Here is a 97,022-nt window from a genome sequence, read left to right on the forward strand (position 1 = left end):
CTCTTGGGGAGGCCAAATTACGGTTCCACCCCGAGCATTTGCTCTCTTTCGATACGGAGACGAAGCCGGACCTGTCCGCCAACCTGGAAGAGTTTCTGGACGACAATCGGGATGATTTGACTGCGCTTGTGTGTTACAACGATGAGGTCGGCTTGGAAGTCGTACATGTCTGCAAAAGAATGGGAATCTCCATTCCGGACGAGCTATCCATCATTGGTCAGGACAATTCATATATCGCCAAGAACGCGAACATCCAACTAACGACGCTGACGCACCCCCAAGAACAAATGGGACGCGATGCGGCGGACTGGGTTATTAAGAATTTACAGGGCAAAAAAGACTTGCCCGCCAACACCTACTACCAGCCCGTATTAATTGAGGGAGAAACCGTGAAGGCGCTCGAAGTGGAATAGTTGTGGGGTGTGTTCTCACTTTTGGTACGGTTCCCCTTACACGCTATATCGGCTAAAAATGTGAAAGGAGCTTGCCGCGGCAGCTCCTTTCTTATTTATTACTTTAAAATCCAACAGCCGCTTTCCAGGTACTCACAATCCTCTCCGCTACCAGCTCAAGCTCTCGGTCCTGGAATTTGGTGCTAGTGTAGTTTTGCGGGTGCCGCTAGTTGACCAGCCTTTTTCCGCCCCAAAAAATTCGTTCCGATCACTCCAGCGATAATGAATGCTGAACCGAGTAGATGGTACCAGGCTATACTCTCTTTCAAGACCCAAGCGCCTGCAGCGAGGGATACGACGGTAGATAAATGGATAAACACGCCCATCTTCGAAGCCTCAATACGGGATAGAATATAGCTTCCCATCAACGCGGTGACGATTTGGACGATGCCAAGGTATACAATCAGCATGATAAAGGTAACGTCCACTAGCGGTTTAACAAGATTGCTTAGCGTTCCACCAGAGGAATGGATAGCTAATGATAGAACCAGAGAAACTGCAAATCCAACCCCCACCATGAAAAAACTGATCTCCGCCGGGCTGAAAAACGTTGAGATGGAACGGGAGAGCACACTGTATCCGGCAAAAACCACGCATGCCATAAGCAGCAAGGCAATTCCCTTCATGTTGGATAAATCGATGCTGCTTCCCTTCATGATGAAGATAAATAGAACGCCGAAAACGGACAACAGGGTAGAAAGCTTTTGCAAGTAGGATGTAGCTTCTTTCAAAAATGCGGCAGCGAGAACCATCGTCGCCACCGGCGTAAAGGCGTTGATAATCCCCCCTTCTGCAGAAGTGGCATATTGCAGCCCGAACGCTTGCAGCATAAAGAATCCAATCGGATACATGCTTGCCAGCAGCAACAATTGACGAAGCGGCTTGCCCCGGTAGTTCAGCTTGAACGACCCGCACGTCGCCAGGATGGAGAGGATGACAAATGCTGCGGCAAATCGAAACGTCAAGGAATCGATCGGACTTGTATAGTCCAGCGTCATTTTGACGAACGTGAACGAGATCCCGATGACGACAGCGTTTAGTACAGCGAGCAAATAGGCGAGCTTCGTCCCGGTTGATGCACTATTTGGCATAGCGAAGCACCTCTTCGGCAGCTTGCTTGGCGCTGGCCATGCCCGCATCGGCAAGCCGCCCCTCTGCTCCTACCCAATCGCCGGCGACATATAGACCCGCAACCTCCGGAACGACTGGGCTTGGAGCCGGTCCCGCCCCATTGTGACGTATTGTGCGTGAATCGTGGCCTACGAGAACATTAGGAGAAAAACGCATGGCAACGACTTCCTTCTCCCATCCCGGCTCCAAAAGATCCAAGAGATCGGTCAGCGACTTCTCGTCCACCCTTGCATCTCTCAAGTTATCGTTATCGTTATACCTCATTGCATGCAGTACAAGTGCGCCGTTGTCGCTCAATGTGACAGGCCCCGAATGCTTCGAGAAGTAGAGAGGTTCATCTAATCCGAGTGCAAACACACGCTCCGGGTACGGGAATTGTTTCAAAGCCACATCCAGACATGCGGCATAGAGAGGCTGCGATTCTTCTTTCCATCTACCGATCGACATCCCCCCTGCGCCTTGCACGAGCCGACATACCTCATGCGGCCCTGTTGCTGAGATGACGCTAGACACCTTGATTTCTGCACCATCCGATAGCTTAACTCCCTGGACGCGTCCGTTCTCGATCAGGATTTGCCGGGCGCCGTTACCTACAACAATATCAGCGCCGGCTTTGGCAGCCGCATCGCGCAAATCGTCTACGACTGTCTGCCAGCCCCCCTCCACATAACGTACGCCTTTACCAGCGAGCTGACCTTGCTGGATCACGAATCCGGCGCTAAGTACGCTCATATCACCGCAGTAGGACCATTGCCGGCACATGGCATGGAAGAAGAGACGAACACGCTCGTGACGAATGTTTTTGTTCGCCCATTCTTCTACGCTGATCGATCGTATCGACTCGGTTTCGATTTGGCTCAAACCGCCCATCAGGCTGCTCCACTCTTTATTTTCATCCGTGGTTACATCGTTCGGCAGCTCCACGATTTTCCTTTGCATAATCCCGATCATGCTGCCCTTGATCGCGTAGCCTCCCTTTGGCAGGCAGCCAAGCTCGCTTAGAATGCGAAGCGCGGCTCCTCCTTCATACATAGCATGAGGACCCAGGTTAAATAGCGCACCATTCATCTTTGCCGTCTGCGCAAGACCTCCCAACCTGCTTTCTTTTTCAAAAACGATGACGGATTTCCCTGCCCTCGCCAAATAAACGGCAGCCGTCAGTCCGGTAAGTCCCCCGCCGATCACGGCGGCATCATAATTGTTCTTTTCAAATGTCATCTGAATCATCCTCTCCATATAGAAATGGCTGTCAGTACTTACTGACAAATTGGCTAAAAATTTTGCTAGGTGCTAAAAGCCCTAGCAAATATTTTCACGCTCTCCTGCATGAAAGTTTCCAGCTCGATATTCGGATAGTTCTTCCCGGATTCCAAATCGTTGACGAATGCACCGTATTGCGACATCATGAACGTAAACGCTTGAATCCTTGGATTTGTGCAGATCATCTTCCCTTTCTCAGCCATACCGATAAAGTAGTCCGTCAGAAACTCCAGAAGCTGTAGCGGGTGCTGCAGAATCCGTTCTTTAAACCCAGGCAATTGAGCCTCGTCCTTCGTGCTGATCTGAATTAACTTCCGGTTGCGGTTCATGATTTCATGGTACGTCCTGCAGACAGTGAGCAGGTCAATCTCCAACTCCCAAACCAGCTTCTCCTCGAAAAATTTCCGCATCTCTTCGGCATAGTGAAACCGGTCAAAGGCGGATTCAAGGAGTTTCTGTTTGCTGCCGAAATGGCGAAATAACGTCTTTTCGCTTAATCCGGCGGCCGCGGCGATCTTCTGCGTGGTAACGCCATTGTAGCCCTTCTCCGAGATCAAATTGATCGCAGCCAATAACAGCCTGTCGCTAACCCCCAGCTTACTGTCATCCATTTTTCAAAATCCTCTCGCAAACATGTGTCTGTCAGTGGTTACTGACATTAGAATACGCCACTTCCATCCGGCTGTCAAGAGGGAATGGAGCGCGCTCTCTATAATGAAAAGAACTTCATGCGGTTAAATGGAAAGTACACTTGACATCGATTGCGTTGCACGATATACTTCCCTTGTGGAAAGCTAGCTTTCCATGAGGAGGGTAACCGCATTGAACAACCGTTTAGAAGAAATCCGCAAGCAACGCGGAATTAAGCAAGAAGAATTAGCAACGGCTCTTGAAGTGTCAAGACAAACGATCGGTTCGCTGGAAAACGGACGTTATAACCCATCGATCCTTTTAGCGTTCAAGATTGCTCGTTTTTTCGGTATGAGTATCGAAGAAATCTTTATTTATGAGGAGGATGAAAATGTATGAAAAAAATTATTTCGTCTTATTTTATTACCGTTGTAGGCGTGGGACTACTTGCAGTTGGTCTGTATTTCATCAAAACAATTGAAGATCCACAAGGAATGCTGCGCGCGTTGCCTTATATCTTCGTCGGGCTTGGCTGTGGTATTTTCGGTCACGGTATGGGAGAAATAGTCATCCGAAGCGCTAAGAAGAAAAATCCCGCCGCAGCGAAGCAGCTAGAGATTGAAATGAAAGATGAGCGTAATTTGGCAATCGCTAATCGGGCAAAAGCGAAAGCATATGACATGATGGTTTTTGTGCTTGGAGCCTTAATTACAACATTTGCCTTGATGGCTATAGATTTAATAATGGTATTGCTATTGGTTTTTGCCTATCTGCTTTTCGTTGGATATAACACTTATTACCGTTTCAAGTACCATAAAGAGATGTGAAGAAAAATATGAAGGAATGATGACGATGACAATGACGAAATTATCTTATAGTGGTTTAAAATATGGAGAAAGTGATGTGGAAGTAAAATTATTGGTGGATATACAAAATGATTGGTTTGAGATAATGCATACCAAGGAAGTGTCTCAAGTCATGAATAAATCAACAGGTGAATATATCGTAGTCAAACGAAACACCTTGAAATTTGAGGTTGTTTCATAATACATTGAACCGGATTTCGACGAGACGCTACGACAGTATCTGGTCGTCGCGGCCCCCTCCACCGACAAGGTGAACAGGGCTGGCTTTTCTTTGTCAGACATTAGTATCCCTCGCCCTTCACCCTTTATGGTCTGGGGTCGCTCGTACATTCGACGATCCTTTTCCGCGTTTTACTGGCGCATTGTGAAAATAACTGGCTGCAGCACGCCGCCGCGGATACTTGTTTTGTACAGATGTCTTAGGAATAGCCCGGAAAAGCCCCTGGCCTATTCTTTCGAGAAGGTGGCCATGATCTGTGCCGGACCACCCAAAAAACGATGACCTAATGAACCTCTCCAGCGTTTCCTCGGCCCTAATCCTACTCACAAAATTTACAAACCCATGCCCCGCAAGGAACTACGAAAAAACTTGCCCTTTTATGGTACGGTTCAGCGTATCACTCTAACGGCGAATTTTGATGTCCTTGTTCAAGATTCTCAATTTTCAAGGAAAAAGGTAAACCTATACAAAAAATCACGTCCTCCAAGGGAGAACGTGATATAAAGCAGCTTGACTCCTTGTTTCAACATCGTCATGTACGCTTTCGGGCAACTACCGCTAACCGACCGTTTTCGGTCGAGTACTCGCACGTAGACAGTACAATAAGCTTGTCGCCATACTGGGCTGTCACGCCCGTGTCGTAAAGAGCGAGTTTTTTGATGTTCTGAACATACGAATCGAACTCGGCGGGCGTACTTGCCTTCTCAATCCGGTAATATTTAAACACGTCGTCCGATTTGCGATAAACTTTTGACAGAATAACGGCAACAATCTCATACTCTTCCCTTTCGTAAAGCGTGCTGAATTCGAACGCAGCATGCTCCTTATAAAAGCTTTCTTTTTTATACTCCAACAAATCTGCAAACATCGTGCCGCTTTTCATGTGATGCCCGTGAATCAACAAAATGTCCGAACCGTTGATCCTGCTGTGCTCGTCCAAAAAAGGGAGGCCGCTTTTGCTTTTCTTTTTATCGAAATCATGATTGAGATAGTACTCCGCATCCTGTAGGTTCTGCATAATCGGGTACTCAATTCGAGTACCGTCAATCTTCAGCCAACCGGCGATGTCCGGGTTTCTCTCGTATAGCTCTTGAAATTCGGGGAGCATGACCGGCTCATGCGTTTTCGTGATCGTAGGGGAGGGCAGTGCCTCCCCAACGCCTTTGTCCGACTCTTTCTCCCATACTCTGGTCAGCTCTTCGATTTTCCGTTGCTCATCATAATTCTGCAAGAGAATTCTCGCAACAGCGACGAGAGAAAATACCAACAGAAGGAAGGAAACGGCGATAAGAATTTTTTTGATTCTACTCATTTTCTTACCGCCTTTCCGGTTACTGGATATGCTTTTTCTTCTTGCTGCCCTGCAGGCAGAGTCCGATCGTAATCAAGGACATCAGCGCCAAAGCCATATAGAAGATTGGCGATGTGCTGTTATCCCCTGTTTTCGGAACATCGTCCAGCTCGTTGTCCACGCTGCCGGCTAAGTTGTTGCCGTTGTCGGTTCCGTTGTCTACGTTGCCGGTTCCGTTGTCTACGTTTCCAGCTCCATTGTCCACGTCGCCGGTTCCGTTGTCTACATTGCCAGCTCCGTTGTCGCCTTCGCCGGTTCCGTTGTCTACGTTGCCAGCCCCGTTGTTGCCATCACCGGTTCCATTGTCGCCAATATCGGTTCCGTTGTCGCCTTCACCTAGTTCGGGTCCAGGATTCGACGGCTCAGGTCCGGGGCTCACGGGTCCGCCGCCACCGCCGTCGGAAACTATCGGTTTCATCTGTATATCATAGCGTACAATGTCGAGTCCGACCGAGATGATGGTGCTCGTATACGTTTCATACCCGGCTTTCGTTACAACCAGATAGTAATCCGTGTTCGGGAACACCATGTACGCATATGCGCCGTTTGCGTCGCTGTTCTGGCTTGGGCTGGCGTTATCGTTCGGAGCAAAGCCCGGAATCGCAGGCAACGTTACTTTCGTGCCCGGCACGATACCGTTCGCCGTGTTCTTCGGCGTATCCGCATAGTACAGCGTTACTTCGGCGCCTTCGATCGTTGCCCCAGTCGTTTCGTCCGTAATGATGCCATACGGGTCAACGAGCTCCTGAGAAATATTCAACTCTCCGTTTGCCTTCACGTCCAGTTCCGCATCCCGAATGACCGTCAGTTCAATGCCCGGCGCAACTTCGTAACGCACTTCCATCTTATAGCTCTCCGCGGATAAACCATCCACGGAGAATGCGCCGTTCGGTTGCAAACCGAATGCTTTCGGAGCGCCGTTCTGATCCGCAATATATTGGCCGTTCGCATCCCGTAAATAAATGCGCATCTTGCCGGCGAGCTCGCCGTTCAACAGCGAAGACTGCCCTTCGGGCTGCTTCAGGAGAACGACGCCTACAGCCGTAATGTGCGCCGGAACCAGCTCGCCGCCCTTCACATTGCTGTCAACTTGCGCTTTTTGCGTGAAAACAATCGACTCGTGGGCTCCGTTGATTTCGATCGTCTTCGTGAAGCTGATCGTATAATCGCCGCCATACGGCACAGGGAGGAAGTACCAGCCCGCGGCATCGGTCGTGATCGTGTGCTTCTCGCCATTCGTCTCGTTGGTGACGACAACGGTCGCATTCGGAATGACTTCGCCCGTTGTGTTGTCGCGCAGCACCCCGGTGATGGCCGCCGGTACAGCGGTTACCTTCGTGGCGGCGGTCAATTTCCCTTCGGTCAGACTGTCCGCCATAGCCGTGATGTGATGGTCCTCAGGCGTTGTTGCGTCCAGCTTCGGAGGTGTATAAGGGATGACCGCTTTTCCTTGCGCATCGGTCCTTGCTTTTACTTCCGAGTTATCCGGCAGTGTAAAGACGATCTCCGTGTCCGCAACCGGCTTGCCTTCATAATCGGTCAAAGCGGCCGTCAGTTCCGAAGGCGTCTTGCCGTCGCCGGGAACGATCTCAGGGTTTGCCGTCAGCGTCAGATTGCCGGGGAGATACCTCGCATTGATGAAGCGAGCTTCGTCAATCCGGTTCTCCGTGATCGTGCCGCTATACGCCCGATTCACCGGATCGGCGGTGTAACCGTCGCCCGAATAATCGGTCTGGGTAACGATATAGCGGTCCCCGCTCGGAATGCCTTCAATGGCGGCGGTTTCCCCATGTTTAAGGGTGATCTTATCGTCCGACTTGATCGTTCCCTTCGTGCCGTCCGACTTCGTGTAGGTATACGCCTCATCTGCATCGGCGTCCGGGAATTGGACAGTAAACGCAAATTGTTTATTCTTGTCCGCCCCGCTGCCGACTACTGTCTCGCCGATCAGCAGACCGCCGTACACCATCCGCGTGTTGACGACCTCCTCTTTATGGTCGCCCTCCTCGGCAATGGTGCCGGTCGTTTGCCGGTCCGGCCAAGTCGTTGTGTAGCCGTCATTCGTGTAATCCGCTTCGATGACGGTATAGGTCGTATCCTTTGGAATCCCATCGATGACGGCAGTTTCCCCATGCTTGAGGAAGATCTTTCCTCCGGGCCCAATGGTTCCTGTCGGACCGCCCGATGTCGTATACGTATACGTCATGCCCGCACCCGCGCCACCGAAAGTGACGGTGAACTCGAACGCCTTGTTCTTGTCCCCGCGATTGCCCGCGACCGTCTTCCCGATCGTCAGCTTGCCGGGAAGGTACTTGGCGTTGACGAACTTCACTTCGACCGTTTCATTCGCCACGATGCTGCCGGTGCGCGTCAGATTCTCCGGATTGGTAGCGTAGCCCTCGCCCGTGTAATTCTTCTGGACGATGGTATAGGTGATGCCATCCGGGATATCCTTGATGGTAATGGTCTGGCCGCCTTTCAGCGTAACGGTTCCGCCGCTGGCCACGGTGCCGCTTGTTGCGCCGGAATAGGCATAAGACTTCCCGTTGCCAAAGGTAATCGTATATTCAAATGTCTTGTTCGGGTCCGCCCCTTTCCCCTCTATCGCCGTGTCCAGCCTCAAATCGCCGGGCACCCACACCGGGGTTGGAACAACCAGCGGTTTGGCGCTGGTTACCTCCACCCCGTCAACCCAGATGGGATTAAAAGGAGTGGACGCCACACGCACCTGATAAACCGTCGTGGTCGGCAAATAGGTGGTCTCGTCAATATAAGTCTGCTTGAGCACGTAAAGCCCCGCTTTGGCAAAAAGGCTAAGCTTGCCGTCCGCACCTGTAGTTCCACCGGTGACCTCTGTTATGCCGTCGGGTTCATACAGCTTGAATTTTACGCCGCCCAGCGGCTTGCCTTCCGGATTGAACTTGATCAGATCCAGCTTGCCTTGGGTATCCGCGCTGCCTCCTATGTCAGTGTTGTCGACCGCGTATTCGCTTTTGGCGCTGATGTTCGTCAGGGTGTCATCGCCCATCAGTTTAATCTCGTTGCCCGCCTTTCCGCTGCTGGGCAATTCGGTGACCTCGGTCTGATATACCATCTGGTAGAGCCGGTTCGGATCCGCCATGCGGAAAATCAATCGTGTTACGCCGTTCTCTGTGACGGCTTCAACCTTGACCTCGGGGTCGGGGCCGGTCAAATCCAGCGCCTCGCCATCCCTCGTCAGCCCGCCGCTCGTCGTCAACTTGGCGCGGTACACCGCCATGTCAGGGCGTCGGAGCGAGAGGTTCCCATTCTCGTCCTTACGCAACGCCAGCCCTTCGCCAAGTGTATCCTGGAGATACACGCCGTCCTTCATCTCGAAGGGCGGGGTGTAATTCACCGTCCACTCCAGCACGCCAGGGTTCGGCTTGGTCACCGATTTGCCCAGCGTCTGCATTGGGACAATGACCTTAAGGCTGTCTTTGACTGTGGAAGGCTCATCTCCCCATGTGATTTTCATATCGGCGGTGTTCGTCACCTCATGCTTTGCATCGCCTGTTTCAAAGTATTGACGCAGGGCCGTCTCGGTGGGTCTCGCTTTAACAAGAATGACATAAGGACTTTCCAGCTTGGTAAAAGAAAAGGTGCCCATGTTCCCTGCGGCGGAGAAGCTTACGAGACCACTTGGATCGGAAATAAGCGTCCCTGCGCTAACCGTCGCTCCATACTCTGCGCGGCTTCCTTTGTAAATCGCAAAAGCCTGCCCCTCCGAATAAGGAACAAACTCCCAGCCCTCGGGCAGGGTATCGACGAGTTTGATGTCGCTGGCAACGTGATTGCCGCCATGCTTTGCCATCTCCTCGGTCTTCAGGCCGTTCATATTGACCGACAGCCGGAAGGTCACCGTCTTGGTCACCTGATCATAGGCTGCCAATGTATAGGCTGCGTTAGCGTCGTCTCGAATGTAATGGTGGACATTTCCAGGAACGAAAGATGTCCCTTCCGGTTTTGACGCAAAGAGCATCTGCTTGGCCAGCATACCGCTGTTGACTTGGAGATGAGGCCGATTTGAATCACGTGTCCGGCTTGCACCTTCAAACAGGGACGCCTGATTATAGTGAGCAATAGAGTTATTGCCCGCGAAGTGCTGCCACTGCGTCATCAGGGAATTAAATGTGAAGGAACTGGGACTATCGGTATTGTATCCGGTGACCTGAAGCAAGTCGGCGACAGGCTTCCCATCCTGTAATAGTGTGTATACCTGATGCGTTAAGCCGTCACTCGACTGAAAGGAACCGGAGTGAAACCGCTGGTGGTATCTCGGCCCGTTGTTCCCCTTCAATTGATCCAGAATTCCAGGGTCAATCGCCGGGCTGGCGGTAACCTTGGCGAAGTCGATGGAACTCGCATCCCCATACACCAGCAGATCGTACACCGCACCGTCCGGAAGGGCCTCCTGAGGCGTAAGGGTAACCTTCCACGGCAATATGCCCAAACCAAGGACATCACCGGTACCCGCGCCCTTTGTCAGGGTATGGGCGCCAATGGTGACAGTGGCGGAATCCTTCACAGTTGCTTGGTCATTGTCCTGTACGGTATTGACATCCAGCTTCCACTGGGCGGTGGCCGTATTGGGGAAGCTGGTGGTACTGCCCGTAATTTCGGACACAATAATCAGCCGGATCGGGCCGTTTACCTCACCGAACGAATAAACACCGTTTGCGCCGGGGGTAATCGGCGTTGTTGTTGCTGACCAGTTATTTATGGTACTGTCCCACGACTGCCATGCGGCGGATCTCCAGGCAAGTCCGGCCGGCAGGACATCGGTGATCGTGAAGTCTATCAGACCCTGCTTGCTGTAATTCTTGTTGACATCAATCGTCCATGTAATGGTACGCGGGTCTGCGGAACTCGACCGCTTGTCCAGAACGCCGCTCTTCTGAATCCAGTCGGGCCTGAAGATGACGCGCCACGAATTCGAGGAAAGCAGCTTATTACCTGACTTATCCCTCAGCTCCGCGGTATTGGTGACGGTCTGGTTCCCGCTAGCGGCGTTATACTCCGTGTAATACTTCGCCTTGGGAATCCACGTCTTGAAGGTGACGACCGCCTTGTCGCCGGAGCCCGCGGGAAAGGTGTAGGCCAGCGCATTCGTCGTACCGCTGTCTGGTGTCGCCGCACTGCCGTTAACCTCGAGGGACCCCTCCACATAGGTGCCCGCCTGAACCGGATCAAGCAAGTCATAGAACTTTAGCTCGTCCAGCGGCTGCGGGATGGTAGGGTCAAACAGATCCGTGGCGGCAATATCCACCTGCCACTTGATTGTACCCTCTACAAAATCCGCCTGATTGATCCAGTTGTTATCGGAAGCGTTGCTATTGGACTTCTTTGTGATGCTGTAAGCAGGCGTGATATCAGGGTTATCGAGAATGTATCCCGCCCCGAAAATGTTAATCGGCTTTTGCTCGCCATAGTTGATGCCCGTCACATCCGCCTTCGCGGTGGATTCAAAGCCGAAGGTGATGTTGCTCCCCTGACCGTTGAAAAAGCGCTCGTCGCCGTCAAACACCACCTTGATGCCCTCTTCGGAGAAATAGGCGGTTCCGATTTTGAAGCCCGACTTTTCCATCAGCGTCATGGTGGCCTCCGGCAGAATCACTTCCGGAAAGTAGGTCCCTTTGTCCAGCATCACCCAGTCGCCATACAAAATGACCGTGCTGCCATCCACCGTGTTCGGGTCGGCGGCGTCACCCTTCACCGGAACCTTGATGCCGCTTGATCTCAGGGAGAAGGGCTTTCTGCCGTGAATGGCATTACCCGTCTCTACGATATTCCCGTCCTGTGCGACTACCAGCGGAAAGGGCGAATTCTCTCCCATCAGCACCGACGTTTTGTCCGCCGGGCCTGCCGCCATCGCTGCGGAAGTGGCTGGCGCATCGTACACCGCCTCAGTCACCGACGGTTCGTCCGCGCTCGGCGAGCCGGAATCGCCTGATACACTTTCCGCATATGCAGCAGCAGAGAACGTCACCGTCTGCAAGACTAGCAAAACCGCTAGGCAGAAAGATAGCACTGCTTTACCTAAACTTCGTTTTCGTTTCAATAAAAAAACTCCTCCGTTCCTGAAATTGCCGAGATCTTTGGCGACAGCAAGATCATCTGCCAGATATAACGCTCAAGCGAATAGACATATGCTATTGCTTGATCCCACCGGCCCTTACATCATCGAAATCTTTCGGAGTTTCGGATGAAAGGGTAAATACCGTGGACGTGCAGGCCGTTGATCATGCTTAGTAACTTTCTTTCTCTCTTCTTCGATCTTCTTCGCCACATACATACTGTAAATTACAAAATTCGCCAATTTCACACAGCACATTTCACCATTATATTACTGGGACCTATACAAAATCTAGACAACTCCTTGATAATAGAAAGCGTGGACTACATTACCCCCTTAAGGTCGTTCCAACCCAAATTTCACCGTCACTTATGACGGCTCAGCTTAATGGGTCTATCGGCGAAAAATTGAAAAAGGAGCCGCCGCGGCAGCTCCTTTCGCTATTTTCATTGAAATGTTGAAAATATCGCCGTCACTTAGGATGGTCTCCTCGCTGTTTGAAACGGCATAACCGCATACGCCGCCGACGCGCCTCTTCATCCACAGCAGCTGCTATAAGGGCGAGTAGGTACTGTCGCGGATGTCCTTATCGAGCGCCCCTCTTGGACTCGATGCGACCCAGCGGGACGTCGCTCCCTTCCAGAGCCGCGCGAGCTGCCGGCCAGCTGGAATCGTCGAGATCGAGCGCGCTGCGAAGATAGGCCCACGTGAGCCGCTGAATCAGGGCGACTCGTTCAGGGCTCTCGTCCGTCGTCTCCGCGACGCTGTAGCCGGGGATCCCGCCGAGCGAGTGCTCGGCCCCGAAGAGGGTAAGCAGGCTCTTGCTGCCCATACTCAGGAAGTACGGGTCGGTGAACCAGTCCGGTCCACGTGTGGACAGTAAGGACTGGTCATGGTCCCCCGCTACTACTAGAGTCGGCGTGCTCATGTCCGCGAAGCTCGGGTTCATGAAGGGGAAGTGCTCGGCCGCGAACGGAGTTAAGTCGGCTCCGCCCTTGCCAGTCGTGGCAAGCAGCACGCCCGCCTTGACCCGCGAGTCGGACATGTCCTCTCCCGGCTCGCCGTGGGCATCGAGAACTCGCGCGCCGAGCAGCATGCTTACCGTCTGGCCGCCCCAGGAGTGTCCGGCTGCTGCGATGCGGCTTCGGTCGAGGCGTCCACTGAGGCCGGGAACGGAAGCTTCAAGGAGATCAAGCCCGTCGAGGATGCGCTTCATGTCCTCGACTCGGAAACGCCAGATCAGCGGCGTACGGGGATCGTCAGGAGGAAGATTCAGCGTCCTCGAGTCGAGATGGGTAGGTTGAATGACCACGAAGCCATGAGCAGCCCAATAATCGACCAACGGGGCGTAGCCGTCCAACGACCAGCCAAAGCCATGCGAGAAAACAATAATAGGCAATTCTCTCCCTATCGCGGGCGCAGACACTCGCACTTGCAGATCCTCGCCGCGGCCTGGGGCCGTTAGCACTACCGGCTTTACCGAGACGACCGGAGTAGGCGCACTAATGTTGATTTTCATAATAAATGTTCCTTTCTTGGAGAAAAGTTGGCCTAACCGTTTCTTGGAGTAAGAAGTCAAGCAGGTTCCTGGAATAAACCGGCACCTTGGGTTGACATGTCAACTGTGGTCAACTGTAACATATTGTAGTTGACACGTCAACCATGCTATGATGTTCCTATGAATAAGAACGAGTTAAACGAAGAAGAAATGCGATTATGGCATATGTGGAAAGGCTCCTTTCAAAGCATCTTCGGTCGCGTAATAAAAGAGATGTCCGAGCACACAGGATTATCAGAGGGTGATTATGGGGTATTGGACCGGCTAGTCCTTTTGGGGGACGGCAGCCTTCGCCAACAGGAATTGGCCGAATCGATGGGCTGGGACAAGAGTCGATTATCCCATCATCTGACGCGGATGGAAAAACGCGGACTTGTGAAGAGGAAACCATTAGACACAGATCGCGGTGTTCAAGTCATTATCGCAACCGTTGGAAAATCGGCATTGGATGATGCCCGTCCCATCGTCTCTAAGGCAATACGCAAACATTTTCTTGATCAATTAACCGATCAAGACATTGAGTCAATTACTAAGCTGGCGGAAAGAACAAAAACGTCTTGCAAAGTCCCGCCGCCATGACTTGCTTTTTTTGATGTTATTCATGAAACGGATAAGTGGATTGGTATGAAATATTTTTTTAAAGACAACGCCAGTTGAAAACAAAATTCCGCCGTCACTTAAGATAAGGCTCTTCGTATCATCGCTAAGGCGTAATTTCGCGTGCTGCAGCTCATGAGCAAAAGCTCTAATCTTTGCTGGCATGAAAAAAAACCCTCACTGGGGACATGCGAAACTGTCTACCGTGAGGGGTTAATTCCATCCAGGGTTTCTTTATGTTATTTATCTTCTTAATCGTCCCATTTTCCCTCGTCATCTTCAGGATAGGAGATAATTGCCATTACGCGATCAATGATCCCTTCGAAAAATTCCGATTCCGGATCAACTCTACCGATCACGATAGCGTTCCTCGCCGCAAGATCAAAGGTTCTAATATTATTAATCAGGACGACACCGGTCAATTCGGGAAACTGGTTTTGTTGCGGTAACACGTGCGTTCCCGGTGTCTCAATACCCGGGGGAACATGTAGCTCAAAGGTGTGTCCCATAATTTGCGTCGTCACCGGAACAGTTAACGCAATCTGATTTAGTGTAGGATCAATGATTCCGTCTGATATTACGATTGAGGCTCGGTAGCCATTTTGCTCATGTCCTCTGGTTGGGTGGTGATTAAACCACACGATGCTGCCCCGTTCTACATTCCCTGTGACCGACATTAGAAAATTTCATCCCCCATAGAATCGTCAATAAGAATCCCTTGCGACATTTCCGGCTTGTTTTTGCCACGCATGGAAAGTAACAACTTACGCAGCTCCCGGTTGGATTTACGCTTTCTCTGGATCGAGGGTTTTAATAAGATACCTTGTTCAGGGATCAGTTGAATTTCAACTTTTGCACCCAAACCTAAATGTGCGGTTTCCAATAACTCCTGAGGAATGCGGACACCCATGCTGTTCCCCCATTTGCCTATGGTTGTCGTGGTCACATACACCAGTCCTTTTTTGTGGTCTTGAGTCAATAATACCCCATCCTTCTGTCGTCGTATATCCATAGTATATCCGAAAGTCGGAAAAAAGATGCTTATATTTACGGCAATGGGCTGTCATTAAACGTAAATCTAGTAACGCATCAAGGTCATTCAATTCCAATCGACGAATATAAATGCGGTCAGTGTCTTATCTCATTCCGTCACCTCAACATCATTCACTTCTTACGTTAATCTGCCAAACAGCTCAACAGTACACCATTCTTCGAAGTCATAGCGTGTTCTCATGACGACATCTTCACAGTCTCGACGGTACGCCCGCTATTCAAGTGAATGGCGAGGGCGGGTGCCTGCTCGAAATCGTAATTATGTCTCTTGCAGGGAATATTACACTTGTGGGCGGTATTGGGCGAATCTCTCTTGTAAACCTTCTACCATTTCTTTCGGCAGCTCCCTGACCTTGATATTCCCGCCCAGAAAAAGCAGCCAATTGGTCATTTCGGCCAGCTCTTCCGAATGATTCACATTGACATAAGTTTTCAAAATGGCTCTCGTCTGGAAAGGGTCGGTATAGGAAATGGAGAGCTTAAACGGATGGTATTTTTTGAACTGGGCAATCGCCTTTGGACCAAGCTCGAGGACAAGGTTGCTCGCTTCCTCCTGCTTGCTAAGCTTCTCCCGTATTTTTTTTCGGCTTAGTCTCTTATTCACGGGGTAAGGTTCTACATCGGTGAGGTTATCGACGGAAAAGATTTGTCTCTTCTCTTCCTTTAAGTCGAAGCCCTCAATCAGCCAAAGGCTTTTCTCCCGGTAAAGGTGCAAGAGATAAATGGGATACGACTTGATCGTGTTCCCTTCATTCATGGTAAGCAACAAGCAGCTATCCGAAAGCAGGAGTTGGATAAGCTTCTCTAATATAGGATGCGGAAGGTCCGACAGTTCCAGCAGATCCGGATTATTCGGGTTGGTCCCTTCGAAAAGCAAGATTTGATTCAAGAGAACAAGGTCATCCTGCTGGTTCTGCGAAATGAGCCCTAATAATTTCTCCGCCAAGGACTGTCGGCTCTTCAGATAAGGGAGCTGCTGATTCCTTGTGGCCATAAAGGCAATAAAAAGCGCCTTGATCTCGTTATCGGTAAAACGAACGGTCGGCAGGACCGAATTGTTCATGACGAAATAGCCCCCATCTCTGCCAACCTCGGCGACAAGCGGCATCCCCATGGCTTCAACTTCTCGAATATCCCTTATAGCGGTCGAACGAGAGATGTTAAATTCCCGCATAATTTCCGAAATGGTGAAGGAAGCACGGTTGTTGATATACCGCATGATGATATTAATCCGCTCCACTTTTTTCATCGCGGCCTCCTAAACAGTATCACTTTTTGACATGATTAAGGATTATTATAAACTCAGCAAGCGAAAAGGAAAATCACTACAAAAAAATTCAGGAAAAAGGATGGATGAAAAAATGGCAAACTACACGCTTGAGGAAAAAGAAAGCTTTACCGTATTGGGAATGGGAACGGAACTGAAAAGCGATTATACCGACTATGCCGGCATCAACAAGGAAAAGCAAGGCTTCTGGCAAGCGGTCCAACAAGATGGAAGGCTCGACGCCCTGAAAGCGGTAGCCGAGAATGACTACATTTTCGCCGTAAACGAAGCGGTGAATCAAAAGATGATGTATTATGCCGGCGTGATGACGGATGCAACATTGCCTGATGCAACCCGAGTGATTCAATTTCCAAAGGGAGAATATCTGGTTGTCCAAGGGGAAGCCGAGACGGCTGATGCGCTCAGCAATACGCTAACCGGAATCGCCTTCGGTCAAGTCCTGCCGGAAGCAAAAGATTTCGCTTATGTTGGCGGTCCGAACGCCACGGTCGAGATGGGGCAACGCGGCGGCTTGGTTTTCGGTGAAGTGTGGATCCCGGTTGTCCGGAAATAAACAGGAATGGGAGGAATGGTCATGTCCTACGCTGTAGATTTTAAACAAGTGTCCGCAAGTGGCCTAGAGTCTTCGCCTGTTCAAGAAGCGCTTGCCGGTTTACGCGCGAATGAAGCCCGCTACTTCATGAACAAATATAAGCACGAATTTACGGTTACACCAGCTGCCGAGAGTCAGGAGACCCTTGAGTACGTGAACCGGATTTTGAAGGAAGAGCGCGGCCTTGAATTTGCTTCCAAACCTTTGGAAACGTCGCGTTTTCAAGTGGAAAATATCCAGTGGACCTTCGTCTTCTACGAGGATGGCCTAGCGGTCAACGTCATGTATACGGTGGATGACCCCAAGAAGCGTGCGGTCGGTTTTAAGCTTTCCGAGGGAATGGACGTGCCGTCTGAGTTAGAAGGGAAGTTCAAGTTTGCCAGGCAGAAGTCCAAGCTGGCTGGAACCATTCGGGGATCGTTTTTTGTGATTAAAGGGGAGTACTAGGGAAAAGAACAGGTAGACGAGCTCGCTCATTTATAAACAGCACCCCCATACGATGGCGGGTGCTGCTCATTTTCGCAAGATTCTCTTTCACTTATCATTCATGTTTAGCATGCTAAACGATGATAACATTTTTTTAAACAGATACCTGGGGAATAGATTGTTAATCATTCTTACGATTTTCCAAAGGCATTTCTCCATTCGGGGATGAAACATGATCTTGGCGGACTTATAAATTTTATCTTCAGGCGTAACCCACTCATGCGTAACCGCAGATTGCAGTATCAGACTTCGTACTCGGTGCGGAAATTTTGACGCAAGATGAATGCCGCTAGGCCCACCGGCAGAAATGGCGATAACATGAACTTGAGCGATATTCAAGTATTCCAGCAGTTCAATGTATGTGTTACATGTATCATATATATTCATACCTAACTCTTTAGAAGTTTCTCCATATCCTGGCCTCGAAGGTGTTATGATCATATAACCTTTTTCAACAAGCTCTTCATAACCAAACTCCTCTTTTGAGCTGGAATGGCCGCCATGCATAACCAGGATCGGTTCCCCATGACCTGTAATGGAATATTCCAATGAAAGCCCTTGTTGATTCATGTAATGATAATGATTCCTAACCATTTTTACCCTCCTTCAAAAGTGAAAACCTATTCATTATTGGTGCAAAAAATAAGTAAATATCCGCATCAAATTATTGCTTGAAGGCCTTGATACCAAAAAGTGATATATTGATGAAGCATTTTTTTGTAATCATGTGTGTCGGGATGCTGTCGAATGATTTCAAAAAAACCCTGCATAAATGCCACGGAAATCGGCCATGAAACCTGTTCCGTATAAATTTCTTTTCCTAGTTTGCGGTTATAATTCACCAGATGTTTGACAATATTCTCAGCCATCATTCTGTATATCTTCTGAACCGTTTCTTCATGACGGGTTCCTGTGCTAGAGTAGAGCAGAATTAATAAAGATCTGCGGAACTCTGTCGTAATATTGTAAAGCGTTTCGACGATAAGCTCCGGAATAGAAGCATCCTCTTTTGAACCTTTATCATGGTCAATCAATATTCTCTCTAGCTCAATGTATGCTGGACCTACAATTGCTTCGAACAAAGCATCTTTCCCCGCATAATATCGGTACAAGTTTCCAACGGATATTCCAACCTTACCGGCGATTCTTTTGACCGACGCTGATAAAAAGCCATGTTTGATAAATTCATCTTGAGCTGCATAGAGAATGGCAGTACGCAATTCCTCTTTTAAAACTTGAACCATAAATGAACCTCCGTTCGCTTTTATTATGAATTAAATCAGATGTGGATTCAAGTCTTATTGGATTAAATCCAGCCATTCTGCCCGTTACATCAATGAAAAAAGGAGCTGCCGCCACAGCAACTGCTCCGTAAAATGGTGTAGTTCGTTCAGTGCCAGCATTCTCCTTAAGCTGCGAGCAAGAAATCGCACTCGCCTATGCTTTCTTCTTTCTCATTAAGAATAAGCTGATCAAAACAAGCACGATACTTGCAAACAATTCAAGATTACCCTCCGGCAGCAAGCCGGGTATGACGAACGAACCGGCAGAGCCTTTGATTAGCGCGATAATTATACCGCGGACGCCTAGAACGAATAATAGGATACCGAGAATATAGAGAAACGCCTTGATAAAGATCATCCTCTCACTTCATATTTTGTGCTCGACAATTTGTCTAATCCGAAAAAAGCTCGCAAAATCCTTCCGAAAAACTATTTCATTAAGTGCAGCTCTAACCAAATCCATTCCATCCAACAGATTCTAGCCAGATCCTGCAAGCTATTCTGAAAAAATTTCGCCGTACTTGTGATACGGTTCAGCGTAACGTCTATAGAGCGAATTCCAAGCTACCCTTGGCAATGAATGCATGGTATAGTTTGTATATTCTTTTGGTCGCTGACGTTGAGGTGCAGGAATATGAGTGGATTGGCTAAAGAGAGGCAAACCAATGACCCCTCCAGTTACTTTCTATTAACTATCATTCGGTTAAGTTATTTTCTTGTGCTTAGCTTGATGTATTTGTTTATCAAGTTTCCGGCTCCTGCCTGGGTGAACTTCTACATTATCGGCAGCATGGTTCTGTTTGTGCCCATCCACTTTCTCTATCCGAAAGTTCACAATAAACGGATCATCTTCCTAGTAGCTTCTATTGATATTGCCATTACAACCTCTTATTCTTATGTCTTTCTGAATGAGGAATCTCCCGACCTTCTGTTCATGGGCTTATCTAGTCTGTTTTTGTTTATGTTCGTTCAATCCCGATTGGCTAAAGCCATTTGGTACGTTTACTTCGGGACAAACATCCTGGTTCTCATCCTTATTCAATTACATAAATATGGGGACATTGAAAGTGCCTATTATATCGTGAACGGGTCGTTCGTAGTATTCGCGGGCCTGATCGGCTCCTTGATCCGTTACTACAAAGAATCGCGCATCCAGACCGTTCGCTTGAATGAGAAACTGGAGACCTCCTACAGACAGTTAAGCGAGTATGCCTTGCAGGTAAAGGAGTTATCCGTTAACCGCGAAAGGATTCGCATTGCAAGAGAGATTCATGACACGGTAGGGCACAATTTAACCGCTCTTCTCATTCAACTGGATGTGGCTCGGAAGTTGCAGGAAATTGATTTCGAGAAAAGCAGAGTTAGTTTGCAGCAATGTGAACATCTGGTCCGCTCCGCTCTACGGGAGGTTAGGCTCGCGGTGCGCACCATTCGCGATGAGGACAACGGTCTGTCTGTAGCGGAAACCGTCGCGAAGCTGGCCGAGCAGTTCGCGGAAATGACGGGTATTCGAATTGAGGTCCATGTAGATCCACAGTTGCCAGCCGTATCCGCTCATCTGCAACTCACCCTTATCCGAATTGTGCAGGAATCGTTGACCAACGCTCAGAAGCACGGCGAAGCCTCGGAAGCATGGGTGACCCTTCGCTATGTGGAGCGGAGGATCGATTTACGCATACTCAATAATGGAGCGGGGCATCCCGAATTTACTCCAGGGTTTGGCTTGATAAATATGCGAGAGCGGGTACAGGAGCACGGAGGGATTCTGCGAATCCTATCTGCTCCCGAAGACGGATTCGAAGTACGGGTTACCATCCCGTTGGATTAGATTTTACGGAAGGAAGCGAAGCGAATGATTCAAGTGTTAGTTGCCGACGATCAACGCCTGATGCGAGACGGATTGTCTACACTTATCAGTCTGGACCCGGAAATTAAGGTGGTAGGTACCGCTTCAAACGGCAAAGAAGCTTACGAGAAGGCAATTGGGCTGCATCCGGACGTCGTCCTGATGGACATTCGCATGCCAATGGTGGATGGCGTGGAGGGAACGCGCCTGATTCGCTGTCACTTACCGGAAATGAAAGTGCTGGTGTTGACGACGTTCGAGGATATCGAGCTAATTGTCATGGCGCTGGAGCAGGGGGCGAGTGGCTACCTTCTGAAAGATATGCCATCGGAGACAATTATTAGTGCCATTCACACGATCCATTCAGGTGGGACCGTGCTCCACCCGAGCATAACAGCCCTGATTCTCGAGGAATGGAGGAACCGTGAGATCAAGGGAACTTCCGATCATAGTAATGATCCCCGGTTATCTCTGCTCGAGCAGTTGTCGGTTCGAGAGATGGAAGTGCTTCAACTGATTGGTCGCGGGTTAAACAATAAAGAAATTGCAGATACGCTGGTCATTACCGAAGGAACGGTCAAGAACCATGTGTCTAGCGTCATCTCCAAGCTGGAGTTGCGTGATCGGACACAAGTAGCGATCTTCGCTGTCCAGCAAGGAATTACGGTGATCGAGACATGACTTTGTGCATAGTCATATAACTAAAGTAAGGAACCGCATGCGGTTTGAGGCGCCATAATTCTATCCTATTGCAGATTCGTCCGGCTATCAATACGGGTACACTTTTTCCAGAACAGCTACATCTGAATGGAAAGAGGCGTTGCGATTTGTTCCGACGAATATGGATTCTTCTGTTGCTTTTCCTTGTTTTAACAGCAAGCTATACGCAAGTCTATGCGGATCCGCAACCACAGCATGGGGATTCGGAAGATTTTAAACTACAAATCGAGCAGTTGGTACGCACTAATATGGCCAAAGGCAAAATTCCCGGCATCTATCTGCTCGTTGTCAAAAACGGTCAAACGACGATGAGCAAAGGCTTCGGCTACTCGGATAAGAAAGCCAAGCTGAGGGTCACGGCGGAAACGGAATTCCAATTAGGTTCGTTGTCCAAAGCATTCACGGGACTTGCGGTCACTCACTTAGCCGAGGAACATCAGCTCGAACTAGAAAAAGGGGTCTCTTCCTATCTGCCCTGGTTCCAAGTCCGTTACCGTCAAGCCCCTGCGGAGATCACACTCCATCAATTGATGGAGCAAACGAGCGGATTAGGCACGGAGACGTTTGTCGGTATTTCCGCCTCTTCGGACAAGGATGCTCTGGAACGAGGCGTAAGAACATTAGCAAATGCCTCGTTAAGCTCCGCTCCGGGCGAGAAATACGCCTACTCCAACGTAAATTTTAACATCTTAGGCCTTCTTATCGAGAAAGTCTCCGGTCAGTCGTATTCGAACTACATGAACGAACATATTTTCAAGCCGCTCGGACTTTCGAAAACGAGCGTTCGTGAGGAGCGTTTGCCACAAAATTTGGCGACGGGATATAAGGTTTCTTTTTTCGGAGCGCGCCCATATTCAGTCCCATTCAGTTTGAGCCAAGCCCCTTCGGGATCGATTATTACGAACGGGGAAGACATGACGAAGTGGCTAAGATTCAACTTAGGAATCGACAGTGTCGACGGCTATAAGGCCGTTCATCCAACAGATACAACCCCCTTCGATTATTACGGCGGCTGGAAACTCGATGCGAAATCGAATCAGATTCAGCACGAAGGAAATCTCGAGAATTACTCTTCTTTTATCGTGATGGATCCCAAGGAGAAAACGGGCGTCGTCGTATTGGCCAATTTGAACTCAACCTACACGACGACCATCGGCGAAGGAATCATGTCTTGGTTGCAGGGACATCTGGCGGAAAGTGGGAATTCGGACACCTATCTCCTGACGGATCAAATCGCCTCATCGATTATTCTGATCATGAGTGTACTGATTCTTGTGTTTCTGTGGCTTTTATGGAACACGATGATGGCCATCCGATCAGGCCGCAGAACCTTAAGAATGAGGACACCGCAAGTCGTTCTCTCCATTCTTCTGTTATCAGTACTCGCATTTCTTTATGTTCTTACTGTCCAGTTGCCTACTTTTATTTACCCGAATGCCGATTGGAGCTTTATTAATGACTGGATGCCGAATACAACCCTCTACGGCGTGTTGGTTCTACTCGGTTTCTTGACGCTCCTAACTATCCATGCAGTCGCTAGACTTACCTTCAGGAAATAATTAAATCTATTTCGCCCTGCTTATAGTGCGGTTCACCGTAACGCCCATAACGGCGAAAAAGCGTAAGGAGCTTGCCGCGGCAGCTCCTTTGATTGCAAAACATATTTCGTTATCGATCCTACTATGCCAAATTCTTGCTGAAATATGGGCAACGCGACATTAACGACCGTGCTGTCGAGAATGACCATAATCATGCCTGTGATGATCGCCAAGAGAGGCGCCATGATGGCTTTCATTGAAAATGGCGGGTTTTCGGTTTCCTTTCTGAGACAGAACAGAACTAGACAAGATGATAAACTCCTCTCTATACAGTGATTTCAAAAATCACAGTTAGACTCAAAAAAATACCGTGATTTCTCAAATCACAGTATAGGTTTAATCTGTGATTTTGTCAATCACAGTATTAGTCGTTATGCGATTTATTTTTCAATCGTTGGATTCTCGATCAATTCCGCGATCGTATGCCGCTCCAGTACTCGCATCAGTTGATCCTCTGATTCGGAAATCACCTTGGTAAACATTTTTCGAGCTTCTTCCGCAAAAGGACCGTTCTTCGTCGTCCCCAACAGGCCAGCATAGAGCGGTTCTACCATCTGGATCGCCCGATATACATCCGCAAATGTGATATCTTCCGGGGCTCTGCTTAACGCATATCCCCCGTCGCGCCCCTCCCTCGCCTCGACAATTCCGGCCTTCACCAGACGAGAAAGAATACGTCGCATTAATGTAGGTTCCCCGCACACATTTCCCGCAATTTCGTTGCTCGCGCATCTTTCATTGCGATATCCGGACATAAATACGAGAGACTGCAGGGCATAGCCAAACCACTTGGGAGTCGCGGTACCCGTATATTTTTCCGTTATCATCTACCATCCACCCCCGTGTAGCGACGAAAAGTCTTATAGTCCAATTTTAGCAACTAAATCTGCTTCACGCCACCTGCCGAGACGCACGCGACGACCGGCACGCCGCTGGCGCATAATGCGTCGATATACAGGTACACGGTGCGGACGCTAATCTCCAAATTGTCTGCAATCTCCGCAGCGGTGAGCTTCCTTCCGGATCGCAGCATCCAAATCATGGATAGCATGTTATCCCATTTTGCCATCGGGAGCACCTTCTTTTCCTTGTGAAATAAGACTGATTTTAGTGATTGCGCAGTGATATAATGGAGCGCGGGACCGAATCAATGAAAAAGCTATCTTATTTCTCTCTATTGCGTCCCCGCCTCTCGGACACAATCAGCGAAGGCCGCAAACGCTTTGCTGCCGAACTGTTCTTTTCGGGTAACCAGCCTCGTCGTCACGAAACGGTATCGTTCGGGAACCGGATGGGCCCTTAACCGTTCGTCTTTCTCAGCAATGACCGATTCGGTCAAAAGCGTATAACCGATGCCTGCCCGTACGCAATTCAGCATCGTGTCCAGCGTGCTCACCTCAATCATATTTACGGACGATACCCCTTGACTGTGGAGCCAATCCTCGCTTGCGGCACGCAACGGGCAACCCCTCGGAAAAACGATCCACGCCGCATTCGCAACATCGGAAGGTGCGGCTTTTCCATCGGCGTTCGTCAGGAGCAGCACCTCTTCTCGAATCTCATGAGCGACCTTTAGAGGAGCCAAATCGAATTCTCCCGTGAAGAAAGCTCCGTCCAACTTGCGGTTCAGCACTTTCTCGTAATTTTGCGGCGATGTTCCGGTGACAAGAGACAACGCTACTTCCGGGTGTTTTTTTTGAAAATCGGATAACGCACGTATAAAAGGAGCGGTGGACGCAACGGTCTCCACGACGCCGATCGCGAGCGGACCGCTCGGATATTCAGGTTCTTGGATGGACATGATCACTTCCTCGACCTTTAACAGAATGTCTGCGGCATATTGGCTGAAGACGCGCCCTTTCTCGGTCGGCAAGACGCCTTTCGGCGTTCTATGGAAAAGCTGGACTCCGAGCTCCGACTCCATTTTGCGAACTCTCATCGTGATGTTCGATTGAACATACTCCAGCTTCTCCGCTGCGCGTGTGATACTGCCCTCTTGTATGATCGCCATGAATATTTTTAGATCGGTTAACTCCACTCGGGAACCTCCGTTCATCGGTGTAAACATCAATTATTTTGATACCCCAATCTATAATGATCATTTTACTATATGGAACTATCCATTTACAATCAAACCTAGAAATAGATCGTGCGGTGGAGATCAAGCGTATTGACACCGTAAACAACGAGGAGGAATTTCAATATGGGTAACTACTCTCATCTTTTTTCAACCTTCCAATTGGGTTCGCTGCGCTTGCCGAATAGGTCCGTGCTATCTCCGATGACGCGGACGAGCGCAGAGCCCTCTGGGCTCGCGAATGAGCGTATGGCCCGGTATTATGCTCGCTTTGCAAAAGGGGGATTCGGTCTCATCATTACGGAAGGCCTCTATCCGGATGCGATAAGCAGCCAAAGCTACGTGAACCAGCCCGGCCTAGCTAATGAAGCGCAAGCTGAATCCTGGAGACCTGTCGTCCGGGCCGTTCAGGGCGCGGGAGGCAAGATTGTTGCGCAGCTCATGCATGCAGGCGCGCTAGTCCAGCATGACGGATTCACACCGATCGCTCCATCAGCCGTGAAGCCCGTAGGCACGATGCTGGAGGATCACGGCGGGAGCGGAGATTTTGCCGTACCGAGAGCCATGACCCAAGAGGATATCCGGAACGTTATTGATGGTTTCGCGCAAGCTGCATTTCGCGCTAAGAAGGTTGGATTCGACGGGGTGGAAGTTCATGCAGCAAACGGCTACCTGCTCGATCAATTCCTGACCGATTACACGAATCTTAGAACCGACGAGTATGGCGGGATGGCGGAACGACGTGTCCAAATCATCGTGGAAGTCCTAGATGCCATTCGCGCCGTAGTAGGCCCTGACTTCATTGTCGGCGTCCGCATCTCCCAAGGTAAAGTAAACGATTTTCATCACAAGTGGGCTGGCGGAGAGATGGATGCCCAGATTATTTTCGAGCATTTGGCAGCGGCTGCTCCCGATTACATCCATACGACCGAATATAAAGCATTTGCTCCGGCTTTTGAGGAGGGCGGGCACACACTTGCCAAGTTGGCCAAACAATATAGCGGCCTTCCTGTCATAGCCAACGGCAAGTTAGGCCAACCGGACAAAGCGGAATCTCTCTTGGAGAACGATCATGCGGATCTTGTAGCAATCGGCACGAGCGCACTGGTCAATCCAGACTGGGTGAACAAAGTACGGGCAGGCAGCGCGTTGCTCCCATTCGACCATCATTTTCTGCAGCCGATCGCCACGCTTAAGGAGGAAGAGGTTGGCGTGTAAGGACTTTCTATCAGGTGGAATAGATGAATTGAAGAGTAATGCCAAATATGAAAAGATGGCGGTGCAGAAGTTAATCCTGCGCCGCCATTTCTCGGTTTAGGGCCATTCGTCGTCACTTATGATACGGTTCAGCGCGCTGTCTGCAACGGCAAGTTTTTTCATCCGTCTCCTTTTAATTCATGAGCTCCGCATGTTAAAATCGTGCAGCCAATCTGCAAACTGAACAATAAAGACCCCTTTTCGAGGGGGTCGTTAGCAATTTTAAAAGGGGCTCCAAAAAAAATCTAGGCAAAATTCCTGTTTGTAGGCCAAGATCCTTGAAGCTTGCGAAGGAGAATGATCTGTCCGGTATGATAGACATCGTGCATCGCGAGTGTTAGCATTTGACCGCCAATTGGAAAATGCGAAAGTGGACGATCCAGATCTTCATCCATAAGATCCTTTAGACACCCTTGAATATCATGATGAACCTTGATTAGTTTCGCAACCGTCTGTTCCCAGGATTGTTCAGTGCTTGCAGTAAAGGTAACTTCATTAGAAGACGGATCAGGCGATTCTATCCCTTGTAATCTTTGCAGTAACTGCTCTTTATAAAAGATCAGATGGGTTACTATTTCACGAATTGTGTTCGATGCCCCGGTCTCAGGACGCCAATCCGCCTGTCCTTCATTAATCCCTTCCAATGCTTTCATTAGCGGCGGATTCCAACCTTCCTTCTGAAACGCGAACTCCAAACCGTGCAATAAAATTTCCTGCCTGCTTAATTTCATACTGATCTTTTCCGCCTTTCTTGGAAATGTTTTAATAGCTAACACCTTCACTAAGAAGTATATCAATTAATCACTGCCAAGTGTTGTCAGTAGAAATAATCTGACCAAAAAACTTGCCGTCATTTGTGATAAGGTTCCCCGTATCAACTATAGAGCGAAATCAAAAGGCACCCAATTAGGTGCCTTCAAATGAACACTTTACAGTCTTTTGTTAGATATCTATTATAAAACCTAGGCAATTAACTGCTCAAAGTATCATTTATTGTATAAACCCCACCTTGTCCCTCTTCCACTAAATAAACATCAAAATTATTTGATCCCCACATGACAAATCTAAATTCCTTGCTTCGAGGGGCTCTCAAATGCACGCTTTTAAAAGAACTGGCTGTGTCGCTTATTTTGCCCAGTAAAGAAACTCTACGGTCTGCACCCGCTAATAGTAAACCTTTATCCAAACTTTCGGTATCGTTATAGAAATGCAGGATAGGATGCGTATCGGCAGTATTGTCCGAAACAGCTCTGACGGATACACCACCATCCACCGTGGCCGCAATAGTGAATCTTTTTCCATCCTTCAGTTCCAAGTAATGTTCATGCTCGGAAACATACTTTTCTACACGACCGCTTTCGAGGTTGTAAAATAAATCGGCTGATAATGTATTGGGCCACAACCCATTCACCACGGAACCATCCGCTAAAGTCGCCTTCATGAAATATAAAATCGTGGTTTCGCTGGGCATTCTCCTTGTAGGTACCAGCTTTGCGGTAACATCACTAATCCAGTGTTTTAATACGCTATCGTTTAGTTTCAAGTCTTCTGATCCCCATCCTAAACGAAGCAAAGCGATCTGTGCTTGAGATAAAGCATAGTTCATTCCAAGCTGAGGAATGATACGTTCAAATGCCGTTATCGTTTTGGCAATGGCAATAACCGTCTCGGATACACCTATCGCTGTATTTCCGTACGTAGAAACGACTTCTGCTTTAAAATGAGAATCAAGGAACATAAGTGCGCCCTCATCCTTATTGAACGTAACTTTCAGTGTAGGGTGTGAGATTCCCTCATTATTAATCTCTAATGCTCTGTTATAGCCATAAGCCTCTCTATGTTTCCCTGTATCGGAAATTATACCGAATCGCCTTACCAATAAATCATTTAAATTCTTTAGCAAAAGATCTTTATTCGTTTCATTACTTATTGAAGCGGCGTCAAGACCCCATAATCTGACAATCCCTTCAGTCTGGAAAGGGGTAACAGGATGATTGATCGTTTTAGCAAAATGTTCTTTAAGTCGTTCAGATAATAATATCAGTTCTGACTTGAGCAACAAATTGCAAAGAGATAACACATCCTCGTTCAAATACATATATACGAAACTTCCATTAGCAATAATAGTTTCCAGAATATCCGCAAGAAACATATCGCCTACCAGAAAGTCAGATCCTGCTCGTACAGTAAGACGACCATCAACTGAAAATCCGGCTCTAACAGGAGGAAGAGAAAGTTCAACATGATGATCCAACTTCAAAGCGATTCCAGGCTCCTTGGATGTATCATCATTTTCATCAATCGCCGACTTTAGTGTCATACTCATCTAAACCCCTTTATATATGACTCCTTCGTAGGAAAGGCTACTTCAAATGGTTGTTTGCTTGCTCTCTCGAGCAATCTCTTTTCGAACGATCGGCGCGACGCGGGTGCCAAACAACTCGATGGCGCGCAAGACTTCGCGATGCGGCAATGTGCCGATATTTAGATGTAAGAAGAAACGGTTCGTCCCTAGATTTTTGCGGACGAGAAGAATCTTCTCCGCGACATATTCAGGATCGCCAACATAAAGGGCTCCATCCATACTACGCGCAGCATCGTAAGATGCACGACTATATGGCGGCCATCCTAATACTCTGCCGAGTTCATTCATTTGAACCGACGTGTAAGGATAATGTAACTCGGCAGCCTGTTCTGTTGTTTCTCCAACGAAGCCGTGTGAGTGTGTCGCAATTCTAAGCTTACTCACATCGTGGCCGGCCTCGGCGGCAGCTTGTTTATACAATTCGACTAACGGGGCAAATCTTTCCGGCATTCCGCCAATGATGGCGAAGACGACGGGCAGCCCCAGCGCTCCTGCCCGAATAGCCGATTCTGGGCGCCCTCCGGTTCCGACCCATACCGGAAGCGGGTCTTGGACGGATCGCGGATAGACGCCAAGATTATGGATCGCGGGGCGATGACCACCTCGCCATGTGACTTTTTCCGAAGCTCTAATCTTTAGAAGCAATTCAAGGTGTTCTTCAAACAATTCGCTGTAATCGTTCAAACTATAGCCAAACAACGGGAACGAATCAATAAAGGATCCTCGGCCTACCATAATTTCCGCCCGGCCATTACTGATGCTGTCCAGTGTAGAAAAAGATTGGTATACGCGAACCGGATCATCCGAGGAAAGAACGGTAACGGCACTCGTGAGCCGAATTCGCTTGGTTAAAGCTGCAGCCGCCGCAAGCACCACGGCTGGCGATTCAGAGGCATAATCAAACCGTTGATGCTCTCCGATTCCAAACACATCAAGGCCGGCTTGATCGGCAATAACGATCTCTTCGACCCCGTTCCGAATCCGCCTGGGATGGCTAATCCTCTTGCCCGTTACGGGATCCGGTGAGTTCTCTAGAAAAGTATTGATGCCTATTTCAAAGTTGTCTGTGGATTCAGCCATAGTTGATCCTCCTTATCATGTTGATCGCAGGCAAAAATATTATCGATGTCCTGCGGCAACGTTTTTTGGCGCTACTTCGTTGATACGTTTAAGATCGGTATCCGTAAGCTCAACTTGCAAAGATCCAAGATTATCCTCCAAATACTTTCTTCTTTTCGTTCCTGGAATAGGCACGATATCGCTGCCTTGCATCAATATCCATTTCAGCGCCAATTGAGGCGCGGTGCACCCCTTTTCAGCAGCCATCTCTTGAATTCGGGCGACAAATTCAAGGTTTTTCTGTAAGTTTTGCCCTTGAAATCTAGGGAAGTTCCGTCTGATGTCGCCGTACCCCAAATCCTCGTACCGTTGAATAGTACCTGTTAAGAAACCACGTCCAAGCGGACTATAGGCTACAAATCCGATGCCAAGCTCTCTGCAGGTAGGGAGAACTTCGTCTTCAATGTCTCGGGACCACAAGGAATATTCCGTTTGCACTGCCGATATTGGATGAACCTCATGTGCTCTGCGTATCATAGCTGGCGAGGCTTCTGAAAGGCCGATATAACGAACCTTTCCTTCCTTTACCAGATCAGCCATCGCCCCTACAGACTCTTCGACTGGAGTATAGGGATCAATACGATGCAAATAATACAGGTCGATGTGGTCAACGCCTAATCTGCGCAAGCTTGCTTCACAGGCAGCCTTAACATATTCCGCTCTTCCGTTATATCCCCACATCGGCCCTTTGTCGCGCACTACCCCAAACTTGGTAGCCAAAGTGACCTCATGACGCCGATCTTTGATCGCTTTTCCCACCAGTTTTTCATTTTCGCCGACACCGTACATATCCGAGGTATCCAAGAAGCCCGCACCAAGTTCTAAAGAACGATGAATCGTTCGTATGGATTCTTGCTCATCCCGGTCACTGCCGTAAAAATCGGACATGGTCATACAGCCAAGTCCAAGAGCTGATACTTCCAGCCCGCTTGATCCAAGCGCTCTTTTCTCCATAAAAAATCACTCCTCATGTTCAATGTTGAAATCACATTACGGTATGTTTTGCCTATTCGATATCTTTGCTTATACGCTTTTGAGTTGTTCGGCCACATTCTGTTTATTTTTCAAAGCAAGCGAAATCACTGCAAATACGGTTGCAAGCAATACGATTAGTCCTCCGACCCAACCAATCGATGATAGGGAGAGTTGTTCGACAACCACGCCACCTAGAACTGCTCCCAAGGCGACACCAATATGGAATGCAGAGGAATTCAAACTCAAAATAATATCGGTTGATAGAGGAGCCATAGTAACCAGACTAAACTGCTGTGCTGGGGCCGTTGTCCAAGCTCCAAGCATCCAAAGAGCTAGTATGAACAAGGCGCCTGCAAAGTTGACGGCAGCAATCGGGAGAAAGAAAAGGGCAATCATATGAAGGAGCAGACTTGCAATAAGAGTACGAGCAATTCCCCATTTATCCGCTCCGTATCCTCCTATACGTGCTCCTACTACAGCCATTAATCCCATGCCTAGCAAGACAAGGCTGATTGTATTGGAGTTTAGACCTGCGGTTTCGCGCAGCAATGGAGCTAGATACGTAGAAACAACAGAGTAACCTGTAATAAAGAACAAAGAGGTTAACAAGCCGCTTATTACTTTGAATTCTTTGAGTACAGCCAGTTGTTTAGATAGCGGAATCGCTTCTTGACCGGATAACTTAGGAACGGCTTTTGCGATGGGAACAGTCATTATTACGGTAATTACGCCAAGTATAGCGAAGATCCAGCGCCACCCTATATACTCCCCGATCAAAGTGCCTAAAGGAAGTCCGATGACGAGTGAAAGACTTGTCCCCATTAAGACAGTACCGATCGCACTTCCTCTTTTCTCCGGCGGAGCTATTTGTGCGGCTACACCCAAGGCAACAACGGCGAAAACGCCTGCGCTTACTCCCAAGACAGCCCTGGAAATCATAAGCAATGCATAATTAGGGCTTAGAACAGCAATGATATTGCCGACAACGAAAATACATAATGCTGCCAATAATAGCTTTTTTCGATCTACTTTTGATGAGATTGCGATTAGAATCGGCGTACCCACAGCGTAGGCAATGGAATACACAGTAACTAATTGTCCGGCAAGACCTATTGATACATTTATATCTGAGGCAAGCATGTCAAGAATTCCAGTAATAATCGATTCGGCCGTACCGACTACGGTCGCGCCTAGTGCAAGAAAATAAATAATCAATTTGTAGCTCTTCATGTTGTAGTTATTCATAAATGCTTCTAATCTCCCCGTGTTCCTAAAATAAAATTGATATTGAATCTAAATATTCTTTAACAGGCTTTCCTACGCATCAGGATGCCTTTGGCCTTTGTTAGAAAGCACACGACGTCCACCCCCCTTTCAATCGAACGATCGATCAACTTACTTCAAAAAAATCGAACGTTCGATCAATTTTTCGAAAAAAAATGGGCTGCTTATGCTTTAATAGCATCCCAGCTCATTTGAATCATTTTATCAATATTAGCAGAACTGAACTCATATTCACCATTTATATACTCTTTCCCCATTTGGACAAATGGCAGACAGGAGTAGGTAACTAAAAGATTGGTCTCCGAATCCTTGAATAGTCCTTCTCTGATCCCCCTCTCGAATAGAGCATACATCGGCTTGAACACTCCACCGTTTTGATCTTTACAGCTTTTGCGTATAAACGGAGAGTCAAGAAATTGTTCCATTAACAGAAAGTTAGCTTTATTATTCACAATATAATTGGAATAATTACGCAAGATTTTCTCAAAACCATCCTTGACTGACATATCCGCCGTTACACCTCTAAACATCATCTGATGCATTTGATCCTTGAGGTTAAAATATAGTTTTATTAGCAAGTCTTCTTTACTTTCAAAATAAAAGTAAATGGATGATGAGGAGATGCTTGCCCTCTTCGCAATTTTGGACATGGATATATCGGATAGCCCTATTTCATTAAGAAGTGCAATGGTTGTCTGATAGATAAGTTCCATTTTGTTTTCGGATTTGTTTTTCATAAATTGATTATAATCGATCGTTCGATCAAAATCAAATTGTTTTCGACAACATACACATGTCCGAAAAAATCAAACTTGTAATAAGGTGATTGCTCATGCGACGATGGCGAAACGGTCTCGATTGAATCTTCTAACCGTTGCTGAAGCACACTCCCTTGGTTTCATGCTTCTGTAGATCGATTTTATCGTCTTCAAGAACCTTCCCAATCGATAATGATTTAAAGAAATAATATAATGTCCATCTTCAGGCCACGCCGGAAATGGCCTACATTCGCCACCACGATGAAAAGGGGACGGTAAACTCTCCAATAAGTGGAACCGTTTCGACGATTTTAGGAGTCATTAATTTAACGTTTGCTTCGTTTGCCTTTTGTAATGCTCGTTCCACCGGTTCTGTCCAACCATAATAAGCAAGGGTGAAAGCTCCCCAATGAATTAACATCATATTCTTCCCATTTACATCTAAATGAGCCTGAACAGCTTCTTCGGGTGTCATATGTACCCAAGGCCATCGTTTATCATATTGACCACCTTCAATTAATGTCATGCTAAACGGTCCGTACTTTTTTCCTATTTCCTTAAAATGTGAATCGTATCCTCCATATCCGCTAGTATAGAATAGATCCATAAATAACCTCATCCCACTCACACATCAAACATTAACCATTGCCAATCAACCCGAATAACAACAGACGGTTCATCTCAGCCATCTTTTCTTTATAGTTTCCTGACTTTGCCCAAGTTAATTGAATGGTTCCAATCACATTTAACAATTCAAGAACAGTCTCTAGAGAAACTGAAGAGTGAATAGCTCCTTCCTTTTTCGCAAGTTCAATAAGCTCTTGAAGCATTTGAATTCTAATTTTATTTGTATTTTCACTATAGAGACTTGATAACACATGGTCCTTTACGGCACCAGGCGAACCAAGCAATTGATAGTCCTGATCGGCGCAAATATCCATGATTTGAACGATTTTATCCTTGAAATCGATGTCTTGGTTCATGATCTCTTCGGCCATATGAAGGGTATTTTGCATCAAAACGTTTGCGCATTCCTTGACTATCCCTTCTTTGCTTTCGAAATAGTTATACAGCGATACGGATGATACGCCGGACTCAGCGGCAATATCCTTTATGCTGACATGAACGAAACCTTTTTCTTTAAAGAGCTTTAATGCCGCATTAACAACTGCCGTCTTCTTTTTCTGAGTCCTTATTTCGAATTTATTCATTACACATTCCTCCATCCCGCATCCCAATCTAAAATCAATGTAGCACAATTCGAAAGGTTTTTAAATTTAATGGTCATAAATTTAAAAAAATATTGACTTACCATTCTGATCGGAGATAAAATCAAATAGAATATTTTTAAATATTACACCTTGATATTTAAAAACTTTTTATTGCGAAACAACCAAAATGGAGGAATAATATGAGAATACTGGTCTACGGGGCAGGGGTTTTGGGAAGTTATTTAGCTCACGAATTAGTGCACGGGGGCAACGAAGTCACAATGTTAGCCAGAGGACGGCGGGCGGATGAGTTACAGCAGAACGGTAATGTGATCCGCCATTATTTACAGCTCCGAACAACGGTCGATAAAGTAAACGTAATTCGTGAATTACAGCCGGAGGATGTTTATGATCTCATCTTCGTAGTGATGAAATATCCGGATTTCGAGGCAGTCCTTCCTGCCCTTGCAGCGAATCAAAGCAAACATATTATTATTATGGGCAATAATGCAAGTCCCATTGAAATGCGGCATTATTTGCAGTCCAATAGCCCTGTAGAGAAAAAGGTTGCCTTTGCTTTTCAGACGCTTGCCGGATGGAGAGAGAACGGTCGGGTAAACTGCTTGCGCGGTCCAAAGGTGACCTTGGTTTTCGGCGGCTTGGGAGAGCAGCTACATTGGAGATCGGTCATTGACCAAGCTCTAAAGAACACAAGGTATAAAACGATCACCTTTACAAATATGGATGAATGGCTGAAAAGTCACTTCATTTTGATCTTGCCTTTGAATCGCATAGCCGTCTCGTATAATGGGAATCTGCGCAAAGCGGCTAGGGACAAAAGGCTGCTTAACTACGTCATTGACGCAATAGATGAAGGCCATCAAGTGTTGATAAAAAATGGTTACACAATTACGCCTGCGAATCAACAACAGTTAGTCCGAAAATATCGCAAGATGTTTTTTACCGTGTTGAAGATTATATTATCAACCCCCATCGGCAGAATCATACTAAGCGATAAGGCGGTATCTGCCAACGAAATGACTGCGTTGTACCAAGCTTTTTCTGACTTAAAGAAAAGAAGTAACATGGCCACACCAAATTGGGACAAGCTTTACAATTACACCCCTTTGCAATAATGGAAATAATCACATGTTCTTGTCTCTAATCGATAGAAATCTGCCTATTCTAAGTCAGATGTGGGATGTAGTTAAACAGGTGGTTCGAGAACTATAGGTCTAATAAAGCAACCCTCATCTAAGGTGTCTACGTAACATCCAAATCATCCACCAGCGAGCACTATTATTATGCTTCGCAAGGCTTCTCGAAAAAATTTCGCCTACTTGTGATACGGTTCCCCCCGATTTATCTTCACCGCCCGATAAATCTGCTCCACCAGCACCAGCCGCATTAGCTGGTGCGGCAAGGTCATGCGCCCAAAGCTCAGCTTCTGCTGGGCGCGCTTAAGCACGGCGGGAGCTAAGCCATTGCTCCCGCCAATAACAAAAGCCACGTGGCTTCGCCCATACGTGGCTAACTTATCGAGCTGGTCCGCGAGATCCTCGCTGGACCAGAGCTCGCCTTCCAGCGCGAGCGCGACAACGTGCGCATCCGGCTTCAGCTGCGCCAGAAGCCTCTCGCCCTCTCGCTCGCGCACAATCGCTTCCTCCGCCGCCGACATCGTCTCCGGCGCTTTCTCATCGGGCACTTCCGTGAGCGTAAGCTTCACGTAAGGCCCGAGCCGCTTGGCATACTCGGCTATGCCAAGCACCAAATATTTTTCCTTCAGCTTCCCTACGGCCGCTATCTGTATATGCATGCGCTGCGCTACACATCCTTCTGTGATTCTTTGGTGTCCGTTCACCCGTCTTAGAAAAGCCGCAAGGTCTTCTTTTTCGCATTTGGGTTTATTTTCACCATTCCTATGTTCGGATATGTCCGCTACACATCCTTCTTTTATTCTTTGGTGTCCGCTTCATCCCATATATTTATTAAGCCCGCCTGCCAGGCATCCCTTAGCATTACCCCGCTACACCACCAAAAAAGCCGCTGCATCCTCGCACAAATCGCATTTGCGGGGCGGATCCCAATCGGCGAATTGCGTCTCCTTCAAATCGACCACGTCCGGCGCATCCTCATATTCATCCACAAAACGGTCCAACGCCCGCTCAATACATGCTTTACATACACAATACATCGTCTACACGCTTCCTATCCCTGGTTGATGTCGTCCTTCTTGTTCTCCCAGCATATCAGAAAATGGTACCCCATGTGAAGAACAACCGTCCTCCCTGAGCCATTAGGATAGTGTCTTAAAGCGCTCACCCCTATAATTCCGTCCTGAGCTAATGGGATAGTGTCTTAAAGCGCTCATCCCCTATATTCTCCCCAAATCTCCATCCAAGCAGAAATGCCGATCAGCGTCCTTGTCTGAGGACGCAACCGTTTCGCGGTGAAATATAAGCCCATTTATAAGTGCTAAACTTATAAAGTCTTATATTTAAAAAAAGCCGCAGTGCCTACGAACGGTTCCAATCCACCATTCCCAGCAACTGCAGCTCTTTAAACCTGCTATTATTCGTCTTCTTCTTCCTTCTCGCCCAGCTTAAACTTCGTTTCCAGCAGCTTGCCGTTGCGATAATAGGAAATCTTAATTTCTTCACCGATTTTCTTCTTGCCGTACAAAAATTTGCGGAGCTCCATCGTGCTGCCGATCGACTGGTTATCCAGCTTCACGATCACGTCATTGAACAGGAGGCCCGCTTTCTTAGCAGGACCAACCGCCTCAAGCACGATCACGCCGTCAAAAATCTCATCCGGCAGCTTCAATTCAGCTCCTGCGCTGTCCCCTGCTGCCCCGTCTTCTTCATCTTTCCCTGAATCCGCGTCCTTCTCCTCGTCCGGATCCTCGCCGAATGCGTCCTCTATCGACTGCTGCTCCCAATATTGCTCCAGGTCCATCGTGTAGACGCCCAGATAAGGACGGGACACATATCCCTGCTTCATCAGACTCTCCACGATCGGCATCGCATGGTTGATCGGGATGGCGAAGCCGATTCCCTCGACGCCGAGATCGGCGATCTTCATGCTGTTAATGCCGATGACACGTCCATCAAGATCAATCAACGGTCCGCCGCTGTTGCCCTGATTGATCGAAGCATCGATCTGGATAACCTCCTGCTCCCAGTCGTACACGCCATCCTGATTCAACGAGACCGGCACGATCTGCTGCGTCTTGCTAATGATGCCCGAAGACACGGATTCGCCAAGCCCCAGCGGGTTGCCGATGGCCATTACATATTCTGCGGGGCGCAGCACCGATGAATCCCCGATTTCCGCAACGACGTCTATCCCTTTCGCATCGATTTCCAGCACCGCAAGATCCGTAATTTGGTCCTTGCCGACGATACGCGCCTCTCGTTTCTCGCCGTTCATCAGCACGGCTTTCACAGCCTGCGCCTTATCTACCACATGATAATTGGTGATAATAATGGCTTTCCCGTCAACTTTATCTATAATCACACCCGAACCGATACCCGCTTCGCGCAGCGTACCCTTCTCTTCGGAGCGATCCTCCTGCTCCTCGCCGCCGATTCCGAATGAGAACGGCTGTTCATTAATAATGCTCACTACGGCCGGTCTTACCTTCGCGGATGCTTGAACGGGACGTTCGAGCGGATCCATCGTATTTATAACGCCGGCTGCCGGAACGGCGCCTCCGTCGCCTGCAGCGCCGCTGCCGCCGCCAAAAAAGACCCCGAACAGGAGCGTAGCAGCGACTGCACTCGTGAAGGAAGATACAAAGGCAATGCGGACATTGGACCACTTGCGTACGCCGCTTCTATATGGAAAAGCAAAGTCTCCCCGCCGATTCTCGCGCGAAGCGCGCCGGGATACCTTTGTCGAATAAAAATCATCGTCGAATAAGCCCATACTAATCGCTCCTCTCGATGTCTTAGACACCAAGACTATTTTTTTCAATCTAGGAATGTTTTCGGAAGAAATGACTAAAATAATAATAGATTCGGACGATGAACATTTCCTTTTCCAACAATTATTTTCCAGCAGCCGTTTTATCGTCCCCAAAGGAGAGATGTGGATATGAAAGCGAAAACGCCCGCCGCTTGGGAGCATGTGCAGCTAGCCGCTAAGCTTGCTGATTTGAAGGACGACCATTACCGTACGGTTCTCACGTTAAGCGCAATGCTAGAGCTTTTCATAGAGAAAGGAATTCTTTCAAGAGAAGAGCTGACAGCCAAGGAAAAAGCCATCGACGAACAGCTGGAATCGCTTATTTCCGCTTCACTTCATCCCATGGCGTAGGCTTGTCGTAATACGTCGGACGCAGCGGATGCTCATCTTTTTTATAAAATATTCCGTTATCCTCTAATATAGTATTCACCGTCATCATCGCCAAATCCATTAAGTTGTGATCAAGGCTGAGATGCGCCAAATACACGCGTTTGGTCCGGTCCGTCATCAGCTCGAGCAGCGCTTCCCCTGCCGCCACATTCGATAAATGGCCGACGTCGCTGAGGATCCGCCGCTTCGTATTCCACGGATAGCGGCCCATTCGGAGCATTTCCGTATCGTGATTCGACTCCAGGACAAGTACGTCCGAGTCTATAATGTGACGTCTCACCTTCTCGCTTACATAACCAAGGTCGGTGGCCAGGCTCAGCTTCTCGCCATTCTCTACAAACACATAGCCAACCGGCTCCGCCGCATCATGCGAGATCGGATAGGACTGGGCGGTCATGGTCCCGAAGGTCACTTCTTCGCCGGTCTCCATATATACTCGCTTCTCGGCGGCTATATTCCCGATATGCCTCTCCATGGCTCCCCATGTCGCCTCATTCGCAAAGATCGTAAGATCATACTTCCGGGCGAAAGCGCCCAGGCCCTTGATATGATCCGAATGCTCATGCGTGACAAGAAGCGCATCCAGCTCATGTCCGGATACCCCCCGATCACGCATCAGCTCATCCAGCTTCTTCGCACTCATCCCCGCGTCAACCAGCACCGTCTTCTCGCATCCTTGCACGATCGTCGCATTGCCGGTCGACCCGCTCCCCAATACCGTAAATCTCAACCCCATAATGTCGTAATCCTGCCCCTTCTCCCGCTCCCGTTTAACCGTTCGCCGCCGTTTCCTCTTTCACTTCATCCGTTGCAACTTCCCCGCTGATCGCATGAACGTAATAGGGAGGTCCGTTTTCCAACAGGACGCGCCAAGACGGCGCCGATACCTGCTCCTCGGAATCAAATATTTGACCGTGATAGCCCAGCTGAATATCCGTAATGACCGCTCCGTCCGGCAAATAGGTTTCGATCAAACTTCCTACAACCTTCGTTGCGGGCAGCACCTGCTTCTCTTCGCCAATGGTCTGCAGCTCCACAAGATCCTGCTGATAAGCGACGATCTTCTGGCTGCCGTTGTAATACAGCCTCAGCTTTACATCGAACATCGGATGGCCTTCGACCATCCGGTGCAGAACGAACCTGCCGTCGCTGCTGCTCAGCAGGTCGAAGGAATACTGGTCCAGCTGCGGAATACGGCTTCCAAGCGCTTTGACTAGCTCGGATTTATTATAAATGAGCTTAGTGTCTACCGGAGTATCCAGCGTAACCGGCTCTGCTTTCTTGCGGCTGTCGGACTGGAGCAAATAAGTCAGATCGCCAAGCTTCGGCGTTTCCAGCGGCAGATTGGCTTCAAGCGAGATCCGCTTCTGCTGCATGAGCTGCACTTTGTCCTGCGGCAGCTCCGCCGTGTTCACATTCACATTCAGCTGCTCCCTAATATCAAGCCACAGCTGATAACCCAGCAAAATATTGAGCAGCAAAAACGAAATGATCAACACACTTTTTGCTCGTCCCCAATCCACGCGCCTTCACCTCCATCCATCCTGCTTATCTGGCTATCTTCCGCTTCCCGGCGGTTGAATGCCCAGCTTATTCGCGCCGACGGCTCCAAGCAGCTTCACTTCATCCGTCATCTCCGATTGCGCCGTTTCCTGTTCCGTATTCCCTGACGCGCCATTCGCCGCCGTATCCTCTTTCGTTTCCTCAGGAGGCTCATAACCGAAAGGGAAAGCATCCGTCAGCGCAGCTTCCGTACCGTCCGTAAGACGAACGGCCCACACCGGCGTGAACCGGACCATCTTCTCATCGACCGGCAAGGCTTGCAGCGCCGGGAACAAGGCAGTCACCTCGCCCCGTCTTGCGTAATTTTGCAGACGGTCCAGCAGCGTCTCCCCGCCGGGCAGCCAGCGTATGGAGCGCGACTCCGACTGCGGGTCCAGCGTAATCAGCGATCTCGCATACTCGGTCACAACCCCCTGCTGCACGGTTAACCGCATATAGCCATAACGGAACGGCGGGGTTTCGATCACGGGATATTGCTCCACGTACTGCTTGAACCGGATATACTTCCCTTCGCCCTCGCCCGCCTGATTCACGAACCGGTGAACGCCGTCCCAGCCCCCGTGCTGATTTACGAAACTCACCGAAGCATATACGTTATCGCTGAGCAGATTTTCCACGCTTTGCGGCGCGGCGGGATCGGTATAGCTGATCCAATTCCCGTTCTGCTCGACCTGCAAGCCCTTCTTGCCGTCCGTAAAAATCTGCGACCCGCTCCGGTCCTCGAACGCCCTTGTCGTGTTCGGATCGAAGAACAAGCTGCGCTGCATGAGATCGGGGGAATACACCTCGTACGGAAAAACGATCTCCGTCGTTTGGATCGGGCTGTCCGGAATATACAGCCCATCCGCCGTCATCGTGTATTTCGGCTGGAATTGCCCGAAACCGACATAATCCTGCACATCCCGAACCGTTAAGTCCGCGCGTACCGACTCATAGACCATTTGTCCGTCCGCGCTGAAGAAGAAGGTTCTTACTTCTTCCGTATCGCTTGTTTTGAAAATCCAGATCCGGTCAATCGTTTCATTCAGGAACAACAGGTCTCCCTCCAGCTTCAGCAGCTTCTGCATCAGCTCAACGGGAATCCCGTTGTTGAAACGGAGCTCGATCCCGATATCGTTTCTGCGGATTTCTTCCCAATTCAGCACATTTGAAGGACTTCGCTGGAAGCCCTTGAACTCCCTGCCCTGAATACGCTGATTGAGGATCATCTCATAGAACTGCGTGCCCGGGTAGATGACCGTATGCTTGTTGTCACCCAGATGGATAATAAGCTCCTCCGGAAAAATAACGCTCTCCACGCTCGCCGCCGGGCCCATCGGCTCCGCATTCACGTAATCCTGATCGCTTCTGACGGTCGCTCCAAGCCCCGGCATGCTGTAAGCCAGCAAATAGCTCTGAAGCAGGCTGAGCGCTACGAGCACAATAAGCACCGTCGTCTTCGCCTTCTCTATCATGCCGGCTCACCCCCTTCCTGAAGCAGCGGTAGGGTGAACGTAACCGTCGTTCCCTCGTTCAGCTCGGAATGCAGCGAAATCGTGCCGCCATGCGCCTTCACAATTTCCCGGGCAATCGACAAGCCTAAGCCCGTACCGCCCATATTTCGCGAGCGCGCCTTATCTACCCGGTAGAACCGGTCGAAGATGCGGTTCAAATCCTTCTTCGGAATCCCGATGCCGTTATCCTTCACGCTGATCGCCAGCATTCCCGATTGAGACTGCATCTTCGCCGCCAGCTCGATCGTGCCCCCGTCCAGCGTATATTTAATCGCGTTCGAGAACAGATTGTCGAGCACCTGATCGATTTGGTCGCGGTCAAGCCAGGCGGTCTTAAGCCCGCGATCGACTCGAACCGCGGCTTTAATCGATTTCTGCCTGAGCTGGAACGAGAAGCGGTCTGCGACCTCATCGAGCATATCATGCAGATTGGTCTGCCTCCGCCGAAGCGGCGCTTGGTTCGAATCAAGCCGCGACAGATGGAGCAGATCCGTTACGAGCCGGATCATCCGCTCGGTTTCATTGCGAATGACGCCGACAAACCGCTCGGACAGCTCCCGCTCCTCAAGCGCCCCGTCATTCAGCGCCTCCGCGTAGCTCTTGATCGTCGTCAGCGGGGTACGCAGCTCATGGGATACATTCGCAACGAATTCGCGGCGGGATTGCTCGAGCCTTTCCTGCTCGGTTACGTCCTGCAGAACCGCAATCGTGCCGGTTATTCCTATGTCGCGGCGATGAACCGGCGTGAACGTTACGCGCAGAACCCCTTCACTGTCGTCAACCGCCTCTTCCTCATCCGGTTCGCGATCGATAATGATCGTCTGGCCGCGGCCCTGCTGCAGCTCCTGCAGCCTCTGCTCGGACAGATCGAACAGCTCGGTCAGCTCGCTTCCTTCGCAGGTCCGCACGTCGAGCAGCTCCAGCGCCCGGCGGTTCCAGACGATGACCTTGCCATGCTCGTCCGCCGCGACGACGCCGTCGCTCATATTCGACAGAATCGAGGCGAGCTTCTCGTTCTCCTCCTCGTTGACGGAGAGCGCATCCTTCAACCGGTGGGTCATATCATTGAAGGCCATGCTCAGCCTGCCGATCTCGTCATCCCCTAGCACCGGCACCTGCAGATCGAACTTCCCTTCGGCCACGGCCTCCGCCTGCTTCGTCAGTCCCTGAATCGGGCTCGTAATCGTATGCGCCAGCAAAATGCCCAGCACGCCGGTTAAGCCTAACGCGATCAGCGTTCCCGAGAAAAAAATCTGATTCACCCGGTTGACGGTATCGTACAGCTCGTTCATCGAAGCGACGACATACACCGCCCCGACAACCTTGTCGTTCAGCGTAACCGGCTGCGCGATCATTTTCTTGCGCGTATTGTCTTCATCTATGATTTCCTCTTCGTTATCCGAGATGTTCTGAAGCGCCCGGCTCACGGCAAGCGACTTATTCTTCTTGCCGATATACGATTGATGGCCCTGCAGCGAGGTTGCGACTACCTTGCCGTTCGAATCGAGCACCTGCACCTCGGCGCCGCTGATGCTGAACAGGTTGCGCACGACCAGGCTGAGATCCTCCGTCGTGCTCTCGGTCGAATCGCCTTCCGGATCAGGCTTCGCCGCCAGACTTGGCGCTGCGAATTTCGACAAAATATCGGCCTGCTCCTTCAGGTTATTCGTGAAGCTGTCATTCAGCGAGTTCTTGACCGTGCTGATAAAATAAACGCCGATCAATTGCATGGCAACCAGGATGAGCAGCAAATAAATGATGACGAGCTTGACCTGGATCGTATGGAAGAAGCTCTTTCCCTTCATCCTTAACCGAAGCCTCCGGATTTCGCGTTGCGCATCATATAACCGAGGCCGCGCCGGGTCATAATATACTCCGGACGGCTCGGATCATCCTCGATCTTCTCGCGCAGCCGGCGAATGGTGACATCGACCGTCCGCACATCGCCGAAATATTCGAAGCCCCATACCGCCTGCAGCAAATGCTCGCGCGTCATCACCTTCCCGCTGTTGCGGGCCATGTAATAGACCAGCTCGTATTCCCGATGGGTCAGATCGAGAGGATCTCCGTCCTTATACACGACATACATATCCGTATCAATAAATAGGTTAAACAGCTTCAGGCCCTGCTGCTCCGCTGCCTGAACGTCCGTTCCGTTTCCTTGCTCGGCTCCGCTCAGCCCCGAGGTGACGACCGGCTGCTTCTGCTGCCTGCGCAAATGCGCTTTCACGCGAGCCAGCAGCTCCCTTGTGCTGAACGGCTTCGTTACGTAATCATCCGCGCCAAGCTCAAGCCCAAGCACCTTATCAATCTCCGTATCCTTCGCCGTGAGCATAATAATCGGCATATGCAGCTTCGTCCGCACCTCGCGGCATACGTCCATGCCGTCCTTCACCGGCAGCATCAGATCGAGCAGAATCAAATCCGGCTGTTCCTCGAAAGCAAGCCTCACCGCTTCTCCGCCGTCAAAGGCGCAGATCACCTGATGGCCCTCTTTCTCCAAATTAAATTTTAATATATCTGCAATCGGCTGTTCGTCATCGACCACTAATATTTTTCCGTGCATCGCTACACCCGCCCGTCGCTTGTCCATATTGTAATACCTCTTATTTTAACACACGTCGGCGCCCAGTTCACAATGAAACTTCCCTCATGTATGCAAGGTTTTTCCTACGCCCGCCTAAGTCCGCCTTCAATAAAAAAAAGAGAACCCTCCCGCGAGACGCGAGCGTGATTCTCCTTTTGCTTAACAGCCTTGTAAGATATAAATTATAAGTACTTTAACGGATTTTGTATGACGCCGTCTTTATGAACCTCAAAGTGCAGGTGGACGCCGGTGGAATTTCCCGTGCTGCCCATAATGCCGATCTTCTGGCCCTTCTCTACGATATCGCCCGTGCTGACCTTGTAGGAGCTTAGGTGACCGTAGACCGTTTCATAGCCGTTCTTATGGTCAATGATAATCGTCTTGCCGAGACCTTCCTTCGTCCCGACGAACGTCACCTTGCCCGTATCGGATGCAAGAATGTTTTTGTTGCCTGTCAGGTCGATGCCGTTATGCATGCGTCCCCAGCGCTGGCCGAACTTGCTTGTCAGCCTGGAGCCCGATACCGGCATTGCGAAATTGCCGGAGCCTTCGCCTAGTACAACCTTCGTGCCGCGCTCGACAATTTTCGGTGTCGCTTCCTTGATAATTTCCTTCGTGAGCAGCTCTTCGCTCACAACGAAACCGTTCTGCTTCACGATCCGGTACGTCATCCGTTTGGAGCCCGGCGTTCCTTCGGATATCGTCTTCGATTCGCCTACCCGCATGCTGGCATTCTGCTTCACTTCGACCGGAGGCGCGATGTCTTCAATCTCGATCAGGCTCTCGACGGTCTTCACCGTCAGCTCCGGCTGAAGCACCGTAAGGTCGAGCACATCGCCGATCGTAAGCTTATCATCCTCAATCCAGGGGTTGTTATCGTAAATGACTTGCGGCGATATATCGAACTTCTGTGCGATACAACCGATGCAATCCCCTTCTTGTACCGTATATTTCGTAGGCTGGATGCTGCCCTGAACGAGCATCTTGTAGATCGCTTCCGCTTCCTTGATCTGCTCAGGGTCGGCGTCGACGGTCTCCGTCAGAACGGTCTCGACGAAATGAACCTCGGTTACCTCTCGGCCCGGCTCCTTCGAAGGCGCCTCCGGCGCTGCCGTCGCCGCTTCCGCTTCTTCCGCGCTGAAAGCGAGCGATCTGACCTCTTTCTCTTGCTTCTTCGATGCCGCCAGCTTCGGCGCGAACTTGCTTTGTACGCGGAGCAGAATCTCATCCGCCGTCTGTTGATCCTTTACAATTCCGATTACCTTGCCGTCTACCTTCACCTCGACGCCCTCCGCATGGGAGGCGAACATGCTTTCGAGCTTCTGCAGCGTTGCCGTTGTTTCCGGCTGTGCTTTGAAGCCGCTGTCGTTTTCGTATGTAATCGTTCCTGTATCAAGAATCATATTCACATTAGGGTTAGACTGCTGGACTTCCTCGGTTTCCAGTAGAACAAGCTGCTCAACTTCGTCAGGATTGCTTACGGTCCCGACAGCCGATCCATTCATATATACATGATAAAATTCAACTGTGTTTGCTTTAACATATTGCAATCCGCTAAATCCTGCTACTGTGAGGAGTACGAGCGCCCCGCCCGTCAGCAGTACCGGCTTCTTCCGCCAAAACGGCTTGGATGCCTGATCGCTTACGGCTTGCTGCTTACTCTTGCCATTCAAGTGCTGCGGCCGGCCATGTCGAAAGTACTGGGTCGCTTGATCCCATGCTTTCTTAATCCGACCCTTGTCCCTGAAATCGGTCATGATTGTCTCCTTTTCGCGCTTATGCTACTATTATTCGGGTTTCCGACAATAAAAAAAGGCGAATTATCCCGTTGGATGACCCGCCTAATACTTTAACATACCCCCAACAATGGGGGCAACCTTTACACTCCGTTCAAAATATTAATATTTTTTCAGAATAGCCATCATTTGTTCGTATTCCGTCTTGTCGAGATGCTGCGCCATGATCTGTTGAATGTCTGTCAGCTCCTGTTCCGTTAGACCATTTTCGACAAATTGCGAGATGGTTTGCAATGATTCCTGAGGCAGCTTATCCATCAATAGTTCGAACAGCTCCGTCTTGTCCTCATCGGTCATCTGCTCCTTCACATCTGATAAATCATCCGTTGTAATTGCCGTTTCCGTGCCGTCTATGCCGGCCGATCCCTCTTGCTCGGCTTCGCCTTCCGTCTCAGCTCCGCCGTTCGCCCTGGGCCCTCCGCCTATACCGATGTCCGTAAGCGGCGGTTCATCCATTTCACCGAAGGCGTCAACCGATTCCGGCGGCTGCCCGCCATCATCTTCCGCCTCCTGCTCCTTCTGCGCCGTATCCTCGCCGGATGTGTCCGTATCCGTACCTTCCTTGTCCGCTGTATCCGTATCGAGCAGCGGGTCTGCGCCCCACAGCTTGCCCCACACGCCCGACATCGCCATCGGCGGCACCTCCAGCGGCAGGTTATATTGCTTCAATAACGTATCTACGTAACTAGTAACGATATATCCGGTTGTCCATATCGACAAGAAGCTCAATAGGAGAGCCGCGGCAACCAGCTTACTCAACCATCCGATCTTTTTTAACACGCGAACACCATTCCCTTCGTTCAGCAGCCGACCGATATTCTATCGGCTATTGTTTTCCATGATCCGTTACCTATCATTATGGTCAACAATTACGCTGAACATTCCATTTACTCTATTTGTAAATGATATGGTCGTTCGCGCTGAAACAAAAAGAAGGATGGCAGCAGGCCATCCTTCCTCCATGCTATTCGTAGATCGGACGAACGGGATTCGTCTGCTCGCGGTTGCGGCCGACCGAGAAGATCGCGATCGGAATGCCTGTCAGTTCGGATACGCGGTTCACGTAATTGCGCGTATTCTCCGGCAGATCGGCAAGCGTCTTCGCATTCGAGATGTCTTCCGACCAGCCGGGAAGCTCCTCATAGACCGCTTCGCATTCGGATACGAGCTTGAGGCTTGCCGGATAGGTCTCGATCACTTCGCCGCGCAGCTTGTAGCCCGTGCAGATTTTCACCGTCTCAAGACCCGTCAGCACGTCCAGCGAGTTAAGCGACAAGCCCGTGATGCCGCTGACGCGGCGGGCATGGCGGACAACAACCGTATCGAACCAGCCGACGCGGCGCGGACGTCCGGTTACCGTGCCGTATTCGTGACCCTTGTCGCGGATCAGTTGGCCAATTTCATTATTCTGCTCGGTCGGGAACGGACCGTCGCCGACACGTGTCGTGTATGCTTTCGCAACGCCGATAACCTGCTGGATCTTCGAAGGACCTACGCCGGAACCGATACATACCCCGCCAGCCGAAGGGTTGGAGGACGTAACGAACGGATACGTGCCTTGATCGATGTCCAGCATGACGCCTTGCGCGCCTTCGAACAATACCTTCTGCCCCGCATCGATTGCGTCGTTCAGAACGACCGACGTATCGGTCACATAAGGACGGAGCACTTCCGCGTAACCCAGGTAATCGCGCACGATTTGGTCAGCGTCAAGCGGCTCGCTGCCGTATACCTGCTCGATCAGTTGATTCTTCTCTACGACGATGCTGCGCACGCGCGCTTCGAATTCCTCCGCGTCCATCAGATCCGCGATCCGGATGCCGTTGCGGGCCGCTTTGTCCATGTAGCAAGGACCGATGCCTTTGCGCGTCGTGCCGATTTTGTTAACGCCCTTGCGGTCTTCTTCCAATGCGTCAAGCACAAGGTGATACGGCATGATGACATGAGCGCGATCGCTGATTTTAAGATTGTCCGTCGAGAAGCCGTTGTCATGAATATAGTTAATTTCGTCGATCAGCGCTTCCGGATTAATTACCATGCCGTTGCCGATGACGCAAGTTTTATTATGATTGAAGATCCCCGATGGAATCATCGTTAATTTATATTTTTTGTTATCGATAAGGATCGTGTGTCCGGCATTGTTTCCTCCTTGGTAACGAGCGACGACGTCGGCTCCCTCTGCCAAGTAATCAGTGATTTTGCCTTTCCCTTCGTCTCCCCACTGCGTACCAACCACAACTACCGTAGACATAATCATACCCCCGTCCGGTGTTTATGAACACCGAAAATTACCGTCTCGACGCGTTAACGCGGTATAGCCTCCAAGTGAGGACCGCCGTAACAAGTGTCAAAAGACAGCATTATTAGTGTAGCAGTCCCACATAGAGAAGTCAAACGAAAAACGAACAATTGCATAGTCACCCCTGCAATTGTTCGGGAATTCAAGATGCGTGCTGCGGTTCCTCGTGGGAACGGTCCAAACTGACGAATTTATTGAATTGCTTCAAGAACGCCAGCTCCACCGTGCCAACCGGTCCGTTACGCTGTTTAGCTATAATGATTTCGATAATATTTTTCTTCTCCGATTCTTTATCGTAGTAATCGTCCCGGTACAGGAACGCTACGATGTCGGCATCCTGCTCGATCGAGCCGGATTCCCGAAGGTCGGACATCATCGGACGCTTGTCCTGACGCTGCTCGACGCCCCGGCTGAGCTGCGACAGCGCAATAACCGGAACCTCAAGCTCACGCGCAATATGCTTCAGCGTACGCGATATTTCCGATACTTCCTGCTGTCTGTTCTCGCCCGCTTTGCCGCGGCCGGATATCAGCTGCAGGTAGTCGATGAGAATCATGCCCAGTCCGCGCTCTTTCTTAAGGCGGCGGCATTTCGAGCGAATCTCCGCGACGGTAATGCCCGGCGTATCGTCAATATAAACCTCGGACTCCGACAAGGCGCCGATCGCCATCGTCAGCTTCTCCCAGTCGTCGCCTTCCAGACTGCCTGTCCGCATCCGCTGCGCGTCGACATTTCCTTCCGCGCATACCATACGCTGCACCAGCTGGGCGGCGGACATCTCCAGACTGAAGATGGCAACCGTCTCGCGTGCCCGAACCCCGACATTTTGCGCGATATTCAGCGCGAAAGCCGTCTTCCCTACTGAAGGACGGGCCGCCACGATAATCAAATCGCTTCGCTGGAAGCCGGCAGTCATCCGGTCCAGGTCCGTGAAGCCGGAAGGAATACCCGTCGGCCCGCCTCCGCGATTCGAATAAAGCATCTCGACCTTCTCGAATACCTCCATCAGCACATCGCGGATCGAGATAAAGCCGCTTCCGGAGCGCCTGTTCGAGATTTCAAGTATTTTCTTCTCGGCATCGCCAAGCAATACCGCAACATCTTCCGAATTGGCATAACCGTCGGACACGATGTTCGTAGCCGTCCGGATCAATCTGCGAAGCATCGATTTCTCTTCGACAATCTGTGCGTAGTAATCGACATTCGCCGCCGTTGGAACGGCATTGGCCAGCTTCGCCAAATAGCTGACGCCGCCAATTTCCTCCAGCACCTGCTGATCCTGCAAATGCGCGGTCAAGGTTACAAGGTCAACCGGCTGGTTCGCCTCGGCAATCTCGACCATCGCTTCAAAAATTAATCGATGAGGACCGCTGTAGAAGTCTTCGCTACGCACCCGCTCCATCGCCGTGATAAGCGCTTCGGTCTGCAGAAGAACCGCTCCGATGACGGCTTGCTCCGCTTCCAGATTCTGCGGCGGCACACGGTCAAACATCAGCTCTGTACTCATGGGTCACTCCTTTTATATTTACGATAAAAATGATAAGTCCGGCACTTATGACCAGGCTAACTTTCACCCCAAAACGGTTGCGTTCCCGGAAGGACGCCGGGCAGGCGCTTCTTCTTGGATCGCCTATTATTCCTCGGCCGCTTGAACGCTCAGCTTCGCCTTCACTTCAGGGTGAAGCTTCACGCTCACCTGCGTAACGCCAAGCGTGCGGATCGGCTCTTCCAGCTCGATCTTGCGTTTATCGATCTTAATGCCCTGCGCGGCCAGCGCTTCGGCAATTTGCTTGCTCGTAATCGCGCCGAACAGTCTTCCGCCTTCGCCCGCCTTGGTCATTATGACGACCGTAAGCTCATTGAGGCGTTTGCCAAGCGTCTCCGCGTCTTCTTTTTCCTTCTCCTTGCGCTTCTGCTCGGAAGCGTTCTGAACCTCCAGCGTCTTCAGGTTGCCCTCGGAAGCCGGCTTGGCAAGCCCCTTCGGCAGCAAGAAATTGCGCACATACCCCTCGGACACCTCCTTGATTTGCCCTTTCTTACCTTGCCCTTTCACATCCTGCAAAAAGATGACTTTCATTCGAATAACCCCTCTTCCGATTCAATTTCGCTCAATACCTGCTTGAGGCGTTCAGCTACCTCCTGAACGGTCCCTTCAAGCTGCGCGGCGGCATTCGTCAAATGTCCGCCCCCGCCCATTCTTTCCATCACGACCTGCACGTTCATATCGCCAAGCGAGCGGGCGCTGACGCCGATCAGCCCGTCGGACCGCTCTGCGATGACGAAGGAAGCGAGAATATCTGTCATATTGAGCAGCGTATCCGCCGATTGCGCGATCAACAGCTGCGAATACGTGCGTCCGGCTTCCGTCACCGCAATCGCCACATGCTCATAGAGCACTTCGGCGTGCTTGATGATATCGGCCTTGCGCACATATTCCTCGAGATCCTCCTTCAGCATCCGCTGAATCAACATCGAGTCCGCGCCGCTTCTGCGCAGGAACGAAGCCGCCTCGAACGTGCGCGCCCCGGTGCGGAGCGAGAAGCTCTTCGTATCGACGGTAATGCCGGCAAGCAGCGCCGTCGATTCCCTGATGTCAAGCACAACGCGGTCATGAATATATTGAAGCAGCTCCGTAACGAGTTCGCACGTCGATGAAGCATACGGCTCCATATAGATCAAAATCGCATTTGAGATAAACTCCTCGCTGCGCCGATGATGATCGACGACAACGATGCGCTCGGTCATGGACAGCAGCTTAGGCTCCTTCACCATCGATACTTTATGCGTATCGACGACGACAGCCAGCGTCTGAGGCGTAATCAAAGCAAGCGCCTGCTCCGGCGACACGAAGCGCTTCGACAGCTTCTCGTCTTCCTTGATCATCTCCATCATATTCTGAATGGCCGGATTGACGCCTTCAAGTACGATATATGCTTCTTTGCCGAATAGCTGCGCCGCCTTCAGCACGCCGATCGCGGCGCCGATCGCATCCATATCGGGCATCTTGTGGCCCATAATAATAATATTGTGGCTTTCCCGCATCAGATCGCGCAGCGCATGCGCCACGACCCTTGCCCTGACGCGTGTCCGTTTCTCCACCGCATTGGACTTTCCGCCGTAGAAGGACTGCCGGCTGCCTACCTTTACCGCCGCCTGATCGCCGCCGCGCCCCAGCGCGATATCGAGGCTCGTATGCGCCCACTGGCCCAGCTCGATAATATGCTCGGCGCCAGCCGCGAAGCCGATGCTCAGCGTGACCGGTATTTTGTGGTCGCCGGTAATTTCCCTAACCTCATCCAGCACGACAAACCGCGAATGCTCCAGCTGCTTCAGCGTCTTCTGATCCGTTACAAGGAGAAAGCGGTCGCTCGTCAGCCTCTTCAAATAAATATGGTACTTCTGCGCCCACTCCGTAATCTCCGCCGTCACCTTCGACAGCATCGAGCTGCGCTGATGATCGTCCAGTCCCTGCGACACCTCTTCGAGATTATCGATCATGACAACGCCGAGAACGAGCCTCTCGTCATCGTATTTGCGGCCGAGCTGCCAGAGATCCGTAATGTTCTTCACGTATAGGATACGTTCCTTCTGCTTGAAAATAAGCTGGTACACCTGCGAACCGATTGTCGCTTCAATCGCGCTGTCCCGCTCCTTCACCTGCTGCAGCGTCGGAAACAGCTCCGCCAGCGGGATGCCTATAACGCTCTCCTGATCCAGCACTTCCGCGATGTATGGATTATGCCATTCCACCGTCCGCTCCTCATTGTATACAATGATGCCGAACGGCAGCTCGGTGATCACATCGTTTCCAGCCTTCTTCACCCGGTACGACAGCGTCCCGAGATAAGATTTCAAATCCTTGCGGAACGCCCGCTCAGCCAGTACGGTATAAACCCCCAAAGCGGCCGTCAAAACAAGCGCAATCAGGCCAAGCAGCCACTCAAACCAGGCGAGTGCCACCGTCATGAGCGCCAATAAGATGAAAGCCCATATTTGATGCATGCCGTGCCAACGCGTTACCAAAAATTTCGGCATTTCCGATCCGCTCCTGTGCTATGGTTTCGTAAATGACTTCCGGATTGGAAAAACGGTATCCAGCACGCCGATTAAGCTGAGCGGCGGGAAAAGAAGCACTGGAATGGCGATAAGCACCGGAACCGCTTTGTTCCATCCCCGCTGATGCGCGAGGAAGAAGAAAAATCCGACAGCCTGAAACGCGAAAACAAAACTAAGCAAAGGCACCAGGTTCATTACGGCAACCGCGAAAAAAGATTCGCTAGATGGCGAAGAGAACAGTTCTATGACATAGGCGATTAAGTAAATAATGACAAGAATACGCGGCAGGCGCCAATCTCTCGCGCGCGCAAATCTTGGCGTATCCGGCCCGCCGCTCCACCTGACGGCTCTGCGTACGAGGTATTGCGAAATGACCGTATAGCCGAAGGCGATCATAATGAAGGTAACCGGGATCGAATTGACCATCGTACGGATGATAATGTCGGTAAATCCGGAGTCCCATTCCTTCGTTAGCAGCCCTTGCGCCTGCATATTATCGATCGTGTCTCTTACCATCGTGCTCATCTCGCGTATAAGCGAGATATCCAGAAAAACTTCGAATACGAGCAGTTCCAGCATCAATTGAGCCAGAAAAACAACTCCCACGGTCCGAATAACTTTCGAGGCAGGCGCTTGTTTCATATACAAGTGTCCCATCACGACGGACGGTATGAGGAAAAACAAGCCGATAATCAGCGTTGCGGGTCCGCCTACAAAATAAGCAAGCACCCACACCGGAACGAGATGAACCACGAACGACTTAGGCGGCAGCGTCGTGTAGAGCACCACATACGGCACCATCAGCAGCAGCAGCGTAATCATGTTCAACAACGGCAATACAAGGGACAATAATAAAAGAAGTGCCGCAAAGCTCCACAGCACTGGTTTCAAGCCGGTCTTCAAACCGTTCACCTCTTGCGCATCATAATCTGGTTTCTTACGAAACATTTACACCCCATTATAGCATAAAAAAAAGACGGAACCACTTTCTCATTCCGTCCCGCTTCATCATATTTTATCCATAACGCGATGGAAATAGTACCTTTATACGTTCTGATGCTCCATTATAATCTTCTCACAATAATCGATTATTTCGCTTCTTCGCACAATCCCGATAAAACGGTTCATATCATCGACGACCGGCACAAAGTTTTGCACCTTCGCGAGCGAGATCAGGTCATCCATATTCGCGTCAATTCTGACCGTCTTATTATTCATTCGCAGTGGCACGTCCGTCAGCTTCACTTTATTCGTCTGTTCCAGTGTCAGATCCGCATGCCTCTTAATATACCATAACAGATCGCCCTCGGTGACGGTGCCCGCATAGCCCCCGTCCGCGTCAATAATCGGCACGGCCGTAAAGCGGTGATACTCCATTCTTTCCAGCGTTTGTCTAAGCGTCATATCCTGCGTGAAGCATACGACCTCTTGCTTTGGCAATAAGAAAAACGCAATATTCATTTGTCCGATCTCTCCGTTCCGTTTGCTCGTTCCAATTCACTAAGCGAAGGCGGCAGCGGTTCAGAGCAGGAGATTCAACGCCCCTCTTCGGTATCGGTCTCCGCGCTGGACAGCGACTGCACATCTTTAGCCTTATTCACCGTGTACTTATCAGGCAGGACCAAGTCAGCCGCAGGCGTATCCGCATCCAGCCAACTCTTGATCATCGTCTGCACCTTCGCCAAATCCTCTTCATCGGCAAAATAAACCCAGGCTCCGCCGCTCTTCAGCCGGCGCCCGTTTCCAAGCAGCGAGTGGCTGTAGATTTGGCGTTCGTTCGCCTGCAGCATGCTTTGTCCCAGATCGATCAACTGCTGCGGACGCATATCCGTACTGAAATTGTCGCCCATAATGTCGATCAGGTCGGGAATTTTGGACCATTGGTTCATTTGTTTCGCTTTATCCATTAACTGAGTCAGGAAAATCTGATGACGTTCCGTACGGTTCATATCTCCGCCGGCATCCTCGCGGTAACGGACGTAATTAAGCGTATCCCGTCCATTATACGTATCCTGTCCGGCCTTGATCACAAATTTCTCATGGTCGTAATCGTCATTCACCATATCTTCTTCAATCGGCAGCGAGATTCCTCCCAGCTTGTCGATAACCTTGCGGAACCCTTCGAAATTAATCGAAGCGTAATGATGAATCGGCGCGTCGAACAGCTTCCCGACGGTGTCCATCGCCATCCCCGCCCCGCCGAACGCGTAAGCATGCGTTATTTTGTCCTCGTATCCCTTGCCTGCGATTTCGACATACGTATCGCGGGGAATCGACACCATCAGAAGCTCCCCGTCTTCCGGACGGACAACCGTGTAGATCATCGTATCCGAACGCCCGGTTTCATTGCCGCGCTGGTCGACGCCAAGCAGCAGCACCGCGAACGGATCCTGCTTCTTCTCCGTCATGCTTACCGGCACGGGTTCCCGTCCTTCCACCGGTTTATAGGTTGGCTCCAGCTTCTTCTCGATCCGCCCTTCCAGAAACCAGTCGAATCCCAGCATGGCCAGCGTCCCGCGATTGAAGAACACGGCCGTAATCAGCACGATGACTGCCGCAGCTACCGTAGCTGTATATAACCATTTTCGCTTATTCATATGTGATGAATTCTCCTATCCGCTTTTTTTAGAACACACTCCCTCTCATTTTAGACGAAGCTTCAGCAGAACAGGTTACAAAACTTTTACAGAAAAATTGCACCTGATTTGGATAATATTAAATAGGAGAAAAGGTCTAATAACACCCGAAAGCGAATACAATCATTGCAAGAATAATTCGATAGAAAGGGTGATCGCTCCATATGCAACCCCCATCCTTACAGCCGGACCCCTCCTCGACCGGTCTTGACCCGAAGGTCGCAGGCCTGCTTTGCTATTTAGGCGGGTTTGTAACAGGTATCATTTTTCTGGTGATTGAGAAGAAAAGCCGCTCCGTCCGACTGCATGCCGTTCAATCGATCGTCGTATGCGTTGGGCTCATTGTACTTAACATCTTGTTCGGTTTTATTCCGTTTATTGGTTTGGTGCTTAATTTCCTGCTTGCGCCGATCAGTTTTATTTTGTGGATCGGTCTCATGCTGCTTGCTCTGCAAGGCAGGCTGAACAAGCTGCCCGTCATCGGCGACTGGTGCGAGCAGCAGGCTAACAAGTTTTAAAAATGGGAGGCCTTCGTCTGTTTTTGGATCGGACATGTCTGTCATCTTGCCGATTCGGCAATTTGGACCTCCTTACATAATACCTCATCGCTTGCTCCAAGTGAAACGGCTCTGTTCCTATCGAATAGGACAGAGCCGTTTATTTGATGCGCATGGTCCGTGCGTATTCTGCTTTCCATTCCAGGGAACGCTAGGGAGAAAAGAATCGCGAAAGGGAATTTACCATGCTATTCAACACCGTCTGGGGTTTTATCGTTCCTTGGATCTTCGGCATTTATCTGGTCCGCAAAATCCCAAAAATATTACTGCTGATCTGCCCTGTCGGCGTTGTCGTCTCCCACACGATCAACGATTGGGGGTTCCATGAGCAGTATTGGTTCTTTGCCCCCGTTAAGTCGAACAATGAATCCGTAGCCGCGCTTCCGCTTGATCTTGGGCTCTATGCGATTCTGGCCGCCTGCCTGATATGGGCGATAACCGCCTATCAGCGCAAGACAATGATCATTATTTTGATTTTTTCCTTGTTCACTGTCTTGCTGGAAGGGTTCGGCTTGCTGATCGGCAGGGTATGGTACAGCAACGGCTGGAATATCGGCTATACATTCCTGTCTTATGTGGTTGCGTATTATCTTGTCTATTTTTATTATAAAATGCTGCATCATTACCGGTTTCTATGAGCATTAAGAAGGGTCCCGCTCACGTACTTCCTTCTCCTGCCCGTATATGCCCGCCAAGTCGTCCTGTACGCTTCTTTCCCATAATGGGACGCCGGTCCGATGAGCGGCCCTTCCGTTCAAATGCCCGGCAACCGGCGACGTGATAAATACGAATACGATCCCGAGCAGCAGCTTGGCGCTCACATGCTCCAAGTAAAACGCAAAGTACAGAAAGGCCCCCGTAAGGATGAGCAGCACCCCAAGCGTTGCGCTCTTCGTTGCGGCATGCGACCTCAGATAAACATCCGGCAGCCGAATCAACCCGAATGCGCTGAGAGCGCCTATAAGCGAGCCAACCAAGACAATCAAGCCTATCATGGTTTCGCCGATCGCTTTAATCATCTCCGTGTTCAATGACAACACCTCTTTCGATATAGCGGGCAAACGCAGTCGTTCCGATGAAGGTCAGAATTCCGATGACCAGAATGATGTCAACGTAAGCATACGTCTTCAAGAGCATGCAGATGACGGCAATCATGGACAACAACAGGATACCGATCGTATCCAGCGCGGCGATCCGGTCAGCGTTGGACGGCCCCTTCAATAACCGGTACATGCAGCCGACAACCGCGAGCGACAGAATCGCTAACGATACAAGCAGCAGGTTCGACAGGATCATCTCGTCACCTCCATTATCGCTTTCTCGAATGTGCCCCTGATTTGATTGGTCAGCATCTCTGCATCTTCAATGTCCATCGCGTGGATATATAAGATGCGCCCGTCCCGCGCCACATCCAAGGTCAGCGTGCCGGGTGTCAGGCAGATCAAGCAGGAGAGGATCGTAATCTCCCAATCGGACTTCAGCTCCGTCCGGAGCGCGAATATGCCGGGCCGGATGGCAAGACTCGGGCGAACGATCTGGATCATGACCGCAAAGCTGGAGATTACCAGCTCTCTCATAAACAGGCTCAGAAGCTTAATGACTGCCCATACGCGCTTCATGTAAAAGTCATGCGGCCAGAAACGGTTGAGCAGTCCGATACAGGCCATGCCGAGCAAATAGCCGACCGTAAACCGGGAGGATGACCAGTCATTGTACAGAAACATCCAGACAAAGGCAATGATGAGGTTCAATAGGATTTGTAATGCCATATCATCTACTCCTTCAGAACGGCATCGATATAAATTGCCGGATTCATTAACGTATCTCCCGCATCGGTGACGAAGCGATAAACCCATTCCGAGCCCAGCCCCATTGCGATGACGATCACACACAGCCCTGCCGCCGATAACAGCATCCCTTTAGAGAGCGCCGGCGCTTGCTCCGGGCGGGCTTTCTCTTCTCCCCAGAAAGCATTCATGAATAAACGGATTAAGGAGTACAGCACAATAAAGCTTGAAGCTAGCGATATCGCGGTTAACAGGTACTCCTTCTCCTGCAGGCCCCCTCGAATAAGAAGGAGTTTGCCGGCAAAGCCGCTAAGCGGCGGAATGCCGGCAACCGCCAATGCGGCGATAAAGAACATCCACCCCGCCGCCGGATATTTTCGGATAAGACCGCCCATCTCCTTCAGCCGGCTGGTGCCGGACAAATGAACGATCAAGCCGCCTAATATGAACAGCAGCGCTTTGGCAAACATGTCATGCAGCAGGTAGAAGACGGCTCCGTCCAGCGAGTCCTTTGACGCTACCGCGAGTCCGAAAGCGATGAACCCCACGCTTATGACAACGTTATAGTTCAGAATGCGCTGTACGTCGGAGTACGCCACGGCGCCGAACGCTCCCAGTACCATGGTAGCCGCCGCCATCCAGCCGATCCAGCCGTGCGTCACCTGTGGTTCATGGTAGAAAATAAGCGTAAACGTACGGATCAAAGCGTATAATCCGACCTTCGTGAGCAAAGCGCCGAACAAGGCAGCAACCGCCGCAGGCGGAACGCTGTATGAGCCGGGAAGCCAGAAGAACAGGAATAGGCCGGCTTTTAACGAAAACACGATCAGAAATAATATCGCGATCACATTCAATATGCCGTCCTGCCCGGCTTCGGCCACGCGCAAGGATAGATGGGCCATGTTTAAAGTGCCGACGGCGCCGTAGAGATACGCAACGGCGGCAACAAACAGCGTAGAGGATAAAATATTAATCAGCATATATTTTAACGTCTCGCGCAGCTGGCGCTTGGTCCCCCCGAGCACGATCAGCGCATAGGACGAGATGAGCATAACCTCGAAGCATACGAACAGATTGAACAAATCGCCGGTCAGGAACGATCCGTTAACCCCTACCAGCAAAAATTGAAAAAACGGATAGTAATAATAGCGCTCCCGTTCCGCTCCGACCGTGCCGAAGGAGAAGATCAGGCAGAACGCGCCGACCGCCGACGCGGCGAGAACAAGCAGCGCTGCCAGCGTATCCGCAACGAATACGATTCCGTATGGCGGCATCCAGCCGCTCATATGCAGCGTCTGAATGCCCTCCGTTTTCACTTGAACCAATATCGCACCCGATGCCGACACAGTGGCCAGCATGCCGATCACGCTGATCCACCGCTGCGCGATGACGTTATTTTTCAGAAAGATAAGAATTGCCGCCGCGCACAATGGAATAAGCAGTGGAAATACGAGCAGGTTATTCATCATCCTTCCCCCTTAATAACTCCATGTCATCCGTCCCCAGCTTCTGGTATGCCTTATAGGCAAGCACGAAGAAGAAGGAGGTTACGCCGAAGCTGATAACGATTGAGGTAAGGATCAACGCCTGCGGCAGCGGGTCGACATAGGCGTCCGCCTTCTGCCCGAGCAGCGGCGCGGCTCCCGTCTTTAACCGGGACATCGTTAGCAGCAGCATGTGAACGCCGTGCGTAAGCAGCGACGTGCCCAAGATGATGCGAAGCAGGCTTCTGGATAAAATCAGGTACACGCCTACGGTGAAAATAATGCCGATGGCAAGCGACATATACAACTCCATCTTTATTTATCCCTCCCTATCGCCAGGATGATCGTCATCGTAATGCCGACCACCGTCAAGTAAACGCCCAGATCGAACAGCATCGCTGTGGCAAGCTCCGCATGCCCGAGAAGCGGCAGATCGAAATAGCCGAACGAATGGCTGAGGAACGGAGCGCCGAAGAAGAAGGAACCCATTCCCGTGAGCACCGCTACAATGATGCCGACCGCCGTTAGCTTGCGGAAATCAATCGGAACGGCCTCGCGAATCGTCTTCATGCCGAATGCCATCGTCAGCAGCACGAAAGCGGCGGCCGTCATAAGCCCCCCGATGAAGCCCCCGCCCGGTTCATTGTGGCCCGAGAAGAACAAATACAGCGAGAACGTCAGGATGATGAAGATAACGGCCTTGGAGATCGTCTGCAGAATGACGTCGTTGCTCCGAACCGCATGAATCCGATGCCCGCTATCCTTGACCGTATGAACCAGGCCTTTCCCCGCTTCATCCGATTCCAGCTTCAGCTTAATTAACGCATAGATACCGTACGATGCGATGCCGAGCACTACGATTTCCAGAAGCGTATCAAAGCCCCGGAAGTCAACGAGTATGACATTTACGACGTTTTTGCCCCCGGCCAGCTTGTAGCTTTCCTTCAGGAAATAATCCGATATCGACTCGAATGACCGGCTGCTGCTTGCGCTTAGGGCAATCAACGTCATGACTGCGCCTACCCCTACGGATATGATAAAGTTCGACAGCTTGAAGCGCAGCTTCGTCAGCTCCCTCTTCCATTTAGGCAGATGGTAGAAGCAGAGCAGGAACAGCATGACGGATACCGTCTCCACGATCATTTGGGTTAACGCCAAATCCGGAGCGCGGAAGATTACGAAGAATAACGTCACCATATAACCCGCTGCGCCTGTCAGGATAATCGCCATGAGCCGCGTACGCGCGAACGGTACGGCAATGACGGATACGACGAGCACAAAAATAATAACCGCTTCATACAGCGACATCGGCGCGTACCCGGACATATCGAACCGGATATTCGCCGAGCCCCCCATCGTAACCGCAACGGCAACGATTAGAAAAGCGAAGATATAGATCAAATAGTGCCGGATCGAGCCTGTCATATAACGGCCGGTTAGCCGCCAAGCGCTTCGATCAAGCGCTTTAAGGCCGCCGTCATAGGTTTTATTTAACGAAACGCCGCTAAAGAGCGGCTGATTGATTATCTTTAATCGAGGATGGAGCTTAAATAAAATGATGCCCGCAGCGACTACGCCTATCGTCATATAAATTTCGGTTGTCCATCCGTGCCAGAATTCAATGGATACATGAAAACGCGCCCCTTCTGCGAGCATAACCGGATGAATGGCAGCCATAGCGGGTTCAATCAACGAATATGACAACAGATTCGGGAATAAGCCGAATACAACGGCAAGCGATGCAAGCACGACCGGCGGCAGCAGCATGCCGAGCGGCGCTTCATGCGGCTGTTTATCCAACTGCTCGAATTGCTTCTTACCCGTAAACGTCCGGAATAACAGAAGCATGCTGTATACGAACGTGAAGATGCTGGCGATCCAGGCAATAACCGGGAAGAATGCGCCCCAGAACTGCATATTCCATACATTCAGCTCCATGATATTCAGTACCGCGGTGAAGAACATCTCCTTGCTCAGGAAACCGTTAAACGGCGGGAGTCCCGCCATCGCGAAGGTTCCGATCAGGGCAGCTGAGAACGTGACCGGCATGACGGTCATCAGACCGCCGAGTCTGCGTATATCTCTCGTCCCGGTCTCGTGATCGACGATTCCGGCAACCATAAACAATGCGCCTTTAAAGACAGCATGATTCATGAGATGGAAGATGGCCGCCGTCGTTGCTTTCACATAAAACAAGGAATCGCTTGTGCCCGAATAGACCGCCGCCGCCGAGCCGAGACCGAGCAAGCACATGATCAAACCCAATTGGCTGACGGTCGAGAAGGCGAGCATGGATTTCAAATCCGTCTGCTTGAGCGCCCGGTAAGAGCCGTACAGCAGCGTAACGATCCCCGCAGCGGAGACGAGCCAGAACCAAGACGGCTCTCCGGCGAATACGGGACTGAATCTGGCGACCAAGTAAAGCCCGGCCTTTACCATGGTAGCCGAGTGCAAATAGGCGCTGACCGGCGTCGGCGCTTCCATCGCGTCCGGCAGCCAAATATGGAAAGGAAATTGCGCCGACTTCGTGAATGCACCCAGCAGAATCAGCAGCATCGCCGGTACAAATAAGCCGTGGCTCTCAATCAGATCCGCACTGCCGATGATTTCACGCAGGCTGAATGTTCCCGTCATGAGGTACAGCAGAATGAATCCGCTGAGCATGGCTAATCCGCCAAATACGGTAATGAGCAGCGATTTTAATGCGCCGTAACGCGATTTGTCCCTTTGATGCCAGAAAGCGATCAGAAGGAAGGACGACAGGCTTGTCAGTTCCCAGAACCCGTACAGGACGATTAGATTGTCGGATAACACGACTCCGAGCATCGCTCCCATGAAGAGCAGCAAATAAACATAGAAATGGCCGATAGCTTCTTTTCTTTTATTCAAATAATAGATCGAATACAAAATGACTAAAGCGCCTATTCCCGTAATGAGCAGCGAGAACAGTAACCCCAGCCCGTCGAGATGGACGGTAAAATCTACGCCTAAGGACGGGATCCAGGGCACGGTGGCAGTCAGCTTCTCCCCGGCTTGGATCTGCGGCAGCCTTCCCATTAAATAAATAAACAGAAATACGGGCACGGGCAGAACAAACCATCCGGTATGAATTAGCCGCGCATTCCGATACAGAACCGGGCAGAGAGCCGCAGCGATAAAAGGCAAAATAATGACGATATGCAGCAAAGACACCTTTCTTCCTCCTTCATTCCATATGCTGTACCTAATCAGCATTGCCATTTTCAACTAAAAGTAAGTGATTTCATGCAAGTTAACCTAAAAAAACACAAAAAGAGCCCGCTGTTGGCAGGCTCCTCCGATAAAAAAATGATTTAGTTTTCATATCTTTTCCCAAGTACATAGTATATCGTTCTGAGTCATTGTTGTCAAAAGAAATCGGTTTATTCCGGAGAAAGAATGAAATGTCTTTCTATAGGGGATTACTCTAATAAAGGAGTGATTCCGGTGCCAATCAAAAAAATCATCGTCTGTGCCAGCTTGTTTCTTCTCATGATGGTCATAGGAGGAATATTAAACAATCGCATAACGAATCAACAAATGACAAGCGGTTTATACTCATCATCAAATCCGAGCATTGTCATATACTCCTCCTACCCGTCTAACTCTGCCAATAACCGCCTTTTTCCCTTCATGCCAAGAGAATATGTGCGTATTATTCATCGGACAGCTGATTAACAAGCTGCTTATAGGCTTCAATGAACGGGGCTGGATGCTTGCCCACGGTATAAGAGAACAATCCTTGCTTCGTGTGCAAATAGAGTAAGCCCTCTCCGCTTCCCCCCAATGGCCGGTAGGAGATATCAAAAACCTCGCCAATCGGAAATTCCCTGTAACGCGTGACAAGTTTATCCTCATACAAATGCATCAACCGGTCTTGTACCACGGTCTTCTGCTCTAATCCGGTTATTTCCCGCTCTACCTTGTAATAAGACTGAACCGCGATCCAATTCATTTCCGCCCCTCCCTTCATCATCCTTCTATTTTAGCAAATGGATTTCCTCTTGACACACAGGCTTGTCATCTAGCATTATGAATATAAAATAAAATCATTCATAAGATCACAAAAAAGGAAAATACACGATGCCAAAAAAATTTAATGAGCAAGAAAAAGAATGGATACGGCACAAGCTGCTTGAGGAAGGCAAACGGAATTTTGAAGCGGCCGGCCTTCGAAAAACAAGCGTCGAGGATTTGACCAAAGTCGCCGGAATCGCGCAGGGTTCCTTTTATTCGTTTTTTGAATCAAAGGAAGTATTGTTCTATACGCTCCTGCTGGATGAGGAATCTCGAATCCGCAAGCAACTTCTTGAGTCTTACCTTTCGGACGAAGGCATGACGAAAGAAAGGATTAAGTCATTCATGCTGGACGCATTCCGCCTCATAAGCGAGAGTCCCCTCATGAAGCAAATTTATCTCGCGGGCGATTTCGAACAGCTTGTTCGCAAGCTTCCGCAGGAGCTGCTGGAGCGTAATTTCACCGAGGATCAGGATGCGTTAATGCCCGTTATCCGAAAATGGCAATCCTCCGGCTTTTTAAGCGGTACGCGTCCGGAGTTGATCGTCAGCATGCTGCGCTCGCTCGTTCTTTTATCCTTGCACAAGAAAGAGATCGGCGAGGCTATTTTTGATGACACGATTACACTCATGGTCGATCTTATTGCCGAAGGGATGTATGCCTACCATGAATCAGGCAGTGAGTAACCCCGTGATTGACCCTGTGATTGAAGTTGACCGTTTGCAATTTTCTTATCCGGGAACCGGCAGCCGCATTTTGCATGGCATTAGCTTTACCATCGCCCGCGGCGATATATTCGGCTTTCTCGGTCCTTCAGGTGCGGGAAAGAGCACAACGCAGAAAGTTCTAATCGGCGTGTTGAAAGGCTACGATGGCCGCGTAAAGGTGTTGGGCGAAGAAATCCGGGACACCCGTTCCGGCTACTACGAGCGTATTGGAGTCGCTTTCGAGTTTCCCAATTTCTACAGTAAGCTTTCCGTGCTTGAAAATTTGAAGCTCTTCCGTTCGTTGTATACCGGGGAGACGGAAGAACCGATAAAGCTGCTGGAACAGGTAGGTCTTGCCGATGCCGCTCATTTGAAGGTGTCGGAGCTGTCAAAGGGGATGAAAATGAGGTTGAATTTTTGCCGCGCCCTGCTCCATCGTCCCGCGGTGCTGTTTCTTGACGAGCCTACTTCGGGTCTTGATCCCGTTAACGCGAAGATCATGAAGGATCTTATTCTGGAACGCAAGGCTGCCGGGACGACGATCGTCATTACGACGCATAATATGCATGCCGCCGAGGAGCTGTGCGACCGGGTTGCTTTTATCGTGGACGGACAAATCAAGCTGATTGATTCGCCAAGGGAGCTGAAGCTGAGACAAGGCGAGAGTAAAGTCCGGGTAGAATTTATGGAAGGCGAGATCCGTAAATCCGAGGATTTTCCGATTGATGATTTAGCTCAAAATGAACGTTTTTTGCAGGTGATTGGCCGGCATAAAATCGAAACCATTCATTCGCTCGAAGCCTCTTTGGAACAAATTTTTATTGACGTGACTGGAAGAACCTTGACATGAGGCTATTCATGATGATTTTGAACGATATCCGATTCCAGTGGCGCCATCGTTTTTATTTCGTCTATTTGCTTGTCTGCTCCCTTTATTTACTTCTGCTCCATTTCATTCCGTCCGAATATAAGGAAACGGTTGCCGTGCTGCTCACCTTCTCCGACCCGAGCGCGCTTGGATTGATTTTTGCAGGAGGGATATTATTGCTGGAGAAGGATCAGGGCATTCAGGACTGCTTGTTCGTCACACCGCTCCGGTTAAGGGAATACTTGCTCGCTAAAGCGATCTCCCTATCCCTGCTCTCTATTCTTGCAGCTTGGATGATTCACGGATTTTCATTAGGCATGCCTCTATCTCCTATCCGGTTTACGGTCGGCGTCATGCTCACCTCCAGCCTGTTCACATTGCTTTCCATCGGGATTGTTGTGCGTACTCAGACGGTAAACGGGTTTATTCTTCTCTCACAGCTATTTTCATTTCCGTTTGCCTTGCCCCTGCTTCATTTATTCGATATCGGCTCTCGCGCTTTATTTGTTTTCTTTCCGACATACGGTTCCCTGCTTCTGATCGGCACCATTAACCGGCCCGTCTCCTCGATGGAAACGATCTATGCAGTCGGGATAATGATGATAGGCAATACCATTGCCTTCTTATGGGCGAAGCATTCCTTCCAGCAGCGAGTATTACTAGGCATAACGAAAGGAAAGAGCACGTGATGATACGGTATCGAACACTAGTATTAAACGACCTCAGGCAAATTAGGATGGACCCGTTGCTGATGGCCAGTCTGTTGGGGCCGCTCGCTGTTATCGCGGTTACGCGTTTCGGCTTTATACCGCTTTCCGATTGGATCGAACGGCAGTACGGCTTTGCCCTTGCTCCCTATTCGGGTTTCGCGGCAACCTTCCTGCTGCTCACCATTCCGCTCCTGCCGGGAACGATGACCGGGCTGCTTATGCTGGATGAACGCGATGAGAATATCATGAGTTATTATTCGGTTACTCCGCTTACCCGCCGCGGGTATTCAGTTTACCGCTTATTTCTTCCCACTCTCTTGTCCGTTCTGCTAAGCGCGGCATTCGTTTTATTCTCTGGGATAACGGAATCCCGCTCCGAAAATATATACGCCCTGACGCTTCTCGCACTGGAGGCCCCCTGCATCGCTCTCTTTCTGGCTGCGTTCGCCAGCAACAAAGTTGAAGGACTGGCCCTATCCAAAATAAGCGGGCTGCTCTTTGCAGGCCCTGTTGTCGCTGCCTTTATACCTGAGCCATGGCAGTATGCGGGGATGTGGATCCCTACATTTTGGCCTGCCAAGTGCTACTTGCTTGGGGTGAACCAGGAGCCGCTTGCCGCTCTCGGCGTGTTTGGAGTCGGATTAATCTTTCACCTCTTGTTATTAACGGGACTTAGCCGCGCCTTCTTAAAGCGTATCGATTAAGACTGCGGAAAACAAGGAAAGCCTGCTGCAGCGGACAGCAGGCTCTTTCGTAATCATCGATCTATAGCGGCAAATCTCTGCGTTTAAATATATATACGGCTAACGCATATAACAAGGAGCCGGCTAGGCCAAGACCGATTGCGTTCGGCCATATATCAGCCTCGCCTGCAGCTATTTCCGTTGGTTGAAACAACGTAAGCACGGTCAAATAATCAAGCCATTCCAGATTTTCTGACATGTTCGAAAGCATTTGAAACAGGTAGAAAGCGGCGGACAAGCCTCCCGAGGCAACCAGCGACTGCTTGGCGTCATTGAATAAAGACGAGAACAGAAAAGCATATCCGCTAATGACGAAGAACAACAAAAATCCCATGATATTGATTTGGATAAACGCTGAACGATTAAAATCCGCATTTTCGATGAGAACCGGGACTGCCGCAATCCCCGCTAGCGTGGATACCAATACGAGCCCAAACAACCCTGCGATCAAGACAGAGGCTTGCGTTACCGCCACCTTGCTTCGTGAAACCGGAGTAGCGAGCAAGTAGGCCATTGAGCCGCGATCAACCAGACTGGCCATTAATTGATTTGCCGCAATGATGCATAGGATGATCATAAAAAGGACGAAGGTAACTCCGTAAAATCCGGTTGCGATAAACCCTGTAAGCCCACTCATTCCTTCTCCCATTCCGAAAGCGTCGCGCATGGCCTCGGGCAGCATTTCGAACGGATCGGATTCCGCGCTTGACGAGAACATGCTAATGATGACAATTAAATAAAATAAAATGAGTGCCGTAAATATAGAAAACAGCTTATAGGTTCGCAGCATGGTAGAAGCAAATAGCGCCTTATTCATCCCTCATTCACCTTCCGATCATAGTAATGCATGAAGATATCCTCCAGCTTCTGGGCATGTATATCCATATTCGTTACATTGCAGACGGATAATGTCCGAATAAAGTCGTCGTATTTCCCTTGCATAGCCACTTTAACTCTAAGACCGTCTTCCTGAATGATCTCCAGGTTCGACTCACGAAGAGAATCGATATCCCTTTTGGCGCCGAGCGTAAGATCGAATACTTTCCTCTGCATCGCTTGCAGCCGCTGAACATCTTCAACGGCGACGATACGGCCGTCCTTGATGATTCCTGCGCGGTCGCAGGTGCGATTGATTTCATCAAAGCTGTGCGAAGACATGATGACCGTCTTCCCTTTCTCCTTCGCCTCGAGCACAAGCTGGATGAACAGGTTCTGCATGAGCGGATCAAGCCCGGATGTCGGTTCATCGAGGATGAGCACGGCCGGGTCATGCATAAAAGCAGCTACGATCCCGACCTTCTGCTTCATCCCTTTCGACATTTTACGGATTGGCGTACCGGCATCGAATTGCAGCCTTTCGATAAGGCGGTCGCTCATCCCATTGTCCTTTATCCTCCGCATGCCCGCGATCAGGTTCAAGAACTGGAGTCCATTCATCCCTTCCGGAAACGCGATTTCTCCGGGCAAATAACCGACATTGCGCTGTATATCGGCACTATTCTTCCAGCAGTCGATGCCATTGATCTTCGCATTGCCGCTATGAGGCTTCATGAACCCCATTAAATGTCGGATTGTGGTCGACTTCCCCGCTCCGTTCGGACCTAAGAAACCGAATACCTCGCCGCGCTTTACCTCGAAGGTCAAGCCAAAAATACCTCTGCCGTTCTTGAACGTCTTCGTTAACCGGTTAAGTTGAATCAACTTAGGTCAACTCCTTCATTTGTTTTGAATTATTTTTATTAATATCATTCATAATAAACATAACCGTTCTCGTTATCAATAGGTTTTGAATGTATTTTATTGTATTCATTCAAAACATACGGTATGCTTATATGGAGGTGAATGGAATGGATGGTATGGAAGGTATGGATGGATATCAACAGCGGACGGAAAAGAAGAAGCAAGCCATACGGCATGCCGCATTCGATTTGTTCGCCTTTTATGGTATAGAGAAGGTCAGTCTTGCGGAGATTGCGAGAAAAGCTAATGTTTCTCCCGTAACAATCTATAATTACTTTGGAACGAAAGATGAGCTTGTCAAAACCGTACTGTCCTCCTTTTTGGAGGAAGCCTGGCAAAAGCATATTGAACTGATGAAGAGTGACCTTTCTTTTCCCGAGAAGATAAAGAAAATGATGTTCGACACCGAAGAATATATGCTGAAGTGGAATAAGGATATCCTGGATCGTATGCTATCCAATGATCCGGAATGGAGAGCCGGAGTTGAAATCATTGTAGGGAAAGCGATGCCTGAAGTCATACGATTCGTTGAGCTTGGGAAGAAAGAGGGTTATATCGATGAGAATTTGTCCACGGAGACGATTCTAGTCTATTTCAACCTTCTTAAGGAGATCAAACTGACTTCTGCCTTTAAAGAGATTAGTACCGACGCCCGAAAGATGGAGGAATTGCAAAGGGTCTTTTTCTACGGCCTATTTAATCGGAATATCGATAAAGAATAATTGCTTGACTCCGACAAAAACGCCCATTGCCAAATCATGCGTGTAGACAACAACTGCTGCGGTAACGACCATAATGAATCTCATCATGGAGGTATAGCTTATTTTGATTAAACCCATATCAAACAATTAAACCGGAACCGTGCCCTTTTCGGTTCCTTTCTACTACGGATGGATTATTGTCGGCGTGCGGCTTAGGACTTGTTTTCTCTGGCCCGGGGCAAACATATGGCGTTTCCACCTTTATTGATGCTTATATCGAAAAGACCAATTGGAGCCGAACAACTATTTCATCGTAAAAAATACGACTAGCGGACTTGACGGAACTGAAATCAATTATCGTGCTATTGCTGCTCTTTTCTCCACTCGGCCTTTGGCAGAGTAACACTTTAATAATTGTCAGAATATTATGTATAATTGAATTATCTGAAAGCGTTTGCAAAATAATCAAACGACAGGAGGCATTTGCCATGATCTTCGAATCGAAGTACAGGAGACAGGCAATGGAGAAATGGGATCAAGAAAGGGAAGAAACGGTCGCTGTGGTGAAGCAAGATTGGATCCATTTTTGGGGTCGATTAAATCATACAAAGAAACGGCTTAAAGATACTGCCACCCTACTTATTCATACCGGTAAAAAGCAAACATGAACGGAAGGCTCGCATGAAGATGCGAACCTTCCGTTTTTTTATTTCATGATCATCAACGGGGCATTTCGCTTGATGTAATACTTTTCGGCACAACTTCCCATAATGACTTCACTAACTACCCTAACAGCGGCTGCCTAATAGGATAAGGTCATTTGACCCTTTTTATGAGTCACACTTTATGGACTCCTTGGAAAAAATAAAAGGAGCCCTTGGACAGGGCTCCTCCGTTTCATGCATATTCGCTTATCGACCTATTCAGTCGTGTAAGGAAGCAATGCGATTTGACGTGAACGTTTAACTGCAACTGTAAGCAAGCGTTGGTATTTCGCGCTTGTACCTGTCACACGGCGTGGTAAAATTTTGCCGCGCTCGCTGATAAACTTTTTCAGCAAATCTGTATCTTTATAATCAATTTTAGTGATTTTGTTTACAGTAAAGAAACACACTTTACGGCGTTTGTTGCGTCCGCCTTTACGTCCGCTGAACTTACGCTCCGGACGCTCGTCGCCGCCATTATCTCTTTGCTTGAAAGCCATTGTCGTATCCTCCATTCGTTGATCATTTTAAAACGGCAAATCATCTTCCGATATATCAATTGGGCGTCCGTCATCCTGGAAAGGATCACGGCTGTCATTACGCGAGTTATTGTTAGATCGGCTTCCGCCTCCGCTGGATGCGTTGCCGCCGGAGTTTCCTCCGCCACTGCCTGTACCGCCGCCTGAGCTGCTGTAGCTACTTCCTCCGCCCTCTTCACGCGCCGCTCCGCCTTCACGGTTAGACTCCAAGAACCGTACGTTATCGGCAATAACTTCCGTCACATACACGCGCTTGCCTTCGTTGTTCTCGTAGTTCCGCACTTGAATGCGTCCCTCAACCGCCGTTAGACGGCCTTTGCGTAAGTAATTGGCGCAGGTTTCGGCCAACTGACGCCAGGTTACAACCGGAATGAAATCCGCTTCACGCTCGCCTTGACCGCTCGTAAACGGACGGTCTACCGCAATCGTGAATTGTGTAACCGCAACGCCTGCAGGCGTATAGCGAAGCTCGGGGTCTCTCGTCAATCTACCAATCAATATTACACGATTTAACATCGTTTCCGACCTCCCAATCGAACAATCCTGCGTGGACTAAGCGACGTCTCTGACGATCAACGAACGAATAACTTCATCCGTAATCTTCATGATGCGGTCAAGTTCATTCACAACTTCAGTCGTTGCGTTGAAATGTACCAGTACGAAGTACCCATCACGAAGCTTGTTGATCTCATACGCAAGACGGCGTTTTCCCATCACGTCTGTCTTTGTGACTTCTCCGCCATTGGAGATGATGCCATTGAATTTATCAACGATCGCTTGAACGTTTTCTTGTTCAACGTCTGGACGAATGATGTACATCACTTCATATTTGCGCATATTGTTTCACCTCCTTTTGGACTAACGGCCCCATAAATGGAGCAAGGAACGAGCATTTGCTCGCATCTCTATACTATACCAAATCAAATCGCCTATGACAAGCATAAATCCATAGCGCTTGTTATTTGGAAGATGCAGCACATTTCATGTAAAGCTTTACAACCGTTATTTCTGGCTTATGAAATGCTTCTTACTGCGAATACTAAAGTTCCGAGCGACTGCTTATTTGCATTCGTTCAATAAAACCAGAACCAGCTGGAGGAGATCATAATGGGCGAATGGACAACCTTCGTAGCCGGAGACAGAGCACCAAACGACGGCACTTATATTGAACACGGAGACAATTCATTTCATATGGGTGTCAAGAATCCCAAGAAAATTCAGCTTAGCAAAGGCGAGCGTTTTCCTGAAACAACCAATCACGAACGCAGGTGGAGATTAATGGATCATTGATTTTTTGTAAATGACAGCGTATATTTCGATCCGTTATATGTCATTCTAAACTTCGACGGTGTAAGAGAGGTGTGGTTCCATTGAACCTATTGGTGAAAGGACCTCAAGAGGATTTCGTCCACTCCGTATAGAAGCGGAGGATTGTGCCAAAGACTACTGTCTGTAACACACGCGCATTATTCCTAATTGAATGAAGCTCCCGGGTTTCACATGCTTGCAGTGAGAATTGATCGACTCTGACCATCAATCACCGTCAAGAGGAGAGTTCGCGAGAGCTCTCTTTCTTCGTTGTCCTACCGATTAGGACTTGTGCCATGCTTTGCTTGGCCGGTCGGTCGGATAACCATTCTGCTTCCGGTATGCTTTACGTTCAATCGTAAAATCCCACCACTTCATCTCGCTCCCCGGATGATTGGCATGGTGTACGGCAAGCCTCATTACATCTTCCACGCATGGATCCATCCACACGCCGTGTAACCTCTCCAGACGCTCGACAAGCTGCGCGCCGCTCTCTCCTCCGGTCTTTATATCTTCAAGCGAATGAAACCCAAGCTCGATCAAGTTAATAGCGAGTTTATGGCCGATAGAGGGCACGTTCTGGAACTTGGCGAGCGCAAGCAGCAGACGAGCTCTCTCTTCCGGAACCCGCAGGCTAGCGCTGAGCTGATCTGCCGTATAGCCGGCGATATCGGTCAGCTTGATTTTACTTTCCCGCATCGCTTTACGTTCAACATCGGTTAAAGGTAGCTTCGGCGTGCTCATCGGAAATATCCTCCTTTATGTAAAATCGTGTAAATAAAAAAACGATCCGGTTACCGAATCGTTTGACTGTTATGTTTATGGCGGAGAAGGTGGGATTCGAACCCACGCACGCTTTGACACGCCTAGCTGATTTCGAGTCAGCCCCCTTGGGCCTCTTGGGTACCTCTCCGGACGCAAAGATTATATTATCATAAAGCATGTCCTCGTGCAAGTGCTTTTTTTATTTTTTTAAGTGGCAAATATTACGCTTCCGGCCCGCCCTCTACAGCTGCTTTCGAACGCAGTACCTTCTTCATGTTCTTCTCGAATTTAGCTCTTGGAATCAATACGCTGTGCTTGCACCCGACACATTTGATGCGGATATCCATTCCCATTCGAATAATTTCCATCTCGTTGGAACCGCATGGGTGCTGCTTCTTCATTTGAACGATATCGCCTAACTCGAATTGCTTACGCTCCATCCTTTATGCCCCCCTTTTCATTCCGTTGGTAGGTCACCATTCTCGGATACGGTATTTCGATCCCGTTTGCGTCCAACGCCTTTTTCATTTCCAAGTTTAATTTTCTTGCCAGCGCATGCTGCGTGTTAGGCTTGCACTCCGCAATCACACGAAGGGTTACTCCTGTCGGCGCTATGGCCTGTACGCCAAGCACCTCCGGCGCATTAACCAGATCCGTGTCCTGCAACGTGATCATCGTATGGCGAATCACTTCGATGGCACGGTCTACTTCTTCCTCGAATGCGATCGATATATCGACAACCGCAATGGAATTGTTAATGGAGAAATTCGTTACTTCATTAATCATACCGTTTGGAATGATGAACATCTCCCCCGTCCAGCTCTGAATTCGGGTTGTACGGAGCCCGATCATTTCTACTGTACCTTTAAATTGCCCGGACTGTATAACGTCGCCTACGGCGAACTGGTCCTCCAGAACAATAAAGAAGCCTGTTATGATATCCTTCACCAGACTTTGTGCGCCGAAACCGATCGCCAGCCCCAACACGCCGGCTCCGGCAAGCAGCGGGCCCAAATCGATTCCGAACTCGGACAATACAAGCATTGCCGCAATAAAATATACAACATACGAAACGACGTTCTTCATCAGCTTCCCTAATGTCGTCATTCTTCTCGTATGACTAGGTAAACGCTTGCTTTCCCTTTCTAATACAACCCGGTTAATCGTTTTATGTATGATCCAGACAAGAACTTTTCCCACAACTAGAATAATCGCCACGCGAAAGACGGCATTTCCGAGACCCTGCCATATTTCTTGGTTCGTCAACCATCCAGTTGCTGTTGCATATATTTCTTTCATTGTCATCACTATTCCTCCTTCTAAGCTGTAGACACCTGCTTACAGGTCGATTTGTTCATACCCTGAAAGGACCGGTTTGAATATGCCCCTTACTTCAACGTGCTCTTGGACAATCACATCCTTCACCGTATCAAGACGCTCATCCGGAAATTCAATGGACAGCGCGCAGCCGGCTGTAATTTCCTTTGGCGTCGGGCGAATGTCAATGTCTATATCTGCGTATTCCAGCAGCATCTCGGCCCTTAAAGCCTGCTGCGTGGAATCGAATGCAATCAGCATAAGCAAGTCCCCCGCTTCGTTTGCGATCCAACCTCAACAGCTATCCATTAGCTGATTAAGCTTGATCTTATTCAAAAACTATCTGACGTATAAAATGGTCAGCTCATCCATATACTAGTAACATATTGGCATTATCGGAGGGATTCTATGAAGCTACCATTTATGAAGGACACACCGTTAAAGGTACCTTATACGACGGCAAATGTAATCGGTATGCTTGTCAATCGCTTAACCGCTATGTTCGAGGAAATGTCCGGCAACCGTCCGATCGTCATTGTATGCGTAGGAACGGACAGGTCGACCGGCGATGCGCTTGGACCGCTTATCGGCACCTCATTATCGAAATACCGCAGTCCTCATTTTACTCTTTACGGCACATTAGAGGAACCCGTGCATGCCATGAACTTAGATGATACCCTTCTGGAAATTAACAAGCAGTTTCATAAGCCGTTCGTCATTGGAATTGACGCTTGCCTCGGCCAAGTATCAAGCGTAGGCTGCATTCAACTGGGCGTCGGCCCTGTTCGTCCCGGTGCCGGTGTGAATAAAGAATTGCCTCCTGTCGGCGATATCCATTTGACGGGCATCGTGAACGTCGGAGGTTTCATGGAATATTTCGTGCTTCAGAATACCCGTCTTCATTTGGTTATGAAAATGGCTGATATTATTTCATTAAGCCTGTTTACCTCTATTGCCAACTATGTCCAAATCGTAAGCGCCAGAGAACAAACTGCCGCTTCCGATAATAGCTGAATTGTTTTCTGCCCGAATCACTTTGCTTCTTTAATCGCCTTCCGCTCTTCCGGTGTTAACGGGTAAGCGGACTCGCCTTTAGCAACCGGCTTCGCATACACATAGGAATTCTCCCGGCTATGAATGCTCGTTATGACTGCCCCATCGCTTTCATCATTCACAATCGCAAGGGAGAAGCTCAGATCGCTGCCCTGATCTGCAAAGGCATTGTAGCGATGGATGCCGAGCCTCCCTTTCTTCTTGGGCAGTGTCTGCTGTACGTCTTTGAGCTGTAATTGCAGCTGTTCTGTCGCTTCCTTCTGTACGGAAATGCTCTCCTTCATCTGAAGGATTACCTCTTCAAAGTTGGTTACGCCTGTATTGCCCATAACCGATGTATACTGCATTCTTAGCTTCTTCAGCCGTCTGCCGACGACTGCAATCCAAATGAATAGAATAATGACAAGCAGCGCTAATCCCACCGTGACTGCATTCATCGGATTTGTTGTCCACTCATCCATCTTTGTTATTCCGCCCCCATTTAATCGCTATGCCCGGTATTGCAATGCTATTTCCTTAATCGCCTCTGCCAAAGCATCCACTTCCGCTTCAGTCGTATAAATTCCAACGCTTGCCCGTACAGCGCCTGTCGCTGATGTCCCGGCACAAGCATGCGCCAGCGGCGTACAGTGAAAACCTGCCCTTACCGCGATGTTATAATGCTGATCCAGGATAAAGGAAAGCTCCGACGGGTCAATTCCCTCCACGTGAAAAGCAACAATACCCGTCCGCTGTTCCCCCGGTTCCGGCCCCAGCAGTCTAATCCCTTCTACCGGCAGCAGGCCTTCCATTAATCTTTGCGTCAAAGCCCATTCCTTAGTATGGATGTTCTGAATTCCCTCATTCAACACATGCTGGACGCCCATTCTGAGACCGGCAAGCCCGGGTGTGTTCTGTGTGCCCGCCTCATAGCGGTCCGGCCTCACGTGAGGCTGCTCAAGCGCCTCGGATTGGCTTCCTGTTCCGCCATGCAGCAATGGCTCCAGCTCAAGCTCAGGATCGATGTACAGCCCTCCTGTGCCCTGCGGACCAAGCAATCCCTTATGCCCCGGAAAAGCAAGCATATGAATCCCCATGCCCTTCACGTCGATCGGCAGTACACCTGCACTCTGCGCGGCATCAACCAGCAGCTTTATGCCATGTTTACTCGCGATGTCCGCGATATCCGCTATCGGCAGAATCGTTCCTAACAGGTTCGAGCTGTGATTCACGATTAATAATGTGGTTTGGGGACGAATTGAAGCTTTGACGTCTTCCAGTTTAATATTTCCGCGTTCATCCGCTTCTATATAGGTTACTTGAATGCCAATCTTTTGCTCCAAATAATAAAGCGGCCTCCTTACGGAATTATGTTCAACTGATGTTGCAATAACATGATCGCCAGGTTTTAACCAACCCTTGATCGCCATATTTAATGCCATCGTCGTATTGGATGCAAAGGCAATATCATTTGGATTTTTTATATTGAAGAGCCTGCTTAGCTGTTTTCTCGTATCAAAAAGCACTCTGCTCGCGCGTACGGCCATCGCATGGCTTCCGCGTCCAGGATTTGCCGCATCATTTATCATAGCTTGAATAACGGCTTCCATTACGGCCGGCGGCTTTGGCCACGAGGTTGCCGCATGGTCCAAATAAATTACCGATTGTCCCTGATTTTGATCAGCCATGTCATTTATCCCTCCGCTCTTACATTCCTTGCACAATCAGAAACGTTATTCGCATCCTCGTCTAGGAACGCAGCCATTTCGCGTCGAACGATGAGCAAATATGATGTGAGAACTTATCAAAGCCCTCTATTTTAACCTAACAATGGCATACCTTAGTTTAATCCTTCACATGAAAGATTACAACTTTGGTATGCCATTGTTAGGATATCGATTACGTGTATTATGCCATGTATTGGAGCAGTTCTAACAACCGTTCCAAGTCTTGTTTGCTGTAGTACTGAAGTTCTATTTTACCTTTATCCTTTTGCTGTTTTATTTTTACAGTTGTCTTGAAGCGCTCACGCAATGATTCTTCCAGATGATCGATATATGGATCTCTCTTCTTTTGCTTTAGCTTCGTTTTTTCTTCCGGCTGCTTGGAATCCAGCTTCTGAATCGCTTCTTCCAGGTCGCGAACGCTCCACTCCATCGATACCGTAAGATCAGCGAGTTCCTTCTGCATCTTCTCATCTTTTATGCCTACCAATGCTCTCGCATGTCCCATTGAAATTGTTCCACGTGAAACATTGTCCTTGATCTCCGTCGGCAGCGAAAGCAATCTTACGAAGTTGGCTATATGCGAGCGGGATTTGCCAACCTTCATTGAGAGTTCTTCCTGCGTCAGCTTAAATCTGTCGATCAATGCTTGGTAAGCGATAGCCACTTCGATTGCATTTAAATCTTCACGCTGCAAGTTCTCAATTAAGGCGATCTCCATAACCTGCTGATCGGTAAATGATCTTACAACCGCAGGAATTGTCGCATTGCCGCAATATTGAGACGCCCGAAACCTTCTTTCCCCTGCTATAATTTCATAGCCTTTTAATACGGTCCGAACAATAATCGGTTGAATAACTCCGTGCTGCTTAATCGATTCCGCAAGTTCTTTTATGGAGTCCTCATCGAAAGTTTTTCTTGGCTGATACGGATTTGGTCTTAGTTGCGATAAAGATATCTCAACTACCTTATCATCGTCATTCACAGAAAGCGATGGAATAAGCGCATCCAGCCCTCTACCTAGCCGCTTGCTCATACATGATCACTTCCTTTGCGAGTTCAAGATAAACTTCTGCACCCTTAGATCGTGGATCGTATGTGATAATTGCCTGTCCGTGTGATGGCGCTTCACTCAAACGAACGTTGCGCGGAATAATCGTTTGATAAACCTTCTGCTGAAAATACTTTTTAACCTCTTCGATCACTTGAATGCCCAGATTCGTTCTCGCATCAAGCATCGTCAGTAATACGCCTTCTATTTGCAGCGATGTATTTAAATGCTTCTGAACAAGTCTAACCGTATTTAACAGCTGACTCAACCCTTCAAGCGCGTAATATTCGCATTGTATTGGAATAAGAACGGAATCTGCTGCCGTTAATGAGTTGATAGTCAAAATTCCCAATGATGGAGGGCAATCGATAAGAATATAATCGAAATTATCTTTAATCAGATGCAGAGACTTCTTAAGTCGCAGTTCACGTGATATGGTTGGGACCAGCTCGATCTCCGCTCCTGCCAATTGAATTGTGGCTGGGATAATTTTTAAACCCGGAACGTTGGTTTCAAACATTGCATCTCGCGGATGCACTTCATTAATCAGCACATCATAAATACAATTGCTTACGTCACCCTTATTTATACCAAGTCCGCTTGTCGTATTCCCTTGCGGGTCAATATCAACAAGCAGTACTTTTCTACCCAGCGATGCCAAGCAAGCAGCTAAATTAACAGACGTTGTCGTCTTTCCGACACCGCCCTTCTGATTCGCAATAGCAATAATTTTCGACAAAACCGGCTCACCTCTATGTGTACAACTTTATTGTGCTGCTTTTTAACATCGCAATGAATGACAAGCAAAAAACGGCCGATGCCTTTCAGTTGAGGGCAATAGCACGTTTATGCGGTGAAATATAAGCCGAGTATAAGCGAAAATACTTATAATATCTTATATTCTACTACAAATGACATTCTACGAAAATCGAAACATTGTCCGAAATCGCAAAAATGGCATCGCCGTCCTCGGTGAGGACGGCATTCAATTTGTATGAAGAAGGGCTCACTAACGCTTTGGAATTTGAATGATAATTTCATAATGATCATCATGATCTTTTTCATTCGTTTTAATGGGAAGGCCTGAACCAGATACCATTTCAATGGACTGTCGAATCGTATTGAGTGCCAAACGAACATCCTTTGTGAAGGAAATGCGTTTTGCCTTCTTATTTTTGACAGTTTCTTTGAGGAAAGCAATTCTTGTTTCGGTTTGCTTTACATTCAAATCTTTGGTCATGATTTCTTCCAGAACTTGATGCTGTAATTCCTCGCCATCTAAGGATAGCAAGGCGCGAGCGTGGCGTTCTGTAATTTTCCGTTCCATCAGTGCCATTTTAATCGTATCACTTAACATTAACAAGCGCAATTTGTTGGCGATCGTAGATTGGCTTTTTCCTAATCGTTGAGCTAAGCTCTCCTGCGTTAACTGATGAAGTTCAATTAATTTCTGGTATGCGACAGCTTCTTCGATAGCCGTTAAATTTTCTCTCTGAAGGTTTTCTATCAAAGCGATTGAAGCCGTTTGTGAATCATTAAACTCACGAACAATGCCTGGAATCGTATCATATCCAAGTTTTGTAACTGCACGCCATCGTCGTTCGCCCGCTATAATCTCATATCTCCCATTACGCATTCGCACGACAATCGGTTGTATGACGCCATGCGTCTTAATGGTTTGACATAGCTCTTCAATCCGGTCGTCATCAAAAATAGTACGCGGCTGAAAAGGACTTGAATCAATTTCATGTATCGGAATTTGCCGAACCTCTTCTTGCGGTATGCGTTGGTCGGACAATCCGAACAAACGAGAAAATTGTTCTTTCATATCGATAATTACCACCCGATCATGAGATAAACCCGAAAGCTGCAAGACCTGCATAATCACCGTGATGAGTGCGTTCCCGGTTATATTTTATCATGTCAATTACAGCTGCAAGGTTTTTGCAATAAACACGCTTTAGCATCTACCAAGCCTGCATAGCGAATATCCATAACAAAAGTCATTCGGCGATGATAGAATGGCTTTATTCAAACAGAATAAGCAGCATAAGTTATTATTTGATTCTTTTATTTTCCCCAGCTTGTGTAAACGGCTGATACCGTTCATTCTCTTCTATATTATTTCGACTTCTATTAAACGAACTCCTGCTTGACAGCAGGCCAGATCAAATTATTGTCGTAAATCATCATTACTCCGATATTGTGATCCAACAATCATGAATGTTTCACGTGAAACATTTAAATAAGCGGCTGCTTCAATGGTGTTCCCGCTTTTCTTGGGTATTTCCGTGGGGTAATATCTGTTTTTTCAATTAATACGATATGTCTTTCAGATTGCTCGTTCGGTAATAACAGCTGGTGCTGTGATTTTAGTTTTCCTTTTAACTCCCGTAGGCTAAAGGATGCTTCCCTCACCTCTTCATCGGATTGCGATCCTTTCATTGCTGCGAAGAGTCCGCCCTTCCGTACAAAAGGCAAACAAAATTCATTCAACACATTTAGTCTCGCAACTGCACGGGCCGTCACTAAGTCATAACGATCACGGTGCTCCGGCAATAGAGCAATATCCTCTGCCCGGCCGTGTAAGCAAACGACTTCTTGTATACCCAGTTGTTCGGTTAAATGCGATAAAAATTGAATTCTTTTGTTTAACGAATCTACGATTAATACCTGCAGCTGCGGAAAACAAATTTTCAAAGGGATACTTGGAAAGCCCGCGCCGGAACCGATATCTGCTAATTTATGTACTTGTTTCATATCCGTAAAAAAAGAAAGCGAAAGCGAATCGTAGAAATGCTTCTCATATACGGCATCTCTCTCCGTAATACCGGTTAAATTCATTTTCTCATTCCACTCGACAAGAATCCGGTAATAGACTTCAAACTGTTCGAGTTGAACGTCAGAGAGCGTTATTCCGCTCTCCTCCATTCGTTTGGTAAACCACTCCATTGTTTTATCCATATGAAGAACCTCTTGCCGCAGTTACTCGATTATAATGTTCCAGGTATACGAGTAGAATCGAAATATCCGCCGGCGTTACGCCAGCTACGCGGGAAGCTTGACCTAGAGAGAGGGGTCTGACCAATGCAAGCTTCTGCTTTGCTTCCGATGCTAAACCATTAATATCATTATATTCGATGTCGTCCGGAATCCGTTTTTTCTCCATTTTGTTCAAACGCTCGACCTGATGAAGCTGCTTCTCAATATACCCTGCATACTTGATTTGGATCTCAACCTGCTCCTTCATCTCCTCGGTCATCTCCGGAGTAGAAGGCACAACTGTTTCCAGCATGGCATACGTTACCTCCGGACGGCGCAGCAAGGATAAAGCATCCGTTCCATTCACCATCGGTGCGGTTCCGGCAGCAATCAGCATCTCATTCACCTGATCCGGCTTTACCTTAATATTGCGCAGGCGCTCGATATCCATTTCGACCATTTCTTTTTTGCTCAAAAACTTGTTGTAACGCTCCTCCGAAATAAGTCCGATCTCATAGCCGATCGGCGTCAAACGCAAATCAGCATTATCATGACGAAGCAGTAAACGGTATTCCGCACGCGAAGTAAGCAGACGGTAAGGATCATTGGTCCCCTTCGTCACCAGATCATCAATCATAACGCCGATATAACCTTCGGAACGACCGAGGATGATCGGCTTTTTCCCCTGCACCTTGCGCGCGGCATTAATGCCGGCCATAATGCCTTGACCCGCAGCCTCTTCATACCCGGATGTGCCGTTGATCTGTCCAGCTGTAAACAAGCTGTCAATCACCTTCGTCTCAAGTGATGGCCATAGCTGGGTTGGTACGACCGCGTCATACTCAATGGCATAACCGTTTCGCATCATCTCAACTTTTTCCAGACCTGGTATTGAACGTAAAATGCCGAGTTGAACATCTTCCGGCATACTCGTCGAGAGACCTTGTACATAAAACTCCGACGTATTTTTACCCTCCGGTTCCAAGAAGATTTGATGCTTCGGCTTATCGGCGAACCGTACGATTTTGTCTTCTATAGAAGGGCAATACCGCGGTCCCGTCCCCTCAATTGCTCCCGAAAACATAGGGGCCCGATGTAAATTGTCATTAATAATTTTGTGCGTAGCTTCCGAAGTGTATGTCAGCCAGCAAGGGAGCTGTTCATTATTTGAAGTCTCCGTTTCATGAGAGAAAAACTTCGGATGATCGTCTCCGGGCTGTATTTCCGTTTTGGAGAAATCGATCGTGTCTTTATGCACGCGCGGCGGGGTTCCTGTCTTAAAGCGCACAAGCTCTAGCCCATGCTCCTTCAAGCTTGCCGAGAGTTTAACCGACGGCTGTTGATTGTTTGGGCCGCTTTCATACATAAGCTCACCCATAATAATTTTGCCCCGCAGATAAGTTCCTGTCGTAACCACCGTCGTACGCGACCGGTACTCGGCGCCGGTCTTCGTAACAATCCCTACGCATTTACCATCCTCAACAATAAGTTCCTCCGCCATGCCTTGACGCAATGTCAGATGCGGTGTCTCCTCGATTGTTTTCTTCATCACATGCTGATAATCAAATTTATCCGCCTGGGCGCGCAGCGCATGAACAGCAGGCCCCTTACCCGTATTCAGCATCCTCATTTGGATGAACGTTTTATCAATATTACGGCCCATTTCCCCGCCTAACGCATCAACTTCCCGAACCACATGGCCTTTCGCCGGTCCGCCAATCGATGGATTACATGGCATGAAAGCGACCATATCCAAGTTGATCGTCAGCAGCAGCGTCTCGCAGCCCATCCGGGCAGCGGCAAGCGCCGCTTCGCAGCCCGCATGTCCCGCGCCAATTACGATAACATCATACTCACCAGCTAAATATCTCATTATCCAGACCTCCTGTCTGTCTTATCTATTTTCCTAAACAAAACTGCGAGAAAATTTGATCAATTAATGAATCTCCCGCCTCATCGCCTAATATTTCGCCAAGCGACTCCCATGCCGATCGCGCATCGATTTGAATCACATCGATCGGAATACCCATATTCGACGCTTCGATCGCATCCGCCAGCGATTGACGTGCACGTTTCAACAGAGAAATATGTCGAACGTTGCTAACATATGTCAAATCATGCGATTCCAGCTGGCCTTCGAAAAACATTTCGCTTATCGCCTGCTCCAAACGATCTAATCCTTCTTCCGCAAGAACCGACATGGGAACGATGGAATGAGCCGGAACCGCTCTCTCCACCACCTCAATTTCTAATTGACGCGGCAAGTCGGTCTTATTTATAACAGTTATTACCGGCCGTTCCTTTAATTGATCCAGCAGCTCGCGATCCTCGGCCTGCAGGGGCTCATTATTATTCAAAAGGAACAGGATGAGATCGGCATCCTCCAGCGCGTTTCTCGACCGCTCCACGCCAATCCGCTCTACTACGTCATTCGTCTCTCTGATCCCCGCTGTATCCAGCAGACGGAGCGGTATGCCGTTAAGTGAAACGAACTGTTCAATGACGTCGCGCGTCGTTCCCGGAATATCGGTCACGATCGCTTTATTTTCTTGCGTAAGCATATTCATCAATGACGATTTCCCGACATTCGGTCGTCCGACGATTGCCGTCACAATGCCTTCACGTAATATTTTGCCTTCGTTTGCCGTTTTTAGCAGACGATCGATCTCTTCAATCGCAGAACCGCATTGATCACGAATATACGCACTCGTCATCTCTTCAACGTCATGCTCCGGGTAATCGATATTCACTTCAATATGAGCCAGCAACTCGATAACGGTCTGGCGAAGCGATTTAATCCGCTTGGACAGCACGCCTTCCGCCTGCTTCCGCGCGACCGAGAAAGCGCGGTCGGACTTGGACCGGATCAAATCAATGACCGCTTCCGCCTGCATCAAATCAATCCGGCCGTTCAGAAAGGCGCGTTTTGTAAATTCGCCAGGCTCCGCCGTACGAAAGCCATCCAGCTGCAGGACGATGTCCAGCACCTTCTTGACGGCAATGACGCCGCCATGCGCATTGATTTCAACAACATCCTCTGCCGTGAATGAACGAGGCCCGCGCATCAAGGTAACCAATACCTCTTCCACCGGTTCATTCGTTGCAGGCTCTACAATATGTCCATAATGCACCGTATGTGTCTGCGCATCCTTCAAGCTTATTCTCGAACGAAAAATACGGTCGACCCCTTCAATGGCATCCGGGCCGCTTACCCGTATTATAGCTATGCCGCCTTCTCCGACCGCTGTCGAAATCGCTGCAATCGTATCATGTATCATCGGCTATTCAGCACCTCTCAAATGGAAAAACAGCAATGACCATAAAGAGCCATTGCTGCAAATAGCGTATACAATTTTATTGATCAAGTAAAATGAGCCAGTATCGACATGTAATGACACAGGCTCGACTCGTGGAGAAATATAAGCTAATTTATAGAGGTTAGTCGTATAAATACTTATATTTCAAGCGTCAGGGACTACTGCCTCAGCGCAATGACAACTCGCCGGTTTGGCTCGTCGCCCTTGCTGAACGTCTTTACCTTCGGGTGGTTCTGCAGCTGCGAATGAATTACTTTGCGCTCATGCGGCGACATCGGCTCCAGGACAACCTCTTTCCTGGTCCGAATGACACGGCCTGCCAAGCGTTCGGATAGATCCTCCAACGTCTTGCGGCGGCGCTCACGAAAATCCTCTGCATCAAGCACGATTCGCAAATGACTGTCTGAATACCGGTTTGCCACAATGTTCACTAAGTACTGTAATGCATCCAACGTTTGTCCGCGACGTCCAATCAGCATACCAAGGTCCCCGCTGCCCGTTACCGCCAGGTGAGTGCCTTCCCTTGTTTGCTTTCGATCGATGTTCACTTGCAGCCCCATCGTACTTGCGATTTCACGGAGAAATTGCTCCGCTTCCAGCATCGGATCGGGAATTACTTCAAGCTCTACCTTCGCTTCCTTTACACCGAACAATCCCAAAAAACCTTTGGAGGGCTGCTCGAGTACTACCGTTTTAATGCGGTCTTCAGTGACTTGCAATTGTGATAACCCGTTTCGTACAGCATCGTCTATCGTCTTTCCTGATGCAACGATTTTCTTCATTTCGCAGGGGCCTCCTTACCCTTGTTAGATGAACGAACGTACAGGAAATAGTTTTGAACAATCGTGTAGATGTTGCTGTATACCCAATATAGCGGCAGCGCTGCCGGGAACGAGATGGCCATGACGAAGATGAGCACCGGGAAAATCGCCAGCATCATCCCCATACCGGGCATCGTTTGCGTCTGCTGCTTCTGCATCATTTTAGACTGGATGAACGTCGTTGCAGCCGCGAGGATCGGAAGAATGTAATAAGGATCCTTCTCGCCGAGCTGCAGCCACAGGAACGAATGATCGCGAATGTCGGGATTTCGGTAGATCGCATTATAGAGCGCGATGAATACCGGCATCTGAACGATCAGCGGCAAGCATCCCGCCATCGGATTTACCTGATGCTTCTGGAACAGCTTCATGGTTTCTTCCTGCTGCTTCTGCGGATTATCCTTGTGCTTCTTCTTAATTTCGGCCATTTCCGGCTGCAATGCCTGCATAGCCTTCGAACTGCGGTATTGCTTCAGCGTTAATGGTAAAATCAGCGTTCTAACGATTATCGTCAGAAGCAAAATGGCAAGTCCGTACGATTCGCCGAACCATCCGGCAAACGTATCGAGCGTAATTGCGAAATAGTAGACGACATTCTTTTCCCAGAAGTTCCCCTCGAGCAAATCCTCTGTTTTCGTCGTTTGGTCTACCGGAGCGCCGCAGCCCGCCAGCACCCCCATCAACAGGACAAGCCCAAGCACTAAAAGCCATTTCTTCTTCGTAATACGAAACAACATGAAAACTCCTCTCTGAGAGCCATTACATTAAGCTTGTTTAATCTTTTATTTCCATTCTCGACTATACCATAATTTAGAGGACAAAGAAACATGGAGCATGGCCATTTTGCATCCGCTTTCTTCTAGCCGGACAATGCTAATCCGCTTTCTTCTCTCTCTCGTTTGGCCGGCTAACATTTTTAAGCAATCCGGCCTTCTTGAGCACGTGAAGTATACTCTTCTCCATCTCCTTCAACTTCATGGCGGTTGCCGGTTTTCTTACGATCAGGATAAAGTCGGTTCTCGGAACGATCCGGTCGGCTTGATGCCGGACAATTTCCTTTATCATTCGACGCATCCGATTGCGAACGACGGCGTTCCCTATTTTTTTGCTCGCCGAGACGCCGAGCCGGAACGGATCGGCAGAGGGCTGCTTCGACCAATAAACGATAAACTGGCCGTTAGCAAACGATTTGCCGCCCCGATATATTCGGCTGAAATCCTCACGATTGCGAAGACGCAATTTTCTATGCACGACTGGTAGCCACCGTTCTTTTCTTCAAATATGAAATTTCATCTTATAAATAAGTATCGCCAAAACTCATACCGCATAAGCGTGTTTCGTCTTGACCGACATTTTCCGTTTCTTTCAAGCAGAAACGCCTGCCGGCCTCCTTGTCGGAGGACGCTACCGCTTCGCGGAGAACGTGAACCTTATGAATTCTTAGAATTTCAAAAAAAAAAGACCACCGGACGTGGTCTTCTGCTTATGCGCTCAGTACTTTTCTTCCTCTTTGACGACGCGCTGCCAAAACTTTACGTCCATTTTTTGTGCTCATCCGCTTACGGAATCCATGCACTTTCGCGCGTTTGCTTACATTCGGTTTAAATGTAGGTCTCATCGTTCTGCACCTCCCAATATAACGTACTGCCAAGCGTAAACGGCTGTTAGACGTATTCTGTCGGCATCAGCTCGTTTCGCGGTGAAATATAAGGCAAGTAAAATGGGTATTCCCAAACTCACTTATATTTTTTAAAAAAACGCCTTTTTTATTAAACCACGCCAGCGGTCAAAAGTCAATCGCCAGCATGCTCCAAGCTGTTGCCTAATGTTTTAAGAGACAGGCCTGTGGATAATCGCATGAAACGCCGATCCGATTCAGAAACTAATAACATGTGAATAATCCACAGGCGCCTAAACCGAACTTTGTCGAAATCTTAACAAGATATAAACAATATGTAGTGGTGTAGATAACTTTTATGCACAAGCAGTTGAGAATGTGGATAAAATATGCGTTTTCGTTGAAATATAAGGCGTCTTTTGCTATGATAATTATGTTTTCGTTGTGGATTACATCGTTGTCACCTCATTTTTATCAACAGCCTGTGGATAACATTGTGAACAATTTAATCCCCTATTTATAACTCATTCGCATATTTCTCTGCATAATGTGGATGCATTCGTTATAATACCCTGATATTCGACATTTTTTCGCGTACCTGAGCCTTTTTGGGCGATTGGATAAGGAGTGACAGTCTGTGGACAGCCATACTTATGATTTATGGCAGCAAGTGTTGTCGATCATCCAGACTAAATTAAGCAAACCGAGCTTTGACACCTGGTTCAAAGCGACGAAGGCTTCTTTTGTCGATGATTCTTTGCTTGAAGTAACTGCGCCGACAACATTTGCGGCCGAATGGCTGGAGGGCCGCTATACGAAGCTGATTCGGGCAACTCTGTTTGAATTTTTGGGCAAGCAGGTTGACGTGCGCTTTTCTATAGAAGAACCAAGAAGCACGGAGCCGGCATTTCAATTTCCGCCGAAAGCGATCCAACAGCCGGTTACGAATGAAGAAACCCATACTCATATGCTTAACCCGAAGTATACGTTTGATACATTCGTCATCGGCGCGAATAACCGTTTTGCGCACGCGGCTTCGCTTGCGGTCGCGGAAGCGCCGGCGAAGGCTTATAATCCTTTGTTTTTGTACGGTGGCGTAGGTCTCGGGAAAACCCACCTCATGCATGCCATCGGCCATTACATTATGGATCACAACCCCAATACGAGAGTGCTTTATATTTCGTCGGAGAAATTTACGAATGAATTCATTAATGCCATCCGCGATAACCGCGGGGAGAGCTTCCGTACGAAATACCGCAATATTGACGTACTGCTGATCGACGATATCCAGTTTCTGGCCGGAAAAGAGCAGACGCAGGAGGAGTTTTTTCATACCTTCAACGCGCTGCACGAAGAACGAAAGCAAATCGTCATCTCAAGCGACCGGCCCCCGAAAGAGATTCCGACCTTGGAGGAACGGCTGCGCTCGCGCTTTGAATGGGGACTGATAACGGATATTCAGCCTCCGGATCTAGAGACCAGGATTGCGATTCTGCGCAAGAAAGCCCGCGCCGAGAATCTCGATATCCCGAACGAAGCGATGATTTATATCGCCAATCAAATCGATACGAATATCCGTGAGTTAGAAGGCGCTTTAATCCGGGTCGTCGCTTATTCCTCGCTAATAAATGCCGATATTACATCGCATTTGGCAGCCGAAGCGTTGAAGGACATCATTCCTTCCAGCAGGCCGAGGATGATCACGATCCAGGACATTCAGACGAAGGTCGGGGAATTTTACGGCCTGCGCCTGGAGGAATTTAAAGCCCGCAAACGCACGAAAGCCGTCGCCTTCCCGCGGCAAATCGCGATGTATTTATCGCGCGAGCTGACCGACTTCTCCTTACCGAAGATCGGCGAAGCATTCGGCGGCAGAGACCATACAACCGTCATCCATGCGCATGAGAAAATAACGCAGCAGCTAAAGGTGGATCAGGATCTCTATAAAATCGTGCAAAACCTGTCGGAAAAAATTAAAAATCATATGTGAACAACTAAGCAAGCCTATGCACACGCTATGCACATGTGGATAGGCTTGCTTTCTCAGTGTTCCACGGGGTTATCCACATATTCAGGCCCCCTACTACTACGTCTACTAAAAATCTTTAAAAAAACATCATCAAATCAGCGTAAACGCGGTTAAGCGGCTGCTGTGGACGCATCTACTATGAACGCTAGGAGTGAAAACATGAAATTATCCATCTCAAAAAATGAATTAAACGACGCGATTCAACAAGTTGCGAAAGCCGCTTCCTCTCGTCCGACAATCCCGATTCTCGGCGGCATCAAAATCGAAGTCACTCATTTAGGTGTAACGTTAACCGCGAGCGATACCGATATTTCTATTCAAAGTTTTATCCCTGTAGAACGGGACCAATACGTTATTGCACATGTGGATAAACCGGGAAGCGTCGTCCTCCCCGCCAAATTTTTTGTCGAAATCATTAAAAAACTGCCTTCTGATCAAGTCTTGATCGAGGTTAACAGCAATTTTCAAACGATTATTCGATCCGGTTCGACGGAAATCCAAATGGTCGGCCTCGATCCGGAAGAATTCCCGGTACTCCCTTCCATCGAACAAAACGATGTGCTTCAAATGCCCGGCGATTTATTAAGAGCGATGATAAGACAGACCGTGCTGGCCGCATCGACCAGCGAACAAACGCCGATTTTGACGGGTGTCCTTTGGAGCTTAGCCGAAGGAGAATTAAAGTTTGTAGCGACAGACCGCCATCGTCTCGCAAGCCGTACGGCACAAGTCGATACGGTTCCCGACTACAAATTCAACAATATTGTCATTTCCGCTAAGACGCTGATTGAGCTGTCTAAGCTCGTACCGGAACAAAATACGCTTGTGGATATTGTAGTGGCAGACAATCAAGTGTTGTTTAAGCTGGGCAATGTTCTCTTTTTTACGCGTATTTTGGATGGAACTTATCCCGATACTTCTAAAATTATTCCGCAAACGTTCAAAACAGAACTTGTTTTGGATACAAAAAATGTAATGGATGCGATTGACCGCGCTTATCTCATGTCGCGCGAGGAGAAAACGAACATTGTTCGACTGATGACGCTGGAGGACGGTTCGATTGAAATTTCGTCCAGCTCCACCGAGCTTGGGCGCGTAACGGAACAGCTGGAAGCGAAGGAATTTAACGGAGACCCTCTTCGAATCGCTTTTAACTCCAAATATATGCTGGATGTGCTCAAGGTTATCGACAGCGAGCAGTTGTTCATCGGCTTCACGGGAGCGATGAGCCCGATCATTATTCGTCCGATCGATCATGCCTACAGCATGTACGTTATTCTGCCGTATCGCACGACCGGCTAAAAGGTCAGTATCTCAGCAAAAGAAAGGAATGAGACGATCACGATGAAAGAAATCGCCATTCGAACCGAATATATAACACTGGGCCAATTCTTGAAGCTGTCCGATTGCATCGCGACAGGCGGACACGCAAAATTTTTCCTGCAAGAAAATCAAGTGATCATCAACGGGGAAGCGGATAACCGCCGAGGCCGAAAGCTGTATGCCGGCGACCGGGTAGAAGTTGAGGACTGCGGCGTCTTTACGGTAGGTAAAGGGTAATGGACCGGGAGGCCAAATCGTGTTTTTAACAAGCATACAGCTGCAAAATTATCGCAATTATTACGAGCTTGACCTGCAAACGCCGAATAAGGTGAACGTATTTCTTGGGCCGAACGCACAGGGCAAGACGAATTTGCTCGAAGCGATATTCGTGCTGGCCCTCTCCAAGTCGCATCGTACCTCGAAGGACAAAGAGCTGATCGGCTGGCAGGGCGATTCCGCACGGATCGCAGGAGGAGTGGATAAGAAATACGGTTCCGTCAAGCTCGACCTGCTGTTCTCCGCGCAAGGGAAGAAAGCTAGAATTAACGGATTGGAGCAGCGAAAGTTAAGCGACTTTATCGGTTCCGTCAACGTGGTGATGTTTGCGCCTGAGGATCTGGAAATAGTAAAAGGAACGCCGGGTGTGCGGAGAAGGTTTCTCGATATGGAAATCGGACAAGTGCAGCCCGGCTATTTGCATACCTTGCAGCAATACGGGAAGGTTCTGCAGCAGCGGAATAACTTTTTGAAGGCGTCTTACGGCGGCAGCGCGAATCTGACGATGCTGGATGTGTGGAATATGCAGCTGGCGGAGCACGGTGTTAAAATTATGAAAAAAAGGAAACACTTTATACATAAATTACAAACATATGCCGAGCAAATCCATTCGGGCATCACGAACGGCACCGAACAGCTGAAGATTGACTATCGTCCCTCGTTCGATACGGACGCTCTGCAAGATGAATCTGTTTTATTTGATCAATTTATGATAAAGTTAACACAGGTGAAAGATCAGGAGATTCGCAGAGGCGTGACCCTGGCCGGACCTCATCGCGACGATCTGGCGTTTTTTATCAACGGCAAGGAAGCGCATATATTCGGCTCCCAGGGGCAGCAGCGAACAACGGCCCTGTCATTAAAATTAGCGGAAATCGAGCTTATTAACGAGGAAATCGGGGAATATCCGCTATTATTGCTTGACGATGTGCTCTCGGAGCTCGATCAGAATCGTCAAACGCAGCTTATTGAAACCTTTCAAAGCAAAGTACAAACTTTTATAACGACGACCGGCCTTGAAAGCGTGAATGTCAGCAGGCTTCAGGATGCCGGTATCTATCATGTGCAAGGCGGCCGAGTGACGCGATAAGGCGCGAATAGGAGAGGTGAGCGGGAGAACATGTACATCCATTTAGGCGGCGAGAAAATTATTCGGGCTGCGGAGCTGGTGGCCATTTTTGATATATCGATCGAGCAATCCTCTAAACTATCCAAGCAATTTGTTGCGGGTGCACGCAAGCGCAAGGACGTCGAAACGATAGGTGAGGAAGAACCGAAATCTATCGTGGTGACCAAGCAGAAAATCTATTATTCGCCTATTTCATCCTCTACCCTTAAGAAACGGGCCCATCATTTTGTGGCTAATGGTTAGAGCGAGGGCAACCAGGAAGAGCAGTTGAGAGGAGCAGTGAGCTTGCATGTCTTTGGATCAGCATACGTATGATGAGAGTCAGATACAGGTTCTGGAAGGATTAGAAGCGGTACGCAAACGTCCGGGGATGTATATTGGCTCCACAAGCGGCAAAGGTCTTCACCATCTCGTATGGGAGGTAGTCGATAACAGCATTGACGAGGCTTTGGCCGGTTATTGCAATAAAATCGAGGTCATCGTTCATGAGAATAACAGCGTTACCGTTATTGATAACGGTCGGGGCATACCGGTCGGCGAGAACGCGAAGCTGAAGAAATCTACGCTGGAAGTCGTAATGACGGTACTTCATGCGGGAGGAAAATTCGGCGGCGAGGGCTATAAAGTATCCGGGGGCTTGCACGGGGTAGGCGTATCCGTCGTCAATGCGCTGTCCGAGCTCGTTATCGTTCAAGTTAAACGCGAGGGTCACATTTATCAGCAGGAGTACCGTAAGGGAGCTCCTCAATACGATATCAAAATCATCGGGGATTCAGAGGAGACAGGAACCAAAGTTACCTTTACTCCGGACCCTGAAATTTTTACGGAAACGACCGTTTTTGAGTATGACACGCTACAATCGCGGATCCGCGAGCTGGCTTTTTTGAATAAAGGAATCGAAATCGTGCTTTCCGACGAACGGACCGGCGTATCCAACTCGTTCAAATATGAGGGCGGAATTATCGAGTTCGTTAAGTTTTTGAACAAAAATCGCGAAGCGCTGCATGAAGCGCCGATTTATGTCGAGGGCGCGAAGGACCATATTCATGTAGAGGTCGCCCTGCAATATAACGACAGCTACAGTGAAAATATTTATTCGTTCGCAAATAACATCAACACTCATGAGGGCGGTACGCACGAGTCCGGCTTTAAGAGCGCGCTTACGCGTATCATTAACGACTATGGCCGAAAAACGAACCTGATTAAGGATAACGATTCGAATTTCTCCGGCGATGACGTGCGCGAAGGTTTAACGGCGATCATTTCCGTGAAAATCCCTGAGCCCCAGTTCGAAGGCCAGACGAAGACGAAGCTCGGGAACAGTGAAGTGCGGGGGATTGTCGAATCCTTCTTCGCGGAGAAGCTGCAGGAATTTCTTGAAGAGAATCCGTCCGTGTCCCGCAAAATCGTAGAGAAAGGCCTTCAGGCGGCGCGTGCCCGTGAAGCGGCGCGCAAAGCGCGTGAGCTGACTCGCCGTAAGAGCGCGCTGGAGGTAGGCTCCCTGCCGGGCAAGCTTGCCGACTGTTCCTCCAAGGATGCCTCGATCAGCGAGCTTTATATCGTCGAGGGCGACTCCGCCGGCGGCTCCGCAAAGCAAGGCCGCGACCGCCATTTCCAGGCGATTTTGCCGCTGCGCGGTAAGATTTTGAACGTTGAGAAGGCTAGGTTGGATCGTATATTGGGCAATGCGGAGATCCGGGCGATCATCACGGCGCTGGGTACCGGCATTAGCGATGACTTTGACTTGTCCAAAGCGCGTTACCATAAAATCATTATTATGACCGATGCCGACGTCGACGGCGCGCATATTCGCACGCTGATGCTGACGTTCTTCTACCGGTATATGCGTCAAATTATCGAGGCGGGCTATATTTATATCGCGCAGCCGCCGCTGTTCAAGATCGAGCGGAATAAAGTCATTCGCTACGCGCAGACCGAGAAGGAACGCGATCAGATCATTGCCGAATTCGGCGAAGGCGTGAAAGTTAATGTTCAACGCTACAAAGGACTAGGCGAGATGAACGCGTCTCAGCTGTGGGAGACGACGATGGATCCGGAGAGCCGTACCATGCTTCAGGTCACGATTGAGGACGCGATTGAAGCCGATGTCGTATTCGATACGCTTATGGGCGATAATGTTGAACCGCGTCGTGAATTTATTCAGAAGTATGCCAGATATGTAACGAATCTCGATTTCTAGGGTAGCCATTCAAGTACAGAAATGTCTTTCGGCGTTCTTGTCGGAGAATGTAAATCGTTTTCTCCGTATTTTTCTAAGGCAGCACATGTAGTAAGCTCACGCTAAAAAAGGTATCGCGGAGAATTCTAAGCGTATGTAAGAGTAAAACTAAATTCCTAGAATATATGCAAGAAGCAGCCGCCCGTTACGGACGTCTGCTTCTTTTTTGTAGCTGCCGTAGGCGACCGCATAGCGGTAAACCCTGTGAAATACGCTTTGGTCCGGGAGTTTGCGAAATATAAAGGGATCTGGGCGAGAATTCACCTCAAGAATCCAGGGATAGAGCAATAATCGGGATTCGAATGAAGCACGAGACAGAGTTTGGTTTGAGTGGTATAATGGAAGTTGGGTCTGTTTAAATTATGGCGGTATAACGTGGATGGAGAGCGGTAATTTACCTATTCCATATAGATGATTTATAATTTCCACAAGCCGCGACATGCAAGAAACGGACGGTAATTACAGAAGCGTGGGATGAGAAGGTTTATATGCCCGCTTTTTGTGAAAGTAATATAAGAGTTATATGGATTTAAGAGCAGCGATAGATGGCGTCAGGGAGGTAAATCATGGCGGAAGAAGAACGAATATCAATAAGAGATCGGGATATTGGTACGGAGATGCGAGATTCCTTTATGGATTACGCAATGAGTATCATTGTAAGCCGTGCTCTTCCCGATGTCAGGGACGGACTGAAGCCGGTCCATCGTCGTATTTTGTTTGCGATGTCTGAGCTCGGTATGTCACCGGACAAGCCGTATAAGAAATCTGCGAGAATCGTAGGAGAAGTTATCGGTAAGTACCATCCTCACGGTGATTCGGCCGTGTATGAGTCGATGGTACGGATGGCGCAGGATTTCTCGATGCGTTATATGCTTGTTGACGGCCACGGGAACTTCGGATCGATTGACGGCGATTTTGCGGCTGCCATGCGTTATACGGAAGCAAGGCTTTCGAAGATCGCAATGGAGCTGCTGCGAGATATCAACAAGGAAACAATTGATTTCGCCCCCAATTACGACGGTGAAGAGTCGGAACCGGTTGTATTGCCGGCCCGATATCCGAATTTGCTCGTAAACGGCGTTACAGGGATCGCCGTAGGTATGGCTACCAATATTCCGCCGCATAACCTGAATGAAGTAATTGATGGCGTACAAGCTATGATTAGCAATCCGGATATTACACCGGTCGAGCTCATGGAATTTATTAAAGGACCGGATTTCCCTACAGCAGGTTTTGTTATGGGGCGCCAGGGCATTCGTCAGGCCTACTTGACAGGTCGAGGTTCAGTGACGATGCGCGCACGCGCAACCATTGAGGAGAATGGCGGCAAAGCGCGCATTATCGTGCATGAGCTTCCATATCAAGTAATTAAGGCGCGTCTGGTCGAGAAGATTGCTGAGCTTGTACGCGAGAAAAAGATAGAAGGCATCACCGATTTGCGCGATGAATCGGACCGGAACGGCATGCGCGTAGTCATTGAGCTGCGCCGGGACGTGAACCCAAGCGTCGTACTGAACAATTTGTACAAACACACGCAGCTGCAGTCTAACTTCGGCATCAATATGCTGGCACTCGTAAATGGCGAGCCGAAAACCCTTAATATAAGGGATATGCTTTACCATTACCTGCAGCACCAGATCGAAGTTATCCGCCGTCGTACCGAGTATGACTTAAAGAAGGCCGAAGCTCGTGCGCATATTTTGGAAGGCTTGCGTATCGCTCTAGACCATTTGGACGAGGTCATTGCTTTAATCCGTTCGTCCCAAACGGCCGATCAAGCCCGCGAGGGATTGATCGAACGATTCTCGCTCAGCCATGAGCAAGCCCAGGCGATTTTGGATATGCGTTTGCAGCGTCTGACAGGACTGGAACGTGACAAAATTGAAGCGGAATATGCTGAGCTTTTGAAGAAAATTGCGGAATACAAAGCCATTCTTGCAGACGAGCAGCTTGTGCTTGACATTATAAGCACGGAGCTGGCGGAGCTGAAGGATCGCTTTGGCGATGAACGCCGTACGGAGATCACAGCCAGTGATGAGGAGATTTTGGACGAGGATCTGATCCCTCGCGAGGACGTCATTATCTCGATCACCCATTCCGGCTACATTAAGCGTCTTCCGGTTACGACTTACCGCAGCCAGAAGCGGGGCGGCAAAGGCGTAGTCGGCATGGATACTAAGAACGACGATTTCGTTGAGCATCTCTTTGTATCAAATACGCATCACTATTTGCTGTTCTTTACGAACAAAGGCAAAGTATATAAACTCAAAGCCTACGAAATTCCGGATTTGAGCCGTACGGCACGCGGAACGCCGATCATTAACCTCATTCAAATCGAACAGGGCGAGACGATCAATGCGGTAATTCCGGTGCAGGAATTTGATGCCGAGCATTTCTTGTTTTTCGCTACCAGACAAGGCGTGGTGAAGAAAACGCCGCTGGATGATTATGTAAACATACGGAAGATCGGCTTAATCGCCATTTCGCTCCGCGAAGATGATGACTTAATCGGCGTAAAGCTGACGGACGGCAATCAGGAAATCATCATGGGTACGGCGCAAGGTATGTCGATCCGTTACTCCGAGCAGGACGTCCGCTCCATGGGACGTTCGGCTACAGGCGTGAAAGGCATTCAGCTCGACGACGAGGATACCGTTATTGATATGGATGTTATTTCAAAGGACAAAGACATTCTTATCGTTACCTCGAAAGGCTACGGCAAGCGTACTCCCGTTGCCGATTACCGCATCCAGAACCGCGGCGGCAAAGGGATTAAGACGCTTAATGTGACCGACAAGAACGGACCGATCGTGTCGCTTAAGGTTGTCGAGAATGACGAGGATCTGATGATTATGACCGCATCCGGAACGATGATCCGTACGAGTATGGAAGGCATTTCAACGATGGGCCGGAATACACAAGGCGTAAGGCTCATTCATACACGCGAAGACGATACCGTTGCGACGGTAACCCGGGTAGCGCGCAGCGAAGATAATGAGGCGCTGGGCGATCAAGAAGATCAGAATGGCATCGAGCCGACTGTTGAATAAATGATCCGTTTTGAAGAAAAAGGTTGAAGGGGAGAGGACGCAGGTGGCAGCGGTAACGTTATCACAGTTAAAGCTAGGCGATAAAATCAGTGAAAATGTCCTCACCCCGTTCGGCAGCGTTCTATTTCAAAAGGGGAGAATCGTGACCCCGAAGGAAATAGAAATTTTACAAGCATTCCTTGTTCCAATTGTTGATGTTGAGGCCAACGGTGCAGTGAAAACAATCGAGGATGCGGACGATGATGTGGTTAAGGATACGAGTGAGGCCTTCGTTGCGTCGCCTCTACATGAAGAGTATGACAAAATGGTCCATGTTTTGCGCGATGTGTTTAATTCAATTGTGACGGGCGCAAATTTACCGGTCATGGATATTCGAAAGCAGCTCGAGAGGACGCTTGAACATGTGAAGAGCTATAATCTTCTAACGTTCATGCCGCGCCAATTCTTGGAGAAGGATTACCTGCTTCATAACAGTATTGCTTCAGCTTTGACTTCCTATCAAATTGCGCAGTGGGTCGGTTTTCCTCAAAAGGATTGGATGCAGATCGCGTTCGCCGGCCTGCTGCATGACATTGGGAATGTGCGGATTAACAAAGCGATTTTGACGAAACCGAATGCGCTCACCTCGGATGAGAAAGAAGAAATGATGAAGCATACCGTAATCGGGTATCAAATGCTCAAAAATGTACCCGCGCTGAACGAAGGGGTTAAAATGGCCGCGCTTCAGCATCATGAGAAGGTCGATGGGTCAGGTTATCCTCTCGGAATCGATGCGACAAAAATCCATTCGTATGCCAAAATTGTAGCCATTGCGGATATCTTCCATGCAATGACGTTGAACAAGACGTATCGCAAAGCGGTTTCGCCTTATCTAGTGATGGAACAGATCCAAAGCGATGCTTTCGGGAAGCTGGATCCGGCCTACGTTCGGACGTTTGTCGAGAAAGCGACCCAGTTTCATAATGGAACGGTGGTTAAACTTAGCGATGACCGTATTGGGGAAATCGTATTTACGGATCGCGAGCATCCGACGAGACCATGGGTATCGATTGACGGTGCGATCATCAACCTATCCGTAGAACGGTATCTTCACATCAAAGAAGTGTTAAAATAGTGAGTTAATACAGTGAGTAGGATCAACAATGTAGTGCTGGCAGCAGCAAATACATGGTATGATATCCGCTCACTGTTTTGTTTTTACTAGGCATGAATAATCAATTATTAGTGGTGTAATAATAAAATAGAATGAAACCATTGATTTTTTTAAAAAAACACTTGCAATCGTATAGGCAAACGTGATATATTATCTAAGTCGCCGCTGAGAGACACACGGCTGACGTGAAAGAAAAGATTGTTCTTTGAAAACTGAACAACGAGTGAAACTGCCCCGTTAATCCTCACGGATTAATGGAAAAGCGATAAAAAAGTAATGAGTCATCAACTAACCAATTTGGAGAGTTTGATCCTGGCTCAGGACGAACGCTGGCGGCGTGCCTAATACATGCAAGTCGAGCGGAGTTATTCCTTCGGGAGTGACTTAGCGGCGGACGGGTGAGTAACACGTAGGTAACCTGCCTGTAAGACCGGGATAACATTCGGAAACGA

Annotated in this window: 97 protein-coding genes, 1 tRNA gene, 1 rRNA gene and 2 pseudogenes (1 of these 101 running past the window's edge); 32 read left to right on the forward strand and 69 right to left on the reverse strand. The window is 49.0% G+C overall.

From position 1 onward, the window contains the following. Positions 1–413, forward strand: the final stretch of a protein-coding gene (locus H581_RS0102315) for a GntR family transcriptional regulator (RefSeq protein ID WP_028608605.1). The gene continues 679 nt to the left of window position 1, outside the view; 413 of the gene's 1,092 nt are visible here — the last part of the coding sequence; its start codon lies beyond the left edge, outside the window; it ends in the stop codon at positions 411–413. Between the two features lie 182 nt (positions 414–595). Here the strand turns inward: H581_RS0102315 and H581_RS0102320 are convergent, their stop codons facing one another. The 3 genes from H581_RS0102320 to H581_RS0102330 form a co-directional block, all read right to left on the reverse strand. Next, the gene (locus H581_RS0102320; RefSeq protein WP_028608606.1) at positions 596–1,543 is read right to left on the reverse strand and encodes a DMT family transporter; all 948 of its coding nucleotides are present in this window, start codon (positions 1,541–1,543) and stop codon (positions 596–598) included. Continuing rightward, positions 1,533–2,801, reverse strand: a complete 1,269-nt coding sequence (locus tag H581_RS0102325) for a phytoene desaturase family protein (protein WP_028608607.1) — start codon at positions 2,799–2,801, stop codon at positions 1,533–1,535. The genes H581_RS0102320 and H581_RS0102325 overlap by 11 nt, the downstream gene beginning before the upstream one ends. A 65-nt stretch (positions 2,802–2,866) precedes the next feature. Then, positions 2,867–3,454, reverse strand: a complete 588-nt coding sequence (locus H581_RS0102330) for a TetR/AcrR family transcriptional regulator (protein ID WP_028608608.1) — start codon at positions 3,452–3,454, stop codon at positions 2,867–2,869. Between the two features lie 211 nt (positions 3,455–3,665). Here H581_RS0102330 and H581_RS0102335 point away from each other — a divergent pair, with 211 nt between their 5' ends. Genes H581_RS0102335 through H581_RS0102345 form a run of 3 tightly spaced genes read left to right on the forward strand, consistent with a single transcriptional unit; the run spans position 3,666 to position 4,520 of the window. Then, positions 3,666–3,872 (forward strand): helix-turn-helix transcriptional regulator, encoded by a 207-nt coding sequence (locus H581_RS0102335; RefSeq protein ID WP_028608609.1) that lies wholly within the window; start codon positions 3,666–3,668, stop codon positions 3,870–3,872. Continuing rightward, positions 3,869–4,300 (forward strand): hypothetical protein, encoded by a 432-nt coding sequence (locus H581_RS0102340; RefSeq protein ID WP_028608610.1) that lies wholly within the window; start codon positions 3,869–3,871, stop codon positions 4,298–4,300. Before H581_RS0102335 ends, H581_RS0102340 begins: the two co-directional genes overlap by 4 nt. Positions 4,301–4,331: 31 nt before the next feature. Continuing rightward, positions 4,332–4,520, forward strand: coding sequence for a hypothetical protein (locus H581_RS0102345; RefSeq protein WP_028608611.1), 189 nt, complete (start codon positions 4,332–4,334; stop codon positions 4,518–4,520). Positions 4,521–5,091: 571 nt separating this feature from the next. Here the strand turns inward: H581_RS0102345 and srtB are convergent. From srtB to H581_RS0102365, 3 genes are all read right to left on the reverse strand, one after another. Then, the gene (srtB, locus tag H581_RS0102350; RefSeq protein ID WP_028608612.1) at positions 5,092–5,871 is read right to left on the reverse strand and encodes a class B sortase; all 780 of its coding nucleotides are present in this window, start codon (positions 5,869–5,871) and stop codon (positions 5,092–5,094) included. Positions 5,872–5,890: 19 nt separating this feature from the next. Then, entirely contained in the window at positions 5,891–11,989 is a 6,099-nt protein-coding gene (locus H581_RS0102355) for a DUF7601 domain-containing protein (protein WP_028608613.1), read from the reverse strand. Between the two features lie 601 nt (positions 11,990–12,590). Then, complete coding sequence (locus tag H581_RS0102365; RefSeq protein WP_028608614.1) at positions 12,591–13,523, reverse strand: alpha/beta hydrolase family protein; 933 nt, start codon at positions 13,521–13,523, stop codon at positions 12,591–12,593. Positions 13,524–13,682: 159 nt separating this feature from the next. Here H581_RS0102365 and H581_RS0102370 point away from each other — a divergent pair, with 159 nt between their 5' ends. Continuing rightward, complete coding sequence (locus H581_RS0102370; protein ID WP_028608615.1) at positions 13,683–14,141, forward strand: MarR family winged helix-turn-helix transcriptional regulator; 459 nt, start codon at positions 13,683–13,685, stop codon at positions 14,139–14,141. Between the two features lie 269 nt (positions 14,142–14,410). Here the strand turns inward: H581_RS0102370 and H581_RS0102375 are convergent, their stop codons facing one another. The 3 genes from H581_RS0102375 to H581_RS0102385 form a co-directional block, all read right to left on the reverse strand. Next, positions 14,411–14,836, reverse strand: a complete 426-nt coding sequence (locus H581_RS0102375) for a type II toxin-antitoxin system PemK/MazF family toxin (protein WP_028608616.1) — start codon at positions 14,834–14,836, stop codon at positions 14,411–14,413. Further along, entirely contained in the window at positions 14,836–15,171 is a 336-nt protein-coding gene (locus H581_RS0102380; protein ID WP_425414570.1) for an AbrB/MazE/SpoVT family DNA-binding domain-containing protein, read from the reverse strand. Before H581_RS0102380 ends, H581_RS0102375 begins: the two co-directional genes overlap by 1 nt. Before the next feature lie 321 nt (positions 15,172–15,492). Next, positions 15,493–16,461, reverse strand: a complete 969-nt coding sequence (locus H581_RS0102385; protein ID WP_028608618.1) for a helix-turn-helix transcriptional regulator — start codon at positions 16,459–16,461, stop codon at positions 15,493–15,495. A gap of 112 nt (positions 16,462–16,573) precedes the next feature. Between H581_RS0102385 and H581_RS0102390 the strand changes: the two genes are divergently transcribed. Continuing rightward, complete coding sequence (locus tag H581_RS0102390) at positions 16,574–17,053, forward strand: GyrI-like domain-containing protein (protein ID WP_028608619.1); 480 nt, start codon at positions 16,574–16,576, stop codon at positions 17,051–17,053. A gap of 21 nt (positions 17,054–17,074) precedes the next feature. Further along, positions 17,075–17,539: a hypothetical protein gene (locus H581_RS0102395; protein WP_028608620.1), complete on the forward strand. Its 465-nt coding sequence runs from the start codon at positions 17,075–17,077 to the stop codon at positions 17,537–17,539. 87 nt (positions 17,540–17,626) lie between these two features. Here the strand turns inward: H581_RS0102395 and H581_RS32785 are convergent, their stop codons facing one another. From H581_RS32785 to H581_RS0102410, 3 genes are all read right to left on the reverse strand, one after another. After that, positions 17,627–18,172 (reverse strand): alpha/beta fold hydrolase, encoded by a 546-nt coding sequence (locus H581_RS32785; protein ID WP_051250397.1) that lies wholly within the window; start codon positions 18,170–18,172, stop codon positions 17,627–17,629. 65 nt (positions 18,173–18,237) lie between these two features. After that, the gene (locus tag H581_RS0102405; protein WP_028608621.1) at positions 18,238–18,822 is read right to left on the reverse strand and encodes a TetR/AcrR family transcriptional regulator; all 585 of its coding nucleotides are present in this window, start codon (positions 18,820–18,822) and stop codon (positions 18,238–18,240) included. Between the two features lie 193 nt (positions 18,823–19,015). Beyond that, positions 19,016–19,219: a hypothetical protein gene (locus H581_RS0102410; RefSeq protein WP_028608622.1), complete on the reverse strand. Its 204-nt coding sequence runs from the start codon at positions 19,217–19,219 to the stop codon at positions 19,016–19,018. A 276-nt stretch (positions 19,220–19,495) separates the two neighbouring features. Here H581_RS0102410 and H581_RS0102415 point away from each other — a divergent pair, with 276 nt between their 5' ends. The 3 genes from H581_RS0102415 (at position 19,496) to H581_RS0102425 (ending at position 22,986) form a co-directional block, all read left to right on the forward strand. Further along, positions 19,496–20,689 carry a sensor histidine kinase gene (locus H581_RS0102415; protein WP_028608623.1) on the forward strand — a complete coding sequence of 398 codons (1,194 nt, stop codon included), beginning with the start codon at positions 19,496–19,498 and terminating at the stop codon, positions 20,687–20,689. A gap of 24 nt (positions 20,690–20,713) precedes the next feature. Then, positions 20,714–21,388: a response regulator gene (locus tag H581_RS0102420; protein WP_028608624.1), complete on the forward strand. Its 675-nt coding sequence runs from the start codon at positions 20,714–20,716 to the stop codon at positions 21,386–21,388. Between the two features lie 146 nt (positions 21,389–21,534). Continuing rightward, positions 21,535–22,986: a serine hydrolase domain-containing protein gene (locus H581_RS0102425; protein WP_028608625.1), complete on the forward strand. Its 1,452-nt coding sequence runs from the start codon at positions 21,535–21,537 to the stop codon at positions 22,984–22,986. 419 nt (positions 22,987–23,405) lie between these two features. Here the strand turns inward: H581_RS0102425 and H581_RS32790 are convergent, their stop codons facing one another. The 3 genes and pseudogenes from H581_RS32790 to H581_RS0102445 all read right to left on the reverse strand — a co-directional run bounded on the left by H581_RS32790 (position 23,406) and on the right by H581_RS0102445 (position 25,063). Next, a complete protein-coding gene (locus H581_RS32790; protein ID WP_036717426.1) occupies positions 23,406–23,852 on the reverse strand; it encodes an RrF2 family transcriptional regulator in 447 nt (148 codons plus the stop codon). A gap of 86 nt (positions 23,853–23,938) precedes the next feature. Next, positions 23,939–24,094 (reverse strand): annotated as a pseudogene (locus H581_RS0102440) (helix-turn-helix transcriptional regulator); the annotation flags it as partial. A 105-nt stretch (positions 24,095–24,199) separates the two neighbouring features. Continuing rightward, a complete protein-coding gene (locus H581_RS0102445) occupies positions 24,200–25,063 on the reverse strand; it encodes a LysR family transcriptional regulator (protein ID WP_028608628.1) in 864 nt (287 codons plus the stop codon). Between the two features lie 165 nt (positions 25,064–25,228). Here H581_RS0102445 and H581_RS0102450 point away from each other — a divergent pair, with 165 nt between their 5' ends. Then, entirely contained in the window at positions 25,229–26,320 is a 1,092-nt protein-coding gene (locus tag H581_RS0102450; protein WP_028608629.1) for an oxidoreductase, read from the forward strand. Between the two features lie 284 nt (positions 26,321–26,604). On the opposite strand, the gene H581_RS0102460 is transcribed toward H581_RS0102450, so the two are convergent. The 8 genes and pseudogenes from H581_RS0102460 to H581_RS0102495 form a co-directional block, all read right to left on the reverse strand. Next, entirely contained in the window at positions 26,605–27,090 is a 486-nt protein-coding gene (locus tag H581_RS0102460; protein WP_028608630.1) for a DinB family protein, read from the reverse strand. Positions 27,091–27,329: 239 nt separating this feature from the next. Next, complete coding sequence (locus H581_RS0102465) at positions 27,330–28,685, reverse strand: hypothetical protein (RefSeq protein WP_169507402.1); 1,356 nt, start codon at positions 28,683–28,685, stop codon at positions 27,330–27,332. A gap of 42 nt (positions 28,686–28,727) precedes the next feature. Then, entirely contained in the window at positions 28,728–29,804 is a 1,077-nt protein-coding gene (locus H581_RS0102470) for an Atu2307/SP_0267 family LLM class monooxygenase (RefSeq protein WP_028608632.1), read from the reverse strand. 39 nt (positions 29,805–29,843) lie between these two features. Beyond that, positions 29,844–30,797 carry an aldo/keto reductase gene (locus H581_RS0102475; protein ID WP_028608633.1) on the reverse strand — a complete coding sequence of 318 codons (954 nt, stop codon included), beginning with the start codon at positions 30,795–30,797 and terminating at the stop codon, positions 29,844–29,846. 69 nt (positions 30,798–30,866) lie between these two features. Then, complete coding sequence (locus H581_RS0102480) at positions 30,867–32,063, reverse strand: MFS transporter (RefSeq protein WP_051250398.1); 1,197 nt, start codon at positions 32,061–32,063, stop codon at positions 30,867–30,869. Between the two features lie 203 nt (positions 32,064–32,266). Next, positions 32,267–32,839: a TetR family transcriptional regulator gene (locus tag H581_RS0102485; RefSeq protein ID WP_028608635.1), complete on the reverse strand. Its 573-nt coding sequence runs from the start codon at positions 32,837–32,839 to the stop codon at positions 32,267–32,269. 265 nt (positions 32,840–33,104) lie between these two features. Then, positions 33,105–33,458: pseudogene (locus H581_RS0102490) on the reverse strand (MBL fold metallo-hydrolase); the annotation flags it as partial. 40 nt (positions 33,459–33,498) lie between these two features. Further along, on the reverse strand, positions 33,499–34,071 hold the full coding sequence (locus H581_RS0102495) for a TetR/AcrR family transcriptional regulator (protein ID WP_028608637.1): 573 nt from the start codon (positions 34,069–34,071) through the stop codon (positions 33,499–33,501). A gap of 200 nt (positions 34,072–34,271) precedes the next feature. Here H581_RS0102495 and H581_RS0102500 point away from each other — a divergent pair, with 200 nt between their 5' ends. After that, positions 34,272–35,207 (forward strand): ketopantoate reductase family protein, encoded by a 936-nt coding sequence (locus tag H581_RS0102500; RefSeq protein ID WP_028608638.1) that lies wholly within the window; start codon positions 34,272–34,274, stop codon positions 35,205–35,207. A 200-nt stretch (positions 35,208–35,407) separates the two neighbouring features. Here H581_RS0102500 and rlmH read toward each other — a convergent pair whose 3' ends face one another. The 3 genes from rlmH to H581_RS0102515 all read right to left on the reverse strand — a co-directional run bounded on the left by rlmH (position 35,408) and on the right by H581_RS0102515 (position 38,001). Further along, a complete protein-coding gene (gene rlmH / locus H581_RS0102505; protein ID WP_028608639.1) occupies positions 35,408–35,887 on the reverse strand; it encodes a 23S rRNA (pseudouridine(1915)-N(3))-methyltransferase RlmH in 480 nt (159 codons plus the stop codon). Between the two features lie 210 nt (positions 35,888–36,097). Beyond that, the gene (locus tag H581_RS36870) at positions 36,098–36,265 is read right to left on the reverse strand and encodes a CxxH/CxxC protein (RefSeq protein ID WP_084134419.1); all 168 of its coding nucleotides are present in this window, start codon (positions 36,263–36,265) and stop codon (positions 36,098–36,100) included. Between the two features lie 377 nt (positions 36,266–36,642). Further along, positions 36,643–38,001 (reverse strand): S1C family serine protease, encoded by a 1,359-nt coding sequence (locus H581_RS0102515; RefSeq protein WP_028608640.1) that lies wholly within the window; start codon positions 37,999–38,001, stop codon positions 36,643–36,645. Positions 38,002–38,169: 168 nt separating this feature from the next. On the opposite strand from H581_RS0102515, the gene H581_RS0102520 reads away from it, so the two are divergent. Continuing rightward, complete coding sequence (locus tag H581_RS0102520; RefSeq protein WP_036717430.1) at positions 38,170–38,391, forward strand: hypothetical protein; 222 nt, start codon at positions 38,170–38,172, stop codon at positions 38,389–38,391. Here H581_RS0102520 and H581_RS0102525 read toward each other — a convergent pair. The 14 genes from H581_RS0102525 to H581_RS0102590 all read right to left on the reverse strand — a co-directional run bounded on the left by H581_RS0102525 (position 38,360) and on the right by H581_RS0102590 (position 54,821). Further along, the gene (locus H581_RS0102525; RefSeq protein ID WP_028608642.1) at positions 38,360–39,166 is read right to left on the reverse strand and encodes an MBL fold metallo-hydrolase; all 807 of its coding nucleotides are present in this window, start codon (positions 39,164–39,166) and stop codon (positions 38,360–38,362) included. The two genes, H581_RS0102520 and H581_RS0102525, sit on opposite strands and share 32 nt — an antisense overlap. A 34-nt stretch (positions 39,167–39,200) precedes the next feature. Then, complete coding sequence (yycI, locus tag H581_RS0102530) at positions 39,201–39,953, reverse strand: two-component system regulatory protein YycI (RefSeq protein WP_028608643.1); 753 nt, start codon at positions 39,951–39,953, stop codon at positions 39,201–39,203. Between the two features lie 33 nt (positions 39,954–39,986). After that, a complete protein-coding gene (locus H581_RS32795) occupies positions 39,987–41,447 on the reverse strand; it encodes a YycH family regulatory protein (RefSeq protein WP_051250399.1) in 1,461 nt (486 codons plus the stop codon). Next, positions 41,444–43,291, reverse strand: a complete 1,848-nt coding sequence (walK, locus tag H581_RS0102540) for a cell wall metabolism sensor histidine kinase WalK (RefSeq protein WP_028608644.1) — start codon at positions 43,289–43,291, stop codon at positions 41,444–41,446. The genes H581_RS32795 and walK overlap by 4 nt, the downstream gene beginning before the upstream one ends. Before the next feature lie 2 nt (positions 43,292–43,293). Next, entirely contained in the window at positions 43,294–44,052 is a 759-nt protein-coding gene (yycF, locus tag H581_RS0102545; protein ID WP_028608645.1) for a response regulator YycF, read from the reverse strand. 203 nt (positions 44,053–44,255) lie between these two features. Then, entirely contained in the window at positions 44,256–45,830 is a 1,575-nt protein-coding gene (locus H581_RS39215; protein WP_028608646.1) for a M23 family metallopeptidase, read from the reverse strand. A 141-nt stretch (positions 45,831–45,971) separates the two neighbouring features. Then, a complete protein-coding gene (locus tag H581_RS0102555) occupies positions 45,972–46,649 on the reverse strand; it encodes a hypothetical protein (RefSeq protein ID WP_028608647.1) in 678 nt (225 codons plus the stop codon). 184 nt (positions 46,650–46,833) lie between these two features. Next, on the reverse strand, positions 46,834–48,120 hold the full coding sequence (locus H581_RS0102560; protein ID WP_028608648.1) for an adenylosuccinate synthase: 1,287 nt from the start codon (positions 48,118–48,120) through the stop codon (positions 46,834–46,836). 190 nt (positions 48,121–48,310) lie between these two features. Next, positions 48,311–49,675 (reverse strand): replicative DNA helicase, encoded by a 1,365-nt coding sequence (gene dnaB / locus H581_RS0102565; protein ID WP_028608649.1) that lies wholly within the window; start codon positions 49,673–49,675, stop codon positions 48,311–48,313. Between the two features lie 126 nt (positions 49,676–49,801). Continuing rightward, the gene (gene rplI, locus H581_RS0102570; RefSeq protein ID WP_028608650.1) at positions 49,802–50,245 is read right to left on the reverse strand and encodes a 50S ribosomal protein L9; all 444 of its coding nucleotides are present in this window, start codon (positions 50,243–50,245) and stop codon (positions 49,802–49,804) included. Next, entirely contained in the window at positions 50,242–52,203 is a 1,962-nt protein-coding gene (locus H581_RS0102575; RefSeq protein WP_028608651.1) for a DHH family phosphoesterase, read from the reverse strand. Before H581_RS0102575 ends, rplI begins: the two co-directional genes overlap by 4 nt. 18 nt (positions 52,204–52,221) lie before the next feature. Then, positions 52,222–53,172, reverse strand: coding sequence for a DUF2232 domain-containing protein (locus H581_RS0102580; RefSeq protein WP_245599877.1), 951 nt, complete (start codon positions 53,170–53,172; stop codon positions 52,222–52,224). 96 nt (positions 53,173–53,268) lie between these two features. Next, on the reverse strand, positions 53,269–53,685 hold the full coding sequence (locus H581_RS0102585) for a CBS domain-containing protein (protein ID WP_028608653.1): 417 nt from the start codon (positions 53,683–53,685) through the stop codon (positions 53,269–53,271). Between the two features lie 74 nt (positions 53,686–53,759). After that, on the reverse strand, positions 53,760–54,821 hold the full coding sequence (locus H581_RS0102590; RefSeq protein ID WP_028608654.1) for an LCP family protein: 1,062 nt from the start codon (positions 54,819–54,821) through the stop codon (positions 53,760–53,762). 203 nt (positions 54,822–55,024) lie between these two features. On the opposite strand from H581_RS0102590, the gene H581_RS0102595 reads away from it, so the two are divergent. Both H581_RS0102595 and H581_RS0102600 read left to right on the forward strand, forming a co-directional pair. After that, complete coding sequence (locus tag H581_RS0102595; protein WP_028608655.1) at positions 55,025–55,378, forward strand: DUF4870 domain-containing protein; 354 nt, start codon at positions 55,025–55,027, stop codon at positions 55,376–55,378. 224 nt (positions 55,379–55,602) lie between these two features. Continuing rightward, positions 55,603–56,055 carry a hypothetical protein gene (locus tag H581_RS0102600; RefSeq protein WP_028608656.1) on the forward strand — a complete coding sequence of 151 codons (453 nt, stop codon included), beginning with the start codon at positions 55,603–55,605 and terminating at the stop codon, positions 56,053–56,055. A gap of 3 nt (positions 56,056–56,058) precedes the next feature. On the opposite strand, the gene mnhG is transcribed toward H581_RS0102600, so the two are convergent. The 7 genes from mnhG to H581_RS0102635 all read right to left on the reverse strand — a co-directional run bounded on the left by mnhG (position 56,059) and on the right by H581_RS0102635 (position 62,661). Next, positions 56,059–56,436: a monovalent cation/H(+) antiporter subunit G gene (gene mnhG / locus H581_RS0102605; RefSeq protein ID WP_036717486.1), complete on the reverse strand. Its 378-nt coding sequence runs from the start codon at positions 56,434–56,436 to the stop codon at positions 56,059–56,061. After that, positions 56,429–56,713 (reverse strand): Na(+)/H(+) antiporter subunit F1, encoded by a 285-nt coding sequence (locus tag H581_RS0102610; RefSeq protein ID WP_425414571.1) that lies wholly within the window; start codon positions 56,711–56,713, stop codon positions 56,429–56,431. The genes mnhG and H581_RS0102610 overlap by 8 nt, the downstream gene beginning before the upstream one ends. Continuing rightward, positions 56,710–57,186: a Na+/H+ antiporter subunit E gene (locus H581_RS0102615; RefSeq protein WP_028608659.1), complete on the reverse strand. Its 477-nt coding sequence runs from the start codon at positions 57,184–57,186 to the stop codon at positions 56,710–56,712. The genes H581_RS0102610 and H581_RS0102615 overlap by 4 nt, the downstream gene beginning before the upstream one ends. 5 nt (positions 57,187–57,191) lie before the next feature. Beyond that, complete coding sequence (locus H581_RS0102620) at positions 57,192–58,670, reverse strand: Na+/H+ antiporter subunit D (protein ID WP_028608660.1); 1,479 nt, start codon at positions 58,668–58,670, stop codon at positions 57,192–57,194. After that, the gene (locus tag H581_RS0102625; protein ID WP_028608661.1) at positions 58,663–59,001 is read right to left on the reverse strand and encodes a Na(+)/H(+) antiporter subunit C; all 339 of its coding nucleotides are present in this window, start codon (positions 58,999–59,001) and stop codon (positions 58,663–58,665) included. The genes H581_RS0102620 and H581_RS0102625 overlap by 8 nt, the downstream gene beginning before the upstream one ends. A 2-nt stretch (positions 59,002–59,003) precedes the next feature. Continuing rightward, entirely contained in the window at positions 59,004–61,880 is a 2,877-nt protein-coding gene (locus H581_RS0102630) for a Na+/H+ antiporter subunit A (RefSeq protein ID WP_028608662.1), read from the reverse strand. Positions 61,881–62,361: 481 nt separating this feature from the next. Continuing rightward, the gene (locus tag H581_RS0102635) at positions 62,362–62,661 is read right to left on the reverse strand and encodes a hypothetical protein (protein ID WP_028608663.1); all 300 of its coding nucleotides are present in this window, start codon (positions 62,659–62,661) and stop codon (positions 62,362–62,364) included. A 128-nt stretch (positions 62,662–62,789) separates the two neighbouring features. On the opposite strand from H581_RS0102635, the gene H581_RS0102640 reads away from it, so the two are divergent. The 4 genes from H581_RS0102640 to H581_RS0102655 all read left to right on the forward strand — a co-directional run bounded on the left by H581_RS0102640 (position 62,790) and on the right by H581_RS0102655 (position 65,713). After that, entirely contained in the window at positions 62,790–63,410 is a 621-nt protein-coding gene (locus H581_RS0102640; RefSeq protein ID WP_028608664.1) for a TetR/AcrR family transcriptional regulator, read from the forward strand. 16 nt (positions 63,411–63,426) lie between these two features. Then, positions 63,427–64,281 carry an ABC transporter ATP-binding protein gene (locus tag H581_RS0102645; RefSeq protein WP_028608665.1) on the forward strand — a complete coding sequence of 285 codons (855 nt, stop codon included), beginning with the start codon at positions 63,427–63,429 and terminating at the stop codon, positions 64,279–64,281. An 8-nt stretch (positions 64,282–64,289) separates the two neighbouring features. Next, a complete protein-coding gene (locus H581_RS0102650) occupies positions 64,290–64,988 on the forward strand; it encodes a fluoroquinolone export ABC transporter permease subunit (RefSeq protein ID WP_245599878.1) in 699 nt (232 codons plus the stop codon). Positions 64,989–65,050: 62 nt separating this feature from the next. Then, positions 65,051–65,713 (forward strand): hypothetical protein, encoded by a 663-nt coding sequence (locus H581_RS0102655; protein ID WP_245599881.1) that lies wholly within the window; start codon positions 65,051–65,053, stop codon positions 65,711–65,713. A gap of 61 nt (positions 65,714–65,774) precedes the next feature. On the opposite strand, the gene H581_RS0102660 is transcribed toward H581_RS0102655, so the two are convergent. Continuing rightward, positions 65,775–66,569 (reverse strand): ABC transporter permease subunit, encoded by a 795-nt coding sequence (locus tag H581_RS0102660; protein ID WP_028608668.1) that lies wholly within the window; start codon positions 66,567–66,569, stop codon positions 65,775–65,777. After that, positions 66,566–67,453 carry an ABC transporter ATP-binding protein gene (locus H581_RS0102665; protein WP_028608669.1) on the reverse strand — a complete coding sequence of 296 codons (888 nt, stop codon included), beginning with the start codon at positions 67,451–67,453 and terminating at the stop codon, positions 66,566–66,568. Before H581_RS0102665 ends, H581_RS0102660 begins: the two co-directional genes overlap by 4 nt. A gap of 146 nt (positions 67,454–67,599) precedes the next feature. On the opposite strand from H581_RS0102665, the gene H581_RS0102670 reads away from it, so the two are divergent. Beyond that, entirely contained in the window at positions 67,600–68,214 is a 615-nt protein-coding gene (locus H581_RS0102670; RefSeq protein WP_028608670.1) for a TetR/AcrR family transcriptional regulator, read from the forward strand. Between the two features lie 500 nt (positions 68,215–68,714). Beyond that, the gene (locus H581_RS0102675) at positions 68,715–68,861 is read left to right on the forward strand and encodes a hypothetical protein (protein WP_156889481.1); all 147 of its coding nucleotides are present in this window, start codon (positions 68,715–68,717) and stop codon (positions 68,859–68,861) included. A gap of 251 nt (positions 68,862–69,112) precedes the next feature. Here H581_RS0102675 and rpsR read toward each other — a convergent pair whose 3' ends face one another. Genes rpsR through rpsF form a run of 3 tightly spaced genes read right to left on the reverse strand, consistent with a single transcriptional unit; the run spans position 69,113 to position 70,273 of the window. Next, positions 69,113–69,397, reverse strand: a complete 285-nt coding sequence (gene rpsR / locus H581_RS0102680; protein WP_028608672.1) for a 30S ribosomal protein S18 — start codon at positions 69,395–69,397, stop codon at positions 69,113–69,115. Between the two features lie 27 nt (positions 69,398–69,424). After that, positions 69,425–69,952, reverse strand: a complete 528-nt coding sequence (gene ssb, locus H581_RS0102685; protein WP_028608673.1) for a single-stranded DNA-binding protein — start codon at positions 69,950–69,952, stop codon at positions 69,425–69,427. Between the two features lie 36 nt (positions 69,953–69,988). Continuing rightward, complete coding sequence (gene rpsF / locus H581_RS0102690) at positions 69,989–70,273, reverse strand: 30S ribosomal protein S6 (protein ID WP_028608674.1); 285 nt, start codon at positions 70,271–70,273, stop codon at positions 69,989–69,991. Between the two features lie 270 nt (positions 70,274–70,543). Between rpsF and H581_RS0102695 the strand changes: the two genes are divergently transcribed. After that, positions 70,544–70,726 carry a YjzC family protein gene (locus H581_RS0102695; RefSeq protein ID WP_028608675.1) on the forward strand — a complete coding sequence of 61 codons (183 nt, stop codon included), beginning with the start codon at positions 70,544–70,546 and terminating at the stop codon, positions 70,724–70,726. Positions 70,727–71,026: 300 nt separating this feature from the next. On the opposite strand, the gene H581_RS0102700 is transcribed toward H581_RS0102695, so the two are convergent. The 5 genes from H581_RS0102700 to H581_RS0102720 all read right to left on the reverse strand — a co-directional run bounded on the left by H581_RS0102700 (position 71,027) and on the right by H581_RS0102720 (position 73,087). Next, positions 71,027–71,488: a helix-hairpin-helix domain-containing protein gene (locus H581_RS0102700; RefSeq protein WP_028608676.1), complete on the reverse strand. Its 462-nt coding sequence runs from the start codon at positions 71,486–71,488 to the stop codon at positions 71,027–71,029. Between the two features lie 78 nt (positions 71,489–71,566). Then, positions 71,567–71,657, reverse strand: a tRNA-Ser gene (locus H581_RS0102705). Between the two features lie 73 nt (positions 71,658–71,730). After that, positions 71,731–71,949 (reverse strand): DUF951 domain-containing protein, encoded by a 219-nt coding sequence (locus H581_RS0102710; protein ID WP_028608677.1) that lies wholly within the window; start codon positions 71,947–71,949, stop codon positions 71,731–71,733. Continuing rightward, positions 71,939–72,814, reverse strand: a complete 876-nt coding sequence (locus H581_RS0102715) for a mechanosensitive ion channel family protein (protein WP_028608678.1) — start codon at positions 72,812–72,814, stop codon at positions 71,939–71,941. Before H581_RS0102715 ends, H581_RS0102710 begins: the two co-directional genes overlap by 11 nt. A gap of 33 nt (positions 72,815–72,847) precedes the next feature. Then, complete coding sequence (locus H581_RS0102720) at positions 72,848–73,087, reverse strand: putative Se/S carrier protein (RefSeq protein WP_028608679.1); 240 nt, start codon at positions 73,085–73,087, stop codon at positions 72,848–72,850. A 147-nt stretch (positions 73,088–73,234) separates the two neighbouring features. On the opposite strand from H581_RS0102720, the gene yyaC reads away from it, so the two are divergent. Continuing rightward, positions 73,235–73,840: a spore protease YyaC gene (yyaC, locus tag H581_RS0102725; RefSeq protein ID WP_028608680.1), complete on the forward strand. Its 606-nt coding sequence runs from the start codon at positions 73,235–73,237 to the stop codon at positions 73,838–73,840. 17 nt (positions 73,841–73,857) lie between these two features. Here yyaC and H581_RS0102730 read toward each other — a convergent pair whose 3' ends face one another. The 12 genes from H581_RS0102730 to rpmH all read right to left on the reverse strand — a co-directional run bounded on the left by H581_RS0102730 (position 73,858) and on the right by rpmH (position 85,371). Beyond that, positions 73,858–74,340 (reverse strand): DUF4446 family protein, encoded by a 483-nt coding sequence (locus H581_RS0102730; RefSeq protein ID WP_051250400.1) that lies wholly within the window; start codon positions 74,338–74,340, stop codon positions 73,858–73,860. Between the two features lie 27 nt (positions 74,341–74,367). Next, positions 74,368–75,546: an aminotransferase class V-fold PLP-dependent enzyme gene (locus H581_RS0102735; RefSeq protein WP_028608682.1), complete on the reverse strand. Its 1,179-nt coding sequence runs from the start codon at positions 75,544–75,546 to the stop codon at positions 74,368–74,370. A gap of 220 nt (positions 75,547–75,766) precedes the next feature. Further along, positions 75,767–76,618: a ParB/RepB/Spo0J family partition protein gene (locus H581_RS0102740; protein ID WP_028608683.1), complete on the reverse strand. Its 852-nt coding sequence runs from the start codon at positions 76,616–76,618 to the stop codon at positions 75,767–75,769. Beyond that, the gene (locus H581_RS0102745; protein WP_028608684.1) at positions 76,599–77,372 is read right to left on the reverse strand and encodes a ParA family protein; all 774 of its coding nucleotides are present in this window, start codon (positions 77,370–77,372) and stop codon (positions 76,599–76,601) included. Before H581_RS0102745 ends, H581_RS0102740 begins: the two co-directional genes overlap by 20 nt. A gap of 270 nt (positions 77,373–77,642) precedes the next feature. Further along, the gene (gene noc, locus H581_RS0102750) at positions 77,643–78,461 is read right to left on the reverse strand and encodes a nucleoid occlusion protein (protein ID WP_028608685.1); all 819 of its coding nucleotides are present in this window, start codon (positions 78,459–78,461) and stop codon (positions 77,643–77,645) included. A gap of 413 nt (positions 78,462–78,874) precedes the next feature. Beyond that, on the reverse strand, positions 78,875–79,597 hold the full coding sequence (gene rsmG / locus H581_RS0102755; protein ID WP_028608686.1) for a 16S rRNA (guanine(527)-N(7))-methyltransferase RsmG: 723 nt from the start codon (positions 79,595–79,597) through the stop codon (positions 78,875–78,877). Continuing rightward, on the reverse strand, positions 79,590–81,488 hold the full coding sequence (gene mnmG, locus H581_RS0102760; protein WP_028608687.1) for a tRNA uridine-5-carboxymethylaminomethyl(34) synthesis enzyme MnmG: 1,899 nt from the start codon (positions 81,486–81,488) through the stop codon (positions 79,590–79,592). The genes rsmG and mnmG overlap by 8 nt, the downstream gene beginning before the upstream one ends. Positions 81,489–81,513: 25 nt before the next feature. Continuing rightward, a complete protein-coding gene (gene mnmE, locus H581_RS0102765; protein ID WP_028608688.1) occupies positions 81,514–82,893 on the reverse strand; it encodes a tRNA uridine-5-carboxymethylaminomethyl(34) synthesis GTPase MnmE in 1,380 nt (459 codons plus the stop codon). Positions 82,894–83,090: 197 nt separating this feature from the next. Beyond that, positions 83,091–83,714, reverse strand: coding sequence for an RNA-binding cell elongation regulator Jag/EloR (gene jag / locus H581_RS0102770; RefSeq protein ID WP_028608689.1), 624 nt, complete (start codon positions 83,712–83,714; stop codon positions 83,091–83,093). Next, entirely contained in the window at positions 83,711–84,490 is a 780-nt protein-coding gene (locus H581_RS0102775; RefSeq protein ID WP_028608690.1) for a YidC/Oxa1 family membrane protein insertase, read from the reverse strand. The genes jag and H581_RS0102775 overlap by 4 nt, the downstream gene beginning before the upstream one ends. Positions 84,491–84,626: 136 nt before the next feature. Continuing rightward, positions 84,627–85,004 (reverse strand): ribonuclease P protein component, encoded by a 378-nt coding sequence (gene rnpA, locus H581_RS32800; protein WP_036717439.1) that lies wholly within the window; start codon positions 85,002–85,004, stop codon positions 84,627–84,629. A 232-nt stretch (positions 85,005–85,236) separates the two neighbouring features. Next, positions 85,237–85,371 carry a 50S ribosomal protein L34 gene (gene rpmH, locus H581_RS36875; protein WP_084134421.1) on the reverse strand — a complete coding sequence of 45 codons (135 nt, stop codon included), beginning with the start codon at positions 85,369–85,371 and terminating at the stop codon, positions 85,237–85,239. 637 nt (positions 85,372–86,008) lie between these two features. Between rpmH and dnaA the strand changes: the two genes are divergently transcribed. The 9 genes from dnaA to H581_RS0102825 all read left to right on the forward strand — a co-directional run. Further along, complete coding sequence (gene dnaA, locus H581_RS0102785; RefSeq protein WP_028608691.1) at positions 86,009–87,361, forward strand: chromosomal replication initiator protein DnaA; 1,353 nt, start codon at positions 86,009–86,011, stop codon at positions 87,359–87,361. 198 nt (positions 87,362–87,559) lie between these two features. Beyond that, on the forward strand, positions 87,560–88,702 hold the full coding sequence (dnaN, locus tag H581_RS0102790; RefSeq protein ID WP_028608692.1) for a DNA polymerase III subunit beta: 1,143 nt from the start codon (positions 87,560–87,562) through the stop codon (positions 88,700–88,702). 42 nt (positions 88,703–88,744) lie between these two features. After that, positions 88,745–88,960 carry a S4 domain-containing protein YaaA gene (gene yaaA, locus H581_RS0102795; protein WP_028608693.1) on the forward strand — a complete coding sequence of 72 codons (216 nt, stop codon included), beginning with the start codon at positions 88,745–88,747 and terminating at the stop codon, positions 88,958–88,960. A 19-nt stretch (positions 88,961–88,979) separates the two neighbouring features. Continuing rightward, the gene (gene recF / locus H581_RS0102800; RefSeq protein ID WP_028608694.1) at positions 88,980–90,089 is read left to right on the forward strand and encodes a DNA replication/repair protein RecF; all 1,110 of its coding nucleotides are present in this window, start codon (positions 88,980–88,982) and stop codon (positions 90,087–90,089) included. A gap of 30 nt (positions 90,090–90,119) precedes the next feature. Continuing rightward, positions 90,120–90,371 (forward strand): extracellular matrix regulator RemB, encoded by a 252-nt coding sequence (gene remB, locus H581_RS0102805; protein ID WP_028608695.1) that lies wholly within the window; start codon positions 90,120–90,122, stop codon positions 90,369–90,371. A 46-nt stretch (positions 90,372–90,417) separates the two neighbouring features. Beyond that, positions 90,418–92,328, forward strand: a complete 1,911-nt coding sequence (gene gyrB / locus H581_RS0102810; protein ID WP_028608696.1) for a DNA topoisomerase (ATP-hydrolyzing) subunit B — start codon at positions 90,418–90,420, stop codon at positions 92,326–92,328. Between the two features lie 605 nt (positions 92,329–92,933). Then, positions 92,934–95,417, forward strand: a complete 2,484-nt coding sequence (gene gyrA / locus H581_RS0102815) for a DNA gyrase subunit A (RefSeq protein ID WP_028608697.1) — start codon at positions 92,934–92,936, stop codon at positions 95,415–95,417. 43 nt (positions 95,418–95,460) lie between these two features. Then, the gene (locus H581_RS0102820; protein ID WP_028608698.1) at positions 95,461–96,531 is read left to right on the forward strand and encodes an HD-GYP domain-containing protein; all 1,071 of its coding nucleotides are present in this window, start codon (positions 95,461–95,463) and stop codon (positions 96,529–96,531) included. Between the two features lie 333 nt (positions 96,532–96,864). Next, a 16S ribosomal RNA gene (locus tag H581_RS0102825) occupies positions 96,865–97,022 on the forward strand; the annotation flags it as partial.

It is taken from the genome of Paenibacillus harenae DSM 16969, from assembly GCF_000422465.1.
In the GTDB taxonomy this organism is placed as follows: domain Bacteria; phylum Bacillota; class Bacilli; order Paenibacillales; family Paenibacillaceae; genus Pristimantibacillus; species Pristimantibacillus harenae.

What these genes read in the sequence shown, in the direction of transcription:
- H581_RS0102655 (WP_245599881.1), top strand. Translation starts at nt 65,051, where the DNA reads ATGGCCAGTCTGTTGGGGCCGCTCGCTGTTATCGCGGTTACGCGTTTC.
- H581_RS0102390 (WP_028608619.1), top strand. Translation starts at nt 16,574, where the DNA reads ATGGCAAACTACACGCTTGAGGAAAAAGAAAGCTTTACCGTATTGGGA.
- H581_RS0102495 (WP_028608637.1), bottom strand. Translation starts at nt 34,071, where the DNA reads ATGAATAAATTCGAAATAAGGACTCAGAAAAAGAAGACGGCAGTTGTT.
- dnaB (WP_028608649.1), bottom strand. Translation starts at nt 49,675, where the DNA reads ATGAGTACAGAGCTGATGTTTGACCGTGTGCCGCCGCAGAATCTGGAA.
- walK (WP_028608644.1), bottom strand. Translation starts at nt 43,291, where the DNA reads ATGAAGGGAAAGAGCTTCTTCCATACGATCCAGGTCAAGCTCGTCATC.
- H581_RS0102450 (WP_028608629.1), top strand. Translation starts at nt 25,229, where the DNA reads ATGGGTAACTACTCTCATCTTTTTTCAACCTTCCAATTGGGTTCGCTG.
- H581_RS0102700 (WP_028608676.1), bottom strand. Translation starts at nt 71,488, where the DNA reads ATGAGCACGCCGAAGCTACCTTTAACCGATGTTGAACGTAAAGCGATG.
- H581_RS0102325 (WP_028608607.1), bottom strand. Translation starts at nt 2,801, where the DNA reads ATGACATTTGAAAAGAACAATTATGATGCCGCCGTGATCGGCGGGGGA.
- H581_RS0102600 (WP_028608656.1), top strand. Translation starts at nt 55,603, where the DNA reads ATGCTATTCAACACCGTCTGGGGTTTTATCGTTCCTTGGATCTTCGGC.
- H581_RS0102675 (WP_156889481.1), top strand. Translation starts at nt 68,715, where the DNA reads ATGGAGAAATGGGATCAAGAAAGGGAAGAAACGGTCGCTGTGGTGAAG.
- H581_RS0102345 (WP_028608611.1), top strand. Translation starts at nt 4,332, where the DNA reads ATGACGAAATTATCTTATAGTGGTTTAAAATATGGAGAAAGTGATGTG.
- H581_RS0102620 (WP_028608660.1), bottom strand. Translation starts at nt 58,670, where the DNA reads ATGAATAACCTGCTCGTATTTCCACTGCTTATTCCATTGTGCGCGGCG.
- H581_RS0102465 (WP_169507402.1), bottom strand. Translation starts at nt 28,685, where the DNA reads ATGAGTATGACACTAAAGTCGGCGATTGATGAAAATGATGATACATCC.
- H581_RS0102385 (WP_028608618.1), bottom strand. Translation starts at nt 16,461, where the DNA reads ATGAAAAAAGTGGAGCGGATTAATATCATCATGCGGTATATCAACAAC.
- H581_RS0102420 (WP_028608624.1), top strand. Translation starts at nt 20,714, where the DNA reads ATGATTCAAGTGTTAGTTGCCGACGATCAACGCCTGATGCGAGACGGA.
- H581_RS0102590 (WP_028608654.1), bottom strand. Translation starts at nt 54,821, where the DNA reads ATGAATAAGCGAAAATGGTTATATACAGCTACGGTAGCTGCGGCAGTC.
- gyrA (WP_028608697.1), top strand. Translation starts at nt 92,934, where the DNA reads ATGGCGGAAGAAGAACGAATATCAATAAGAGATCGGGATATTGGTACG.
- gyrB (WP_028608696.1), top strand. Translation starts at nt 90,418, where the DNA reads ATGTCTTTGGATCAGCATACGTATGATGAGAGTCAGATACAGGTTCTG.
- yycF (WP_028608645.1), bottom strand. Translation starts at nt 44,052, where the DNA reads ATGCACGGAAAAATATTAGTGGTCGATGACGAACAGCCGATTGCAGAT.
- H581_RS0102695 (WP_028608675.1), top strand. Translation starts at nt 70,544, where the DNA reads ATGGGCGAATGGACAACCTTCGTAGCCGGAGACAGAGCACCAAACGAC.
- H581_RS0102340 (WP_028608610.1), top strand. Translation starts at nt 3,869, where the DNA reads ATGAAAAAAATTATTTCGTCTTATTTTATTACCGTTGTAGGCGTGGGA.
- H581_RS0102625 (WP_028608661.1), bottom strand. Translation starts at nt 59,001, where the DNA reads ATGGAGTTGTATATGTCGCTTGCCATCGGCATTATTTTCACCGTAGGC.
- H581_RS0102635 (WP_028608663.1), bottom strand. Translation starts at nt 62,661, where the DNA reads ATGAATTGGATCGCGGTTCAGTCTTATTACAAGGTAGAGCGGGAAATA.
- H581_RS0102610 (WP_425414571.1), bottom strand. Translation starts at nt 56,713, where the DNA reads ATGATCCTGTCGAACCTGCTGCTTGTATCGTTAGCGATTCTGTCGCTC.
- H581_RS0102710 (WP_028608677.1), bottom strand. Translation starts at nt 71,949, where the DNA reads ATGGAGCGTAAGCAATTCGAGTTAGGCGATATCGTTCAAATGAAGAAG.
- H581_RS32795 (WP_051250399.1), bottom strand. Translation starts at nt 41,447, where the DNA reads ATGATAGAGAAGGCGAAGACGACGGTGCTTATTGTGCTCGTAGCGCTC.
- noc (WP_028608685.1), bottom strand. Translation starts at nt 78,461, where the DNA reads ATGAAAGAACAATTTTCTCGTTTGTTCGGATTGTCCGACCAACGCATA.
- H581_RS32785 (WP_051250397.1), bottom strand. Translation starts at nt 18,172, where the DNA reads ATGGTTAGGAATCATTATCATTACATGAATCAACAAGGGCTTTCATTG.
- H581_RS0102395 (WP_028608620.1), top strand. Translation starts at nt 17,075, where the DNA reads ATGTCCTACGCTGTAGATTTTAAACAAGTGTCCGCAAGTGGCCTAGAG.
- mnhG (WP_036717486.1), bottom strand. Translation starts at nt 56,436, where the DNA reads ATGATTAAAGCGATCGGCGAAACCATGATAGGCTTGATTGTCTTGGTT.
- H581_RS0102415 (WP_028608623.1), top strand. Translation starts at nt 19,496, where the DNA reads ATGAGTGGATTGGCTAAAGAGAGGCAAACCAATGACCCCTCCAGTTAC.
- H581_RS0102520 (WP_036717430.1), top strand. Translation starts at nt 38,170, where the DNA reads ATGAAAGCGAAAACGCCCGCCGCTTGGGAGCATGTGCAGCTAGCCGCT.
- H581_RS32790 (WP_036717426.1), bottom strand. Translation starts at nt 23,852, where the DNA reads ATGATAACGGAAAAATATACGGGTACCGCGACTCCCAAGTGGTTTGGC.
- yaaA (WP_028608693.1), top strand. Translation starts at nt 88,745, where the DNA reads ATGAAAGAAATCGCCATTCGAACCGAATATATAACACTGGGCCAATTC.
- mnmG (WP_028608687.1), bottom strand. Translation starts at nt 81,488, where the DNA reads ATGAGATATTTAGCTGGTGAGTATGATGTTATCGTAATTGGCGCGGGA.
- remB (WP_028608695.1), top strand. Translation starts at nt 90,120, where the DNA reads ATGTACATCCATTTAGGCGGCGAGAAAATTATTCGGGCTGCGGAGCTG.
- H581_RS0102375 (WP_028608616.1), bottom strand. Translation starts at nt 14,836, where the DNA reads ATGTCGGTCACAGGGAATGTAGAACGGGGCAGCATCGTGTGGTTTAAT.
- H581_RS0102500 (WP_028608638.1), top strand. Translation starts at nt 34,272, where the DNA reads ATGAGAATACTGGTCTACGGGGCAGGGGTTTTGGGAAGTTATTTAGCT.
- H581_RS0102735 (WP_028608682.1), bottom strand. Translation starts at nt 75,546, where the DNA reads ATGGCTGATCAAAATCAGGGACAATCGGTAATTTATTTGGACCATGCG.
- H581_RS0102410 (WP_028608622.1), bottom strand. Translation starts at nt 19,219, where the DNA reads ATGATCTTTATCAAGGCGTTTCTCTATATTCTCGGTATCCTATTATTC.
- H581_RS0102580 (WP_245599877.1), bottom strand. Translation starts at nt 53,172, where the DNA reads ATGTTTCGTAAGAAACCAGATTATGATGCGCAAGAGGTGAACGGTTTG.
- H581_RS0102575 (WP_028608651.1), bottom strand. Translation starts at nt 52,203, where the DNA reads ATGCCGAAATTTTTGGTAACGCGTTGGCACGGCATGCATCAAATATGG.
- H581_RS0102740 (WP_028608683.1), bottom strand. Translation starts at nt 76,618, where the DNA reads ATGAGCAAGCGGCTAGGTAGAGGGCTGGATGCGCTTATTCCATCGCTT.
- rsmG (WP_028608686.1), bottom strand. Translation starts at nt 79,597, where the DNA reads ATGGATAAAACAATGGAGTGGTTTACCAAACGAATGGAGGAGAGCGGA.
- H581_RS0102365 (WP_028608614.1), bottom strand. Translation starts at nt 13,523, where the DNA reads ATGAAAATCAACATTAGTGCGCCTACTCCGGTCGTCTCGGTAAAGCCG.
- mnmE (WP_028608688.1), bottom strand. Translation starts at nt 82,893, where the DNA reads ATGATACATGATACGATTGCAGCGATTTCGACAGCGGTCGGAGAAGGC.
- H581_RS0102775 (WP_028608690.1), bottom strand. Translation starts at nt 84,490, where the DNA reads ATGTTGTTTCGTATTACGAAGAAGAAATGGCTTTTAGTGCTTGGGCTT.
- H581_RS0102480 (WP_051250398.1), bottom strand. Translation starts at nt 32,063, where the DNA reads ATGAATAACTACAACATGAAGAGCTACAAATTGATTATTTATTTTCTT.
- H581_RS0102370 (WP_028608615.1), top strand. Translation starts at nt 13,683, where the DNA reads ATGAATAAGAACGAGTTAAACGAAGAAGAAATGCGATTATGGCATATG.
- H581_RS0102640 (WP_028608664.1), top strand. Translation starts at nt 62,790, where the DNA reads ATGCCAAAAAAATTTAATGAGCAAGAAAAAGAATGGATACGGCACAAG.
- H581_RS0102330 (WP_028608608.1), bottom strand. Translation starts at nt 3,454, where the DNA reads ATGGATGACAGTAAGCTGGGGGTTAGCGACAGGCTGTTATTGGCTGCG.
- H581_RS0102730 (WP_051250400.1), bottom strand. Translation starts at nt 74,340, where the DNA reads ATGGATGAGTGGACAACAAATCCGATGAATGCAGTCACGGTGGGATTA.
- rpsR (WP_028608672.1), bottom strand. Translation starts at nt 69,397, where the DNA reads ATGGCTTTCAAGCAAAGAGATAATGGCGGCGACGAGCGTCCGGAGCGT.
- H581_RS0102405 (WP_028608621.1), bottom strand. Translation starts at nt 18,822, where the DNA reads ATGGTTCAAGTTTTAAAAGAGGAATTGCGTACTGCCATTCTCTATGCA.
- H581_RS0102670 (WP_028608670.1), top strand. Translation starts at nt 67,600, where the DNA reads ATGGATGGTATGGAAGGTATGGATGGATATCAACAGCGGACGGAAAAG.
- H581_RS0102320 (WP_028608606.1), bottom strand. Translation starts at nt 1,543, where the DNA reads ATGCCAAATAGTGCATCAACCGGGACGAAGCTCGCCTATTTGCTCGCT.
- H581_RS0102715 (WP_028608678.1), bottom strand. Translation starts at nt 72,814, where the DNA reads ATGACAATGAAAGAAATATATGCAACAGCAACTGGATGGTTGACGAAC.
- H581_RS0102380 (WP_425414570.1), bottom strand. Translation starts at nt 15,171, where the DNA reads ATGGATATACGACGACAGAAGGATGGGGTATTATTGACTCAAGACCAC.
- rplI (WP_028608650.1), bottom strand. Translation starts at nt 50,245, where the DNA reads ATGAAAGTCATCTTTTTGCAGGATGTGAAAGGGCAAGGTAAGAAAGGG.
- H581_RS0102660 (WP_028608668.1), bottom strand. Translation starts at nt 66,569, where the DNA reads ATGAATAAGGCGCTATTTGCTTCTACCATGCTGCGAACCTATAAGCTG.
- dnaN (WP_028608692.1), top strand. Translation starts at nt 87,560, where the DNA reads ATGAAATTATCCATCTCAAAAAATGAATTAAACGACGCGATTCAACAA.
- H581_RS36870 (WP_084134419.1), bottom strand. Translation starts at nt 36,265, where the DNA reads ATGTATTGTGTATGTAAAGCATGTATTGAGCGGGCGTTGGACCGTTTT.
- rpsF (WP_028608674.1), bottom strand. Translation starts at nt 70,273, where the DNA reads ATGCGCAAATATGAAGTGATGTACATCATTCGTCCAGACGTTGAACAA.
- H581_RS0102475 (WP_028608633.1), bottom strand. Translation starts at nt 30,797, where the DNA reads ATGGAGAAAAGAGCGCTTGGATCAAGCGGGCTGGAAGTATCAGCTCTT.
- H581_RS0102615 (WP_028608659.1), bottom strand. Translation starts at nt 57,186, where the DNA reads ATGGCATTACAAATCCTATTGAACCTCATCATTGCCTTTGTCTGGATG.
- ssb (WP_028608673.1), bottom strand. Translation starts at nt 69,952, where the DNA reads ATGTTAAATCGTGTAATATTGATTGGTAGATTGACGAGAGACCCCGAG.
- H581_RS0102595 (WP_028608655.1), top strand. Translation starts at nt 55,025, where the DNA reads ATGCAACCCCCATCCTTACAGCCGGACCCCTCCTCGACCGGTCTTGAC.
- rpmH (WP_084134421.1), bottom strand. Translation starts at nt 85,371, where the DNA reads ATGAGACCTACATTTAAACCGAATGTAAGCAAACGCGCGAAAGTGCAT.
- H581_RS39215 (WP_028608646.1), bottom strand. Translation starts at nt 45,830, where the DNA reads ATGACCGATTTCAGGGACAAGGGTCGGATTAAGAAAGCATGGGATCAA.
- jag (WP_028608689.1), bottom strand. Translation starts at nt 83,714, where the DNA reads ATGAAGAAAATCGTTGCATCAGGAAAGACGATAGACGATGCTGTACGA.
- H581_RS0102560 (WP_028608648.1), bottom strand. Translation starts at nt 48,120, where the DNA reads ATGTCTACGGTAGTTGTGGTTGGTACGCAGTGGGGAGACGAAGGGAAA.
- srtB (WP_028608612.1), bottom strand. Translation starts at nt 5,871, where the DNA reads ATGAGTAGAATCAAAAAAATTCTTATCGCCGTTTCCTTCCTTCTGTTG.
- H581_RS0102460 (WP_028608630.1), bottom strand. Translation starts at nt 27,090, where the DNA reads ATGAAATTAAGCAGGCAGGAAATTTTATTGCACGGTTTGGAGTTCGCG.
- H581_RS0102485 (WP_028608635.1), bottom strand. Translation starts at nt 32,839, where the DNA reads ATGAAAAACAAATCCGAAAACAAAATGGAACTTATCTATCAGACAACC.
- H581_RS0102470 (WP_028608632.1), bottom strand. Translation starts at nt 29,804, where the DNA reads ATGGCTGAATCCACAGACAACTTTGAAATAGGCATCAATACTTTTCTA.
- yyaC (WP_028608680.1), top strand. Translation starts at nt 73,235, where the DNA reads ATGAAGCTACCATTTATGAAGGACACACCGTTAAAGGTACCTTATACG.
- H581_RS0102515 (WP_028608640.1), bottom strand. Translation starts at nt 38,001, where the DNA reads ATGGGCTTATTCGACGATGATTTTTATTCGACAAAGGTATCCCGGCGC.
- H581_RS0102585 (WP_028608653.1), bottom strand. Translation starts at nt 53,685, where the DNA reads ATGAATATTGCGTTTTTCTTATTGCCAAAGCAAGAGGTCGTATGCTTC.
- H581_RS0102525 (WP_028608642.1), bottom strand. Translation starts at nt 39,166, where the DNA reads ATGGGGTTGAGATTTACGGTATTGGGGAGCGGGTCGACCGGCAATGCG.
- H581_RS0102720 (WP_028608679.1), bottom strand. Translation starts at nt 73,087, where the DNA reads ATGCTGATTGCATTCGATTCCACGCAGCAGGCTTTAAGGGCCGAGATG.
- rlmH (WP_028608639.1), bottom strand. Translation starts at nt 35,887, where the DNA reads ATGCATATACAGATAGCGGCCGTAGGGAAGCTGAAGGAAAAATATTTG.
- H581_RS0102650 (WP_245599878.1), top strand. Translation starts at nt 64,290, where the DNA reads ATGATGATTTTGAACGATATCCGATTCCAGTGGCGCCATCGTTTTTAT.